Here is an 83,331-nt window from a genome sequence, read left to right on the forward strand (position 1 = left end):
GCCCGCTCCCACATTGTCGATCCGGTTTCTTCAGCACGGTCCGGGTTCAAGCCGTCGCGCGATGCAAGCTGGCGAGGAAGCCCGCAGCCCCCACGAACAACCCGGCAAACGTGCGGTTCATGCGTTTTTGCTGCTTGGGCGTGCGCAACAGGCGCAAGACTTTCGACGCCAGGCCGGTATAGCCCGCCATCACGATCATATCGACGCTGATCATCGTCGCGCCGAGGATCAGGTATTGGATCAGCAGCGGCGCCTGCGGGTTCACGAACTGCGGCAGCACCGCGAGCATGAACACCAACGCCTTGGGGTTGCTGGCGTTGACCAGAAAGCCACGGAACATCATCGCCATCGGCTTGCCGATCGGCCGTACTGCGGCGTCATCGGTCATGTCCATGGGCAGCGCGCGCCATTGCTTGACGGCCAGGTACACCAGGTACGCCACGCCAAACCATTTGATCGCATAGAACGCGGTGGACGACGCCGCCAGAATGGCTCCCAAGCCGCCCGCGACCACGGCGATCTGCATCGCCAGGCCGATTTGCAGGCCGATGGCGTTCCAGTAGCCGCGCAGGAAACCGTATTGCAGGCCACTGGACATCGAGGCGATGGCGCCTGCGCCAGGAGAAAGGGAAATGATCCAACTAGCGAGGAAAAAAGCCAGCCATGTGTCGAGTGCCATTGCACACCTCAGCAGCGAGTTTGCGGTTGTGCCTTAAGCTAACGCTGCCGACCGAAGGCTGGCTATAGTTTTTTGCAAGATGTGAACGCTAGCGCTCGCCCGGGAGGACAGCACTGTCGCGCCAGCGGCGCACCGAGCGTTGGAAGAACAGGCTATTGGGCACCTGCACCGTCACGCCGCCGGTCCCCGCCTCTTCGACTTCGATCAGCGTGGTGTAAAGCAGGTTGATCGCCACTACCCGGCCTTTGACGCCGGGCTTGTCGACGGTGTCCACCAGCTCGACCACATCACCGAGGCGGAACGGCCCGACGGTGAAGATCAGGATCGCGCACAACAGGTTGGACAACACCGACCACATGGCGAAAAACGCCACCGCCGCCACCGCGACAAACCCCGACAGCGCAGTCCACAACACCGTGGCGGACACGCCCAGGCGCTCCAGCACGAAGATCAGCGCACTGCCCATGATCAGCCAGCGCAAGCCGCCGCGCAGCGGCATCAACAGCTGCGGCGGGAAGGGGTAGTGCTCGCCGAGGCGGGTCAGGCCTTTGGCGACAAACCGCTGGGTCAGGTAGCCGGCCAGCAGGATCAGCAGGATTTGCACGCCGATCCACACGGGCGCGACCCATTGCGCCGGCAGCGGCAGTTGCAGCGCGTCCATCAGGACAGCGCCTCCAGCTCCGCTTGCAGGCTTTCGAGCAGTTCGAGGGCTTCCATCCAGCTTTCCTCCAACTGCCCTTCACGGACCTTGAGCTTGGCCTGCTCGGCCAGCAGATCGCGCAGTTCATCCTTGCGCGCGGCTTCGTACACGGCACTGTCGCCCAGGCTGGTTTCGATCTTGGCCAGGCGCTCGTGGACCTTGCCCAACTCGGCTTCCAGCTTGTCGGCTTCGCGCTTGTGCGGCGCCAACTGCTGACGCAGGGCGGCAGCGGCCTGGCGCTGGGCCTTCTTGTCGGTTTTGTCCGGGTTGACCGGGGTGTTGCTGGTCGGCGCGTTGCGCAGGCGGTATTCCGTCAGCCAGCGCGCGTAGTCGTCGAGGTCGCCGTCGAACTCTTCGACTTTGCCGTCGGCCACCAGCAGGAAGTTGTCGGTGGTGCTCTTGAGCAAGTGGCGATCGTGAGACACCACCAGTACCGCACCGCTGAACTCCTGCAAGGCCATGGTCAGCGCCAGGCGCATTTCCAGGTCGAGGTGGTTGGTCGGTTCGTCGAGCAGCAACAGGTTCGGCCGGTCCCAGGCGATCAACGCCAGGGCCAGGCGGGCTTTTTCGCCGCCGGAGAAATTCAGCACCGGCTCATCGATGCGCGCGCCACGGAAGTCGAAGCCGCCGAGGAAGTCGCGCAGGGGCTGCTCGCGTTCGGTCGGCGCCAGGCGCTGCAGGTGCAGCAACGGGCTGGCCTTGGCGTCCAGGGAGTCCAACTGATGCTGGGCGAAGTAGCCGACCACCAGGTTCTCGCCACGGGTCAGGCGACCGGCCAGGGGTTGCAGCTCGCCCGACAGGTTCTTGATCAGCGTCGACTTGCCCGCACCGTTCGGCCCGAGCAGGCCAATGCGAGCGCCCGGCGTGAGTTGCAGCTTGACCTTCTCGAGGATGGTTTTCTCGCCATAGCCCAGGCGGGCATCGGACAGGTCGAGCAACGGGCTGGAGATCTTCACCGACTCGCGGAACACGAAATCGAAAGGCGAATCGACGTGGGCCGCCGACAGTTCTTCCATGCGCTCCAGCGCCTTGATCCGGCTCTGGGCCTGGCGGGCCTTGGTGGCCTGGGCCTTGAACCGGGCGATGTAGCTTTCCATGTGCGCGCGCTGCGCCTGCTGCTTCTCGAACGCCTGCTGTTGCTGGGCCAGGCGTTCGGCGCGGGCGCGTTCGAACGCGGTGTAGCCGCCACGGTAGAGGGTGATTTTCTTCTGTTCGACGTGGGCGATGTTGTCGACCACGGCGTCGAGGAAATCCCGGTCGTGGGAAATCAGCAGCAAGGTGCCCTGGTAGCTCTTGAGGAAATCCTCCAGCCACAGGATCGCATCGAGGTCCAGGTGGTTGGTCGGTTCGTCGAGCAGCAACAGGTCCGAGGGGCACATCAGTGCCTGGGCCAGGTTCAGGCGCATGCGCCAGCCGCCGGAGAAGTCGGCGACCGGGCGGTCCATCTGTTCGTTGGTAAAGCCAAGGCCGGCGAGCATCTTGCGCGCACGGGCGTCGGCGGTGTAGCCGTCGGCGCTGTCCAGTTCCGCGTGCAGGCGGGCTTGAGCGGCGCCGTCCTGGGCTTTCTCGGCCGCGGCCAGGTCGTGTTGCACCTGGCGCAGACGCAGGTCGCCATCGAGCACGTAGTCGATCGCGATGCGGTCCAGGGTGTCGATCTCCTGGCGCATATGGGCGATGCGCCAGTCGGCCGGCAGCAAGCAGTCCCCGGAATCCGGGGTCAGCTCACCCAGCAACAGGGCGAACAACGTGGATTTGCCGGCGCCGTTGGCACCGATCAGGCCGGCTTTGTGACCGGCGTGCAGGGTCAGCTCGGCGTCTTCGAGAAGACGTTGCGGGCCACGCTGTAATGTTAGGCTTTGAAGTCGGATCATAATGGCGGCGGAGTCTACCAGCTTCGTTGGCCGCTGGCTTGGGTGTGAATATGTGCGCTGACCTATGGAGCTTTGCCCTCTCGACTTACGCCCGCCCCGGCGTCGAGGCTGCGTGCCTGCGCGTGCAGGAACAAGGCGCGGATGTGTGCCTGTTGCTCTGCGGGGCGTGGCTGGAACAGCGGGGCGTGGCGCTGACGCGTGAACGCGCGCTGGCGCTGAGGCAAATCGCCGAGCCCTGGCAATCGCAGGTGGTTGAACCGTTGCGACAGGTACGCCGGCAATGGCGGGCCGTGGCGCAGCAGGATGCGCCCTTGGCGGCGTTACGGGAGCGGGTCAAAGCCCTGGAGCTGGACGCGGAACGCGAGTTGCTGGCGCGCCTGGAAGCGCTGGCAACGACATGGCTGACAGGCGAGGCGATGGGTCAACGATGGTTGGAAGGCCTGGCGGCTGAGGGAGCCGCCAACCTTGACCACGACGCGCTGCAGCAGCTGCGCGTCGCAGTCACCGGCACTTAGGAAGCGCTGGTTGGAGTGCTGTTGCTTGGCGCGACCGACGCAGGGGTGCTGGTCGATGCGCTTGGCGCTGCAGGGGTAGCAACCGATGCTGCCGGGGTGGCTGGCTTGGCCGGTGCTGGTTTTGCAGCAGCCGCTTTAGCCACTGGCTTGGCGGCTGGTTTGGCGGCAGCCGTTTTGGCAGCTGGCTTGGCGGCCGGTTTGGCAGCAGCGGTCTTGGCAACTGGCTTGGCAGCTGGTTTTGCAGCAACAGTTTTGGCAGCTGGCTTGGCGGCGGCCTTAGCCGGCGCTTTGGCGGCAACGGCTTTTGCCGGTGTACGAGCGCCCAGCACTTTCGATACAGCTTCCTTCACACGACCAACGCCCTGGGCCAGTTTCAGGCTTTCTTGAGCATCTTTTTTGAGTTGGGAAATGTAGGTGCGGGTTTCGGCTTGGCGATCCTTGAGGGCGTCCAGCATGTCCTCAAGTTCTTTGACTGCGTCTTTGGCTTTGGCTTGAGCCTTGGCTTTGCCGGCAGTGGCGGCGTCTTGCAATTTGGTGCGGGACTTATGCAGTTTTTCTTGCGCTTTACCGCGTTGTTTTTCCAACTTGGCGAGCAGTTTTTCTGCATCAGCCAAGGCTTGGGAACACGCGCTTTCCAAATGCTCGAGCAGACTGCCCGAGAGTTGTTGGAGTAAGTGCAACGGGGTATTTACAGGCTTTTGTTTGGCCGACATGGTTTACCTCCTGGCTGACGTGGGTGCGGCTCATACTAGCCCTCTGCTCTTACCGCCGCTAGGGCATGTTGACAGTATCGTTTGCCTTGCGTTGCACCGTGCGAAAAATCTTATCGATATAACGAAAAACCACGCCACTTTTTACCCTCTCACACTGGCATAATCCGTCGCACTTTCGGCTGGAGAAGACCCATGTCGCGTTACCTTTTTCTTGCGCTTGGCTTGGCGATTTCCGTGGCCAATGCAAACGAGCCGGCGCCCTCCAAAACCACTGCCCCGGACGCGCACGACCTCGCGTACAGCCTGGGCGCCAGCCTCGGTGAGCGGCTGCGCCAGGAAGTCCCCGACCTGCAGATCCAGGCCTTGATCGAGGGTCTCAAGCAAGCCTATCAAGGTAAACCGCTGGCACTGGATAGCGCGCGCATCGAACAACTCCTGGCGCAGCATGAAGCGCAGGACGAAGCCGATGCTCAGGCACCGCAAAGCGAAAAAGCACTGACGGCCGAACAGCAGTTTTTGACCCAGGAAAAAGCCGCGAGCGGCGTGCGCGAATTGGCCGATGGCGTTCTGCTCACGGAACTCACGCCCGGCAGCGGCAACAAGCCGTTGGCCAGTGATGAGGTTCAGGTGAAATACGTGGGGCGATTGCCCGATGGGACGGTGTTCGATCAAAGCACCCAGGCGCAATGGTTTCGTCTGGACAGTGTGATCAGCGGCTGGAGCAGTGCGCTGCAACAGATGCCGGTGGGCGCGAAGTGGCGCCTGGTGATTCCATCGGCGCAGGCCTATGGCGCCGACGGTGCTGGCGCGTTGATCCCGCCTTACACGCCCCTGGTATTCGAGATCGAATTGCTCGGCACCCGGCATTGATCCAATAAAAAACGGCGCGTCATACGCACCGTTTTTTTATCTCGTCAGCAACGGTCAGGCCTGGGCGACAGCCACATCCCGGTGAGCATTGTGCAGCACTTCGATCAGGCAATCCTCCAACTCGAAACGCTCATGGAGCAGGCCGCCCAGCTCTTTGAATTTCTCGGCAACACACTTGCCGGCATCACACAGGTCATTGAACGCCAGCAGCTTCTCGGTGATCACATCGATGCGTGGGTAGAGGGTCTCGGCCAATTCAAGACCACGCTGATCGTCGAAGGCTTCCGCCTCCTTGGTCAACTGTTCGTAGACGCCAAAATGACCGGCAGACACGTAGTCCACCAAGACACCGCAAAACGCCTGCAGCGGCTTGCGATTCATCGCTAATGCTTCGGGCTTCTCGCCGAGAGCATCAAACGCCCGAACCAGTTCGTGGCGTGCCTTCAACCAGCTGTCGATCAGCTTGTGCACCCCACCCCAGCGTTCCTGAGCATTCTGACAACTTTCCAGCATGATGATCTCTCTTCCCTATAGGGGGCGCTGCCACTCTGTGCCCGCGCAGTACTTCAAGGATAAAGCGGCAGCCGGACAAAGCCGCATCTGACAACGGTTTCAATAACGCATGCGGGCCAGATTATGCCCGCATGACTATGGCTTCAAGGTACGCAGGAGAGAAAGTTCATACAAGTGTTTAATCCCGTCCTACAACTTGCGACCACTTTTCAGCGTGTCGACAGGCGCAAGCGTTGGCTGAATATCAGCCGTGAAAACTGCATGAAACCCAGGATCAACATCGCCACGAAAAACAACAGACTCCACTCCGGGAGGCTCAAATCGAACAGGGTCCAGGTGATTTCCACGCAGTCGACGGTACCGTTGAAGATCGAGCGCAGCGCCTGCGAGAACGACAGGTTTTCGAGCATGTACTGCAAACTGGGCCAACAATCGCCGGCCTGATCAGACGCAGTGTTCTGCAGCAACACCTGGCGCACCGCGGTAATTGCGCCTAGCGCGGCACAGCCCATGCTCGCCACCCCGTACCCATAGATGCCGTAGCGCTTGGGGTTATGAACAGCCGCGACCAGGTTGATCAACGTAAAGGTGGCGAGGAATAGCCGCTGAACCTGGCACAGAAAGCAGGGCCGCAGCAGCGCGCCATATTCCAGGTAGAAAGACGCACCCAACGTCAGCGCACCGGCCATGAACGCCAGGAAAAACAAGGAGCGTGAGGGGGCCAAAGACATTGTTTATCCGTACCGCGAGAGATAGGCCGTTACGGTAGAGGAAAGGCCTGACCCCTTTCAATACGCGTTAGAGCAGACGATTCCGTTAAAACGTAGGGACATCCCGCCAGAGCTTGGAGGACATAACCTGACGCAACGTAGGAATGTATTACGAACCCAGTTAAACCGAGTCTTTACACAGAACCCAAGGGTTGGCTGTCGGATGCATCCGAGCCAACCCTCGTACCTGTTCCTACTTCAACCCCGCACCGGCGCGGGCAACGGTGAGGCGAGCAAACGGTTGTCCAGCAGGCCCAGGCCTTCCTGGAACAGCTGGTTGCTGCGCTCGGTGTCACCCAACTGGGCCAGCAGGCGTGCCAGTTCGGCACACGCCTCGGGGTTACGCTGCACCTGCAGGCTGCTTTCCAGATAGTCCCGCGCCTTGCCCCACAGACTGTTTTGCAGGCACAGGCGCCCGAGGGTCAACAGCAAGCTGGCATCACCGGGATGATCCTTGAGCCAGCCTTCGGCAAACTTCAACTGACGGGCCGGGTCACTGCCGCGCAACAGGCCATACAGGCGGATCAGGTGGCTGTCATACACACGCTTGAGCGCGCCGCGCAGCACCTCTTCGGCCTTGGCATCGGCGCCCAGCTGGCGCAGTTGCTCGGCGTAGGCCAGCACCAACGGCGGCTCCTGGCGCTGGGCGGACGTCAGTTGCTGCCAGGCGCGCTCAAGCGCCTGCAACCCCGCTTCACCCTGCTCTTCACGCTGGGCGGCCAGGCTCAGGTTTTCACCCCAGGCGCGGCGCTCCAGCTCGGCCAATTCGCCGGCCGGCAATACTTTGTCCTTGCGCAGCTCAGGCAACAGACGAATCACCGACGACCAATCGCCCCGCTGCTGATGCAAGCGTTGCAACTGGCGCAGCACCTGGGCGTTATGCGGGTGACGCTCGTGCATGGCCTGCAAGGTGGTCAGCGCGCCGTCGGTGTCGCCACGGTCAGTCTGCAATTGCGCATGGCTCAAGGCAATCGCCAGTTCGGCCTGGGGCTGTCGCTCGAGGGCGCGCTCCAGCAGGCCGTCGCACTCTTCATATCGCCCTTGCTCGTTTGCCGCCCGGGCCGCGCCAAGGTAATACAGCAGCGGCTGGCGTTCGGCTTCGGCGGCACGATGCAGGTGGCGTTCGGCACTGGCCCAGCGGCCTTCGGCGAGGTCCATCTGGCCGTGCTCGATCGCGATCTGCACGCGACGGCTGCGGTTACGCCGCGACCATGGGTTGACCACGCCGCCCGAGGTGCTCAACAGGCTCAACAGCACACGAATCAGGTAGATCGCCAGGCCGATGACAAATACCGCCACCAGGGTAGCCCACAGGCTCGACTCGTAATGCAGCAGATGGGGATAGGTAATCAACACGTAGCCGGTGTGTTTCGAAATGCCCACGGCCAGCGCCAGGGCGACCGCAATCGCCAGCACCAGGATCACATAGAAACGCTTCATCGGCTCTACTCCTGGCTCGCCGGCGTGCCGGCCGAAGCCTTGGCTTCGTCGGCAGGCAAGTGACGACGTTCAAGGTATGCCTGCACGGCGGCCAGGCTGGCGGCCAGGTCCGGAGTCACGACCGAGACGGCCTTGGGCTCAAGCTCGGCGATACGCGCGAGCATCGCTTTGCTCTGCGGGTTGTCCTGGTTGAAGTTGTCCTGCAACACGCTGCGCGCTTCACCCAGCGAACGGCTGTACACCGCCGCCTCGCCATTGAGCGCAGCCCATTGCGCCTGCTCGAGGGCCAGGCTCAGGGCCAGGCGAACCTGGTTCAGGCCTTGGCCGGCGAGCAGTGGGCGAATGTTGTCATCGGGGTTGAAGTCGATGCGGAAGTAACGCGAGAGCTGCTCCCACCATTGGCTCAAGCGGTTTTCCGTATCGGTGGTCGGACGCCCATGGGATGTCGGCTCCTGAAGCTGGTACTCCGGCGCAATCGCCGCCAGTTGCACGACTTGATCGCGCAAGGCCGCCAATTGCAGGTAGAGCCCGGTACGGTCCGGTTGTTCGGTACTGCGCAACGCGGCAAGGCTCTTGGCCAATTGCTCGCGCGCGGCGTAGGAACCCGGATCGCTCTGCTCGCGAAGAATCTCGTCGGCGCCCTGGACCAGCGACTGCGCGCTGTTGATGTCCTGCAGGGCAGACAAGCGCAGGCTCGCCAGACGAATCAAGTGTTCGGCTTCCGCCAGGCGCCAGTCCTTGCGGCTGGCCCCGAGCACGGTTTCCAGGCGCTGGCCCAAACGCTGCTGGTCGCCCTGCAACTGGGCCAGCAAGCGGCGGCGCTCCTCCAGCTCGTCCGCGCCCGGCAGTTGCGCCAGGCGTGCAGCCAACTGTTGCTGGCTTTGCTTGAGGGTCTGGGACTGGTCGTCGAGGCTCTTTACCTGGCTCAGCTGTTGCTGGTTGCTGGCTTGCAGGGTGCGGACCTGCCAGATCCCCCACCCGCCGGCGGCAACGCCCGCAGCACCCAGCAGCAAGGCGACGATTGCCAGGCCATTGCCACGGCGCGGCGCGGTGACCGGTGTCTGGCCCGGCGCATCGAGCGCGGGCTGAGCTTCATCTTTAGGCAAGGCTGTTTCGCTCACGTATCCATCCTTTGCGTATCAGAGAGTGGGAACGGAATGGCTCCGTAACGCCACTAACAAAGCCGCGGCACTCGCGCCGCGACAATCCACAACTTTTTCTGCGCCAGCCGCCCGCGCCATCTCATAGACGCGCGGGCTGGGCACGAACAACGGCAGCCGGGCCACCTGTGGCCAATCCGAACCGGCCAGGGCCTGCAGGTGCAAAAAACCCTGCCCACTGCTGACCACCAGGCCGTTCAAGCGTTCCAACTGGATGCGCTGCATCAGTACACCCGGGTCGTAGGCCGGAAGGAAACGGCGATACAACTCCAGATAGTCGACACTAGCACCTTGCTCGCGCAAACGCTCCGCCAGCAGCTCTCGCCCGCCCTCGCCGCGCAGGATCAACACCCGCGCATCGGTGCGCGCAACAGCCTCGCGCAAGGCGGGCAAGGCCAGCAATGCCTCGCTGTCGTCGCCGCTGGGCGGATAATGAACGTCCAGGCCCTGATCGGCCAGTACCTGGGCGGTGGCGGCACCCACGCTGAACCACGGCAACTGCGGCCAGTGTCGCTCCAGGCGTTGCACGCCAAGGCGCGCCGCAGGTTTGCTGACCACAATTACCGCGCAATAGCGACCCAGGTCAGCCCAGACCGCCTGCTGCTCAGGCGTGACCGGCAAGGCTTCGATCTCCAGCAACGGCAGGCTGCTGCTGAAAATCCCGACATCCGACAACGACGCCGCCAACAGCGCAGACTCCTCGGCAGGCCGCGTCAGCAGCACACGCCAATCGGTCACTGCGGGCCGGCCTCGCCGTAGACTTTTTGCAGAATGGCACCGGCACCCTGGTCCAGCAGCTCTTCGGCGACCTGGATCCCCAGCGCCGTCGCATCACGCTGCGGCCCGCGCACTTGCGCGGTGATCAAGTTGCCGCCTTCCGGGTCGCCCACCAGGCCACGCAACCACAGGTTTTCGCCTTCGAGCACGGCGTAGCAGGCGATCGGCACCTGGCAGCCACCATTGAGGTGTTTGTTCAGGGCGCGTTCGGCGGTGACACGGACGTCGGTATCGTGGTGGTCGAGCGGTTTGAGCAAGGCGTGGATTTCACTGTCGGCGGTGCGACATTCGATGCCCACTGCGCCCTGCCCGCCGGCGGGCAAACTGTCTTCGACGCTGATGACCGAGGTGATGCGGTCTTCGAAGCCGAGCCGGATCAAACCGGCCGCCGCGAGGATGATCGCGTCATATTCACCGGCATCGAGCTTGGCCAGACGCGTGTTGACGTTGCCGCGCAGGAAGCGGATCTGCAGATCCGGGCGACGCGTCAGCAACTGGGCCTGACGACGCAGGCTGGAAGTGCCGACGATGCTGCCCAACGGCAGCTCATCCAGGGACGCGTAGGTATTGGACACAAAGGCATCACGCGGGTCTTCGCGCTCGCAGATGCAAAACAGGCCCAGGCCTTCGGGGAAGTCCATGGGCACGTCTTTCATCGAATGCACGGCGATGTCGGCTTCGTTTTCCAGCAGCGCGGTTTCCAGTTCCTTGACGAACAGACCCTTGCCGCCGATCTTCGACAGCGGCGAGTCGAGCAGCTTGTCGCCGCGACTGACCATGGGCACCAGGGATACCTGGAGCCCAGGGTGGGCCTGCTCGAGACGTGCTTTGACGTATTCGGCCTGCCACAAGGCCAGGGCGCTTTTACGGGTGGCGATGCGGATTTCGCGAGAGGACATGGATCAATCCGTACTGAATAGATACGGCAGATAATAACAGCTCAGGCAAATTCGCTTTGATTTGAATCAGCAAGTGCGGGGCCTCCCTGGCCACAGCGCACCGGGATCACGACTATAGACCGCGCTGCAGCCCGTGGACTAAAGCTGCTGCATCATCTTGCGCACGCCAGCGACATGGCGGCGGCTGACGATCAAAGCATCGCCGTTAAGCCCTTTCAGGAACAACTGAAAGTGCCCCAGGGGCGTGCGTTGCAGGCGCTCGATGCGCTCGCGGGCCACCAGCGCGTTGCGGTGGATACGCACGAAACGGTCGCCGAATTCATCCTCAAGGGCCTTGAGCGGCTCGTCGAGCAGCACTTCGCCAGACTCGTGACGCAGGGTCACGTACTTGTGATCGGCGATGAAGTACACCACCTGGCTCAGCGGGATCAGCTCGATACCCTTGCGGGTGCGCGCACTGATATGGCTGCGCGGCCCGTTACCGCTCTGGGCGGCGGGCTGGGTCAGGGCGGCGAGCTGGACGCGATTGGGGCGCTCGGCTTTTTTCAACGCCTTGAGCAACACCTCGGCAGTCACCGGCTTGGCCAGGAAGCTGACACCGCTGGCTTCCAGGGTTTCGGCAGGGAATTCTTCCTCGGCGGCACACAACACCACGGCCGGCGGCGATTCGCGCTCGCTCAGGCGGGCGGCGACTTGCAGGCCATCCAGGCCCGGCATGCGGATGTCGAGCAGCACCACATCCGGCTTGAGGCTGTCGATCAACGTCAACGCCTCCTCACCCGTGCTGGCGCTCGGTTCAAGGACTGTATAACCCTCGAGTTCGCTGAGCAGACGGCTCAGTCGCTCGCGGGCTTGGGGTTCGTCATCAACGATCAGGACATTCATATTGCGCTGGATTCCTGCGTGAGTCTCGCACAAGGATAGCGTAGACAGGTGCGGTGACTTGCGTCACAGCGATCCACGCTAAGACTAGCGCGAGCGGCAAAAAGTGCCCTGAGAGTGGCACTCATATTTATCCGGACCTGTTCAATAGCGCCCAAAACCTGCCGCCCTTGGGCATCGTCGTAGGGTTTGCTGATACACAATCCGAATACCCCCCTTGTTTAATGGTAGTCAGGGTTATGACCGCATCACCTGACTTTGGTGCATTCACACACTACTCAGTCCAACTGTAGACGCTCGCCGAGACGACATTGCTCATTCGTCAAATATCGTTTCAATAAGCACCTCTGCCCAGTCTCTTCCCGGACGCGGTCGGCGGCAAGGCACTTAGCCATGCTTGGCACAAATAAAATGCCGACCACCCGCAGCACCGCCTCCACGGGCAACCCTGTTATTATCGTCGGCACACCTCCACGCCTCTTTTAAGCAGATCACGAGCGAATCCATGAGCACCGACAAGACCAACCAGTCCTGGGGCGGCCGCTTCAGTGAACCCGTCGACGCCTTCGTCGCCCGCTTCACCGCCTCCGTCACCTTCGACCAGCGCCTGTACCGCCACGACATCATGGGCTCGATCGCCCACGCCACGATGCTGGCCAAGGTCGGCGTGCTGACCGACGCCGAGCGCGACAGCATCATCGACGGCCTGACCACCATCCGCGGTGAGATCGAAGCCGGCACGTTCGACTGGCGCGTCGACCTGGAAGACGTGCACATGAACATCGAAGCCCGCCTCACCGATCGCATCGGCGTGACCGGCAAGAAACTGCACACCGGGCGCAGCCGTAACGACCAGGTGGCCACCGATATCCGCCTGTGGCTGCGTGACGAAATCGACCTGATCCTGGCCGAAATCACCCGCCTGCAAAAAGGGTTGCTGGAACAGGCCGAGCGTGAATCGGACACCATCATGCCCGGCTTCACCCACCTGCAGACCGCACAGCCGGTAACCTTCGGCCACCACCTGCTGGCCTGGTTCGAAATGCTCAGCCGCGACTACGAGCGCCTGGTGGACTGCCGCAAGCGCGCCAACCGCATGCCGTTGGGCAGCGCCGCGCTGGCGGGCACCACCTACCCGATCGACCGCGAGTACACCGCACAACTGCTGGGTTTTGACGCCGTGGGCGGCAACTCCCTGGACGGCGTGTCGGACCGCGACTTCGCCATCGAATTCTGCGCCGCCGCCAGTATCGCGATGATGCACCTGTCGCGCTTCTCCGAAGAACTGGTGCTGTGGACCAGCGCGCAATTCCAGTTCATCGACCTGCCCGACCGCTTCTGCACCGGCAGCTCGATCATGCCGCAAAAGAAAAACCCCGACGTGCCGGAGCTGGTACGTGGCAAGAGCGGCCGCGTATTCGGCGCGCTGATGGGCCTGCTGACCCTGATGAAAGGCCAGCCCCTGGCCTACAACAAGGACAACCAGGAAGACAAGGAACCGCTGTTCGACGCCGCCGACACCCTGCGCGATTCGCTGCGTGCCTTTGCCGACATGATCCCGGCGATCAAGCCCAAGCACGCGATCATGCGTGAAGCCGCGCTACGTGGGTTCTCCACCGCGACCGACCTGGCGGACTACCTTGTGCGCCGTGGCCTGCCGTTCCGCGACTGCCACGAAATCGTCGGCCATGCCGTGAAGTACGGCGTGGAAAGCGGCAAGGACCTGGCGGAAATGAGCCTGGAAGAACTGCGCCAGTTCAGCGACCAGATCGAGCAGGACGTGTTTGCCGTGCTGACCCTGGAAGGCTCGGTGAATGCGCGCAACCACGTGGGCGGTACCGCGCCGGCCCAGGTCAAGGCCGCCGTCGTGCGCGGCCAAGTCCTGCTCGCCAGCCGCTAGGTCGAAAATGTGGGAGGGGGCTTGCTCCCTCCCACATTGATCACTTCTTCGCCGCCACCATCGCCATGAACGCCGGCATCGCCGCTTCCCTGTCCGCCGCCACCTTGAGGGCGTTAGGCATGGCGTGCAAACGCTCCAGCAATGCCTTGGCCGTCGGCAATTCAGCCAACAGGTCCAGGCCGAACAGCTTCTCGGCCACGCCGCAGGCGAGGTTCAGGCTGTACATGAAATACAGATCGGCAATCGTAAAGCTCTCCCCCGCTACGTAAGGCGCGAACTTGCCGTGCCGACCTAACGTCCCCACCCCCAGCAGCAACTCGGCCCGGGCTTTGTCCTTGATCGCCTCCGGCACCGGCATGCCGAAATACGCTTCGGCGAAACACGCACGGGCGGGCAGCTCGATGTACAGCTCGATTTCCCTGCACAATGTCAGCACCTGAGCGCGCTGAAACGGTTCGGCCGGCAGCAGTGCGGGGCCTTCCTGGGTTTGCTCGATGTATTCGAGGATCACGCTGGTTTCGTTGATAAAGCCCTGTTTGACACCCAGCACCGGCACCTTGCCCCGCGGGCTGATCGCCAGGGCGGCGGGTGTTTGCCCGGCAAAAAAAGGCACCTCTTCGAATGCCAGGCCTTTCTCCAAGAGCGCCAGCTTGACCATGTTGTAGTAGTTGCTGACCGAAAATCCGTAGAGCTTGAGCATCGCAAAGCCTCCAGGCCATGTGCGGGGTTGGCTGCATGAGTTATAGATCCGCCCGACCAACCTGGCTAGCAGCATCACCTGCCTGAATGGGGGTAGACTGGCGCCCTTTTCTTGAGGAGCCTGCCATGAGCGAGCCGACCGATATCGACAACGACGAAGAAGCGTTCACCGAAAGCACGCTGACCCAGGCCATCGAAAACCAGATCGAAAGCGACAATCCGCCCGCCGCCAAGGCCACGTTCAACAAGCTGACGCTGGTGGGTTACGAGCGCGAAGAGATTTTGAACATGATGGCCCATGTGCTGGCGGTGGAAATCGACAAGATGCTCGACGAAGACCGCGCCTTCGATACCCAATGGTATGAATCCGCCTTGCGCGCACTGCCCGAGCTGCCGCCTGAAAACGCCTGAAGCGAGCGCCCGTGTGGCCGGGAAGCCTGCTTCCTCGCCACAACACTGCGCCATATCAACAGCCGCGAGTTTCCCACTGGACAGCCCGCCAAAGTACGTTCACCTTAGGGCCTGCTAGCCTCTAACAAATTCTTAGAAAGTCTGGAGTCCCTATGTCGTATACCCCTGAGTTGGTTGCCGAACTGGAAATCCTTGCACTCTTCAACCTGGACAGCTCCCAGGAAGGTCTGAAAGTCCATCAGACTGCCGCACCGACTGCTATCGCCGCCGCCAAACGCCTGTTCGAGAAAAAACTGATCGACCAACCGGACGGCGGTTACCTGACCAGCCTTGGCCGGGACGCTGCAGAACAAGCCCAAACCCTGCTGACCATCCTGACCACCGCCGCAACCAAAGAAGCTGCCTGATTCCGGATACTGCCCATGGAGTCCGCCGCGGCGGATTCCGAGGGCATTGCCGTGAACCGGATAAAATTCTGACGCCAAAAACCGTTTCCCCTCTAAACCTCCTACGCTTCTGAATGTAAACTCCTACACGGCCGCCCATGTCGGGCCTTGCGCGCCGCCGAGTTCGACATGACCCGCACCCATGAGATCCGCCCCGACCTGGACGAAGGCATCGACCGCAAGGTGCTGGCCCAACTGCGCGCGCGGTTCATGGCGCTTAACGCAGGGCGCATGGCCCGGGCTGTCGAAGGGCTGACGCCACGCCAGCAAAGCGTATTGACCCTGCTGCCGCTGTTTTTCCACGTCAATCACCCGCTGTTGCCCGGTTACGTGTCGGGCAGCACCCCGGCCGGGCTGTCGAATTTCGAACCCGACGCGCAGGCCCTGAGCGAAGCCCAGCGCCTGACCCGTTCGTTCTCCTACAAACCACGCCACGGCAACCCGCCGCAGCCGATCCATGGCCTGTTCCTGATGGGCAGCCTCGGCACACTGGCCCAAGCCGACCAGAGCGACATGGACGTGTGGGTATGCCACGCCCCCGACCTGAGCGACAACGAACTGGTCGAGCTGCGCAAGAAATGCCAGTTACTGGAAGCCTGGGCCCAGAGCATGGGCGCCGAGGCGCACTTCTTCCTGATCGAGCCGAGCCGGTTTGTCTTGGGCGAACGCGACACGCAACTGAGCTCCGACGACTGCGGCACCACCCAGCATTATCTGTTGCTGGATGAGTTCTATCGCACCGCCATCTGGCTCGCCGGCCGCACACCGATCTGGTGGCTGGTGCCGGTGTATGAAGAAGTGCGCTACGCCGAGTTCACCCACACGCTGATTTCCAAACGCTTTATCCGTGCCGATGAAACCCTCGACCTCGGCCACCTGGCGCGCATCCCGCCCGGTGAATTCATTGGCGCCGGGCTGTGGCAATTGTTCAAGGGCATCGAATCGCCCTACAAGTCGCTGCTCAAGCTGCTGCTGACCGAGGTCTACGCCAGCGAGCACCCGAACGTGCAGTGCCTGAGCCTGCGCTTCAAACGGGCGGTGTTCGCCAACCGGATGGACCTGGACGAGCTGGACCCTTACGTCGTGGTCTACCGGCGCATCGAGGAATACCTCAACGCGCGCAACGAGCCGGAACGCCTGGAACTGGTACGGCGCGCGCTGTATTTGAAGGTCAACCGCAAGCTCAGCGCCGGCCAGCGCACCGTCGGTTGGCAGCGCCTGTTGCTGGAACGCCTGGCCCATGAATGGGGTTGGGACCAGCGTCAACTGGCGCTGCTCGACAGCCGCAGCCAATGGAAAGTACGCCAGGTGGCCTCCGAGCGCCGCGCCCTGGTCAATGAGCTGAACTACAGCTATCGCTTCCTGACCCAGTTCGCCCGCACCGAACAGACCGTCAGCCTGATCAACAAGCGCGACCTCAATGTGCTTGGCCGTCGCTTGTACGCGGCGTTTGAACGCAAGGCCGGCAAGGTCGAATTCATCAACCCCGGCATCGCCCCGGACCTGGCCGAAGACACCCTGACCCTAGTGCAATCGGCCAACCGCAAGGAACCGGGCCAGCATCATTGGGGCCTGTACAACGGCAACCTCACCGCCCTGGAATCGGAGCACTTCGCGCCGATCAAGCGCAGCCGCGACCTGCTGGAAATGCTCACCTGGTGCCACCGCAACGGCGTGATCGACAGCAGCACGCGCCTGGCGCTGCACCCAGGCGTCAGCGACATGACCGAATTCGAACTGTTCAACCTGCTGGGCAGCCTGCAACAGACCATCGCCCTGCCCCTGGCCAGCGTCGATGAAGAGCGCCTGCTGCGCTCGGCGGTGCCGGAAGAAGTGCTGTTGCTGATCAACGTCGGCGTCGACCCGCTCAAGCACCATCGCGACCTGAACATCCTGATGACCACCGAGCGCACCGACTCCCTGAGTTACGCCGGCGTGCGCGAAAACCTGGTGCTGACCCTCGACCAGATCACGCTCAACAGCTGGAACGAGGTGATGGTCAGCCGCTACGACGGTCCCCATGCCCTGCTCGACTGCCTGCGCGACTACCTCAACCAGTTGCCGTCGGACCACCTGCCACGCCTGCGGGTGCGCTGCTTCTGCCACAACCGCGCACAGTTCATTGCCCAGCGCGTGGAAGACATCTTCGACACCGCGCAGAACCTGCTGCTGGGCCAGGGCAACCATCGCTACTTGCTGCAGGTGCAGCAGCACTATCACGTGATGGAGCTGATACCCGGCCAGGCCACCCACGTCTCACTGGCGACCCAGGACGCGCTGATCGCCTACCTCAGCGAAGAACTGGCCAGCTACAGCCCGTTGCACCTGGACGCCATGGCCCTGGAAGACCACGACCTGGCGCTGCTGCTGCCGATGGGCATGGCCGAATGCGTGCAGGTGTTTTACCGGGTCAACGAAGGCTTCGCCGAGCTGTATGTGCTGGATGAGTTCAACGCGCTCTGGCAGCAACGCTTGCCGTTCCATGATGAACAGAGCCTGCTGGCGCCGTTGCAGCGTTTTCTGCAGTCGATCATCTATCGCCGGGACGCGCTGTCGCCCCTGGACCCGCAAGAACCGCTGGGCGCGGTGCAAACCTTGTATTACCAACTGTTGCCGTCGGGCAGCAATCGCGCACGCGGTATCGAGCCCCGGCCGGCCCCGCAAAACCCGGCCAACAAGCCGTTTTATGACGTGCAGGCGATTATCGGCAAGGCGGCGCCGGGCCAGGTGGGGATCACCCTGTACTGCAATCAGCGGGAGTTTTCCGAACTGGAGTTTGGCGACCAGCTGTTTGCAGTGGTCGCCCGGGAGATCGTCGGGCAGCGCCGCGAAACCGAGCGCTACCGCTGCTATATCACTGATCTGGATCTCTCGGGCCTGCTCGGCGACGTACAAAGCCCGAGCAATCTGTACCTGCGTTACAAGGCCGAGCTGGAACAGGCGCTCAATGACGCGCTGAAGCAGATTTAAAGCGAAAAGGCGCCGCCGTCTTTGGGCTGGCCTTCAACACTGAGCAGTTCGAGCTTAAGGGTCTTGCCGCCGGGTGCCGGCCAGTCGATGTGCTGGCCCACTTTCAGGCCGAGCAACGCGCTGCCCACCGGCGCCAGGATCGAAATCTTGCCCGCGTCGGCATTCGCATCCTTGGGGTAGACCAGGGTCAGGTGATAGTCCTTGCCGCTGCCTTGCTCGCGGCAATGCACGCTGGAGTTCATGGTCACGACGCTTGCAGGCACTTCATCGTGGCCAACCACTTCTTCGGCGCGGTCGAGTTCGTGCTGCAGGGCTTCTACACCTGGCGAATTCTCGCCGACACGGTCGATCAGTTGCTCAAGACGCTGCACGTCGAGACGGGTAAGAATGATGGAAGGTGCGGTCATGATTCAGGCAGACTCCTTTTTTCTGCACAAAAAAGCAAAACCCCGCCAGGAAAAGGCGGGGTTCTCACGGACCTCGATGAGTTGAGGTGTACCCGGACACTACCACAGCACCGCAAATAAACAAGACGGGCTCAAGGCCCGACTTTGCGCCGCTCGGCCTGGGCCACGATCACGCGTCGCCGCTGATCATCGGCGGAGCGCCATTCACGGATGTCTTCCACATGGCGAAAGCAGCCAAGGCAGACTTTTGCCTCGTCCAGCCGACACAAACTGATACAAGGTGATGGCACCGCCGGGCTGACATTACTGAACAACGGCTTGGGCGGACGCACGATTGCAGGCTGGCTCACCATCAATTCTCGTCGGGGTTCAGCTCATCGAAGCCGAGCTCGACGCCGGCTTGTTCCTGAACCAGCCGCGCGAGCATTTCGCTGAGCAGCTCATCGCTGGTATCGCACTGCCAATTGCGGTCTTCTTCGTTGTAATCGAAGTGAAAACCACCGGAACGTGCTGCCAGCCACAGTTGGCGCAGCGGTTCCTGGCGACTGAAGATCAGTTGAGTGCCGTTCTCGAACTTGACGGTCAGCACCCCGGCCGAGCTTTCCAGGTCCACATCCAGGCCGCTGTCGTCGAAAATATCTTCCAGCGCGTTCTGGGTCGAATCCACCAGGTCGTGAAAACGGGCTTCGGTCAAACTCATTGCGGCAACCTCAAAAGTGTCTGGTTTTGCTCAAGCGCCGCACGATACGGACGCGCTCCGCCGATTGCAAAGGATACCGAGTTCATTACCGATGGCGGTAAGAAATATCCCTGACTAGCGTAGCCAGCTTCGCAGTTATGTCGGCAAACCCCCGCCGGACGGGTATTCCGGCGCATAGGCAAGCTGGCGGGTGGTCGGTATACTCGGGCGCAATTAATGCATATTCAAGGATTTCGCCATGAAGCGCCTGATCTCTTCCCTTGCTGCGCTCGTCGCGGTCGCTTGCCTCGTTAGTGCCTGTGGTCAAAAAGGCCCGCTGTATCTGCCCGATGACAGCAAAGACCCGAATGAACAGGCGCAATCGTCGCAAAAGCCTGCCAAAGCGCATAAGCACGACACTTACTAAGGGAACCCCATGGACGCTTTTAACTACCGGAACGGCGAGCTGTTCGCGGAAGGCGTGGCGCTGTCCGCAATTGCCGAGCGCTTTGGCACCCCGACCTATGTGTACTCGCGCGCGCATATCGAAGCCCAATATCGCTCTTTCACCGACCCGTTGAACGGCGTGCCGCACCTGGTGTGCTACGCGGTCAAGGCCAACTCCAACCTGGGCGTGCTCAATGTCCTGGCGCGTCTGGGCGCCGGTTTCGACATCGTCTCCCGCGGCGAGCTGGAACGTGTCCTGGCGGCTGGCGGCCAGGCTGACAAGATCGTCTTCTCCGGCGTCGGCAAGAGCCGCGAAGACATGCGCCGTGCCCTGGAAGTCGGCGTGCATTGCTTCAACGTCGAATCCACCGACGAGCTGGAGCGCCTGCAAGTGGTCGCCGCCGAGATGGGCGTTCGCGCGCCGATTTCCCTGCGCGTCAACCCGGACGTCGACGCTGGCACCCACCCGTACATTTCCACCGGCCTGAAGGAGAACAAGTTCGGCATCGCCATCGCCGATGCCGAGGACGTGTACATCCGCGCCGCCCAATTGCCGAACCTGGAAGTGCTGGGTGTCGACTGCCATATCGGCTCGCAACTGACCACCCTGCCGCCGTTCCTGGATGCCCTCGACCGCCTGCTGGCGCTGACCGACCGCCTCGGCGAGTGCGGCATCTACCTGCAGCACATCGACCTCGGTGGCGGCGTGGGCGTGCAGTATCGCGATGAAGAGCCGCCGCTGATCGGCGACTACATCAAGGCCGTGCGCGAACGCCTGGAAGGCCGCGACCTGACGCTGATGTTCGAGCCGGGCCGCTACATCGTCGCCAATGCCGGCGTGCTGCTGACCCAGGTCGAGTACCTTAAGCACACCGAGTACAAGGATTTCGCCATCGTCGATGCGGCGATGAACGACCTGATCCGCCCGGCGCTGTACCAGGCCTGGATGAATGTCACCGCCGTAACGCCTCGCGACAGCGCAGCGCGCGCCTATGACGTCGTCGGCCCGATCTGCGAAACCGGCGACTTCCTGGCCAAGGATCGTCAGTTGGCCCTGGAAGAAGGCGACCTGCTGGCCATTCATTCGGCCGGTGCCTACGGGTTTGTCATGAGTTCCAACTACAACACCCGCGGGCGTGCCGCCGAGGTGCTGGTGGACGGTGATCAAGCGTTTGAAGTGCGTCGCCGCGAGACGGTAGCCGAGTTGTATGCTGGCGAAAGCCTGCTGCCGGAGTAAGCCATGCTGCTGCGTTTTACCAAGATGCACGGGCTGGGCAATGACTTCATGGTCCTTGACCTGGTCAGCCAGCACGCGCACATCCTGCCCAAGCACGCCAAACAGTGGGGCGACCGTCATACCGGCATCGGCTTCGACCAGTTGCTGATCGTTGAGGCGCCGAGCAACCCGGAGGTGGATTTCCGTTACCGGATCTTCAACTCCGACGGTTCCGAAGTGGAACAGTGCGGCAACGGTGCGCGCTGCTTCGCCCGCTTTGTGCTGGACAAGCGCCTGACCGCCAAGCGGCAGATTCGTGTCGAGACCAAGAGCGGCGTGATCGAGCTGGATGTCCGCAGCGACGGCCAGATCAGCGTCAACATGGGCGCGCCACGCCTGGTGCCGGCGGATATTCCGTTCCAGGCCACCGAGCAGGCCACCCACTACACCGTCGATGTCGACGGCCAGGCTGTCGAACTGGCGGCGGTGTCCATGGGCAACCCCCATGCGGTGCTGCGGGTCGACGACATCAATAATGCGCCGGTGCATGAGCTGGGGCCGAAGATCGAACATCACCCGCGCTTTCCGGCACGGGTCAATGTGGGCTTCCTGCAGGTGATCGACCGCTCCCGCGCGCAATTGCGCGTATGGGAACGCGGCGCCGGTGAAACCCAGGCCTGCGGCACCGGTGCTTGCGCCGCTGCCGTGGCCGCGATCAGCCAGGGGTGGATGGATTCGCCGCTGCTGATCGACCTGCCCGGTGGACGTTTGTCCATCGAATGGGCAGGCCCCGGCCACCCGGTGATGATGACCGGGCCGGCCACGCGCGTATACGAAGGACAGGTCCGTCTATGAGTGAGCCAAGCAAATGACCGATAAGCCTCAAGTACCCGCACAAGCATCCCCGAGCGAAAGTCTGGAGGCCGCTGCCGTCGCGGCGTACCTTGAGGCTAACCCGGACTTCTTCGTCGAACACGAAGAACTGCTGCCGGCCCTGCGCATCCCCCACCAGCGTGGCGATACCGTGTCGCTGGTGGAGCGGCAGATGAAGATCCTGCGCGAGCGCAACATCGAAATGCGCCATCGGCTCTCGCACTTGATGGACGTCGCCCGCGATAACGACCGCCTGTTCGACAAGACCCGTCGCCTGATTCTGACGCTGATGGACGCCACCAGCCTGGAAGAAACGGTGATCGCCGTGGAAGACAGCCTGCGCCAGGACTTCCAGGTGCCCTTCGTCAGCCTGATCCTGTTCAGCGACAACCCGATGCCGGTCGGGCGCTGGGTCAGCGGCGGCGAAGCGCAAACGGCGATCGGCGGCCTGCTTTCCGAAGGCAAGACCATCAGCGGCACCTTGCGCGAGCATGAACTGGACTTTTTGTTTGGCGCCGAGCAGCGCAAGCAGATCGGTTCGACCGCCGTGGTCGCCCTCAGCCATCAAGGCCTGCATGGGGTACTGGCCATCGCCAGCCGTGATCCTGCGCACTACAAAAGTTCGGTGGGCACGTTGTTCCTGACCTACATCGCCGAAGTGCTGGGCCGCGTATTACCGCGCTTCACCACCGCCCTGCGCGCGGTGCGCTGACCATGGAACGGCAACTGGACGCTTATTGCGCACACCTGCGCAGCGAGCGCCAGGTGTCGCCCCACACCCTGGAAGCCTACCGACGGGACTTGAACAAGGTCCTGGCCTACTGCGAAAAGCAGCAGATCCCCAGCTGGAAGGCCTTGGACATCCAGGGCCTGCGCAGCCTGATCGCGCGCCTGCACCAGCAGGGCCAATCCTCGCGCAGCCTGGCGCGCCTGCTGTCGGCGGTGCGCGGCCTGTATCACTACCTCAACCGCGAAGGCCTGTGCGACCACGACCCGGCCAATGGGCTGGCCCCGCCCAAGGGCGAGCGGCGGCTGCCCAAGACCCTCGACACCGACCGCGCCCTGCAATTGCTCGATGGCGCTGTCGAGGACGACTTCCTGGCCCATCGCGACCAGGCGATCCTGGAGCTGTTCTATTCTTCGGGCCTGCGCCTGTCGGAACTGACCGGGCTGAACCTCGATCAGCTCGACCTCGCCGACGGCCTGGTGCAAGTGCTCGGCAAAGGCAGCAAGACCCGCGTGCTGCCGGTGGGCAGGAAGGCCCGGGAAGCGCTGCAACTGTGGCTGCCCCTGCGCGCACTGACCAACCCGGCGGACGACGCCGTATTCGTCAGCCAGCAGGGCCGACGCCTGGGGCCGCGGGCGATTCAACTGCGGGTCAAGGCGGCCGGCGAGCGCGAGCTGGGGCAGAACCTGCATCCGCACATGCTGCGGCACTCGTTTGCCAGCCATTTGCTGGAGTCGTCCCAAGACCTGCGCGCGGTGCAGGAACTGCTCGGCCACTCTGATATCAAGACGACACAGATCTACACCCACCTGGACTTCCAACACCTGGCAACGGTGTACGACAGCGCCCATCCACGGGCCAAACGCATCAAGGGCGGCGACTCATGAGTATCAAGCTGATCACCTTCGACCTCGACGACACCCTCTGGGACAACGTCCCCGTCATCATCAGCGCCGAAGCGTCGATGCGCGAATGGCTGGCCACCCATGCCGCCAAGGTCGGCGAACTGCCCCTGGAACATTTCGCCAGCCTTCGCCAGCAGGTGCTGGAACGCCATCCCGAACTCAAGCACCGCATCAGCATGCTGCGCCACCGCGTACTGATGCACGCGTTTGAAGAGGCCGGTTATCCACAACCTGAAGCGACGGAAATGGCCGATGTGTGCTTTGAAGCGTTCATTCACGCGCGCCACCAGCTCACCGTATTCCCCGAAGCCGAGCCGATGCTGCAAGCGCTACGCAAACACTTCCTGCTGGGCGTGATCACCAACGGTAACGCTGACGTACAGCGCGTCGGGTTGGCGGACTACTTCCACTTTGCGTTGCGCGCCGAAGACATCGGCATCGCCAAGCCGGATGCGCGGTTGTTTCAGGAAGCGCTGCAACGGGGCGGGGTGGATGCCAGCGCGGCGGTGCATATCGGCGATCACCCCGGTGACGACATCGCCGGAGCGCAACAGGCGGGGCTGCGTGCCGTGTGGTTCAACCCGACAGGCAAGGTCTGGGAAGGGGATAAACTCCCGGATGCGCAGATTCGCAGCCTGACGGAACTGCCTCCGCTGCTCAAAAGCTGGCAGTAAGTGGGAGGGGGCTTGCCTCCCCTATATTGGCAGGCGGTGAGCCGTAGGAATTTGTTTCAGGCATGAAAAAGCCCGCAGCGACGGCGGGCTTTTCCAGCAAGCCAGAAGCAGACCTCAGATAGGTCGGCTGCCGTACTTGTTATCCGGCTTCTTGGGTGGATCTGCCACCACGTTGGCCTCGACTTCCTGCACTTTGCCGCCTTTAGCGAGGAATTCCTCCATCGCACGGGCCAGCGCGTCGCGCTCTTTGTTCTTGGCTTCAACACTTGGCAGCTCATCGACCGAAACAGCGGCCTTGGCTTTGCCTTTGGCAGCCGGAACAGGAACGTCATCGCCACCGTCGTCGTCAGCAACGTCTTCCGCTGCCGCCTCAAGACCTTCTTCGGTGTCGTCTTCGTCGCCTACTTCCAGTTCGTCGTTTTCCAGATCATCGTCGCTCATGTTCTACCTCATGACTTGCGAAAAGCAGATTAGTTATAGCCCAGCTTCACCATCTGTCGAAGGTCGCCGAAAAAAAATCAACATCCACCGGATAACCAGTGGCTTATGCCCCATCACCGTGCAAAGTGGCGAGGACTTTACGAGCACCGCCATGATCACGGTGCTCGCCCAGATAAACACCTTGCCAGGTCCCCATCGCCAAGCGGCCGGCCTTGACCGGCAAACTCAGCTGGCAACCCAGGAGACTGGCCTTGAAGTGCGCCGGCAGATCGTCCGGGCCTTCGTCGTTGTGTTCGAACCCGGCTCGGCCTTGCGGCACCAGCGAGTTGAAAAAACGCTCGAAGTCACGACGAACCGCCGGATCGGCATTCTCGTTGATGGTCAACGAGGCCGAGGTATGCTGCAACCACAGATGCAACAGGCCCACGCGACACGCCTTCAATTCAGGCAAACCGGCAAGCAACTCGTCGGTTACCAGGTGAAAGCCCCGGGGCTTGGCCCGCAGGGTAATCAGGGTCTGTTGCCACATACAGTTCTCCGCCCATCGGCGCGCATTCTAGCGCGCTCTGGGAAAAAACAAAGTGTCGAATACGCCTACATGCCTGTAAGACATTCGCACCCGGAAAAGTGCCGTGTGAGCGCCATCATCCACGCGACGCAAAAACCCGGCATCCCGCGTCATGAGTGACAAACACCAGACAAAAAAATGCCCGGCAAGCCGGGCATGTTTTTTTCGCCTACTTACAAGTTGTAGCCGCGTTCGTTGTGTTGTGCCAGGTCGAGGCCGACAGCCTCTTCTTCGTCGGTAACCCGCAGGCCCATGACCATATCCAGCACCTTGAGGATGATGAAGGTCACGATGGCGGTGTAGATCACAGTGAAGCCGACGCCTTTGCACTGAATCCAGACTTGGGCCGCCACGTCAGTCACGGTGCCGAAGCCGCCCAGGGCTGGGGCTGCGAAAACGCCCGTGAGGATCGCACCGACGATGCCACCGATACCGTGTACGCCGAACGCATCCAGGGAGTCGTCGTAGCCCAGCTTGCGCTTGAGGCTGGTGGCGCAGAAGAAGCAGATCACACCGGCAACCAGGCCGATCACCAGAGCGCCCATCGGGCCCACGGTGCCTGCCGCAGGCGTGACGGCGACCAGGCCAGCCACCACACCCGAGGCGATGCCCAGGGCACTTGGCTTACCGTGGGTGATCCACTCGGCGAACATCCAGCCCAGCGCCGCAGCAGCTGTAGCGATCTGGGTCACCAGCATCGCCATACCGGCAGTGCCGTTGGCCGCAGCAGCGGAGCCGGCGTTGAAGCCGAACCAACCGACCCACAGCATGGCCGCACCGACCAAGGTGTAACCCAGGTTGTGAGGGGCCATCGGGGTAGTCGGGTAGCCTTTACGCTTGCCAAGCACGATGCACGCCACCAGACCAGCCACACCCGCGTTGATATGCACCACGGTGCCACCAGCGAAGTCCAGCACGCCCCAGTCCCACAGCAGGCCACCATTGCCGCTCCAGACCATGTGTGCGATCGGCGCGTAAACCAGGGTGAACCAGATAGCCATGAAGATCAGCATCGCGGAGAACTTCATGCGCTCGGCGAACGCACCGACGATCAGCGCCGGGGTGATGATGGCGAAGGTCATCTGGAAGGTGACGAACACCGCTTCCGGAAACAGCGCCGCAGGCCCGGTGATGCTGGCCGGGGTTACGCCCGCCAGGAACGCCTTGCCCATGCCGCCAAAGAAGGAGTTGAAGTTTACAACGCCCTGCTCCATGCCGGTCGTGTCAAACGCGATGCTGTAACCGTAGATGACCCACAGAATGCTGATCAGGCCAGTGATGGCAAAACACTGCATCATCACCGACAGAATGTTTTTCGAGCGAACCATACCGCCGTAGAACAGCGCCAGGCCGGGAATGGTCATGAATAGCACCAGCGCGGTGGATGTAAGCATCCACGCGGTGTCGCCGGAATTGAGGACTGGAGCAGCCACTTCGTCTGCCGCCATGGCCAGGCTTGGCATTACGATGGACAACAGGGCTCCGAGCCCTGCGAATTTACGCAGAGTCATATTGTTTTCTCCTGGGGCGTTGGGTTTGGCGGCTTAGATTGCGTCGGTATCGGTTTCGCCGGTACGGATGCGAATAGCCTGTTCCAGATTGACCACAAAGATCTTGCCGTCACCGATCTTGCCGGTGTTGGCGGCCTTGGTTATCGCCTCGATAACCCGATCAAGATCCTTGTCGTCAATGGCGACATCAATCTTCACCTTCGGCAGGAAATCAACCACGTATTCCGCGCCGCGATACAGCTCGGTGTGACCCTTCTGCCGCCCGAAGCCTTTGACCTCAGTAACGGTAATGCCCTGCACGCCGATTTCGGACAACGACTCGCGTACATCGTCCAACTTGAACGGCTTGATGATGGCAGTGACTAGCTTCATGAAAACTCTCTCCCGAATTGGTGGACTTGCCCCAGGAAAACAAACCCGTCTCAAGTCTAAGCGCAGCGCCTGGCTTTGTAACGCGTCGTCGCAAGAGCAGTTGCCATTGCGACGCCAGCGAACCACTGGTGACGAAACCTGTACCCCTGATCCGTCGGCGCACTGCATTCGTCACAGCGACTGCATCAGTGCATGGGTCATGTTCGTCTAAGCAGAAACCTTGCCAGCTCCGTAAAAACCACTGAAATCAGTCCCTTGCCCACTTATGCCCACCTGCGGGGCTTTTTGGCGGGGTGATTGCGCACGAAAACGGTGCGCTACCGCCCGACACCCTGCGCGAAAAGCGTGCGCCCGAGGTCGTGGAAATGACTATAGACGCTGCGTGATACACTGCCCGCCAACAGTTTTCCGGAATATTTCCCATGCTCGCGCCCAAAGACCTCCTCGACGCCCTGAGCGGCCATGCCTCCCGCCTGTTCAGCGGCGAGACCCCGCTGTCCCGCAATGAAATCGAAAGCCAGTTCAAGGCCTTGCTGCAAAGCGGCTTCAGCAAGCTCGACCTGGTCAGCCGGGAAGAGTTCGACAGCCAAATGGTGGTGCTGGCCCGCACCCGAGCACGCCTGGAAAGCCTGGAGGCGAAAGTGGCGGAGCTGGAAGCACGGTTGACCCCGGCAGCCTCTGAATAACCCCCGACCAATGTAGGAGCTGGCTTGCCTGCGATGGAATCACCTCGGTCCCTCTGATACGCCTGACCGCCCCTATCGCACGCAAGCCAGCGCCCCCACCTGTTCTGCGTCACTCTGCGGATACGTTCTGTAAAACCTCCCGCGTCCCGCTCGACCCCACCTCGTCTACCCTTGAAAAACCGCAGGAAGCGGTCCGCCCTTTCAAGGAATGAGCATGTCCCTCGCCATCGTCCACAGTCGCGCCCAGATCGGCGTCGAAGCCCCTGCCGTCAGCGTCGAAGTACACATGGCCAATGGTCTGCCATCGCTCACCTTGGTGGGTTTGCCGGAAACCGCCGTCAAGGAAAGCAAGGACCGCGTGCGCAGTGCCATCCTCAACTCCGCGCTGCAATACCCGTCCCGCCGCATCACCCTCAACCTCGCGCCCGCCGACCTGCCCAAGGACGGCGGGCGTTTTGACCTGGCGATAGCCCTCGGGATTCTCGCGGCGAGCGTGCAGGTGCCGACGCAGATGCTCGACGACGTGGAATGCCTGGGGGAATTGGCGCTATCGGGCGAGGTACGCGCAGTGAAAGGTGTGTTGCCGGCAGCGCTCGCAGCGCGCAAGGCCGGACGCTGCGTGATCGTGCCCCGGGCGAATGCCGAAGAGGCCTGCCTGGCATCGGGGTTGAAGGTGATTGCGGTGGACCACCTGCTGCAGGTGGTGGCGCACCTGAATGGGCATGTGCCGATCGAGCCCTTCAAGTCTGACGGTTTGCTGTACTTGAACAAACCTTACCCGGACCTCAGCGAAGTCCAGGGCCAACTCGCCGCCAAACGCGCATTGCTGATCGCTGCGGCAGGCGCGCATAACCTGTTGTTCAGCGGCCCGCCCGGCACCGGCAAGACCTTGCTCGCCAGCCGCCTGCCGGGTTTGCTGCCGCCGCTGAGTGAGCACGAAGCGCTGGAAGTGGCAGCAATTCAATCAGTGGTCAGCCTGGCGCCCCTGAGTCATTGGCCCCATCGGCCGTTTCGCCAGCCGCACCATTCGGCCTCCGGCCCGGCGCTGGTGGGTGGAGGGTCAAAGCCGCAACCGGGGGAAATCACCTTGGCCCACCATGGCGTGCTGTTCCTGGATGAGCTGCCGGAGTTTGATCGCAAGGTGCTCGAGGTTTTGCGCGAGCCACTGGAGTCGGGGCATATCGTGATCTCCCGCGCCCGCGACCGCGTGAGTTTCCCGGCGCGCTTTCAACTGGTCGCCGCAATGAACCCCTGCCCTTGCGGTTACATGGGCGACCCCAGCGCACGCTGTCGCTGTACGCCGGAGCAGGTCCAGCGCTATCGCAACAAACTCTCCGGGCCGTTGCTGGACCGGATCGACCTGCACCTGACCGTCGCTCGCGAAATCACCGCGCTGAACCCGGCCCCGCAGCCCGGCGACAACACGTCCACCGCCTCGGCACTGGTAGCCCAGGCCCGGGACCGCCAGCAACAGCGCCAGGGCTGCGCCAATGCGTTCCTCGACCTACCGGGATTGCGCCAGCATTGCGCGCTGTCGAGGCCGGATGAAGCCTGGCTGGAAAGCGCCTGCGAGCGCCTGACCCTGTCCCTTCGCGCGGCCCACCGCCTGCTCAAGGTCGCCCGCACGCTGGCGGATCTGGAGCACACAGACAGCATCCGCCGCAGCCACATCGCCGAAGCCCTGCAATACCGCCCCTCAGCCTCCAGTCAGGTCGACAGCGCCAACGTTTAGAAGGGAAAAGTCAGCGATAAACCGGGTGTCGGCGGCACAGCGCAATCACCTGTTCACGCACCTGCAGCGCAACGCTATCGCTCTCCCCGCGTTGCAGGGCGTCCAGTACATCGCACAGCCAAGCGGCCAGTTGCTCGCACTCGAACACGCCGAAACCGCGGGTGGTGACGGCCGGCGTGCCGATGCGCAGCCCCGAGGTGACAAAGGGGGAGCGCGGATCGTTGGGCACCGAATTCTTGTTGGCGGTGATGCCGGCGTTGCTCAAGGCCGCATCGGCGTCTTGGCCGGTGTAAGGCCGGTCGGACAGGTCGATCAACATCATGTGGTTATCGGTGCCACCCGAGACAATCCTGTAACCGCGCCGCTGCAACACGGCCGCCATGGCCCGGGCATTGACCACGACCTGGGCCTGGTAGGTTTTGAACTCGGGCCTCAAGGCTTCCTTGAAGGCCACCGCCTTGGCGGCAATCTGATGCATCAACGGCCCGCCCTGAACACCCGGGAACACCGCCGAATCGAGCTTTTTGTAAAACGCTGCGTCCTGGCCCTTGGACAAAATCAACCCGCCTCGCGGGCCACGCAAGGTCTTGTGCGTGGTGCTGGTGACCACGTGGGCGTGCGGCAACGGGTCCGGGTACTCGCCAGCGGCGACCAAGCCGGCGACGTGAGCCATGTCGACCCAGAAAATCGCACCGACCTTGTCGGCAATCGCCCGCATGCGCGCCCAGTCTTTGTACCGCGAGTAGGCCGAAAACCCGCCGATCAGCATCTTCGGCCGCGTTTCCACAGCGATGCGCTCCATCTCGTCGTAGTCGAGCAAGCCCGTCTGCGGGTCGAGCCCGTAAGGCACGATGTGGTAATGCCGGCCCGAGAAGTTGGAGGGATTGCCGTGGGTCAGGTGCCCACCCTGGGCCAGGTTCATGCCCATCACCGTATCGCCGGGGTTGATCAAGGCCAGGAACACCGCGGCGTTTGCCTGGGCGCCCGCATGGGGCTGCACGTTGGCGTAATCGCAGTCGAACAGGGCCTTGACCCGTTCGATGGCCAGGCGCTCGGCCACATCGACGTATTCGCAGCCGCTGTAGTAGCGCTTGCCGGGGTAGCCCTCGGCGTATTTGTTGGTCAGTACCGTGCTCTGGAGGCTCATGACCAGCGGGCTGGCGTAGTTTTCGGAAGCAATCAGCTCGACATGGTCTTCCTGACGGCGCTCCTCGTTATGAATCGCCTCACACAACTGCGGGTCGAAGCTTTCAAGTGTCAATGTTGAGTCGTACATGATGAACAGGTCCTTGCTGGAAAAGTCAGGTCGTTGACGGTTGATCGGCGCTCGGCCAGTAGTAGTCATCCGGCATGGCGCGGGCGCCGAAGATGGCCTGGCCGACGCGGACAACGGTCGCGCCTTCCTCGATGGCGATCTCGAAATCCCCGGACATGCCCATCGACAATTCCTCCAGGCTGACGCCCGCCGGGGCGTGATCGCGCAGGCGCTCGCGCAGTTCGCGCAGCCGCACAAAGCACGGGCGCACGCGGGCCACATCGGCCGAAAACAGCGCCAGCGTCATCAGCCCGCGAACGCGCAAGGCCGGGAACGCTGGCAGGGCCTGCAGAAAACCCGCGACGGCGTGCGGTTCCAGGCCGTATTTGCTGGCTTCCCCGGAGGTATTCACTTGCACGAACACATCCAGTTGGCGCCCTTCGATCTGCAGGCGACGATCCAGCGCCTCGGCCACTCGCAGGCTGTCCAGCGCCTGGAACTCACTGGCAAAGCGCGCGACCTGCTTGGCTTTGTTGGTTTGCAGGTGGCCGATCACCGACCACTGCAGATCGGCCAGATCGCTCATGGCCTGCCATTTGCGCTGGGCTTCCTGCACCTTGTTCTCACCCAGCAGCCGACAGCCCGCCGCATACGCCAGGCGCAGGTGCGCCTCGTCAAAGGTTTTGCTGACCGGCAACAAGCGCACGCTCGCCGGGTCGCGTCCGACCCGCGCACAGGCACTGGCGATACGTTGCTGTACGGCCGCCAGATTGCGCCGGAAGTCCTCCACGCTGGTGGCCTGCGGGTAACGCCCGTGACGCGCATGCAGGGTGGCGCTGGCTGGCGGTTCGGCGCGCATCATTGGGCCGCTCCCTTGGCCGCCGCCACTGCCTCGGAAGCCGGCGCACGGCGACGTGGCAAGCGGCCGTTGAGCAACGCATACGCAGCCAACCCGATCAACAACCCCCAAAACGCGCCGCCGATCCCGAGCAGGTTGATGTTGGCGGCGCACGCCAGAAAGGTGATCAGCGCGGCTTCACGCGACCTGACGTCCGCCATCGCGTTGGCCAGGCTGGCGCCGATGGTGCCCAGCAGGGCCAAGCCGGCCAGCGTGGTGATGAATGCCGGCGGGAACGCCATGAATACGGCGGCCAGCGTTACCCCGAACACCCCGACGAGGATGTAGAACACCCCAGCGGCAACCCCGGCGACCCAGCGCTTGGACGCGTCCTCCGAGGCTTCCTTGCCCGTGCAGATGGCCGCCGTGATCGCCGCGACGTTGAACGCGTGCGAGCCGAACGGCGCCATCAGCAGCGACCCCAACCCGGTCACCGTCAGGATCGGGTTGGCGCTGGTCTTGAAACCATCGTTGCGCAACACCAGCATGCCCGGCATGTACTGGCCCGTGAGGGTGATCAGAAACAGCGGCAACGCCACACTGAGCAACGCATTGAGCGAAAACTCGGGCCGGGTGAATACCGGCGCCGCCAGTTGCAGGGACAGGCCCGACAAGTCCACCCGCCCCTGCACCAGCAGGAATCCCAAGCCCGGCAGCAGAATGCCGACGACGGCATAGCGCGCAGTAAAGCGCTTGAGCCCGACGTAAGCGGCGATCAATACGCCGACCAGCACCGGGTCGAGGCTCATGCCACCAAACGCGCCGATACCGAACTGCAGCAGAATCCCCGCCAGCATGGCCGCCGCGATACCCGGCGGAATCAGCCGGATGACTTTTTCGAAACAGCCGGACAGCCCCAGCAGCACAAACGCCACGGCTGAAACCATGTAAGCGCCGACCGCCTCGGCGTAAGGCGTGGCAGACAGCGCGACCACCAGAAACGCCGCCGCAGGGGTCGACCAGGCGGTGATGATCGGCTCACGGCTCACCCAGCTGAGAAACAGCCCGGTCACCCCCACGCCGATCGATACCGACCAGACCCACGAAGCCGTCAGCTCGGGGCTGAGCCCGGCCACTTTGGCCGCCTGGAACACCAGAATGAACGTACCGCCATAATTGACGATGACTGAAATCAGCCCGGCCACGATGGGGTGCAACAGGTCGCGCGGGCGCAGCGGCGACGGCGATATTGACGAAGACATAGGGACTTTGCTCCTTGCCAGACGAGGGGTTGAGCCTCGCGTGATGGGTCATTGGCCGGCGTGAAGGCAGTGGCACAGGTGAAAGTCTACGGATAGACTGGCCTGCTATTACCGGCCAATTCTTCAGGGCGAGGCAGACCGCATGGCAAAATCCTTCGCGCTGGAAACCCTGCAGATGCGCCTCAACGACGCGCAATTCCAGCAGTTGGGCCTGCACCAGCGAATTCATCGCGCGCTACGCGCCTTGATCCTCGACGGCGCACTCTCGCCGGGCCTGAAGCTGCCGGCGACGCGGGTGCTGGCCACGTCGTTGGGGGTCGCGCGCGACACGGTGGAGAACGCCTACGTGCAGTTGCACCGCGATGGTTTTATCGTGCGGCGCGAGGGCTCCGGCAGTTACGTGTGCGAGGCCATCGGCACCGAATTGCGCGGTGCCTCGCGCCGCCGCATCAAGGCGCAGGCCGTCAAAACCAGCCAGGCCGCACCGGGCGCCGGCTTGAGCCTGCGCGGGCGGATGATCCTCGACAGCGGCGGCGTGAACGATCAACAGGTGATCAAGGCATTCGCCACGGGCCTGCCCGAAACCCGCTCGTTCCCGACCGATGTGTGGGAGCGCCTGCAGCGCCAGGTGATGAAGGACTATCGCAGCAGCGTGCTGTTGCACGGTGACCCGCAAGGAGCCGAGTCGTTACGCAAAGCCATCGCGACGTACTTGAACCTTGAGCGTGGGGCGAAGTGCTCGCCCGACCAGGTCCTGGTGCTGAGCAGTACGCGCCAGGCGCTGTTTCTGTGTGCGCAACTGCTGGTGGACGTCGGCAAACCGATCCTGCTGGAAAACCCGGGCTACTACGGCGCCAGGAAGGCCTTCGAAACCGCCGAGGCCAAGGTCGTGCCCATCGATGTCGATGCGGCGGGCATCCGCACCGACCTGCTGCACGCCGACCGCAGCGGCGCCCACTGCGTGTATGTCACGCCGTCTCATCAATACCCGACCGGCGCCACGCTGACCCTGGAGCGGCGTCTGGAGTTGATCAACTGGGCCGCGGAAAAAGGCAAATGGGTCATCGAAGATGACTACGACAGCGAGTTCCACTACGAAGGCAAACCCACGGCCTGCGTGCAGGGCCTGGACAAGTACCAGCGCACGCTGTACCTCGGCACCTTCAGCAAGACCCTGTTCCCCGGCCTGCGCATGGGCTACATGGTGCTGCCCCCGGAACTGGTCAAGGCCTTCACCTATGCGCGCAGCATGATGGACGGCCACACTCCGCAAATCCTGCAACTGACGCTGGCGCGCTTCATGGAGGACGGGCATTACAACGCCCATGTCCGGGCGATGCGCAAACTCTACGCCGGGCGCCAAACCATCATGCTCGACGCCATCGGCAAGTACCTCGGCGATGTGGTCACGGCATGCCGGCCCCAGGGCGGGCTGCAAATCCCTTGCGTGCTGCATGAGGGGTGGTCGGAAGAAAAAACCATCCGCCAGGCCGCCAGCGCGGGTGTGCAACTGTCCGGCCTCAGTCGGTTGTATGCCGGTGCGGCCACGCAACAGGGATGGTTATTGGGCTACTCGTCCTTGACCGCCCATGAAATCGAAACCGCCATGCAGAGCCTGGCTAACGCGCTCAAGGCACGCTAGCCGTTCCAGGCGCGCCTTCAACGAAACCGATCGACCTCTTGGCGCAAGCCTGCCGCCAGCGTCTCCAGCTCCTTGGCGGTAATCGCCAGGTTCGACACCACTTCGCGTTGCTCGCTGTTGGCCAGCGCAATGCTCTGCAGGTTGCTGCTCAGCAACGTCGCCGTGCTGCTCTGCTCCTGGGTGGCGGTGGTGATCGCGGCGAATTGCTGCCCGGCCGAGCGGCTCTGCTCGTCGATGCGTGCCAGGGCCGACGCCACGTCGGCGTTGCGTGACAGGCCTTCCTGCATCAGCGTATTGCCCTGTTCCATGGTGCTGATGGCGTTACCGGTTTCCTGCTGGATGCTTAGGATCATCCCGGAAATCTCATCGGTGGCCTGGCGAGTGCGCGAGGCCAGGTTGCGCACTTCGTCGGCGACCACCGCAAACCCACGGCCCTGCTCACCGGCGCGGGCGGCTTCGATGGCGGCATTGAGCGCCAGCAGGTTGGTCTGTTCGGCGATCGAAGTGATCACGCCAACGATCCCGCCGATTTCCTGGGAACGCTGGCCCAAGGTGTTGATCACCGTGGCCGTGCTGTTCAGGGCGGTGGCGATGTGTTCCAGGGACGACGACGCCTCCTGCATCGAGTTGCGGCCGATGCGGGTCTGCTGGGCGTTTTCCTGGGCCAGGCGTTCGGTGTTGCCCATGTTGTCGGCGATGTTCAGCGAAGTGGCACTGAATTCCTCCACCGCGCCGGCCATGCTGGTGATTTCGCCGGACTGCTGCTCCATGCCTTCATAGGCACCGCCGGACAAACCGGACAACGCCTGCGCCCGGCCGTTGACCTCTTCGGCGGCCCTGCGGATGTGCGACACCATGGTCGACAGCGCTTCCCCCATCTGGTTGAAGCTGCCCGCCAGTTGGCCGATCTCGTCATGGCTGGACACGTTCAGGCGCGCGCTCAAATCACCGCCACCCAAGGCTTCGGCCTGGCGTACCAAGTCGCTCAACGGCGCCAGTTTGCTGCGCAACAACCACACCGTTGCGCCCACCGCCAGCAGCATCGCCAGCATGCTGCCGATCACCAGGCGAATGCCCACCGACCACGTGACCGCGCGGATCTCGGCTTTCGGCATGCTCGCCACCACCGACCAGGGGCCGCCGGCAAACGGCACCGAGACGCTGTAGAAATCTTCCTGCTTGTCGCTCCAGAAGCGGCCCTTGCCGGGCGCCTTGGCCAGGTCCAGCATCACCGGCACAGCCTGGTCCGGCGCCTGCACCCCGGCCGGCGGTACCAGCCAGTGTTTCTGCTCATCCAGCAGCGCCAGCGAACCGGTCTGGCCGATGCGGAAGCGCTTGAGGTTGGCGAACTGGGCATTCTGCTCATCGGTGTAGTCGAAGCCGATGAACAGCACCGCGATGACTTTGCCGCTGGCGTCGCGCACCGGGCTGTACTGGGTCATGTAGGAGCGATCGAACAGCACGGCGCGGCCGATGTACGTCTGCCCGCCGACCACCCGCGAGTAGGCCGGCCCCTGGCGATCCAGCACAGTGCCGATGGCACGGCTGCCGTCCTGCTTGGTCAAGGACGTGCTGATGCGGATAAAGTCGTCGCCGCTGCGCACGAACACCGTGGCCACGCCGCCGGATATCTGCTTGAACTCGTCGACGTCACCGAAGTTGTTGTTCAGCAGCGCCTTGCCCAGGTACAGGCTCGGGGTCTGCACGCCGGCCACGGCGACCGGCTGATCCGCCTGCACACTCAAGCCGGCGCCGAAGCGTTTTTCAAACAGCCCGCTCAAGCGCTGAGTGCTCTCGCGCAAGGTGCCGTGGAAGGTACTGAGTTGATCGGCCAGCAGCCGCGCCTCGCTGGCCAGATGTTCTTCCCGGGTATCGAGGTTGGCGGAGTCGAGGGAACGCAAGGCAAAAACCGTACTGCCGCTGATGACGACAGCCAGAATCACGGCTAACGCGAGGCCTAGCTGGGAGGCGATCCGAGCACGAGGTTGAGACATGACAGCTCCTGGCCGAGGCCTGGATCATCCTGATCTCATAGCGTTGCTCGGCAAATTATCTGGTGAGATTCGTTGGTGCACGATAGTTCCAACACCCCTACTTCGGCGGCGCCGGGCAATACTTGAGCGAAGTGCAGGGGTATCACGCAAACGATTGCTCTCTCACGCTGAAGCGATTCAATCGAGACGCTCGACGACAGGCAACACCATGGCCTGCACTTCGCCCTGCAGAAACTCCGCCAGCCGGCGCAGACGCTCGCCGCCCGGGCGGGTTTTCGGCCACACCAGGTAATAATTTTCCCCACTGGCGACGGCGGTCGGCCACGGCAGGCTCAAGCGCCCCTGGGCCACGTCTTCGGCGACCATCAGCAGATCGCCCATGGACACGCCGTAACCCCGGGCGGCGGCGATCATGCCCAGCTCCAGGGTATCGAACACCTGCCCGCCCTTGAGCGACACCTGGGCGGACAGCCCCATGCGCTCCAACCAGTTACGCCAGTCGCGGCGGTCGGGTGTGGGGTGCAGCAACTCGGCGCTGGCCAGGCGATTGACGTCCCACGGGCCGTCGCTCAACAAATTGGGCGCGCCGACTGGAATCAACAGTTCCGGGAACAGATAACTGGCTTCCCAATCCGCCGGAAAGTGCCCGTCGCTCAACAACACCGCGCAGTCAAAAGGCTCCTGGTTGAAGTCGACTTCATCCACGCTCATCCACGCGCTGGTGAGCTGCACTTCATTGCCCGGCTGCAAATGCCGGAAACGACTGAGCCGCGCCAACAGCCAGCGCATGGTCAGGGTCGAGGGTGCCTTCATGCGCAAGATGTCATCTTCGGCGTTCAAGGTATGACAGGCCCGCTCCAGCGCGGCAAAGCCCTCGCGCACCCCGGGCAGCAACAGGCGTGCGGCCTCGGTGAGCTGCAGGTTGCGCCCGCTGCGCAGGAACAGGCGGCAGGCGAAATGCTCTTCGAGGGTGCGGATATGCCGGCTCACCGCACTTTGGGTGATGGACAGCTCCTGCGCCGCACGGGTGAACGAGTTGTGTCGGGAAGCGGCCTCAAAAGCCCGTAGCGCATAAAGCGGAGGAAGACGACGAGACATAAGGAAAGCTCCGACAGCACGATGCTGAAACCCTACCAGAATCAATCAGGCATGAGTTTTAATCATGCGACCAATCGCTTTTATCCCTTTGTGCAATGAGCTGAGAGCGCCGAGAATCGACGCTCTCCCCCTCCTCCGAAAATTTGAGCGTGATGATCATGCAACATCCGGCACGTACCGAACTCTGGGCCATTCTGCGGCTGTCAGGGCCGTTGATTGCCTCACAGTTGGCGCACATGCTGATGGTGCTGACCGACACCCTGATGATGGCCCGCCTGAGCCCCGAGGCCCTGGCCGGCGGTGGCCTGGGCGCGGCGAGCTATTCGTTCGTGGCGATTTTCTGCATCGGCGTGATTGCTGCCGTGGGCACCCTGGTCGCCATCCGCCATGGCGCGGGCGATATCGACGGCGCCACCCGCCTGACCCAGGCCGGGCTGTGGCTCGCCTGGCTGATGGCCTTGGCGGCGGCGCTGCTGCTGTGGAACCTCAAGCCGGTGCTGCTGATGTTCGGCCAGACCGAAACCAACGTGGACGCGGCGGGGCAATTCCTTACGATCCTGCCGTTCGCCCTGCCCGGCTACCTGAGTTTCATGGCCCTGCGCGGCTTCACCAGCGCGATCGGCAAAGCCACACCGGTGATGGTGATCAGTCTCGGCGGCACAGTGGTCAACTACCTGCTCAACCACGCGTTGATCGAGGGCATGTTCGGCCTGCCGAAACTCGGCTTGATGGGCATCGGCCTGGTCACGGCCATCGTCGCCAATGGCATGGCGCTGGCACTGATGGCGTACATCCGCAGCAACCGCGCGTACTCGGCCTACCCGCTGAGCGCAGGCCTGTTGCGTCTGAACACCCACTACTTGCGCGAGCTGTGGCGGCTGGGCCTGCCGATTGGCGGCACCTACGCGGTGGAAGTCGGGTTGTTTGCCTTCGCGGCACTGTGCATGGGCACCATGGGCAGTACGCAATTGGCGGCGCATCAGATCGCGCTGCAAATCGTCTCGGTGGCGTTCATGGTGCCGGCGGGGATGTCCTACGCGGTAACCATGCGTATCGGCCAACACTATGGCGCCGGGCAACTGCTGCAGGCGCGCATGGCGGGGCGTGTCGGCATCGGCTTTGGCGCGGCGGTGATGTTGGGATTTGCCGCGGTGCTGTGGCTGTATTCCGATCCGCTGGTCGGGCTGTTCCTCGACCATAACGACCCAGCATTCCACGAGGTGATCGTGCTCGCCGTCAGCCTGCTGGCCGTGGCGGCCTGGTTCGAGCTGTTCGACGGCGTGCAGACCATCGCCATGGGCTGCATCCGTGGGCTCAAGGACGCCAAGACCACCTTCCTGGTGGGCCTGGGTTGCTATTGGCTGATCGGTGCGCCAGCGGCCTGGTGGATGGCCTTCACCCTGGGCTGGGGGCCGACCGGCGTGTGGTGGGGCCTGGCGCTGGGCCTGGCCTGTGCGGCGATCAGCCTGACCTGTGCGTTCGAGGCGAAGATGAAGCGCATGATTCGGCAGGAGCCAGACGCTCAACGCTCATTCCATGCCGCGCAGACCGACTAGAAGTCTTGCGCGGTTGAAATGTGGGGGTGGGTTGGCAAGAAAAGGATGAGCTAGCCCAATAAAGCCTGCTGGTCCTTGCCGAACGTCAGGTAGTCCACCAACTCCGGCAATGGCAGCGGTTTGCTGATCAGGTAACCCTGGGCCTGGTCGCAACCGAACAAACGTAACAGCGCCAGTTGTTCCGCGGTTTCCACGCCTTCGGCCACCACTTCCAGGTTGAGGTTGTGGGCCAGGTTGATCATGGCGTGGACCAGCTTGCGGTTTTCTTCACGCTCTTCCATGCCGCCGACGAAACTCTTGTCGATCTTCAACAAGGCAATCGGCAGGCTGTTGAGGTGGACGAACGATGAGAAGCCGGTGCCGAAGTCGTCGAGGGAAAAGCGCACACCGAGGCGACCGAGGGCGTCCATGGTCTGCTTGACCAGGTCACTGCGGCGCATCACGGCGGTTTCGGTCAGCTCGAATTCCAGCCATTGCGCATCCACCCCGCGCTCGACAATCAGCCGGCTGAGGGTCGAGAGCAATTGGCTGTCCTGGAACTGGCGGAACGACAGGTTGACCGCCATATGCAGCGGCGGCAGGCCGCGTTCGCGCAGGTCCTGCATGTCGCGCAGGGCCCGGGAGATCACCCAGTAACCCAGCGGTACGATCAACCCACTCTGTTCGGCCAGCGGCACGAATTCGCTGGGCGGCAACAGGCCGCGCTCGCCATGGCGCCAGCGCACCAGGGCTTCGAGGCCGACGATATGGCCGTCGTCCAGGTCGAGGCGCGGCTGGTAATGCAGTTCCAGTTCGTCGCGACGCAGCGCGCGGCGCAATTCGCTTTCCAGGTCGGCCAGGCTGCGGGCGTTGCGGTTGATGCGTTCGTTGAAGATATGAAAGGTGCAGCCCTGGGTGCTTTTGGCTTGCTGCATGGCGATATGGGCATGCCACATCAACGGGTCGGCGCCGGCACGCGCGCGGGCATGCGCGACGCCCAGGCTGCAACCGATCAGCAGGCTCTCGCCATCCACCCAATACGGTTCGGCCATGGCTTCGGTGATGCGCTCGGCCATCCATTCGGCACGCTGGGGCGCGCGGCGGGTGTCGATCAGCAAGGCAAACTCATCGCTGCCCAGGCGCGCCAGTTGGTCGCCGGCTTCGAGCTGGCTCTTGAGCCGCGAAACCACTTGCAGGATCAGCCGGTCGCCGGCCTGGTGGCCGAGGGCATCGTTGGCGTGGCGGAAGTTGTCGAGGTCCAGGTGGCCCAGGGCCAGGCCGCGCCCTTCGTTGTCTGCCAGGCGTGCGGCCAACAGGGTCTGGAAGCCCTGGCGGTTGGCGATACCGGTCAGCGGGTCTTGTTCGGCCAGGCGCTGCAAGGTGTTTTCCAGCACGCCACGTTCGCGCACATGGCGCAGGCAGCGGCGCAGGGTGTCGGCGTCCATGGCAAGACGGATCAGCCAGTCACTGACTCCCAGGGGCGCCACCAACGGCTCCTGTTCCAGCAACAACACGCACGGCAAGCTGCAACGGCCTGGGCCGGGTTGCAGGTTGGGCGTGGTCAACAGCACGGCGCTGTGGTCGTCATCGAACAGACGACTCACCGAGTCCCAGTTGGGCGCGCTGATCAGCACAGCCCCGTCGCCCATCGGCACCAGGCACTCGCGCAACAATGCTGCCCACTCAGGCGTATCGGCCAGTAGCAGCAAACGCAAGGGTTCGACAGGCGTGGACAAGCTAGCTCCCTAGACTCTGCAAGATTTCGTTGGCGGCAAGTATTATGACGTCAGGTCGAGCATTCACAAATGATAAAAGTTATCAAATACGAGCAGTACGCACAAAAGTCGCAAATACCCCCACATCCTGCGGCAAAGTAGCAAAAGCGGCAAATTTAGATCGAGTGGTACGTCACACCGTCGATCCAAGGCAGCAGAATCTCACCAGCCTGTTAAAATGCCCGCCCTTTTGAACAACGACTCCCTGAACTCTGTATGTCCCGACTCAATCCCCGGCAGCAAGAAGCCGTGAACTACGTCGGCGGCCCTCTATTGGTGCTCGCCGGTGCTGGCTCCGGCAAGACCAGCGTGATCACCCGCAAGATCGCGCACCTGATCCAGAACTGCGGCATCCGCGCCCAGTACATCGTCGCCATGACCTTTACCAATAAGGCGGCGCGGGAAATGAAAGAGCGGGTCGGCACCCTGCTCAAGGGTGGCGAAGGCCGCGGCCTCACGGTGTGTACGTTCCACAACCTGGGGCTGAACATCATCCGCAAGGAGCATGCGCGGCTGGGCTACAAGCCGGGTTTCTCGATCTTCGACGAGACCGACGTCAAAGCCCTGATGACCGACATCATGCAGAAGGAATACGCGGGCGACGACGGCGTCGACGAGATCAAGAACATGATCGGCGCCTGGAAAAACGACCTGGTCCTGCCGCCCGAAGCCCTGGAAAACGCGCGCAACCCCAAGGAACAGACCGCCGCCATCGTCTACACCCACTACCAGCGCACGCTCAAGGCGTTCAACGCGGTGGACTTCGACGACCTGATCCTGCTGCCGGTGAAGCTGTTCCAGGAACACGCCGACATCCTCGAGAAGTGGCAGAACAAGGTACGTTACCTGCTGGTGGACGAATACCAGGACACCAACGCCAGCCAATACCTGCTGGTGAAGTTGCTGATCGGCAAGCGCAACCAGTTCACCGTGGTGGGCGACGACGACCAGTCGATCTACGCCTGGCGCGGCGCCCGCCCGGAAAACCTGATGCTGCTCAAGGACGACTATCCGTCCCTGAAAGTGGTGATGCTGGAACAGAACTACCGCTCCACCAGCCGCATCCTGCGCTGCGCCAACGTGCTGATCTCGAACAACCCCCACGAGTTTGAAAAACAACTGTGGAGCGAGATGGGCCATGGCGACGAGATCCGCGTGATCCGCTGCCGCAACGAAGACGCCGAAGCCGAGCGCGTGGCCGTGGAAATCCTCAGCCTGCACTTGCGCACCGACCGGCCCTACAGCGACTTCGCGATCCTCTATCGCGGCAACTACCAGGCCAAGCTGATCGAGCTGAAACTGCAGCACCATCAGGTGCCGTATCGTCTGTCCGGAGGCAACAGCTTTTTCGGACGCCAGGAAGTCAAAGACCTGATGGCCTACTTCCGCCTGATCGTCAACCCGGACGACGACAACGCCTTCTTGCGTGTGATCAACGTACCGCGTCGGGAAATCGGCTCGACCACCCTGGAAAAACTCGGCAACTACGCCACCGAACGCAAGATCTCGATGTACGCCGCCACCGACGAAATCGGCCTGGGCGAACACCTGGACACGCGCTTCACCGATCGCCTGTCGCGCTTCAAGCGCTTCATGGACAAAGTGCGCGAGCAATGCGCCGGCGAAGACCCGATCAGCGCCCTGCGCAGCATGGTCATGGACATCGACTATGAAAACTGGCTGCGCACCAACAGTTCCAGTGACAAGGCCGCGGATTACCGCATGGGCAACGTCTGGTTCCTGATCGAAGCGTTGAAGAACACCCTGGAAAAAGACGAAGACGGCGAAATGACCGTCGAAGACGCCATCGGCAAGCTGGTGCTGCGCGACATGCTCGAGCGCCAGCAAGAAGAGGAAGACGGCGCCGAAGGTGTACAGATGATGACCTTGCATGCGTCCAAGGGCCTGGAATTTCCCTACGTGTTCATCATGGGCATGGAAGAGGAAATCCTCCCGCACCGCTCCAGCATCGAAGCCGACACCATCGAAGAAGAACGGCGCCTGGCCTACGTGGGCATTACCCGCGCGCGCCAGACATTGGCCTTCACCTTTGCCGCCAAGCGCAAGCAATACGGCGAAATCATCGATTGCGCCCCCAGCCGGTTCCTCGACGAACTGCCGCCGGACGACCTGGCCTGGGAAGGCAACGACGACACCCCGACCGAGGTCAAGGCCGTTCGCGGCAACACCGCCCTGGCGGATATTCGCGCGATGTTAAAGCGCTAGAATCGACTATTTTTTAATCTACTTTCGGCGCACCGTGCGCCATTAGAGGAAGCGTTCCGTGGAAGCACTGCACAAGAAAATTCGCGAAGAAGGCGTCGTGCTTTCCGATCAGGTACTCAAAGTCGACGCCTTTCTGAACCATCAGATCGACCCGGCACTGATGAAACTGATCGGCGACGAATTCGCCGCGCTGTTCAAGGATTCGGGGATCACCAAGATCGTCACCATCGAAGCCTCGGGGATCGCCCCGGCAATCATGACCGGCCTGAACCTCGGCGTGCCGGTGATCTTCGCCCGTAAGCAACAGTCCCTGACCCTGACCGAAAACCTGCTGTCGGCAACGGTGTATTCCTTCACCAAGAAAGTCGAAAGCACCGTAGCGATCTCGCCGCGCCACCTGACCAGCAGCGACCGCGTGCTGATCATCGATGACTTCCTGGCCAACGGGAAGGCGTCCCAGGCGCTGATCTCGATCATCAAGCAGGCCGGTGCCACCGTTGCCGGCCTGGGGATCGTGATCGAGAAGTCGTTCCAGGGCGGGCGGGCCGAGCTGGATGCGCAGGGTTATCGGGTTGAGTCGCTGGCGCGCGTGAAGTCGCTGAGCGGTGGTGTCGTCACCTTCATCGAGTAATCGCTGACGGAACCCGGTTAAACATGTGGGAGGGGCGGTGCGACGATTCGACTTGCCCCCGATAGCAGTGGCTCAGCCAACACATTTGTGTGACTGATACACCGCTATCGGGGGCAAGCCCCCTCCTACATTTAGTGCGCGGTGGCCTGGAGGCCGGCGAGCAATAGCCGCTGATACACGTCCTCTTTGAGCCCTTCCGGCTGGTCCAACCCCATCCGCTTCAGATGCTCGGGAAACGCCTCCGGCTCCGGTGCATCCAGCGCCGCCTTGCCCAGGTCAAAAATCTCGCTCAGCTTGAATTTGCTCTTGAGCCAGTTCAACCCCCGCAACAGGTCCCGTTCGACATCCGTGAAGTCGGTGCCCAGCGGATACTCCGGAAACAACCGGCGATGCCGGGCCTGAAGGCTCTGGAGCCGCTGCGGAGTGTTGTCGGTAAAGCGCGGGTCCAGCTGGAAATCCCGGGGTAGTTTGCCGGCCTCTTGCGCCTGCTCGATCAAGTCGCCCTGGAACCTGGAGTCGGTGATGTTGAGCAACGCCTCAATTACCTTGGAATCGGTCTGACCGCGCAAGTCGGCAATTCCGTATTCGGTGATGACAATGTCCCGCAGGTGCCGTGGGATCGTGCAATGGCCGTACTCCCACACGATATTGGAACTGACCTCCCCCGCCGCTTCGCGCCAGCTGCGCAACATCAGGATCGCGCGCGCACCTTCCAGCGCGTGGGCCTGGGCAACAAAGTTGTACTGCCCGCCCACGCCACTGAGCACGCGGCCACCTTCCAGTTGGTCGGCAACCCCGGCGCCGAGCAAGGTCACCACGATCGCACTGTTGATGAACCGCGCATCCAGACGCTGCAAACGCTTGAGTTCTTCCTGCCCGTACAGCTCGTTGATGTAGCTGATGCGCGTCATGTTGAACGCCTGACGCTTGGCGAGGGTCATGTCCTGCAAGCGTTGGTAAAAACTACGCGGGCCAACGAAAAAACCGCCATGGATCGAAATGCCGTCGGGCTGGGCCGCATCATCGAGCAGGCCGGCATTTGCCTGTTCCTGCGTCGCCACATCCGGGTAGACCTTGCGCCGCACAATCCCCGCATCCGCCAGCACCAGCAGGCCGTTGACGAACATTTCGCTGCAACCATAAAGGCCTTTGGCAAACGGCTCGACGCCCCCTTCACGGCTGATCAGCGCCGCCCAGCGGTACACATCGAGGTCGGTCAGCAGCAGCCGATAGGCTTCGTTATCGGCCTGGCGCGCAAGCAAGGCGGCGGTCAGCGCATCGCCCATCGAACCGATACCGATCTGCAAGGTGCCGCCATCGCGCACCAGGGTGCTGGCATGCAGGCCGATAAAGTGGTCCTGGAAACCCACCGGCATATTCGGTGTGGAGAACAGCGTGCTGCTGTCCTTTTCATCGAGCAGGTAGTCGAACGCATCCATGCCCAACTCCGAATCCCCGGGCATGTAGGGCAAATCGGTGTGGACCTGGCCGACCATCAGCACGGTTTCCCCGGCGGCGCGACGCTTGGCGATCATCGGCAGCAGGTCGAGGGTGACATCGGGGTTGCAGCTCAGGCTCAGCCGGTCGGGGTGCTCGGCGCTGCTGGCCACCAACTGCGCCACCAGGTTCAGGCCGGCGGCGTAGATATCGCGCGCGGCATGGCTGTAGTTGCTGCTGACGTAGTCCTGTTGCGCGGATTGGCTGTGAAGCAGGCTACCGGGCTGCATGAAAAATTGCTGGACGTGGATATTCGCCGGCAGGCTGTCCTTGTGCAGATCGGCGAGATAATCCAGCTCGGGATAATCGCCAAACACCCGCTCGGTAAACGGTTCCAGGAAGCGCTTCTGCAAGCCATCGCCCAGCGCCGGGCGCCCCAGGCTCAAGGCGGTATAGATCGTCAGCGCCCGCTCCGGCAGCTTGGCGATACGTCGGTACAACGCGTTGACGAACAGATTGGGCTTGCCCAGGCCCAGGGGCAGGCCCATGTGGATATGCGCCGGCAAGCGCGCGAGTACGTCGTCAACGGCTTGCTCGATTGAACATAACTGCACCATCCGACCCTCCTGAACATTTCATGACTAGGGGTTGGATAGAGAGTGGCCCGTCTTGGTTGCAAAGAACAGCCTCAACCCTCGATCGCAGGCACAAAAAAGCCGCTCGTAAGCGGCATTTTTGACGAAGATCGCTGGATTACAACCCGGACATCTTCTTGATCGCGCCTTTCAGATCAGCATCCGTGCAATCAGCACAGGTGCCTTTTGGCGGCATGGCATTGATACCCGTGATCGCCTTGGCCAGGATGCCGTCGAGGCCGCCCTGGTGGTCGGCGCGGTCTTTCCAGGCGGCGGTGTCGCCGATTTTCGGAGCACCCAACAGGCCGGTTCCGTGGCATGCATTGCAGTGCTTGGCAATGATCTCATCCGGTGTTTTCGCACCGCCGCCGCCGCCCGCTGTTGCGGCGACTTCCATCCCCTTGCACTCCTGCCCCTGCACACACACTTGGCCAACAGGCTCCAAGCGCTTGGCAATGTCATCATTGGTCGCAGCTTGAGCGCTGACAGCCCATAGGGCCAGTACGGTTGCTGGTGCAGCCAGCATTTTCATAATTAGGTTCACGCGTTCACCCTCAATGGTGGCTATTCACGCCTGCGGCCACGGTTTCGCAGGCGGCGAAAGTATAACGGTTAGCCCGCCTGGCTGAAACAACCCTATTAAGCAAAGGGAGATTCAGTCTCACGGAATACGCTGCGGGAGTCTCTGCAATGCTGGCAGGACGCCTCTTCTGTCAAAAGTTCGCGGGCGTGGCTGCGCTGATTAGTCGCGCCGGCACCTCGAACGGATTACGAAAACGATGGGGCTTGGTGCTTTCAAAGTAGTAGCTATCGCCAGCTTCGAGCACAAAAGTTTCAAGACCGACGACCAATTCCAGGCGACCTTCCACCAGAATCCCGGTTTCTTCGCCTTCGTGGGTGAGCATTTCTTCGCCAGTATCGGCGCCAGGCGGGTAAATTTCGTTGAGAAACGTGATCGCCCGGCTCGGATGTGCGCGACCCACCAGTTTCATGGTGACGGCGCCGTCGGAGATATCAATCAGCTCGTTGGCTTTATAGACGACCTGGGTCGGTATTTCCTGGAGGATTTCCTCGGAAAAGAACTCGACCATCGACATGGGAATGCCGCCCAGCACCTTGCGCAAGGAACTGATGGAAGGGCTGACACTGTTTTTTTCGATCATCGAAATGGTGCTGTTGGTGACACCCGCACGCTTGGCGAGCTCGCGCTGGGAAAGACCCTTCAGTTTACGGATGGATTGCAGTCGTTCGCCGACGTCCAATGCGGGAGCCTCCTAGGATTCAGGCTTTGTTGTAATTGAGCGTTATCATGGCGACAGCGTTCAGTATTTACAACACTTGGGCCTAAATCCTCCCCAGCACCGTTCGTAGAGGCCGATCAAGCCCCGGAATAGAGCCTTGGCACGCGGCGCAGGTTGCAGAAGATCTGGTAGGGGATGGTCTCGGCGGCGGCCGCGACGTCACTGGCGAGGATGTTCTTGCCCCACAGCTCCACGGTGGAACCGAGGCCGGCCTGGGGCACGTCGGTGAGGTCGACGCACAGCATGTCCATGGACACCCGGCCGAGCAACTGGCTGCGCTGCCCCACCACCAGCACCGGCGTGCCGGTGGGGGCGTGACGTGGATAACCGTCGGCATAGCCCATGGCAACCACGCCGATCCGCATCGGTTTCGGCGTGATGAATTTGGCACCGTAGCCCACCGGCTCGCCGGCCGGCAGTTCGCGCACGCAGATGACTTTCGATTCCAGGGTCATTACCGGCTGCAAGCGCGCGGCGATGGCCTGGTCTTCACCAAACGGCGTCGTACCGTACAGCATGATGCCGGGGCGTACCCAGTCGCTGGGCACCTTCGGCCAGCCCATCACCGCCGGCGAATTGCGCAGGCTGACCTCGGCCGACAGCCCCTGGCGCGCCGCTTCGAACACCGCCACTTGTTCATTGCTGCGCACGCAATCGAGCTCATCGGCGCGGGCGAAGTGGCTCATCAATACGATCTTCGCCACCTTACCGCTGGCGAGCAGGCGCTGGTACGCCTCGTGGTAGTCCTTGGGATGCAGGCCGACGCGGTGCATGCCCGAGTCCAGTTTGAGCCACACGGTGAGGGGCTTGCGCAAGGCCGCCTGCTCGATGGCCTCCAGTTGCCACAGCGAATGCACCACGCACCAGAAATCATGCTCGGCGATCAGCGGCAACTCGTCGGCTTCGAAAAACCCTTCCAGCAGCAATACCGGCGCGCGGATACCGGCAGCCCGCAGCTCCAGTGCTTCCTCGATACAGGCCACGGCAAAACCATCGGCCTCGGCTTCCAGCGCCTGGGCCACGCGCACCGCACCATGGCCGTAGGCATCGGCCTTGATCACGGCGAGGGCCTTGGCCCCCGTGACTTCACGGGCCAATTGGTAATTGTGGCGCAGGGCTTGGAGGTCGATCAGGGCACGGGCAGGACGCATGGCGGCAGGCTTCTAGGCGGCAGAGTGAAAAAAAACCGGCACCGACCAACCGCATCGGTACCGGGAGAGGGATCGTTGCTTAAGGCAGGGCGGCCACGACGGACAGCTCCACCAGGATTTGCGGCTCGCACAGTTTCGCTTCAACCGTGGCGCGGGCCGGGGCGACGCCTTTGGGCAGCCATGCGTCCCACACCGCGTTCATGCCGGCGAAGTCGGCGTCGATGTCTTTGAGGTAGATCGTCACCGACAGCAGCTTGCTTTTGTCAGTGCCGGCCAAGTCCAGCAAGCGCTCGATATTGGCCAGGGTTTCACGGGTCTGCTGTTCAATCCCGGCACTCAGGTCGTCGCCGACTTGCCCTGCCAGGTACACGGTGCCGCCGTGGGCAACGATCTGGCTCATGCGCTCATTGGTGAGCTGGCGCTGGATTGACATGTTTTGCAGACTCCTGGTGGTTGCCATAACGGGAAATATCGAGGCCTTCGGCACTGATCTGCGGCGTTTTCTTGGCCATCAGGTCAGCCAGCAAACGACCGGAGCCGCACGCCATGGTCCAACCGAGGGTGCCGTGGCCGGTGTTCAGGAACAGATTCTTGAACGGGGTGGCACCGACAATCGGCGTACCGTCCGGGGTGGTCGGACGCAGGCCGGTCCAAAAGATTGCTTCGGTCAGATTGCCGCCCTGAGGATAAAGGTCGTTGACGATCATCTCCAGGGTTTCGCGCCGACGTGGGTTCAGCGACAGGTCAAAACCGGCGATTTCAGCCATGCCGCCGACACGGATGCGGTTGTCGAAACGGGTGATCGCGACCTTGTAGGTCTCGTCGAGAATGGTCGACGTCGGCGCCATCGCCGGGTTGGTGATCGGCACGGTCAGCGAGTAGCCCTTGAGCGGGTACACCGGCGCCTTGATCCCCAGCGGCTTGAGCAACTGCGGCGAATAACTGCCGAGGGCCAGGACGTAGCGGTCGGCGGTTTCCAGCTTGCCGTCGATCCACACACCGTTGATGCGATCACCGGCGTGGTCGAGGCGCTGGATGTCCTGTTCGAAACGGAATTCCACGCCCAACTGCTTGCACATGTCGGCCAGGCGCGTGGTGAACATCTGGCAGTCGCCGGTCTGGTCGTTCGGCAGGCGCAGGGCACCGGCGAGGATGTCGGTGACGCTGGCCAGGGCCGGTTCGACGCGGGCGATGCCGGCACGGTCGAGCAATTCGAACGGCACGCCGGACTCTTTCAACACGGCGATATCTTTGGCAGCACCATCGAGCTGGGCCTGGGTGCGGAACAGTTGGGTCGTACCGAGGCTGCGGCCTTCGTAGGCAATGCCGGTTTCAGCGCGCAGTTCGTCGAGGCAATCGCGGCTGTACTCGGACAGGCGGACCATGCGCTCCTTGTTCACCGCATACCGACTGGCGGTGCAGTTGCGCAGCATCTGCGCCATCCACAGGTATTGATTGATATCGGCGGTGGCCTTGATCGCCAGCGGCGCGTGGCGTTGCAGCAGCCACTTGATGGCCTTGAGCGGCACACCCGGCGCGGCCCATGGCGAGGCGTAGCCTGGAGAGACCTGGCCGGCGTTGGCGAAACTGGTTTCCATGGCCGCGGCTGGCTGGCGGTCGACCACGACCACCTCAAAACCGGCTCGCGCCAAATAGTAGGCACTGGTCACACCAATGACGCCGCTACCCAAGACCAGAACGCGCATTTTTATATCCTCATCGCGGCTTGACCGCCGACGTGTGTTGTTCGAGCAATGATGTGAGCAGTATAAAAAGCAATCACCAGTGCATTTCACTATATAAATGCCTATATTTGGCGACAATTCTTGGCAACAACCCTTTTCACAGAGGCGTATCCCCTATGCGTACCAACACCCAGACCAAACGGGAGCTGGACAAGATCGACCGGAACATCTTGCGCATCCTACAAGCCGACGGGCGCATTTCGTTCACGGAGCTGGGGGAAAAGGTCGGACTGTCGACCACCCCCTGCACCGAGCGCGTGCGCCGCCTTGAGCGTGAAGGGATCATCATGGGCTACAACGCACGCCTCAACCCCCAGCATTTGAAGGCGAGTTTGCTGGTATTTGTCGAGATCAGCCTCGACTACAAATCCGGCGACACCTTCGAAGAATTCCGCCGCGCCGTGCTGAAATTGCCCCATGTGCTGGAGTGCCACTTGGTCTCGGGGGACTTCGACTACCTGGTGAAAGCGCGGATCTCCGAGATGGCCTCGTACCGCAAACTGCTCGGCGACATCCTGCTCAAACTGCCCCATGTGCGGGAGTCCAAGAGCTATATCGTGATGGAAGAGGTGAAAGAGAGCCTCAATCTGCCCATCCCCGACTGACTGACACAACCGGGTCAATGTGGGAGGGGGCTTGCTTACTCCCACATTTAGACCAGCACCTGCCGGGTACTCGCCATGTATTCGTGGATCTGCTTCTCCACCCGCGGGTGAATCAGCTCCACCGGCCGCCGTCCATTGGGGCACGGCAAGGTCTTTGTGGTGCCGAAAAGCCTACAGATCAGCGGGCGCTCGTCATACACCGTGCAGCCATTGGGCCCCAGGTGTACGCAGTTCAACTCGTCCATGGCAGCTTCCTGTTCGGCAGCGGTCTTACGCGGCAGGCGCGACATTTCTTCGGGGGAAGTCGTCACCGGCCCACAGCAATCGTGGCAACCGGGGACGCACTCGAACGAGGGGATCTGTCGGCGCAATGCGCTGATTTTCTGACTGTTGCAACTCATCGAAACACGTACCGAACGGCGAATAGGCGTGGATTCTGCCGCAAAACCCCGCGGTGAGACAGCTTCGTCCGACCGCTGTATCCTGCGTCAAATTTTCCAAACGGGGATGTTCCCATGACTGCCAGCGCCCGGCACACCGCTTCCTACTACGCCGCCAGCAGCCTGCCGCAACCCGACTATCCGGCGTTGGCCGGCGAAACAGTGGCCGACGTGTGCGTGATCGGCGGCGGTTTTTCCGGGCTCAACACCGCGCTGGAACTGGCCGAACGCGGGTTCAGCGTGGTGCTGCTGGAAGCGCGCAAGATCGCCTGGGGCGCCAGCGGGCGCAATGGCGGCCAGTTGATCCGCGGCGTCGGCCATGGCCTGGAGCAATTCACCAACGTGATCGGCGCCGACGGCGTGCGCCAGATGAAACTGATGGGCCTGGAGGCGGTAGAAATCGTGCGCGAGCGCGTCGAGCGTTTCCAGATCGCCTGCGACCTGACCTGGGGCTACTGCGACCTGGCCAACAAACCCCGCGACCTGCTCGGCCTCGCCGAAGACGCCGAAGAATTGCGCAGCCTGGGCTATCGCCACGAAGTACGCCTGCTGCAAGCCAGCGAAATGGGCAGCGTGATCGGTTCCGAGCGCTACGTGGGCGGCATGATCGACATGGGCTCGGGCCATCTGCACCCGCTGAACCTGGCCCTCGGCGAGGCAGCTGCCGCCCAAAAACTCGGCGTGCAACTGTTCGAACACTCCGAAGTGACGCGCATCGACTACGGCCCCGAGGTCAACGTACACACCGCCCGCGGCAATGTGCGCGCCAAGACCCTGGTACTGGCCTGCAACGCCTATCTGAAGGGGCTCAACCCACTGCTGAGCGGCAAAGTGTTGCCGGCCGGCAGCTATATCATCGCCACCGAGCCGTTAAGCGCCGCCCAGGCGGCCCAATTGCTGCCGCAAAACATGGCGGTGTGTGATCAGCGGGTGACGGTGGACTACTTCCGACTGTCTGCCGACCGTCGTCTGCTGTTCGGCGGCGCCTGCCACTATTCCGGACGCGACCCCAAGGACATCGGCGCCTACATGCGGCCGAAGATGGTGCAGGTGTTCCCCCAACTGGCCGACGTGAAGATCGACTATCAATGGGGCGGCATGATCGGCATCGGTGCCAACCGCTTGCCGCAGATCGGCCGATTGGCGGATCAACCCAACGTGTATTACGCCCAGGCCTACGCCGGTCATGGCCTCAACGCGACACACCTGGCGGGCAAGCTGCTGGGCGAAGCCATCAGCGGCCAGCAGCAGGGACGTTTCGATCTGTTCGCCCAGGTGCCGCACATCACCTTCCCCGGCGGCAAGCACTTGCGCTCGCCGCTGTTGGCGCTGGGGATGCTCTGGCACCGGTTGAAAGAACTGGTGTGACTCAACTGCGCCAGAACGGCTTCAAGCCTTCCTGGCGCGCCTGCTCGGCGGTCAACCCGATATCCCGCAGTTGCTCGGCAGTCAGCTCCAGCAGCACCTTGCGCGTGTGGCGACGGTGCCAGAACAGGCTCCAGCGGTTGCGGGTCGGGGCCGACATCGCCCGCGCCTGCCCCGCTTCCAGTTCCTGGCCGTGTAACGTCAGCCGCACATCGCTCATGCCGTTCATTTTGTCGTCCTCATTTGCTGGTTGCCATGAGTGACTAGAATGAGCGAGTGGACAAAACCATTACAGATTCAACCAAATTTTATTAGATCCATACAGATACTGCCCTCGAGCGGCTGAATCCTGTATTTTCCCTGGATCTGTACTGGTCCCCTGGGAGTGATCACCGTGACCCTTTACGTCAACCTCGCCGAGTTGCTGGGCACCCGCATCGAACAGGGCTTCTACCGCCCCGGCGATCGGCTGCCTTCCGTAAGGGCCTTGAGTGTCGAGCACGGGGTCAGTTTGAGCACCGTGCAGCAAGCGTATCGCATGCTGGAAGACAACGGCCTGGCGATGCCGAAACCCAAGTCCGGTTACTTCGTGCCCGTCGGCCGTGAGCTGCCGGCCTTGCCCGAAGTCGGCCGCCCGGCCCAGCGCCCGGTGGAAATTTCCCAGTGGGACCAAGTGCTCGAGTTGATCCGCGCGGTGCCGCGCAAAGATGTCGTACAGCTGGGCCGCGGCATGCCGGATGTGTTGTCGCCCACCCTCAAGCCGCTGCTGCGCAGCCTGGCCCGCGTCAGCCGGCGCCAGGACCTGCCTGGGTTGTATTACGACAATATCCTCGGCTGTATGGAGTTGCGCGAACAAATCGCCCGACTGTCATTGGATTCCGGCTGCCAGTTGACCGCCGAAGACATCGTGATCACCACCGGCTGCCATGAAGCGCTGTCTGCCAGCATCCGCTCCATCTGCGAGCCGGGGGATATCGTTGCGGTGGACTCGCCGAGCTTCCACGGCGCCATGCAGACCCTCAAGGGCCTGGGCATGAAAGCCCTGGAAATCCCCACGGACCCGCTCACCGGCATCAGCCTCGAAGCCCTGGAACTGGCTCTGGAACAGTGGCCGATCAAAGTCATTCAACTGACCCCCAACTGCAACAATCCTTTGGGCTACATCATGCCGGAGGCACGCAAGCGGGCGCTGTTGACCCTGGCCCAGCGCTTTGACGTGGCAATCATCGAAGACGATGTGTATGGCGAACTGGCCTACAGCTACCCGCGCCCACGCACCATCAAATCCTTCGACGAAGATGGCCGCGTATTGCTCTGCAGCTCGTTCTCGAAAACCCTGGCGCCAGGCCTGCGGATTGGCTGGGTCGCGCCGGGCCGCTACCTGGAGCGGGTGTTGCACATGAAATACATCAGCACCGGCTCCACTGCGATCCAGCCGCAGATCGCCATCGCCGAATTTCTCAAGGGCGGCCATTTCGAACCGCATTTGCGGCGGATGCGTACTCAATACCAACGTAATCGCGACATGATGCTCGACTGGGTCAGCCGTTATTTCCCCGCCGGCACCCGCGCCAGCCGACCTCAAGGCAGCTTCATGCTGTGGATCGAGCTGCCGGAAGGTTTCGACACCCTCAAGCTCAACCGGGTGTTGGTGGAACAAGGCGTACAAATCGCCGTGGGCAGTATCTTTTCCGCGTCCGGCAAGTACAGGAATTGCCTGCGCATGAACTACGCTGCCAAACCTACGCCGCAGATTGAAGAGGCGGTGCGCAAAGTCGGCGCCGTCGCGAGCAAGATGCTGGCCGAGGCCGCCGACTGACCTTTCCGGGAAAATAGCCGTCCTATGTCGACAACCGCCCTGATCTGGAAACGGTGCCCTTGATGACTCGACGGCTTTTAGCGTTTTTCCTGTTGGGCGCCCTGGCCCTGGGCGGCTGCGCCACGGTGAATGTGCCGCGCATCCCCAGCGATGCCCTGCCGGCGACGCAGTCGTCGTTCGGCCGTTCGATCCAGGCCCAGGCCGCGCCGCATCAGGGCCGCTCCGGCTTTCGCCTGCTGCCCAACAGCAGCGAGGCGTTCATGGCCCGCGCCGAACTGATCCGCAACGCCCAGACCAGCCTCGACCTGCAGTACTACATCGTCCACGACGGCATCAGCACCCGCCTGCTCGTGGATGAACTGCTCAAGGCCGCCGACCGTGGCGTGCGTGTGCGTATCCTGCTGGACGACACCACCAGCGACGGCCTCGATCAGGTCATCGCCACCCTCGCCGCCCATCCCAACATCCAGATTCGCCTGTTCAACCCGCTGCACCTGGGGCGCAGCACCGGCGTGACGCGCGCCATGGGGCGCCTGCTCAACCTGTCGCTGCAACATCGACGCATGCACAACAAACTGTGGCTGGCGGACAACAGCGCGGCCATCGTCGGCGGGCGCAACCTGGGCGACGAATATTTCGACGCCGAACCCAACCTTAATTTCACCGACATCGACATGCTCAGCGTGGGCCCGGTGGCCGAGCAACTCGGCCACAGTTTCGACCAGTATTGGAACAGCGCCCTGAGCAAGCCCATCAATGAATTCATCTCCAACCTGCCGTCCAAAGGCGACCTGGCCAGCGCACGCCTGCGCCTGGAAGAATCCCTGGCCCAGTCGTGCCAACAGAACCACGCCTTGTACAACCGCCTGCGCACCTACAAGACCGAACCGCGCCTGGACATCTGGCGGCGCGAGCTGATCTGGGCCTGGAACCAGGCGTTGTGGGACGCCCCGAGCAAGGTACTCGCCAAGAATGATCCGGACCCGCGCCTGCTGCTGACCACCCAATTGGAACCGGAGCTCGAAGGCGTCAACCATGAGTTGATGATGATTTCGGCGTATTTCGTGCCGGGGCAGCCGGGCCTGGTGTACCTGACCGGTCGCGCGGACGCGGGCGTCTCGGTGAGCCTGCTGACCAACTCCCTCGAAGCCACCGACGTGCCGGCCGTACACGGCGGCTACGCGCCCTATCGCAAGGCGCTGCTGGAGCACGGCGTGAAACTCTATGAGTTGCGCCGCCAACCCGGCGCACCCCGCACAGGCAGCGGCCCCCACCTGTTTCGTCGCGGCCTGTTCCTCGGCTCGGATTCCAGCCTGCACAGCAAGGCGATGATTTTTGATCGGCAGAAATCGTTTATCGGCTCGTTCAACTTCGACCCGCGTTCGGTGCTGTGGAATACCGAAGTCGGCGTGCTGGTGGACAGCCCTGAGCTGGCCGAGCACCTGCGCAATCTGGCGCTGCAAGGCATGGCGCCAGCATTGAGCTACGAGGCGAAATTACAGGATGGCCAGGTGGTGTGGACCACCGAAGATAACGGGCAACCGCACACCCTGACCCGCGAGCCGGGCAGCTGGTGGCGCCACTTCAATGCCTGGTTCGCCACCTCCGTCGGCCTGGAGCGCATGCTGTAGGAGCGAGCTTGCTCGCGAAGATCGCAAGAACACCGCACTTAACCAGACCGTACCCGTCATCGCTAACGCCTTCATCCCCTCGCGCCTAAGCGGGCTGCGCGGCGCCAAACGCCCCCTGACGCAACAACAGCACCACCAACCCCAGCGCCCCGGCCGCCATCAGCCACGGCAATGCATGCCCGCTGATCCACTGGCTGCCCGCACCGGCCACCAGCGGCCCGATCAGGCAACCGATGCCCCAGAGCTGCGCCACGTGGGCATTGGCGCGCACCAGCGCATCGTCGCGGTAACGCTCGCCGATCAGGATCAACGACAAGGTGAACAAACCGCCGGCACTCGCGCCGAACAGCACCCACACCGGCCAGATCAGCAGCGTGTGCATCAACAACGGGACCGCCAGGCTCGCCCCCAGCAACAGCAGCGCGCAGCTCAAGAACAGCGTGCGCCGCGGCAGGTAGTCGGCCAGCGCACCGATGGGCAGCTGCAGCAACGCATCGCCCACCACCACCGTGCTGACCATCGCCAGGGCGATCTCGGCCGTGAAGCCTTGCTGCAAGCAATACACCGGCAGCAGCGTCAGGATCATCGCCTCGAACGCCGCGAATAACGCCACCGCCCAGGCAATCGCCGGCAGGCTCCGACAGAAGCGCCACAGCTCGGCAAACGTCACGCTGAAGGACTCGGCGGTCGGCGCCCCGGAACGCCCCAGCAACAGCAACGGCGCCAGCGTCAACAGGCCCACGCCCACCCAGAACCCATAGTCATGATCGGTGCCCAGCACGCCCAACAGCAGCGGCCCCGACAGCTGGCTCAGCGCATAGGTGCAGCCATACAGCGCCACCAGCCGGCCGCGCCATTGCTCCACCACCAACTGGTTGATCCAGCTTTCGCCAAGAATGAACACGATGGTCAGGATCACCCCGATCATCAGCCGCAGCACCAGCCACACCGGGTAGCTCGGCAGGATCGCCAACAGGCCGATGGACACCGCCCCCGCCCACAGGCACAGGCGCATCAGACGCGCAGTGCCCAGCCAGGACGCCAGCCGACTGGAAACCTTCGCCCCCAACAGCACGCCGAAGGCCGGCATCGCAGCCATCACTCCAATGGCGAAGCTGCCGTAGCCCCAGCCTTCCAGGCGCAGGGACACCAGCGGCATGCTGACACCCAACGCCAGACCAACGCTGAGCACCGAGGCCAGCACGGCGAAATAAGTCGCCCAACGCATTTCCACGCTCCTGTGGATAGTTTTTTCAGGGCTGTAAACGAACTGTAGGAGCGCGCTTGCTCGCGAAGAACGCCAACGATAACGCGTGCTGTCTGGTTGAACGCGGTGTCTTTGAGTTCTTCGCGAGCAAGCTCGCTCCTACAGGGGACCTGCGGTGTTGCTTAGAGCTTGATCCAGGTCGCCTTCAGCTCGGTGTACTTGTCGAACGCATGCAGCGACTTGTCGCGACCGTTGCCCGACTGCTTGAAGCCACCAAACGGCGCGGTCATGTCACCGCCGTCGTACTGGTTGACCCACACGCTACCGGCGCGCAGCGCTTTGGCGGTGAGGTGCGCCTTGGAAATATCCGCCGTCCACACCGCCGCGGCCAGGCCGTATTGGGTGTCGTTGGCGATGGCGATGGCTTCTTCGGCGCTGTCGAAAGTGAGCACCGAGAGGACCGGGCCGAAGATTTCTTCGCGGGCGATCTTCATCGCGTTGGTCACTCCGTCGAAAATCGTCGGCTCGACGTAAGTGCCACCGGTCTCTTCCAGCGTGCGCTTGCCGCCCGCCACCAGCTTGGCACCGTCGGCATGACCGGCTTCGATGTAGGACAGCACGGTGTTCATCTGTTGAGTGTCTACCAGCGCGCCGACGTTCGTGGCCGGGTCCAGCGGGTTGCCTGGCTTCCAGCCCTTCAGCGCGGCGATCACCAGCGGTAGGAATTTATCCTTGATGGAACGCTCCACCAGCAGACGCGAACCGGCGGTGCAGACCTCGCCCTGGTTGAAGGCAATCGCGCCGGCGGCGGATTCGGCGGCGGCTTGCAGATCCGGAGCATCGGCGAACACGATGTTCGGGCTCTTGCCGCCCGCTTCCAGCCATACACGTTTCATGTTCGATTCGCCGGAGCGGATCAACAGCTGTTTGGCGATTTTGGTGGAGCCGGTGAACACCAGGGTGTCGACATCCATGTGCAGCGCGAGCGCGTTACCCACGGTGTGGCCGTAGCCCGGCAGCACGTTGAACACGCCTTTTGGAATACCGGCCTCAACGGCCAGCGCCGCGATGCGGATGGCGGTCAGCGGGGATTTTTCAGACGGTTTGAGGATCACGGAGTTACCGGTCGACAGCGCCGGCCCGAGTTTCCAGCAAGCCATCATCAGCGGGAAATTCCACGGCACGATGGCGGCAACCACACCGACCGGCTCACGGGTCACCAGACCCAGCTGATCGTGAGGGGTGGAAGCGACTTCATCATAAATCTTGTCGATGGCCTCGCCGCTCCAGCTCAGGGCATTCGCCGCGCCGGGTACGTCGATATTCAGGGCGTCGCTGATCGGCTTGCCCATGTCCAGGGTTTCCAGCAGCGCCAGCTCTTCTGCATTGGCCTTGAGCAACGCGGCGAAACGGATCATGGTGGCCTTGCGCTTGGCCGGCGCCAGGCGCGACCAGACACCGGAGTTGAACGTGGCGCGGGCATTTTCCACGGCGCGCTGGGCGTCGGCGACGTCACAGCTGGCAACGCTGGTCAGCAGGCGGCCATCGACGGGGCTGATGCATTCGAACGTGTCGCCGGAAACGGCGGCGGTGTACTCGCCATTGATATAGGCGCGGCCTTCGATCTTCAGATCCTTGGCGCGTTGCTCCCAGTCGGCACGGGTCAGGGTGGTCATGCGAGTGTCCTCCTCTTATTGAATACAAGGGCCAGGCGATGTGCCCCGGCAGCCTCAAAGAATGCTTGCCCCGCCAGCCAGTTGTTCGGCTCAAGGCAACTGCCACCCTAAACCAGCGGCTGGGGATGTATCAATATATTTGACATAACGCCGGTAAACGCCCTTGCGATGTTCATTTTAATAAACATAGACTTTGGGCTCTCCAACCGCAGGCCAGACGGGACACGCACATGAGCATCCAGGACATCGTCGACTTCAGCCAAGCCAACACCGCCCCCGATCGCTACCTCCCTGCCCCGGAAAAAATCCTCAAGGGCAATCCCGAGCAAACGATCTACAACCACTACAACAGCCCGTGCGGCCAGATGAGCGCCGGCGTCTGGGAAGGCGACGTCGGGCAGTGGAAGGTCAACTACACCGAACATGAGTACTGCGAGATTGTGCAGGGGGTTTCCGTACTGCGCGATGCCGAGGGCAACGCCAAGACCTTGCGCGCCGGCGACCGCTTCGTTATCCCGGCCGGCTTCAGCGGCACCTGGGAAGTGCTCGAGCCCTGCCGCAAGATCTATGTGGTGTTCGAACAGAAGGCCTGATCAGCAAATTCTGCGCAAAAAAAAAGCCCGAATCGTGAGAAACGGGCTTTTTTTCACAAGGAAGAAAATCAATTACTTGATTTTGCCTTCTTTGTAGATCACGTGCTTGCGAACGCGCGGGTCGAACATTTTCTTTTCGAGCTTGTCCGGGGTAGTACGCTTGTTCTTGTCGGTAGTGTAGAAGTGACCAGTACCGGCGCTAGAGATCATTCGAATCAATTCACGCATGATAGAGCTCCTTAGATCTTGCCAGCGGCGCGGATTTCGGCCAGCACGACAGTGATGCCACGCTTGTCGATAATGCGCATGCCTTTGGCAGATACGCGCAGACGCACAAAACGTTTCTCTTCTTCAACCCAGAAGCGGTGATGCTGCAGGTTCGGCAGGAAACGACGACGGGTTTTGTTATTTGCGTGGGAAATGTTATTCCCAGTCACCGGACCCTTACCGGTAACTTGACAGACTCTCGACATGCCTCAGCCCTCTAAAACCACATGCCCAACCCGGCATGGGTTGGCCGCTTAATCTCTCAGTCATTTGGCGCCAGGCGCCGCGTTTCTTTAGGGTCTTACCGGCTACACCTACAAGCGAAGGAACCGGGCCCCTAGAAAAGAGCGCTGCTTTATACCAGAAAGACCCAAGTGCAACAACAGCCCGTGTGTTTTTACCGGCGTAAATCTCGGCGACAGATGGCCGAACCGTTGCCAGGAGGGGCCGCTGCAATAGCCGACCGCTCGTCGCACAGAATGATTTACAACGCCCGCAAGTACCAAAAAGTACAAGGCGAAACGCGCTGAGGCGCCATCAAAACAGCATTTGAGCCAAAAGCACAGGCAAAAATGGACTAGTCATTTATCAATCAGACCACTACGGTAGGACTTTTCCAGACTGCACTCGCAGATGGGCCTTCGATCTGCACAGGAAACCGAACATGCGCCTCGCTGCCCTACCGCTTTTGCTAGCCCCTCTGTTTATCGCGTCGCAGGCCCTGGCGGCCACCAATCTGAGCGTGTGTACCGAAGCCAGTCCCGAAGGGTTTGACGTAGTGCAGTACAACTCGCTGACCACCACCAACGCCTCGGCCGACGTGCTGATGAACAGCCTGGTGAACTATGACGCAGTCAGCGGCAAGCTGGTGCCAAGCCTGGCGGACAGCTGGGAAGTGTCGCCGGACGGCCTGACCTACACCTTCCAGTTGCACCCCAACGTAAAATTCCACCGCACCGACTATTTCACCCCGAGCCGCACCCTGACCGCCGAGGATGTCCGCTTCAGCTTCGAACGCATGCTCGATCCGGCCAACCCATGGCACAAGATCGCCCAGAGCGGCTTCCCCCATGCCCAGTCGCTGCAATTGCCGGCACTGATCAAGAAGATCGACGCCCTTGACCCGCTGACCGTGCGCTTCACCCTCGATCACCCCGACTCGACCTTCCTCGCCGCGCTGAGCATGGGTTTTGCCTCGATCTACCCGGCCGAGTACGCCGACAAGCTGCTCAAGGCCGGCACCCCGGAGAAGCTCAACAGCCAGCCCATCGGCACCGGCCCGTTCATCTTCACGCGGTTCCAGAAAGATGCCGTGGTGCGCTACAAAGCCAACCCGGACTATTTCGCCGGCAAACCGGCTGTGGATAACTTGATCTTCGCCATCACCCCGGATGCGAACGTGCGCCTGCAGAAACTGCACCGCGACGAATGCCAGATCGCACTGTCGCCCAAACCCCTGGATGTGGGCGAAGCCGAGAAAGATCCCGCACTCAAAATAGAAAAAACCGCAGCATTCATGACTGCATTCGTCGCGATCAACAGCCAGCACCCACCGCTGGACAAGCCCGAAGTGCGCCAGGCGATCAACCTGGCCTTCGACAAGGACAGCTACCTCAAAGCCGTGTTCGAAGGCACCGCCGAAGCCGCCAACGGCCCCTACCCGCCCAACACCTGGAGCTATGCCAAGGAGTTGCCGGGTTATCCACAGGACATCGCCAAGGCCAAGCTGCTGCTGGAGCGCGCCGGGCTCAAGGACGGCTTCAAGACCACGATCTGGACACGCCCCACCGGCAGCCTGCTGAACCCCAACCCCAACCTCGGCGCGCAACTGTTGCAGGCGGACCTGGCCGAGGTCGGCATCCAGGCCGAGATCCGCGTGATCGAATGGGGCGAGCTGATCCGCCGCGCCAAGGCCGGCGAACACGACCTGCTGTTCATGGGCTGGGCCGGCGACAACGGCGACCCGGATAACTTCCTGACTCCGCAGTTCTCCTGCGCGGCAGTGAAATCCGGCACCAACTTCGCCCGCTATTGCGACCCGGCCCTGGACAAACTCATCAGCGCCGGCAAGACCACTAGCGAGCAAGGGGTGCGCAGCAAGCTGTATCAACAGGCGCAGGCGCAGATCCAACAGCAGGCACTGTGGCTGCCGCTGGCGCACCCGATGGCGTTCGCCCTGATCCGCAAGAATGTCGAGGGGTACCAGGTGAGCCCGTTTGGGCGGCAGGACTTTTCGAAAGTCAGCGTCAAGCCCTGAGCTGCAAGCTGCAAGCCCCCTTGAGGCTTGCAGCTGCAACCTTGCAACTGCTGCCCCTCCTACATCCACCCGTATTCCGCCATCGACAATGGATCACCATCGCCCACGATGATGTGATCCAGCACCCGCACATCCACCACTTCCAAGGCTTTTTGCAGGATTTTGGTCAATTTTCGATCAGCCGCACTCGGCTCCACACTCCCCGAGGGATGGTTGTGGCACAGGATCAACGCCGCCGCGTTATACGCCAGGGCGCGCTTGACCACTTGCCGCGGGTAAACCACGGTGGCGTCGATGGTGCCCTGGAACAACGCCTCGAACCCCAGCACCCGATGCTTTGAATCGAGAAACAGGCAGCCGAAGATCTCGTGAGGCTCATGGCGCAACAGCGCCTTGAGGTAGTCCCGCACAGCGACCGGGCTTTCCAGCACCGAGTCACTGCGCAGCTGTTCGGCCAAGTGGCGCCGGGACATTTCCAGTACCGCCTGCAGCTGGGCAAACTTCGCCGGCCCCAGCCCCAACTGCTGGCTGAACAGCACCTGGCTGGCCTCCAGCAGCGGGCGCAAGCCACCGAACTGCGCCAACAGATGCCGCGCCAGGTCCACCGCGCTCCGCCCGGCCACGCCGGTGCGCAGGAAGATAGCCAACAGTTCCGCGTCGGACAGCGTTGCGGCCCCCCATTCCAAAAGCTTCTCCCGCGGCCGCTCGGCCACCGGCCAATCACGAATACTCATCCCGCCTCCCTGTGCATGTGCGCCGCTGTTGCCTGGCGGACGCTGTGTTATCGTAGGCCCTCTTTTTTGCATGCGATTTCACCTGGGGAGGGGGCATCGCAGGCGTCACTGAACTGGCTTCACTGAACTGGAAAGGCAAACCAATGCAGCGTCTGTATCGGAAACGCATCGTTCTCGGCGTCGGCGGCGGCATTGCCGCCTACAAGAGCGCAGAGCTGGTTCGCAGGCTTCTCGACCAGGGCGCCGAAGTGCGTGTGGTCATGACCCGCGGCGGCAGTGAGTTCATCACCCCGCTGACCATGCAGGCCCTGTCCGGCCACCCGGTTCACCTGGACCTGCTGGACCCGGCCGCCGAAGCCGCCATGGGCCATATCGAACTGGCCAAATGGGCCGACCTGGTGCTGATCGCCCCGGCCACCGCCGACCTGATCGCCCGCCTGGCGCAAGGCATCGCCGATGACTTGCTGACCACGCTGGTCCTGGCCACCGACGCCACTGTCGCCATCGCCCCGGCCATGAACCAGGCCATGTGGCGCGACCCGGCCACCCAAGCCAATACGCAGCTCCTGCAAAGCCGTGGCCTCAAGGTGTTCGGCCCGGCCTCCGGCAGCCAGGCCTGCGGCGACGTCGGCATGGGCCGCATGCTCGAAGCCACCGACCTGGCACTGTGCGCCGCCGAGTGCTTCCAGCACCTGGCCCTGACTGGCAAGCACGTGTTGATCACCGCCGGCCCGACCCAGGAAAACATCGACCCGGTGCGCTACATCACCAACCATAGCTCAGGAAAAATGGGCTTTGCCCTGGCTGAAGCAGCGGTCGAGGCAGGCGCGCGCGTGACCCTCATCACCGGCCCGGTGCATTTGCCGACCCCTGATCGCGTCACCCGGATCGACGTGGTCAGCGCCCGGGACATGTTGGCGGCCTGTGAGGCGGCCATTCCCTGCGACCTGTTTATCGCCTCGGCAGCGGTTGCGGATTACCGCCCGGAAGTCGTCGCCCCGCAAAAGCTCAAGAAAGACCCTACCAGCGGCGACGGCCTGCTCCTGCAAATGGTGCGTAACCCGGACATCCTGGCCACCATCGCCAGCCGCCCGGACCGTCCGTTCAGCGTCGGTTTCGCCGCCGAGACCGAGCACCTGCTGGACTACGCCGCACGTAAATTGAAAGACAAAAACCTCGACCTGATCGTTGCCAATGATGTCGCCAACCCAAGCATCGGCTTCAACAGTGAGGAAAACGCCTGCAGCGTGATCGATCGCGACCTGCACGCCACCCTTTTCGCCCAGACCAGCAAGGGCAAGATTGCCCGCCAACTGATCTCTTTTATCGCCCAACGGCTGAACCAGGTTTAATTTACATGCACGCTTTGCAAGCCAAGATCCTCGACCCCCGCATCGGCACCGACTTCCCCCTGCCGGCCTATGCCACACCGGGCTCCGCCGGCCTGGACCTGCGCGCCATGCTCAAGGAAGACACCGTCCTCGAGCCGGGCCAGACCCTGCTGATTCCGACCGGCCTGTCGATCTATGTCGGCGACCCGGGCCTGGCGGCGCTGATTCTGCCGCGCTCGGGCCTCGGCCATAAGCACGGCATCGTGCTGGGCAACCTGGTCGGCCTGATCGACTCGGACTACCAGGGCGAGTTGATGGTGTCGTGCTGGAACCGCGGCCAGACCGCCTTCAACATCGTCGTCGGCGAGCGCATCGCGCAGCTGGTGCTGGTGCCGGTGGTGCAGGCGCACTTCGAACTGGTACAGGAATTCGACGCAACCCAACGCGGCGCAGGCGGTTTTGGGCATTCCGGCAGTCACTGACCACAGCAAACCGGGGCGGACGCTACCGTCCGGCCCGGTTAGATGCCACCGCATGGCCTTTCAGGATGAAGAATGCGCGGACCTGACGAGCGACACTTCCTCAGTAAAATCAATGCATTACGTAAACATAAGCGCGGAGCGGTTGCTCCGATGGCCTTTTTGCACCACGAACTCTGCACCGAAAACGCCGTCATACCCTTCAGTTTAAGCCTGCCGGTCAGCCACATTAAGGCCAGCCTTGTCTCTTTCAGATGGAGTTTCCCCCCGCGATGAGTACCGCCGCCCGAGTAGCCCCGACCTTCCCCGACAGCATCTTCCGCGCCTATGACATCCGTGGCGTGGTGCCCAAGACCCTGACCGCCGAAACCGCCTACTGGATTGGCCGCGCCATCGGCGCCCAAAGCCTGGCCCAGGACGAACCGAACGTTTCGGTCGGCCGTGACGGTCGCCTGTCCGGTCCCGAACTGGTGGAGCAATTGATCCAGGGCCTGGCCGACAGCGGTTGCCATGTCAGCGACGTCGGCCTGGTGCCGACCCCGGCGCTGTACTACGCCGCCAACGTGCTGGCCGGCAAATCCGGGGTGATGCTCACCGGCAGCCACAACCCATCGGACTACAACGGCTTCAAGATCGTCATCGCCGGCGACACCCTGGCCAACGAACAGATCCAGGCCCTGCACACACGCCTGAAAACCAACGACCTGACCAGCGGCAAAGGCAGCATCACCAAGGTCGACATTCTTCAGCGCTACTCCGACGAAATCACCGGCGACGTCAAACTCGCGCGCCGCCTGAAAGTGGTGGTGGACTGCGGCAACGGCGCGGCCGGCGTGATCGCCCCGCAACTGCTCGAAGCCCTGAACTGCGAAGTAGTGCCGTTGTTCTGCGACGTCGACGGCAACTTCCCCAACCACCATCCAGACCCGGGCAAGCCTGAAAACCTGGTGGACCTGATCGCCAAGGTCAAGGAAACCGGGGCCGACGTCGGCCTGGCCTTTGACGGCGACGGTGACCGCGTGGGCGTGGTGACCAACACCGGCGAAAACGTGTTCGCCGACCGCCTGCTGATGCTGTTTGCCCGTGATGTGGTGGCGCGCAACCCGAATGCCGAAATCATCTTCGACGTAAAATGCACCCGTCGCCTGACGCCGCTGATCAAGGAATATGGCGGTCGCCCGCTGATGTGGAAGACCGGTCACTCGTTGATCAAAAAGAAAATGAAGGAAACCGGCGCGCTGCTGGCCGGCGAAATGAGCGGCCACGTGTTCTTCAAGGAGCGTTGGTTCGGGTTTGACGACGGCATTTACAGCGCCGCTCGTCTGCTGGAGATCCTCAGCAAGGAAAAATCCACGGCGCAGGAGCTGTTTCAGACCTTCCCGAATGATATTTCTACGCCAGAGATCAATATCCATGTGACCGAAGAGAGCAAATTCAGCATCATTGACGCATTGCACGATGCGCAATGGGGCGAAGGCGCCAACCTGACCTCCATTGATGGTGTGCGAGTCGATTACGCCAAAGGCTGGGGCCTGGTTCGCGCGTCCAACACCACACCGGTGCTGGTGCTGCGTTTCGAGGCGGATACCGAGGCTGAGTTGCAGCGCATCAAGGACGTGTTCCACGTCCAGTTGAAACGTGTTGCCCCCGATCTCCAATTACCGTTCTGATTTTTTTGCACCGGAGCCCTGAATGACCCTCGAACGCGAAGCCGCTGCCAACACCGCCAAGGTCCTGTCCGAAGCGTTGCCCTACATTCGACGCTACGTCGGCAAGACGCTGGTGATCAAATACGGCGGCAATGCCATGGAAAGCGACGAGCTGAAAACCGGCTTTGCCCGCGATATCGTGTTGATGAAAGCCGTGGGGATCAACCCGGTGGTGGTCCACGGCGGCGGCCCGCAGATCGGCGACCTGCTCAAGCGCCTGTCGATCGAAAGCCACTTCATCGATGGCATGCGTGTCACTGACGCGCAGACCATGGACGTGGTGGAGATGGTCCTCGGCGGCCAGGTGAACAAAGACATCGTCAACCTGATCAACCGCCACGGCGGCAGCGCGATTGGCCTGACCGGCAAGGACGCGGAGCTGATCCGCGCGAAAAAACTGACCGTGACCCGTCAGACGCCGGAAATGACCCAGCCAGAAATCATCGACATCGGCCAGGTGGGCGAAGTGATCGGTATCAACACCGACTTGCTGAACCTGCTGGTCAAAGGTGATTTCATCCCGGTCATCGCGCCGATCGGCGTGGGCGCCAACGGTGAGTCCTACAACATCAACGCCGACCTGGTTGCCGGCAAAGTGGCCGAAGCGCTGAAGGCTGAAAAGCTGATGCTGCTGACCAACATCGCCGGCCTGATGGACAAGCAAGGCAAGGTGCTGACCGGCCTGACCACCCAACAAGTGGACGAGCTGATCGCCGACGGCACCATCTATGGCGGCATGCTGCCGAAGATCCGTTGTGCGCTGGAAGCGGTGCAGGGCGGCGTCGGCAGCTCGCTGATCCTTGACGGCCGCGTGCCAAATGCGATCCTGCTGGAAATCTTCACCGACACTGGTGTGGGTACGCTGATCAGCAACCGCAAGCGTCCTTAAACACAAAAAGCCCCACCCCCTGTAGGAGCGAGCTTGCTCGCGAAAAACGTAAAGACGCCGCGTTCATCCAGAATAAACGCGTCATCGTTGGCGTTCTTCGCGAGCAAGCTCGCTCCTACAGGGGGTGGGGCTTTTTGTTGTGCGGCGTTTACTGGACGCCGAACTGCTCGCGGTACGCCCGTACTGCCGGCAAGTGCTGCTTGAGCTGCGGATCATCTTCCAGGAACTGCAACACCTGGTTCAACGACACGATGCTCACCACCGGGATGCCGAAATCGCGCTCCACTTCCTGGATCGCCGACAACTCACCATTGCCACGCTCCTGGCGGTTCAAGGCGATCAGCACGCCTGCGGCCTTGGCACCCTCCTGGGAGGCGATGATCTGCATCACTTCACGGATGGCGGTGCCAGCGGTGATCACGTCGTCGATGATCAGCACGTTGCCGGTGAGCGGCGCGCCCACCAGGCTACCGCCTTCGCCATGGGCCTTGGCTTCCTTGCGGTTGAAGCACCACGGCAGATCGCGCCCATGGTGTTCGGCCAACGCCACGGCCGTCGCGGCGGCCAGGGGGATGCCCTTGTAGGCCGGACCGAACAGAACGTCGAAGGAAATACCGCTTTCAACGATGGCAGCCGCGTAGAAACGCCCCAACTGAGCCAGGGCCGAACCCGAGTTGAACAAGCCAGCATTGAAGAAATACGGGCTGGTGCGCCCGGACTTGAGGGTGAACTCACCGAAGCGCAAAACCCCGCGATCGATGGCAAAACGAATGAAATCGCGTTGATACGCCTGCATGAAAAAAGCCTCAGATACCACGGATTTAGCTAATTAGGTAGACGGCGTGTATCATACACGCACGCGATTTTTGGGGCCATTTATGCGGATCATCAGTGTGAACGTTAATGGTATTCAGGCTGCAGTCGAGCGTGGTTTGCTCAGTTGGCTGCAAGCCCAGAATGCCGACGTCATCTGCCTGCAGGACACCCGCGCCTCCGCCTTTGAACTGGACGATCCAGCCTTCCAACTGGATGGCTACTTCCTTTATGCCTGCGATGCCGAAGTGCCCACCCAAGGTGGCGTGGCTTTGTACTCGCGGTTGCAACCCAAGGCGGTCATCAGCGGCCTCGGCTTCGAGACAGCCGACCGCTACGGGCGCTACCTGCAAGCCGATTTCGACAAGGTCAGCATCGCGACCTTGCTGCTTCCTTCGGGGCAGAACGGCGATGAAGACTTGAACCAGAAGTTCAAGCTAATGGACGACTTCGCCCGTTATCTGGATAAACAGCGACGCAAACGTCGCGAGTACATTTATTGTGGCTCGTTGTACGTGGCGCAACAGAAGCTGGATATCAAGAACTGGCGCGACAGCCAGCAATCCCCGGGTTTCCTGGCGCCGGAACGGGCCTGGATGGACGAGATTGTCGGCAACATGGGCTATGTCGATGCCCTGCGCGAAGTCAGCCGCGAAGGCGACCAGTACAGCTGGTGGCCAGACAACGAACAGGCTGAGATGCTCAACCTGGGCTGGCGTTTCGACTACCAGCTGCTGACCCCAGGCCTGCGTCGCTTTGTGCGCAGCGCACGCCTGCCACGCCAGCCGCGCTTCTCGCAGCCCGCGCCGCTGATCGTGGACTACGACTGGACACTGACCATCTGAGGTCTTTGCCCAGGCACAAAAAAAACCGACATCGCTGTCGGTTTTTTTGTGCGCGCCTGGTTACTTGATCAGCCGCCAGGTCCACGGGTAGCGGTAGGCCGTGCCGTTGTTGGCCTTGATCCCGCCAATGATCGTCAGCACCAGCGCCGCGACCACCAGGATCAACATCAACAGGAAGCCGATCACCACGAACCCCAGCACCATGCAGACCAGCCAGGCAATGGCCACGGTGATCTGGAAATTCAGGGCTTCCTTGCCCTGATCATCGATCAGCGGGTCCATGTCCTTCTTGATCTGCCACAGGATCAGCGGCCCCAACAGGCTGCCGAAAGGGAACACCAGGCCCAGAAACGCCGCGAAGTGACACAACATCGCCCATTGGCGGACTTCCTTGGACGGTGCTGGAACCGGCAGTTGACTGTCACTCATGGCGTTTCTCCTTGAAGCCGGTTCAGTCGGCCAGCGCGGCGTTCTGCAGCTCGAAAATCTCGGTCATGCCTTTCTGCGCCAGCGCCAGCATGGCATTCAGCTCAGCCGGCTGGAATGGCGCACCTTCGGCGGTGCCCTGCACTTCGATGAAACCACCGGTGCTGGTCATCACCACGTTCAGGTCGGTCTCGGCGGCCGAGTCTTCCAGGTAATCCAAGTCCAGCACTGGCTCGCCCTGGTACATGCCCACCGACACAGCGGCGATCATCTGCTTGAGCGGGTCGCCGGCTTTCAGGCCGCCACGCTTCTTGATCACTTTCAACGCGTCGACCAGCGCAACCATGGCACCGGTGATGGAGGCAGTGCGCGTGCCGCCGTCGGCCTGGATCACGTCGCAGTCGACGTACAGGGTCACGTCGCCCAGCTTGGACATGTCCAGGGCAGCACGCAGCGAACGGCCGATCAGGCGCTGGATTTCCAGGGTACGGCCGCCTTGCTTGCCACGGCTGGCTTCACGCTGGTTACGCTCGCCGGTGGCGCGCGGCAGCATGCCGTATTCGGCGGTCAACCAACCCTGGCCCTGGCCCTTGAGGAAACGCGGCACGCCGTTTTCGACGCTGACGGTGCAGATCACCTTGGTATCGCCAAACTCGACCAGTACAGATCCCTCGGCGTGTTTGGTGTAGTTGCGGGTGATGCGGATCGAGCGGAGCTGATCGGCAGCGCGACCACTTGGACGTTTCATAGGGGATACCTGTACGGAGGACGAAAAACTGCCGAGCATTATAGAGCCGCGAGCCGATTCGGGGCACGTCTAAAAAATTCGGTTACGAATCGTCGACTGGCGGTGCTTTGTCAGTGCCAGGGTTTGGGGCCAATCGCCCCACTGCGCTACACTCCTGCGCCTTCGCAGCCTGTCGGCTTCAATTTACCCATCAGCCCGCCATCGCGGGACTGCAACGCGAGGTACCTCCATGGTGCACAGCATGACCGCCTTCGCCCGCGTCGAAAAAGCCGGCGCGCAAGGCACCCTGAGCTGGGAACTGCGCTCGGTCAACAGCCGCTACCTGGAGCCGCACCTGCGCCTGCCGGAATCGTTCCGCGACCTCGAAGGCGCGGTACGTGAAGCACTGCGCCAGGGCATTTCCCGCGGCAAGCTGGAATGCACCCTGCGCTTTACCGAGGAAACCACCGGCAAACCGCTGCAGGTCGACCGCGAACGCGCCGCGCAACTGGTCGCCGCTGCCGAAACCATCGCCGGCCTGATCAAGCAGCCGGCCGCGCTGAACCCGCTGGAAGTGCTGGCCTGGCCCGGCGTGCTGGTGGCCGACGCCAGCGACCCGCAAGCCCTCAACGCCGAAGCCCTCGCCTTGTTCACCCAGGGTTTGAAGGAACTCAAGGCCGGCCGCGAGCGCGAAGGCGCCGAGCTGGCCCGCCTGATCAGCGAGCGCCTGAGCGCGATCGAAGCCGACGTGGTCACCTTGCGCGAGCTGGTGCCGCAGATGCTCGCGACCCAGCGCCAGAAGGTCCTCGACCGCTTCGCCGACATGAAGGCCGACCTCGATCCGGTACGCCTGGAGCAGGAAATGGTCCTGTTGGCGCAGAAGAGCGACGTCGCCGAAGAACTCGATCGCCTGAGCACCCACATCCTTGAAGTACGCCGCGTGCTCAAGTCCGGCGGCGCCGCCGGTCGGCGCCTGGATTTCCTGATGCAGGAACTCAACCGCGAAGCCAATACACTGGGCTCCAAGGCGTTCGATCCGCGCAGCACCACGGCGGCGGTCAACCTCAAAGTGTTGATCGAGCAAATGCGCGAACAAGTACAGAATATTGAGTAAGGCAACTTCCATGACCCACAGCACCGGCACCCTTTACATCATTTCCGCCCCCTCGGGCGCGGGCAAGAGCAGCCTGGTCAAGGCCCTGACCGACGCTGACGAACAGATCCGCATCTCGGTGTCCCACACCACCCGCGCCATGCGCCCGGGCGAGGTGAACGGCGTTCACTATCACTTCGTCGAGCGCACCGAGTTCGTCAAGATGATCGAGCACGGCGCCTTCCTTGAGCGCGCCGAAGTGTTCGGCAACCTCTACGGCACCTCGCAAAGCCACCTGCAACAGACCCTGGACGAAGGCCACGACCTGATCCTGGAAATCGACTGGCAGGGCGCCGAGCAAGTGCGCCAGCTGATGCCCAAGGCGCGGTCGATCTTCATCCTGCCGCCGTCCCTGGAAGCCTTGCACCAGCGCCTGACCAACCGCGGCCAGGACAGCGACGCGATCATCGAAGGCCGCATGCGTGAAGCCGTCAGCGAAATGAGCCACTACGTCGACTACGATTACCTGATCATCAATGACGATTTTGCCCACGCTCTGGACGATTTGAAGGCGATTTTCCGCGCCAATCAGCTCCAGCAAAAACGCCAACAACAGCGTTTCGGCAAGTTATTGGCCGAACTGCTCGGTTGATCAGCTCTTCCCAAAACCGCTGCGAGGGCCTTACATTGGCACTTGCAGCGGTTTTGCGAGAGCCTGGGAAAAATCAGCGCTTCCCTAAACGCTGGTGATTTTTTAAACTGTTTAGTCCGCTCGCCCAACCGGGCAGCGCGCATCTTGCATTCGCTCCGAGGAATACCATGGCCCGCGTAACCGTTGAAGACTGCCTAGAACACGTGGATAACCGCTTTGAGCTGGTCATGCTCTCTACCAAGCGTGCCCGTCAACTGGCCACTGGCGGCAAAGAGCCCCTGGTCCAGTGGGAAAACGACAAGCCTACCGTTGTCGCTCTGCGCGAAATCGCTGAAGGCCTGATGAGCTACGAGTTCATCGCCAACGCCGAGATCGTTGAAGACGAACCGCTGTTTGCAGCGTTCGAGGACGAGTCCAACGAGGCCGTCTAAGCCTATGCCTGGTCGACGTAGCACGGCGCGGTGTCAACGCACGCGGCAGGAGTCCATCCTTTGCCGAGCATAGACGCCCTCGCCGATCGCTTATCGACCTACCTCGGCCCAGACCAGGTCAACCTGGTCCGCCGAGCGTATTTCTACGCCGAACAAGCCCACGACGGCCAACGCCGCCGCAGCGGCGAGGCGTATGTCACCCATCCTCTTGCGGTGGCCAATATTCTCGCCGACATGCACATGGACCATCAGAGCCTGATGGCCGCGATGCTGCATGACGTGATCGAAGACACCGGCATCGCCAAGGAAGCGCTCAGCGCGCAATTTGGCGAAACCGTGGCCGAACTGGTCGATGGGGTCAGCAAACTGACCCAGATGAACTTCGAGACCAAGGCCGAAGCCCAGGCGGAAAACTTCCAGAAGATGGCGATGGCCATGGCCCGGGATATCCGCGTGATCCTGGTCAAGCTGGCCGACCGGCTGCACAACATGCGGACACTGGAAGTGCTGTCCGGCGAAAAACGCCGGCGCATCGCCAAGGAAACCCTGGAAATCTACGCGCCTATCGCCAACCGGCTGGGCATGCACGCCATTCGTATCGAATTCGAAGACCTCGGCTTCAAGGCCATGCACCCGATGCGTTCGGCGCGCATCTACCAGGCGGTCAAGCGTGCCCGGGGCAACCGCAAGGAAATCGTCAACAAGATCGAAGAGTCGCTGAGCCATTGCCTGGCGATCGACGAGATCGAGGGCGAGGTCAGCGGGCGGCAGAAGCACATCTACGGCATCTACAAGAAGATGCGCGGCAAGCGCCGGGCCTTCAACGAGATCATGGACGTGTATGCGTTCCGGATCATCGTCGACAAGGTCGACACCTGCTACCGCGTATTGGGCGCTGTACATAATTTGTACAAACCCCTGCCGGGCCGCTTCAAGGACTACATCGCCATTCCCAAGGCCAACGGCTATCAGTCGCTGCATACCACGCTGTTCGGTATGCATGGGGTGCCGATCGAGATCCAGATCCGCACCCGGGAAATGGAAGAGATGGCCAACAACGGCATCGCCGCCCATTGGCTGTACAAATCCAGCGGCGACGAGCAGCCCAAAGGCACCCACGCCCGCGCGCGCCAGTGGGTCAAAGGCGTGCTGGAAATGCAGCAACGTGCGGGCAACTCCCTGGAATTCATCGAGAGCGTGAAGATCGACCTGTTCCCGGACGAGGTCTACGTGTTCACGCCCAAGGGCCGGATCATGGAGCTGCCCAAAGGCTCCACGGCCGTCGACTTTGCCTACGCCGTACACACCGATGTCGGCAACAGCTGCATCGCTTGCCGCATCAACCGGCGCCTGGCCCCGCTGTCGGAACCGCTGCAAAGCGGCTCCACCGTGGAAATCGTCAGCGCACCAGGCGCCCGGCCGAACCCGGCGTGGCTCAACTTCGTGGTCACCGGCAAGGCGCGTACCCATATTCGCCACGCCCTGAAACTGCAGCGCCGCTCCGAGTCCATCAGCCTGGGCGAACGCTTGCTGAACAAGGTGCTCAACGGCTTCGACAGCGCCCTCGAGAAAATCCCCGGCGAGCGCGTGCAAGCGATGCTCAGCGAGTATCGCCAGGAAACCATCGAAGACCTGCTGGAAGACATCGGCCTGGGCAACCGCATGGCCTATGTGGTCGCCCGTCGCCTGCTCGGCGAAGGCGAGCAATTGCCAAGCCCGGAAGGTCCGCTGGCGATTCGCGGCACCGAGGGCCTGGTGCTCAGCTACGCCAAGTGCTGCACGCCGATCCCGGGCGACCCGATTGTCGGGCACCTGTCGGCGGGCAAAGGCATGGTGGTCCACCTGGACAACTGCCGCAATATCAGCGAAATCCGCCACAACCCGGAAAAATGCATCCAGCTCTCGTGGGCCAAGGATGTCACCGGCGAATTCAACGTCGAGCTGCGGGTCGAGCTGGAGCACCAGCGCGGCCTGATCGCCCTGCTGGCCAGCAGCGTCAACGCGGCCGACGGCAATATCGAGAAAATCAGCATGGACGAGCGCGATGGTCGCATCAGCGTGGTCCAACTGGTGGTCAGCGTACACGACCGCGTACACCTGGCCCGCGTGATCAAGAAACTGCGCGCCTTGACCGGTGTGATCCGCATCACCCGCATGCGTGCATAGCCCACCTCTTACAAGGAGTCATTCATGACCAAGACTGTTATCACCAGCGACAAAGCCCCAGCCGCCATCGGCACCTACTCCCAGGCGATCAAGGCGGGCAACACCGTCTACATGTCCGGCCAGATCCCACTGGACCCAAAGACCATGGAACTGGTTGAAGGCTTCGAAGCACAAACCGTACAGGTCTTCGAAAACCTCAAGTCGGTCGCCGAAGCTGCCGGCGGTTCGTTCAAGGACATCGTCAAGCTGAACATCTTCCTCACCGACCTGAGCCACTTCGCCAAGGTCAACGAGATCATGGGCAAGTACTTCGAACAGCCTTACCCAGCCCGCGCCGCTATCGGCGTTGCTGCCCTGCCAAAGGGCGCACAGGTTGAGATGGACGCGATTCTGGTCATCGAGTAAAACACCCGGCGCAGCCTCCATAGGCTGCGCCGACTTCGTTTTAAAAGGATTTCATGATGCGCAAAGCGCTTGTAGCCTCTTCGTTGCTCGCCCTGTTGCTCGGCGGCTGTGCCAGCAACCCCGCCGACCTGGATGTGAGCGGCACCTGGATCAACCAGGTTGCCATCGACGCGGCAGCCAAGGGCGGCCCTTTGCGTGAAGCACTGCAGAGCTTTGGCCCGAACCTCGAGTGGGACGTCAACACCAAGGCCCTGCAGGCCCGCTACTACAACGGTTTTGAAGTAGCGGAAGGCAAGTTGCTCGGTGAGAAGCCCGGTGCCTGGAGCGTCGACTTCTACGGCAGCGCCGCCACCGATCTCAAGCGCAAAGGTCGGCAACTGCTGCAAGTGGCCAACGACAACGAGCCCGAACAGCTGTTTGCCCGCGCCAAGGAACCTGCACCGGAAGGCGCGCCATTGGGCGCCAACTTCGAGCGCGCGCTGTACGCCGCTTATATGGGTGGCGACTGGAAAATCGCCAACGGCAATGGCGAAGGCGCCACCGTGCAGTTCCAGGCCAACGGCCAAGTGGCCGGCCTGCCGGGCGCCGATCGATATTCGTTATGCCTGGCGGGTGATTGCGCCTCCATGAGCGGCGGCTACGACAGCATGTGGTTGCAACGCAACGGCGTGGGCAATGCGTGGATCTTTGCACGCAAGGGCAAGCAGCTGGAAATCTTCCAGGCGATCAATACCTCGCAGGCCGACGAAGTGCCCTCGTTTACACCGGGGCCACGCCAGTGGCTGCTTGAAAAACAATAACCGTCATCCCACAGACCTGAATGTGGGAGGGGCGGTGCGACGATTCGACTTGCTCCCGATCGCGGTGCATCAGCCACTACAACCGTGGCTGACAAAGCAAACCCCCTCCCACCTTTTCTGACCGCGGCTCAGCCCTTCAGGATGGCCGCGTAGCCTTCGCGATAACTCGGATACGTCGGCACCCAGCCCAACGCCTTGGCCCGGGCGTTGCTGCATTGCTTGCTCCCGGCGCGGCGCACACTGGCGTCATCGGACCATTGCGTCACACCCAGGTACTCACGCAACCAGGCCACCACCTCGGCCAACGGCGCCGGTGCGTCATCGACACCGATATAGATCCGATCCAGCGAACCGCCCTGCTCCACATGCCGCAACAAAAACGCCAGCAGGCCAGCCGCATCATCGACGTGGATCCGGTTGCCATATAAAGGCGGATCGATCGCCACGCGATAACCCTGGCGCACCTGCGTCAGCAGCCACTCGCGGCCCGGCCCGTAAATTCCGGTCAAGCGCACGATGCTCGCCGCAATGCCGCTGTTCAGCGCGACTTGCTCGGCTTCCAGCATCACCTGCCCGGAATAGCCTTTTGCCTGGGTCTCGGACGTTTCGTCGACCCATTCGCCCTGCTGCTGCCCATACACACTGCTGCTGGACACAAACAGCAGATGCTTGGGCTGCTGGCCGTAATCCTTCAACCACTCCAACACATGCTGCAACCCTTGCACGTAAGCGGCGCGATAACCGGCTTCGTCGTGATCCGTCGCCGCCGCGCAATACACCAGGTAATCCACCCCGCCGATCGGCCAGGTGTCAGGGCAATCCTTATTGAACAGGTCACCGGCAATGCCGATCACGCCATCGGGCAGGCGCGAAATATCACGCCGCAGGCCATGAACCTCCCATTCCGAGGCGAGCAATTGGCTGGCCAGCCGACTCCCCACATCGCCACAACCGGCAATCACAACAGAAGGCGCAGACATCACAAAACTCCGTACTGAAAGGTCTAGATTAGCCGTCGCAGGAGACCAGCGGCCAGAAAAAGGACAAATAAAGTTACTGTATTACTTCTGTTAACAAGAATTACTTGCAATAATAACGACCCATTTGTCCTCGACCTCGCAGGGTCTGGAAGGACGATCACTCATTTTTTTCTCTCAGGTCCGGCCAGCATGACACGTAATACACACCCCGCTTCGCCAACCAAACTTCACAGTCCATCCCGCGCCTGGCGTGCGATTGCGGCGCTGCTGTTCAGCGTACTGCTGGCACCGACCGCCGCATTCGCTGATGCCACCGCGCCGGCGGCTCCTGCTGCTGCCGAACAGAATGCCACCGTCGCCCCTGCGGTGCCGGCCGCCACAGACCCAGCCCAGGCTGCAGCGCCGGCCACCGCCGACGAGCCCGGCGTGGTGCTGGAAGAAAACAACACCCTTGGCATGGCCCACGACCTGTCGCCATGGGGCATGTACCAAAACGCTGACGTGGTAGTGAAAGCCGTGATGATCGGCCTGGCCATCGCCTCGATCATCACCTGGACCATCTGGATCGCCAAAGGCTTCGAACTGCTGGGCGCCAAGCGCCGCCTGCGCAGCGAGATCGTCCACCTGAAAAAGGCCACCACCCTCAAGGAAGCCAGCGAAACGGCGACCAAGAAGGGCACCCTGGCCAATACGCTGGTACACGACGCGCTGGAAGAAATGCGCCTGTCGGCCAACACCCGCGAAAAAGAAGGCATCAAGGAGCGCGTGGCGTTCCGTCTCGAGCGCCTGGTGGCAGCCTGCGGTCGTAACATGAGCAACGGCACTGGCGTGCTGGCGACCATCGGTTCCACCGCGCCGTTCGTCGGTCTGTTCGGTACCGTGTGGGGCATCATGAACAGCTTCATCGGCATCGCCAAAACCCAGACCACCAACCTCGCCGTCGTCGCTCCCGGCATCGCCGAAGCCTTGCTGGCGACCGCCCTGGGCCTGGTTGCCGCGATTCCCGCGGTGGTGATCTACAACGTCTTCGCCCGTTCGATTGCCGGCTACAAGGCCCAGGTATCGGACGCGTCGGCAGAAGTCCTGCTGCTGGTCAGCCGCGACCTCGATCACCTGCCTTCCGAGCGCAGCTCGCAACCGCACATGGTGAAAGTGGGGTAATCGGCCATGGGCCTGCATTTGAATCAAGGCGACGACGAACTCGTCGAGAACCACGAAATCAACGTCACGCCGTTTATCGACGTGATGCTGGTGCTGCTGATCATCTTCATGGTGGCGGCCCCCTTGGCCACCGTGGATATCAAGGTCGACCTGCCCGCCTCCAGCGCCAAACCCGCGCCGCGGCCGGAGAAACCGATTTTCCTCAGCGTCAAGGCGGACCAGCGCCTGTTCCTGGGCGAAGAAGAAGTCAAAGCCGAAACCCTGGGGCCGGCGCTCGACGCCAAGACCCAAGGCAAGAAAGACACGACGATCTTCTTCCAGGCCGACAAAGGCGTGGACTACGGCGACCTGATGAGCGTAATGGATGCCCTGCGGGCAGCCGGCTACCTCAAGGTCGGCCTGGTCGGACTTGAGACGGCAGCCAAAAAATGATCACGACGCGCCACAAACTGACGCGTTATGGCACCAGCCTCGCCGTCGTGCTGGGCGTGCATGCCATCGCGATTGCCATCGCGCTCCACTGGTCGGCGCCGCGCACGGTCCAGCTGCCACCGGCGGCCATGGTCATCGACCTGACGCCGATGCCCGCACCGCCGCCGCCGGCACCGCCCAAGGTGGTCACGCCGCCGCAGCCGCCCGCCCCGGTGGAAGAGCTGCCGCTGCCGAAACTGGCCGAAGCGCCCAAGCCGACGATCCAGGTGCCCAAGCCGGTCAAGCCCAAGCCGAAACCCCAGCCGCCCAAACCGGAGGAGAAAAAACCCGAGCCGCCCAAGGAGAAACCTTCCGAGACGCCGCCAAGCGACACGCCGCCGACCAATACACCGGCGGAGAAATCGGCCCAGCCCGCACCGGGCCCGTCGCCGCAACAGGTCGCCGCCAAAGCCTCCTGGGAAGGCGCCCTGCTGGCGCACTTGCAGAAGTACAAAAAGTACCCGCAAAGCGCGCAGAACAGTGGCAAGGAAGGCATGAATCGCTTGCGCTTCGTGGTCGATGCCGAAGGCAATGTGCTGTCCTACGAGTTGGTGGGCCGCTCCGGCAACGCCGACCTGGACCGCGCCACCCTGGACATGATCCGTCGCGCCCAGCCATTGCCCAAGCCACCGGCCGACATGGTGAAAAGCGGCAGCATCGAGATCGTCGCGCCGTTCGTTTACAACATCGAGAAGCGTCGCCGCTAAAGGCACGCGCAGGGCTATGTGAGAGGGGGCTTGCTCCCGATGACGGTACATCAGTCGACACATCCTCGACTGACCCATCGCCATCGGGAGCAAGCCCCTTCCCACATCGGGTTTTATCGCTTCAGCAAAATCTCGCACATTCCCCGCTCAATCCTTATCAAAGTTCTGATAACGTGTGTCTATCGATTGCAGCCGGTATGCTTGGCTCGCAACCTCATGGACGCCCGCTATGACTCTTACAGAATTACGCTACATCGTGACCCTCGCCCAAGAACAACACTTCGGCCACGCGGCCGAGCGTTGCCACGTCAGCCAGCCGACGCTGTCGGTGGGCGTGAAAAAGCTTGAAGACGAACTCGGTGTGCTGATTTTCGAGCGCAGCAAAAGCGCCGTGCGCCTGACCCCGGTCGGTGAAGGCATCGTTGCCCAGGCCCAAAAGGTCCTGGAGCAAGCCCAAAGCATTCGCGAACTGGCCCAGGCCGGCAAAAACCAGCTGACCGCGCCGCTGAAAGTCGGCGCCATCTACACCGTCGGCCCGTACCTGTTCCCGCACCTGATTCCGCAACTGCACCGCGTCGCGCCGCAGATGCCGCTGTATATCGAAGAAAACTTCACCCACGTGCTGCGCGACAAACTGCGCAACGGCGAGTTGGACGCGATCATCATCGCCCTGCCGTTCAACGAGGCTGACGTGCTGACCCTGCCGCTCTACGACGAGCCGTTCTACGTGCTGATGCCGGCCTCGCACCCGTGGACGCAGAAAGACAGCATCGACGCCAGCCTGCTCAACGACAAGAGCCTGCTGCTGCTCGGTGAAGGCCACTGCTTCCGCGACCAGGTGCTGGAAGCCTGCCCGACCCTGACCAAGGGCCACGACGGCGCCAAACACACCACCGTGGAATCCAGCTCCCTGGAAACCATTCGCCACATGGTCGCCTCCGGCCTGGGCATTTCGATCCTGCCGCTGTCGGCGGTGGACAGCCATCACTACGCCCCGGGCGTGATCGCCGTGCGCCCGCTCACGCCGCCGGTGCCGTTCCGCACCGTGGCGATCGCCTGGCGCGCCAGCTTCCCGCGGCCCAAAGCCATTGAAATCCTGGCCGACTCGATCCGCCTGTGTTCGGTGGCCAAACCGCCTGCTGCGAGCTGAGCCACTGTATGACTGAGCTGTCGCAGGTGTCGGTGACGGCACTCAAGGGTGTCGGCGAAGCCATGGCCGAGAAGTTGGCCAAGGTCGGCCTGGAGAACCTTCAGGACGTGCTGTTCCACCTGCCTCTGCGCTATCAGGACCGCACCCGCGTGGTGCCCATCGGTCATTTGCGCCCTGGGCAGGACGCGGTGATCGAAGGCACCGTAAGCGGCGCCGACGTGGTGATGGGCAAGCGCCGCAGCCTGGTGGTGCGCCTGCAGGATGGCACCGGCGGCCTGAGCCTGCGCTTCTACCATTTCAGCAACGCGCAGAAGGAAGGCCTCAAGCGCGGCACCCGCGTGCGCTGTTACGGCGAAGCACGCCCCGGCGCCTCGGGCCTGGAGATCTACCATCCGGAATACCGCGCCATTACGGGCGACGAGCCGCCGCCGGTCGACACCACCCTGACGCCGATCTACCCGCTGACCGAAGGCCTCACCCAACAACGCCTGCGCCAACTGTGCCAGCAGACCCTGACGATGCTCGGCCCGAAAAGCCTGCCCGATTGGCTGCCCGTGGAGCTGGCCCGCGACTATCAACTGGCGCCGCTGGACGATGCGATCCGCTACCTGCATCACCCACCGGCCGACGCGGACGTGGACGAACTGGCCCTCGGTCATCACTGGGCGCAGCACCGCCTGGCGTTCGAAGAACTGCTGACCCACCAACTGTCTCAGCAACGCCTGCGCGAGAGCATGCGCTCCCTGCGCGCCCCGGCGATGCCCAAGGCCACGCGCCTGCCCGCGCAGTACCTGGCGAACCTCGGCTTTGCGCCGACCGGTGCCCAACAGCGCGTGGGCAATGAAATCGCCTACGACCTCAGCCAGCCCGAACCCATGCTGCGCCTGATCCAGGGCGACGTCGGCGCGGGCAAGACCGTGGTCGCCGCCCTCGCCGCCCTGCAGGCACTCGAAGCCGGTTACCAGGTGGCGCTGATGGCGCCCACTGAGATTCTCGCCGAGCAGCACTTCATCACCTTCAAGCGCTGGCTCGAACCGCTGGGCCTGGAAGTGGCGTGGCTGGCGGGCAAACTCAAAGGCAAAAACCGCACAACCGCGCTGGAGCAGATCGCCAGCGGCGCACCGATGGTGGTGGGCACCCATGCGCTGTTCCAGGACGAAGTGCAGTTCAAGAACCTTGCGCTGGTGATCATCGACGAACAGCATCGCTTCGGCGTGCAACAGCGCCTGGCCCTACGCCAGAAAGGCGCGGGCGGGCGCATGAGCCCGCACCAACTGATCATGACCGCCACGCCGATCCCGCGCACCCTGGCCATGAGCGCCTACGCCGACCTCGACACCTCGATCCTCGACGAACTGCCGCCCGGCCGCACCCCGGTCAATACCGTGCTGGTCACCGACTCCCGGCGCGTGGAAGTCATCGAGCGCGTGCGCGGCGCCTGTGCCGAAGGCCGCCAGGCGTATTGGGTATGCACGCTGATCGAAGAGTCCGAAGAGCTGACCTGCCAGGCCGCCGAAACCACTTACGAAGACCTCACCAGCGCCTTGGGCGAACTCAAGGTCGGGCTGATCCACGGGCGCATGAAACCGGCGGAAAAAGCCGCGGTGATGGCGCAATTCAAGGCCGGCGACCTGCAACTGCTGGTGGCCACCACGGTGATCGAGGTCGGGGTGGACGTGCCCAACGCCAGCCTGATGATCATCGAAAACCCCGAGCGTCTGGGCCTGGCGCAACTGCACCAGCTACGCGGCCGCGTCGGCCGGGGCAGCGCGGCCAGCCACTGCGTGCTGCTGTATCATCCGCCGCTGTCGCAGATCGGCCGTCAACGCCTGGGCATCATGCGTGAAACCAACGACGGTTTTGTCATCGCCGAAAAAGACCTCGAACTGCGCGGCCCCGGCGAGATGCTCGGCACCCGCCAGACCGGCCTGCTGCAATTCAAGGTCGCCGACCTGATGCGCGACGCCGACCTGCTGCCGGCAGTGCGCGATGCGGCCCAGGCCCTGCTCGAGCGTTGGCCGGATCACGTCAGCCCGCTGCTGGATCGCTGGCTCAGGCATGGGCAGCAATACGGCCAAGTGTGACGCCTGTTTCACTTATCCGACCAACATTTGTATCAAGCTGGTTATACTCCAAAGACTGTACGAATTTGGATCAGGCCATGTCAGAAGTTGCCCACGCCGCCGCACCACTGACCGCCCCGCCGGTTATTCGGGCGCTGCTCGCGAAACTCTCCATCAGCTATACGGAAGTCGCCGAACATCCGGGCCTGAACCCTGCGCGAAAGATCCAGGCGGTGCTGCTGGAAGATGCGGTGGGCGCGCTCATGGTGCTGTTCCCGCAGAACCAGTTGCTCGACCTCAACCGCCTGACCGAACTCACCGGCCGCCGCCTGACATCGGTGTCGCCGGAACGTATCGAACGCATGCTCGGCAAGCATGACCTCAGCCTGCTGCCCGGCCTGCCGGCGCTGACCAGCTCACCTTGCCTGTATGAAGGCAGCCTGCTCGATGAGTCGAGCCTGCTGGTTCACTCGGGCGAAGCCGGTTTGCTGCTGGAGATCGCCAGCGCCGACTTCAAGACCATGCTGACCAAGGCCAGCGCCGCTCAATTCGGCGAGCCGCTGAGCAACATCCGGCCCAACCTCGACCGGCCCCATGATGACCGCGAGGAAATCACCCAGGCCATGCAGGCGTTCACGGCCCGGCGCATCCAGCAACGCCTGGAAGCGACCATCGAGATTCCGCCGCTGGCCGACACTGCGCAGAAAATCATCAAACTGCGCGTCGACCCCAACGCCACCATCGACGACATCACCGGCGTGGTCGAAACCGACCCGGCGCTGGCCGCCCAGGTGGTCAGCTGGGCCGCCTCGCCCTATTACGCCTCGCCGGGCAAGATCCGCTCGGTGGAAGACGCCATCGTGCGGGTGCTGGGCTTCGACCTGGTGATCAACCTGGCACTGGGCCTGGCCCTGGGCAAAACCCTGAGCCTGCCCAAGGACCACCCGCACCAGGCCACGCCGTACTGGCACCAGTCGATCTACACCGCCGCCGTCATCGAAGGCCTGACCCGCGCCATGCCGCGCGCGCAACGCCCGGAAGCCGGCCTGACCTACCTGGCCGGTCTGCTGCACAACTTCGGTTATCTGCTGCTGGCCCACGTGTTTCCGCCGCACTTCTCGCTGATCTGCCGACACCTGGAGGTCAACCCGCACCTGTGCCACAGCTATGTGGAGCAGCATTTGCTGGGTATCAGCCGCGAACAGATCGGCGCCTGGCTGATGCGCTACTGGGACATGCCGGACGAACTGTCCACCGCCCTGCGCTTCCAGCACGACCCGTCCTACGACGGCCAATACGCCGAGTACCCCAACCTGGTGTGCCTGGCCGTGCGTCTGCTGCGCAGCCGGGGCATCGGCTCCGGGCCGCACGAAACCATCCCCGACGAGCTGCTTGAACGTTTGGGCTTGAGCCGTGACAAGGCTGAAGAAGTCGTGGCCAAGGTGCTGGATGCCGAGGTGC

Annotated in this window: 82 protein-coding genes and 2 pseudogenes; 41 read left to right on the forward strand and 43 right to left on the reverse strand. The window is 62.4% G+C overall.

What is annotated here, in order from left to right; all coding sequences use genetic code 11:
* Positions 1–46: 46 nt before the first annotated feature.
* The 3 genes from INT12_RS11460 to INT12_RS11470 all read right to left on the reverse strand — a co-directional run bounded on the left by INT12_RS11460 (position 47) and on the right by INT12_RS11470 (position 3,250).
* The gene (locus tag INT12_RS11460; protein ID WP_026139801.1) at positions 47–679 is read right to left on the reverse strand and encodes a LysE family transporter; all 633 of its coding nucleotides are present in this window, start codon (positions 677–679) and stop codon (positions 47–49) included.
* Between the two features lie 88 nt (positions 680–767).
* A complete protein-coding gene (locus INT12_RS11465) occupies positions 768–1,340 on the reverse strand; it encodes a mechanosensitive ion channel family protein (RefSeq protein WP_017845150.1) in 573 nt (190 codons plus the stop codon).
* Positions 1,340–3,250: an ATP-binding cassette domain-containing protein gene (locus tag INT12_RS11470; protein WP_017845151.1), complete on the reverse strand. Its 1,911-nt coding sequence runs from the start codon at positions 3,248–3,250 to the stop codon at positions 1,340–1,342. Before INT12_RS11470 ends, INT12_RS11465 begins: the two co-directional genes overlap by 1 nt.
* Before the next feature lie 50 nt (positions 3,251–3,300).
* Between INT12_RS11470 and INT12_RS11475 the strand changes: the two genes are divergently transcribed.
* Entirely contained in the window at positions 3,301–3,765 is a 465-nt protein-coding gene (locus INT12_RS11475) for a TIGR02444 family protein (protein WP_079444914.1), read from the forward strand.
* Here the strand turns inward: INT12_RS11475 and INT12_RS11480 are convergent.
* Complete coding sequence (locus INT12_RS11480) at positions 3,762–4,478, reverse strand: AlgP family protein (RefSeq protein WP_193058853.1); 717 nt, start codon at positions 4,476–4,478, stop codon at positions 3,762–3,764. The genes INT12_RS11475 and INT12_RS11480 overlap by 4 nt on opposite strands.
* 192 nt (positions 4,479–4,670) lie before the next feature.
* Here INT12_RS11480 and INT12_RS11485 point away from each other — a divergent pair, with 192 nt between their 5' ends.
* Positions 4,671–5,348, forward strand: coding sequence for an FKBP-type peptidyl-prolyl cis-trans isomerase (locus INT12_RS11485; RefSeq protein ID WP_193039536.1), 678 nt, complete (start codon positions 4,671–4,673; stop codon positions 5,346–5,348).
* Positions 5,349–5,402: 54 nt separating this feature from the next.
* Here INT12_RS11485 and rsd read toward each other — a convergent pair whose 3' ends face one another.
* The 7 genes from rsd to INT12_RS11515 all read right to left on the reverse strand — a co-directional run bounded on the left by rsd (position 5,403) and on the right by INT12_RS11515 (position 11,792).
* On the reverse strand, positions 5,403–5,861 hold the full coding sequence (gene rsd, locus INT12_RS11490) for a sigma D regulator (RefSeq protein ID WP_102617839.1): 459 nt from the start codon (positions 5,859–5,861) through the stop codon (positions 5,403–5,405).
* A 209-nt stretch (positions 5,862–6,070) separates the two neighbouring features.
* Complete coding sequence (locus tag INT12_RS11495) at positions 6,071–6,592, reverse strand: disulfide bond formation protein B (RefSeq protein ID WP_193039537.1); 522 nt, start codon at positions 6,590–6,592, stop codon at positions 6,071–6,073.
* Positions 6,593–6,829: 237 nt separating this feature from the next.
* A complete protein-coding gene (locus tag INT12_RS11500; protein ID WP_193039538.1) occupies positions 6,830–8,071 on the reverse strand; it encodes a heme biosynthesis protein HemY in 1,242 nt (413 codons plus the stop codon).
* Between the two features lie 5 nt (positions 8,072–8,076).
* Positions 8,077–9,192 (reverse strand): uroporphyrinogen-III C-methyltransferase, encoded by a 1,116-nt coding sequence (locus INT12_RS31235; RefSeq protein ID WP_017845158.1) that lies wholly within the window; start codon positions 9,190–9,192, stop codon positions 8,077–8,079.
* Positions 9,193–9,210: 18 nt separating this feature from the next.
* Positions 9,211–9,969 (reverse strand): uroporphyrinogen-III synthase, encoded by a 759-nt coding sequence (locus INT12_RS31240; protein WP_319017433.1) that lies wholly within the window; start codon positions 9,967–9,969, stop codon positions 9,211–9,213.
* Positions 9,966–10,907, reverse strand: coding sequence for a hydroxymethylbilane synthase (hemC, locus tag INT12_RS11510; protein WP_017845160.1), 942 nt, complete (start codon positions 10,905–10,907; stop codon positions 9,966–9,968). Before hemC ends, INT12_RS31240 begins: the two co-directional genes overlap by 4 nt.
* A 138-nt stretch (positions 10,908–11,045) precedes the next feature.
* Positions 11,046–11,792 (reverse strand): LytR/AlgR family response regulator transcription factor, encoded by a 747-nt coding sequence (locus INT12_RS11515; RefSeq protein ID WP_017845161.1) that lies wholly within the window; start codon positions 11,790–11,792, stop codon positions 11,046–11,048.
* Positions 11,793–12,294: 502 nt separating this feature from the next.
* On the opposite strand from INT12_RS11515, the gene argH reads away from it, so the two are divergent.
* Complete coding sequence (gene argH, locus INT12_RS11520) at positions 12,295–13,689, forward strand: argininosuccinate lyase (protein ID WP_046381669.1); 1,395 nt, start codon at positions 12,295–12,297, stop codon at positions 13,687–13,689.
* 40 nt (positions 13,690–13,729) lie between these two features.
* Here the strand turns inward: argH and INT12_RS11525 are convergent, their stop codons facing one another.
* Positions 13,730–14,389 (reverse strand): glutathione S-transferase family protein, encoded by a 660-nt coding sequence (locus tag INT12_RS11525; protein ID WP_126589422.1) that lies wholly within the window; start codon positions 14,387–14,389, stop codon positions 13,730–13,732.
* A gap of 125 nt (positions 14,390–14,514) precedes the next feature.
* Here INT12_RS11525 and INT12_RS11530 point away from each other — a divergent pair, with 125 nt between their 5' ends.
* The 3 genes from INT12_RS11530 to INT12_RS11540 all read left to right on the forward strand — a co-directional run bounded on the left by INT12_RS11530 (position 14,515) and on the right by INT12_RS11540 (position 18,215).
* On the forward strand, positions 14,515–14,799 hold the full coding sequence (locus tag INT12_RS11530; RefSeq protein WP_017845164.1) for a hypothetical protein: 285 nt from the start codon (positions 14,515–14,517) through the stop codon (positions 14,797–14,799).
* Between the two features lie 152 nt (positions 14,800–14,951).
* Complete coding sequence (locus tag INT12_RS11535; protein ID WP_017845165.1) at positions 14,952–15,206, forward strand: TIGR02647 family protein; 255 nt, start codon at positions 14,952–14,954, stop codon at positions 15,204–15,206.
* A 168-nt stretch (positions 15,207–15,374) separates the two neighbouring features.
* Positions 15,375–18,215, forward strand: a complete 2,841-nt coding sequence (locus INT12_RS11540) for a class I adenylate cyclase (RefSeq protein ID WP_193039539.1) — start codon at positions 15,375–15,377, stop codon at positions 18,213–18,215.
* Here INT12_RS11540 and rnk read toward each other — a convergent pair.
* The 3 genes from rnk to cyaY form a co-directional block, all read right to left on the reverse strand.
* The gene (gene rnk, locus INT12_RS11545; protein WP_017845167.1) at positions 18,212–18,622 is read right to left on the reverse strand and encodes a nucleoside diphosphate kinase regulator; all 411 of its coding nucleotides are present in this window, start codon (positions 18,620–18,622) and stop codon (positions 18,212–18,214) included. The genes INT12_RS11540 and rnk overlap by 4 nt on opposite strands.
* Positions 18,623–18,753: 131 nt before the next feature.
* On the reverse strand, positions 18,754–18,972 hold the full coding sequence (locus INT12_RS11550; RefSeq protein WP_026139803.1) for a DUF1289 domain-containing protein: 219 nt from the start codon (positions 18,970–18,972) through the stop codon (positions 18,754–18,756).
* 2 nt (positions 18,973–18,974) lie between these two features.
* Positions 18,975–19,322 carry an iron donor protein CyaY gene (cyaY, locus tag INT12_RS11555; protein WP_017845168.1) on the reverse strand — a complete coding sequence of 116 codons (348 nt, stop codon included), beginning with the start codon at positions 19,320–19,322 and terminating at the stop codon, positions 18,975–18,977.
* Positions 19,323–19,560: 238 nt separating this feature from the next.
* Between cyaY and lptM the strand changes: the two genes are divergently transcribed.
* Genes lptM through INT12_RS11585 form a run of 6 tightly spaced genes read left to right on the forward strand, consistent with a single transcriptional unit; the run spans position 19,561 to position 24,143 of the window.
* Positions 19,561–19,728 carry an LPS translocon maturation chaperone LptM gene (gene lptM, locus INT12_RS11560; protein WP_017845169.1) on the forward strand — a complete coding sequence of 56 codons (168 nt, stop codon included), beginning with the start codon at positions 19,561–19,563 and terminating at the stop codon, positions 19,726–19,728.
* A gap of 9 nt (positions 19,729–19,737) precedes the next feature.
* Positions 19,738–20,985 (forward strand): diaminopimelate decarboxylase, encoded by a 1,248-nt coding sequence (gene lysA / locus INT12_RS11565; protein WP_017845170.1) that lies wholly within the window; start codon positions 19,738–19,740, stop codon positions 20,983–20,985.
* Positions 20,986–20,988: 3 nt separating this feature from the next.
* A complete protein-coding gene (gene dapF / locus INT12_RS11570; protein ID WP_017845171.1) occupies positions 20,989–21,819 on the forward strand; it encodes a diaminopimelate epimerase in 831 nt (276 codons plus the stop codon).
* A gap of 13 nt (positions 21,820–21,832) precedes the next feature.
* Positions 21,833–22,549, forward strand: a complete 717-nt coding sequence (locus INT12_RS11575) for a DUF484 family protein (protein ID WP_017845172.1) — start codon at positions 21,833–21,835, stop codon at positions 22,547–22,549.
* A 2-nt stretch (positions 22,550–22,551) separates the two neighbouring features.
* Entirely contained in the window at positions 22,552–23,451 is a 900-nt protein-coding gene (xerC, locus tag INT12_RS11580; RefSeq protein ID WP_046381665.1) for a tyrosine recombinase XerC, read from the forward strand.
* Entirely contained in the window at positions 23,448–24,143 is a 696-nt protein-coding gene (locus tag INT12_RS11585) for an HAD family hydrolase (protein WP_017845174.1), read from the forward strand. Before xerC ends, INT12_RS11585 begins: the two co-directional genes overlap by 4 nt.
* 114 nt (positions 24,144–24,257) lie before the next feature.
* On the opposite strand, the gene sutA is transcribed toward INT12_RS11585, so the two are convergent.
* The 4 genes from sutA to glnK all read right to left on the reverse strand — a co-directional run bounded on the left by sutA (position 24,258) and on the right by glnK (position 27,035).
* Positions 24,258–24,584, reverse strand: a complete 327-nt coding sequence (gene sutA, locus INT12_RS11590; protein ID WP_017845175.1) for a transcriptional regulator SutA — start codon at positions 24,582–24,584, stop codon at positions 24,258–24,260.
* A gap of 103 nt (positions 24,585–24,687) precedes the next feature.
* Entirely contained in the window at positions 24,688–25,113 is a 426-nt protein-coding gene (locus INT12_RS11595; protein WP_017845176.1) for a secondary thiamine-phosphate synthase enzyme YjbQ, read from the reverse strand.
* A gap of 212 nt (positions 25,114–25,325) precedes the next feature.
* Positions 25,326–26,663, reverse strand: a complete 1,338-nt coding sequence (locus INT12_RS11600) for an ammonium transporter (RefSeq protein ID WP_017845177.1) — start codon at positions 26,661–26,663, stop codon at positions 25,326–25,328.
* A gap of 33 nt (positions 26,664–26,696) precedes the next feature.
* Positions 26,697–27,035: a P-II family nitrogen regulator gene (gene glnK, locus INT12_RS11605; RefSeq protein WP_002555808.1), complete on the reverse strand. Its 339-nt coding sequence runs from the start codon at positions 27,033–27,035 to the stop codon at positions 26,697–26,699.
* Between the two features lie 422 nt (positions 27,036–27,457).
* Here glnK and INT12_RS11610 point away from each other — a divergent pair, with 422 nt between their 5' ends.
* Both INT12_RS11610 and INT12_RS11615 read left to right on the forward strand, forming a co-directional pair.
* Complete coding sequence (locus INT12_RS11610; protein WP_193039540.1) at positions 27,458–27,721, forward strand: accessory factor UbiK family protein; 264 nt, start codon at positions 27,458–27,460, stop codon at positions 27,719–27,721.
* A gap of 214 nt (positions 27,722–27,935) precedes the next feature.
* Positions 27,936–29,453: a YifB family Mg chelatase-like AAA ATPase gene (locus tag INT12_RS11615; RefSeq protein ID WP_193039541.1), complete on the forward strand. Its 1,518-nt coding sequence runs from the start codon at positions 27,936–27,938 to the stop codon at positions 29,451–29,453.
* Positions 29,454–29,463: 10 nt separating this feature from the next.
* Here INT12_RS11615 and glyA read toward each other — a convergent pair whose 3' ends face one another.
* Genes glyA through INT12_RS11630 form a run of 3 tightly spaced genes read right to left on the reverse strand, consistent with a single transcriptional unit; the run spans position 29,464 to position 32,808 of the window.
* Positions 29,464–30,729, reverse strand: a complete 1,266-nt coding sequence (glyA, locus tag INT12_RS11620) for a serine hydroxymethyltransferase (protein ID WP_193039542.1) — start codon at positions 30,727–30,729, stop codon at positions 29,464–29,466.
* Positions 30,730–30,754: 25 nt separating this feature from the next.
* Complete coding sequence (locus INT12_RS11625; protein WP_017846024.1) at positions 30,755–31,570, reverse strand: YggS family pyridoxal phosphate-dependent enzyme; 816 nt, start codon at positions 31,568–31,570, stop codon at positions 30,755–30,757.
* On the reverse strand, positions 31,567–32,808 hold the full coding sequence (locus tag INT12_RS11630) for a benzoate/H(+) symporter BenE family transporter (protein ID WP_193039543.1): 1,242 nt from the start codon (positions 32,806–32,808) through the stop codon (positions 31,567–31,569). The genes INT12_RS11625 and INT12_RS11630 overlap by 4 nt, the downstream gene beginning before the upstream one ends.
* Before the next feature lie 142 nt (positions 32,809–32,950).
* Between INT12_RS11630 and INT12_RS11635 the strand changes: the two genes are divergently transcribed.
* Entirely contained in the window at positions 32,951–34,450 is a 1,500-nt protein-coding gene (locus INT12_RS11635; RefSeq protein ID WP_193039544.1) for a PLP-dependent aminotransferase family protein, read from the forward strand.
* Between the two features lie 17 nt (positions 34,451–34,467).
* Here INT12_RS11635 and INT12_RS31945 read toward each other — a convergent pair whose 3' ends face one another.
* The 3 genes and pseudogenes from INT12_RS31945 to INT12_RS11645 form a co-directional block, all read right to left on the reverse strand.
* The gene (locus tag INT12_RS31945) at positions 34,468–35,328 is read right to left on the reverse strand and encodes a methyl-accepting chemotaxis protein (RefSeq protein ID WP_370737543.1); all 861 of its coding nucleotides are present in this window, start codon (positions 35,326–35,328) and stop codon (positions 34,468–34,470) included.
* Positions 35,329–35,370: 42 nt separating this feature from the next.
* Positions 35,371–36,444, reverse strand: a pseudogene (locus tag INT12_RS31950) (Cache 3/Cache 2 fusion domain-containing protein); the annotation flags it as partial.
* Positions 36,445–36,621: 177 nt separating this feature from the next.
* Positions 36,622–37,542, reverse strand: coding sequence for a LysR substrate-binding domain-containing protein (locus tag INT12_RS11645; protein ID WP_026139908.1), 921 nt, complete (start codon positions 37,540–37,542; stop codon positions 36,622–36,624).
* A 152-nt stretch (positions 37,543–37,694) separates the two neighbouring features.
* Between INT12_RS11645 and INT12_RS11650 the strand changes: the two genes are divergently transcribed.
* The gene (locus INT12_RS11650) at positions 37,695–39,098 is read left to right on the forward strand and encodes a NorM family multidrug efflux MATE transporter (protein WP_017846029.1); all 1,404 of its coding nucleotides are present in this window, start codon (positions 37,695–37,697) and stop codon (positions 39,096–39,098) included.
* A 50-nt stretch (positions 39,099–39,148) separates the two neighbouring features.
* On the opposite strand, the gene INT12_RS11655 is transcribed toward INT12_RS11650, so the two are convergent.
* Positions 39,149–40,813 (reverse strand): putative bifunctional diguanylate cyclase/phosphodiesterase, encoded by a 1,665-nt coding sequence (locus tag INT12_RS11655; RefSeq protein WP_017846030.1) that lies wholly within the window; start codon positions 40,811–40,813, stop codon positions 39,149–39,151.
* 255 nt (positions 40,814–41,068) lie between these two features.
* On the opposite strand from INT12_RS11655, the gene rep reads away from it, so the two are divergent.
* Entirely contained in the window at positions 41,069–43,078 is a 2,010-nt protein-coding gene (gene rep, locus INT12_RS11660; protein WP_017846031.1) for a DNA helicase Rep, read from the forward strand.
* 58 nt (positions 43,079–43,136) lie between these two features.
* Positions 43,137–43,709, forward strand: coding sequence for a xanthine phosphoribosyltransferase (locus INT12_RS11665; protein WP_017846032.1), 573 nt, complete (start codon positions 43,137–43,139; stop codon positions 43,707–43,709).
* Between the two features lie 131 nt (positions 43,710–43,840).
* Here INT12_RS11665 and INT12_RS11670 read toward each other — a convergent pair whose 3' ends face one another.
* From INT12_RS11670 to dadA, 6 genes are all read right to left on the reverse strand, one after another.
* Positions 43,841–45,763: an acetyl-CoA hydrolase/transferase C-terminal domain-containing protein gene (locus tag INT12_RS11670; RefSeq protein WP_102617849.1), complete on the reverse strand. Its 1,923-nt coding sequence runs from the start codon at positions 45,761–45,763 to the stop codon at positions 43,841–43,843.
* A 136-nt stretch (positions 45,764–45,899) separates the two neighbouring features.
* The gene (locus INT12_RS11675; protein WP_026139909.1) at positions 45,900–46,313 is read right to left on the reverse strand and encodes a c-type cytochrome; all 414 of its coding nucleotides are present in this window, start codon (positions 46,311–46,313) and stop codon (positions 45,900–45,902) included.
* A 181-nt stretch (positions 46,314–46,494) separates the two neighbouring features.
* A complete protein-coding gene (locus tag INT12_RS11680; RefSeq protein ID WP_017846035.1) occupies positions 46,495–47,043 on the reverse strand; it encodes a cupin domain-containing protein in 549 nt (182 codons plus the stop codon).
* A gap of 116 nt (positions 47,044–47,159) precedes the next feature.
* A complete protein-coding gene (gene alr / locus INT12_RS11685) occupies positions 47,160–48,233 on the reverse strand; it encodes an alanine racemase (protein ID WP_193039546.1) in 1,074 nt (357 codons plus the stop codon).
* Between the two features lie 79 nt (positions 48,234–48,312).
* Positions 48,313–48,666, reverse strand: coding sequence for a RidA family protein (locus INT12_RS11690; RefSeq protein ID WP_017846037.1), 354 nt, complete (start codon positions 48,664–48,666; stop codon positions 48,313–48,315).
* Positions 48,638–49,939: a D-amino acid dehydrogenase gene (gene dadA / locus INT12_RS11695; RefSeq protein ID WP_017846038.1), complete on the reverse strand. Its 1,302-nt coding sequence runs from the start codon at positions 49,937–49,939 to the stop codon at positions 48,638–48,640. Before dadA ends, INT12_RS11690 begins: the two co-directional genes overlap by 29 nt.
* Positions 49,940–50,094: 155 nt before the next feature.
* Here dadA and INT12_RS11700 point away from each other — a divergent pair, with 155 nt between their 5' ends.
* The gene (locus INT12_RS11700; RefSeq protein ID WP_017846039.1) at positions 50,095–50,583 is read left to right on the forward strand and encodes an Lrp/AsnC ligand binding domain-containing protein; all 489 of its coding nucleotides are present in this window, start codon (positions 50,095–50,097) and stop codon (positions 50,581–50,583) included.
* Between the two features lie 47 nt (positions 50,584–50,630).
* Here the strand turns inward: INT12_RS11700 and INT12_RS11705 are convergent, their stop codons facing one another.
* Positions 50,631–50,984, reverse strand: a complete 354-nt coding sequence (locus tag INT12_RS11705; RefSeq protein WP_017135860.1) for a YkgJ family cysteine cluster protein — start codon at positions 50,982–50,984, stop codon at positions 50,631–50,633.
* 114 nt (positions 50,985–51,098) lie between these two features.
* Between INT12_RS11705 and INT12_RS11710 the strand changes: the two genes are divergently transcribed.
* Positions 51,099–52,391 carry an NAD(P)/FAD-dependent oxidoreductase gene (locus INT12_RS11710; protein ID WP_017846041.1) on the forward strand — a complete coding sequence of 431 codons (1,293 nt, stop codon included), beginning with the start codon at positions 51,099–51,101 and terminating at the stop codon, positions 52,389–52,391.
* 1 nt (position 52,392) lies between these two features.
* Here the strand turns inward: INT12_RS11710 and INT12_RS11715 are convergent, their stop codons facing one another.
* Positions 52,393–52,617 (reverse strand): DUF1127 domain-containing protein, encoded by a 225-nt coding sequence (locus INT12_RS11715; RefSeq protein ID WP_017846042.1) that lies wholly within the window; start codon positions 52,615–52,617, stop codon positions 52,393–52,395.
* A gap of 165 nt (positions 52,618–52,782) precedes the next feature.
* Between INT12_RS11715 and INT12_RS11720 the strand changes: the two genes are divergently transcribed.
* Together INT12_RS11720 and INT12_RS11725 are read left to right on the forward strand one after the other, a co-directional pair.
* Positions 52,783–54,207, forward strand: a complete 1,425-nt coding sequence (locus INT12_RS11720; protein ID WP_193039547.1) for a PLP-dependent aminotransferase family protein — start codon at positions 52,783–52,785, stop codon at positions 54,205–54,207.
* Positions 54,208–54,269: 62 nt separating this feature from the next.
* Positions 54,270–55,838, forward strand: a complete 1,569-nt coding sequence (locus tag INT12_RS11725) for a phospholipase D family protein (RefSeq protein WP_193039548.1) — start codon at positions 54,270–54,272, stop codon at positions 55,836–55,838.
* Positions 55,839–55,923: 85 nt separating this feature from the next.
* On the opposite strand, the gene INT12_RS11730 is transcribed toward INT12_RS11725, so the two are convergent.
* Positions 55,924–57,066: an MFS transporter gene (locus INT12_RS11730; protein ID WP_017846045.1), complete on the reverse strand. Its 1,143-nt coding sequence runs from the start codon at positions 57,064–57,066 to the stop codon at positions 55,924–55,926.
* A 161-nt stretch (positions 57,067–57,227) separates the two neighbouring features.
* Entirely contained in the window at positions 57,228–58,721 is a 1,494-nt protein-coding gene (locus INT12_RS11735) for an aldehyde dehydrogenase (RefSeq protein ID WP_017846046.1), read from the reverse strand.
* A gap of 230 nt (positions 58,722–58,951) precedes the next feature.
* Between INT12_RS11735 and INT12_RS11740 the strand changes: the two genes are divergently transcribed.
* Positions 58,952–59,314, forward strand: a complete 363-nt coding sequence (locus INT12_RS11740; protein WP_046381648.1) for a cupin domain-containing protein — start codon at positions 58,952–58,954, stop codon at positions 59,312–59,314.
* A gap of 72 nt (positions 59,315–59,386) precedes the next feature.
* On the opposite strand, the gene rpmG is transcribed toward INT12_RS11740, so the two are convergent.
* Together rpmG and rpmB are read right to left on the reverse strand one after the other, a co-directional pair.
* On the reverse strand, positions 59,387–59,542 hold the full coding sequence (gene rpmG, locus INT12_RS11745) for a 50S ribosomal protein L33 (RefSeq protein WP_003176906.1): 156 nt from the start codon (positions 59,540–59,542) through the stop codon (positions 59,387–59,389).
* An 11-nt stretch (positions 59,543–59,553) separates the two neighbouring features.
* Positions 59,554–59,787 carry a 50S ribosomal protein L28 gene (rpmB, locus tag INT12_RS11750; RefSeq protein WP_003176907.1) on the reverse strand — a complete coding sequence of 78 codons (234 nt, stop codon included), beginning with the start codon at positions 59,785–59,787 and terminating at the stop codon, positions 59,554–59,556.
* A 458-nt stretch (positions 59,788–60,245) separates the two neighbouring features.
* Here rpmB and INT12_RS11755 point away from each other — a divergent pair, with 458 nt between their 5' ends.
* Complete coding sequence (locus INT12_RS11755) at positions 60,246–61,838, forward strand: ABC transporter substrate-binding protein (RefSeq protein WP_169884160.1); 1,593 nt, start codon at positions 60,246–60,248, stop codon at positions 61,836–61,838.
* Between the two features lie 59 nt (positions 61,839–61,897).
* Here the strand turns inward: INT12_RS11755 and radC are convergent, their stop codons facing one another.
* Positions 61,898–62,572 (reverse strand): RadC family protein, encoded by a 675-nt coding sequence (gene radC, locus INT12_RS11760; protein ID WP_017846051.1) that lies wholly within the window; start codon positions 62,570–62,572, stop codon positions 61,898–61,900.
* 143 nt (positions 62,573–62,715) lie between these two features.
* Here radC and coaBC point away from each other — a divergent pair, with 143 nt between their 5' ends.
* The 4 genes and pseudogenes from coaBC (at position 62,716) to argB (ending at position 66,980) form a co-directional block, all read left to right on the forward strand.
* Complete coding sequence (coaBC, locus tag INT12_RS11765; protein WP_017846052.1) at positions 62,716–63,924, forward strand: bifunctional phosphopantothenoylcysteine decarboxylase/phosphopantothenate--cysteine ligase CoaBC; 1,209 nt, start codon at positions 62,716–62,718, stop codon at positions 63,922–63,924.
* A 5-nt stretch (positions 63,925–63,929) separates the two neighbouring features.
* Positions 63,930–64,385, forward strand: coding sequence for a dUTP diphosphatase (gene dut / locus INT12_RS11770; protein WP_017846053.1), 456 nt, complete (start codon positions 63,930–63,932; stop codon positions 64,383–64,385).
* A gap of 242 nt (positions 64,386–64,627) precedes the next feature.
* Positions 64,628–66,052, forward strand: a pseudogene (locus tag INT12_RS11775) (phosphomannomutase/phosphoglucomutase); the annotation flags it as partial.
* Positions 66,053–66,074: 22 nt separating this feature from the next.
* Positions 66,075–66,980: an acetylglutamate kinase gene (gene argB, locus INT12_RS11780; RefSeq protein ID WP_017846055.1), complete on the forward strand. Its 906-nt coding sequence runs from the start codon at positions 66,075–66,077 to the stop codon at positions 66,978–66,980.
* Between the two features lie 148 nt (positions 66,981–67,128).
* Here the strand turns inward: argB and pyrE are convergent, their stop codons facing one another.
* The gene (gene pyrE / locus INT12_RS11785) at positions 67,129–67,776 is read right to left on the reverse strand and encodes an orotate phosphoribosyltransferase (protein ID WP_017846056.1); all 648 of its coding nucleotides are present in this window, start codon (positions 67,774–67,776) and stop codon (positions 67,129–67,131) included.
* 82 nt (positions 67,777–67,858) lie between these two features.
* Between pyrE and INT12_RS11790 the strand changes: the two genes are divergently transcribed.
* Entirely contained in the window at positions 67,859–68,638 is a 780-nt protein-coding gene (locus tag INT12_RS11790; RefSeq protein WP_193058855.1) for an exodeoxyribonuclease III, read from the forward strand.
* Positions 68,639–68,698: 60 nt separating this feature from the next.
* On the opposite strand, the gene INT12_RS11795 is transcribed toward INT12_RS11790, so the two are convergent.
* Together INT12_RS11795 and rph are read right to left on the reverse strand one after the other, a co-directional pair.
* A complete protein-coding gene (locus INT12_RS11795; protein WP_017846057.1) occupies positions 68,699–69,067 on the reverse strand; it encodes a DUF4870 domain-containing protein in 369 nt (122 codons plus the stop codon).
* Between the two features lie 22 nt (positions 69,068–69,089).
* Positions 69,090–69,812: a ribonuclease PH gene (gene rph, locus INT12_RS11800; RefSeq protein WP_003195497.1), complete on the reverse strand. Its 723-nt coding sequence runs from the start codon at positions 69,810–69,812 to the stop codon at positions 69,090–69,092.
* Positions 69,813–70,041: 229 nt separating this feature from the next.
* Between rph and INT12_RS11805 the strand changes: the two genes are divergently transcribed.
* The 6 genes from INT12_RS11805 to INT12_RS11830 all read left to right on the forward strand — a co-directional run bounded on the left by INT12_RS11805 (position 70,042) and on the right by INT12_RS11830 (position 75,338).
* A complete protein-coding gene (locus tag INT12_RS11805) occupies positions 70,042–70,905 on the forward strand; it encodes a YicC/YloC family endoribonuclease (protein WP_017846058.1) in 864 nt (287 codons plus the stop codon).
* Positions 70,906–70,915: 10 nt separating this feature from the next.
* Positions 70,916–71,536 carry a guanylate kinase gene (gmk, locus tag INT12_RS11810; protein WP_017846059.1) on the forward strand — a complete coding sequence of 207 codons (621 nt, stop codon included), beginning with the start codon at positions 70,916–70,918 and terminating at the stop codon, positions 71,534–71,536.
* A gap of 167 nt (positions 71,537–71,703) precedes the next feature.
* Entirely contained in the window at positions 71,704–71,967 is a 264-nt protein-coding gene (gene rpoZ, locus INT12_RS11815; protein ID WP_003176920.1) for a DNA-directed RNA polymerase subunit omega, read from the forward strand.
* Between the two features lie 60 nt (positions 71,968–72,027).
* Positions 72,028–74,133, forward strand: coding sequence for a bifunctional GTP diphosphokinase/guanosine-3',5'-bis pyrophosphate 3'-pyrophosphohydrolase (spoT, locus tag INT12_RS11820; protein ID WP_017846060.1), 2,106 nt, complete (start codon positions 72,028–72,030; stop codon positions 74,131–74,133).
* A 24-nt stretch (positions 74,134–74,157) separates the two neighbouring features.
* Positions 74,158–74,538, forward strand: coding sequence for a RidA family protein (locus INT12_RS11825; RefSeq protein ID WP_003176922.1), 381 nt, complete (start codon positions 74,158–74,160; stop codon positions 74,536–74,538).
* Between the two features lie 56 nt (positions 74,539–74,594).
* Positions 74,595–75,338 carry a hypothetical protein gene (locus INT12_RS11830; protein WP_017846061.1) on the forward strand — a complete coding sequence of 248 codons (744 nt, stop codon included), beginning with the start codon at positions 74,595–74,597 and terminating at the stop codon, positions 75,336–75,338.
* Positions 75,339–75,466: 128 nt separating this feature from the next.
* Here INT12_RS11830 and INT12_RS11835 read toward each other — a convergent pair whose 3' ends face one another.
* The gene (locus INT12_RS11835; RefSeq protein ID WP_046488963.1) at positions 75,467–76,318 is read right to left on the reverse strand and encodes an SDR family oxidoreductase; all 852 of its coding nucleotides are present in this window, start codon (positions 76,316–76,318) and stop codon (positions 75,467–75,469) included.
* A 189-nt stretch (positions 76,319–76,507) separates the two neighbouring features.
* Between INT12_RS11835 and exbB the strand changes: the two genes are divergently transcribed.
* The 6 genes from exbB to INT12_RS11865 all read left to right on the forward strand — a co-directional run.
* Entirely contained in the window at positions 76,508–77,479 is a 972-nt protein-coding gene (exbB, locus tag INT12_RS11840) for a tonB-system energizer ExbB (RefSeq protein WP_046488964.1), read from the forward strand.
* A gap of 6 nt (positions 77,480–77,485) precedes the next feature.
* Positions 77,486–77,911, forward strand: a complete 426-nt coding sequence (gene exbD / locus INT12_RS11845) for a TonB system transport protein ExbD (protein WP_017846064.1) — start codon at positions 77,486–77,488, stop codon at positions 77,909–77,911.
* The gene (locus INT12_RS11850) at positions 77,908–78,657 is read left to right on the forward strand and encodes a TonB family protein (RefSeq protein WP_193039549.1); all 750 of its coding nucleotides are present in this window, start codon (positions 77,908–77,910) and stop codon (positions 78,655–78,657) included. The genes exbD and INT12_RS11850 overlap by 4 nt, the downstream gene beginning before the upstream one ends.
* 229 nt (positions 78,658–78,886) lie before the next feature.
* Positions 78,887–79,807, forward strand: coding sequence for a hydrogen peroxide-inducible genes activator (locus INT12_RS11855; RefSeq protein WP_046488968.1), 921 nt, complete (start codon positions 78,887–78,889; stop codon positions 79,805–79,807).
* Positions 79,808–79,815: 8 nt separating this feature from the next.
* Positions 79,816–81,891, forward strand: a complete 2,076-nt coding sequence (gene recG / locus INT12_RS11860) for an ATP-dependent DNA helicase RecG (RefSeq protein WP_017846067.1) — start codon at positions 79,816–79,818, stop codon at positions 81,889–81,891.
* 77 nt (positions 81,892–81,968) lie between these two features.
* A partial coding sequence (locus tag INT12_RS11865; protein ID WP_193058856.1) for an aminoacyl-tRNA deacylase and HDOD domain-containing protein occupies positions 81,969–83,331 on the forward strand: 1,363 nt, incomplete at its 3' end.

It is taken from the genome of Pseudomonas sp. K8, assembly GCF_014889455.1.
Lineage (GTDB): Bacteria > Pseudomonadota > Gammaproteobacteria > Pseudomonadales > Pseudomonadaceae > Aquipseudomonas > Aquipseudomonas veronii.

Excerpts from the sequence above, each read along its gene's own strand:
- INT12_RS31945 (WP_370737543.1), bottom strand. The coding sequence starts at position 35,328 with ATGGGGGAAGCGCTGTCGACCATGGTGTCGCACATCCGCAGGGCCGCC.
- gmk (WP_017846059.1), top strand. The coding sequence starts at position 70,916 with ATGACCCACAGCACCGGCACCCTTTACATCATTTCCGCCCCCTCGGGC.
- INT12_RS11575 (WP_017845172.1), top strand. The coding sequence starts at position 21,833 with ATGACCGATAAGCCTCAAGTACCCGCACAAGCATCCCCGAGCGAAAGT.
- glyA (WP_193039542.1), bottom strand. The coding sequence starts at position 30,729 with ATGTACGACTCAACATTGACACTTGAAAGCTTCGACCCGCAGTTGTGT.
- INT12_RS11795 (WP_017846057.1), bottom strand. The coding sequence starts at position 69,067 with ATGAGTGACAGTCAACTGCCGGTTCCAGCACCGTCCAAGGAAGTCCGC.
- INT12_RS11480 (WP_193058853.1), bottom strand. The coding sequence starts at position 4,478 with ATGTCGGCCAAACAAAAGCCTGTAAATACCCCGTTGCACTTACTCCAA.
- INT12_RS11535 (WP_017845165.1), top strand. The coding sequence starts at position 14,952 with ATGTCGTATACCCCTGAGTTGGTTGCCGAACTGGAAATCCTTGCACTC.
- cyaY (WP_017845168.1), bottom strand. The coding sequence starts at position 19,322 with ATGAGTTTGACCGAAGCCCGTTTTCACGACCTGGTGGATTCGACCCAG.
- INT12_RS11755 (WP_169884160.1), top strand. The coding sequence starts at position 60,246 with ATGCGCCTCGCTGCCCTACCGCTTTTGCTAGCCCCTCTGTTTATCGCG.
- INT12_RS11690 (WP_017846037.1), bottom strand. The coding sequence starts at position 48,666 with ATGTCAATCCAGCGCCAGCTCACCAATGAGCGCATGAGCCAGATCGTT.
- INT12_RS11635 (WP_193039544.1), top strand. The coding sequence starts at position 32,951 with ATGGCAAAATCCTTCGCGCTGGAAACCCTGCAGATGCGCCTCAACGAC.
- rpmB (WP_003176907.1), bottom strand. The coding sequence starts at position 59,787 with ATGTCGAGAGTCTGTCAAGTTACCGGTAAGGGTCCGGTGACTGGGAAT.
- INT12_RS11465 (WP_017845150.1), bottom strand. The coding sequence starts at position 1,340 with ATGGACGCGCTGCAACTGCCGCTGCCGGCGCAATGGGTCGCGCCCGTG.
- INT12_RS11515 (WP_017845161.1), bottom strand. The coding sequence starts at position 11,792 with ATGAATGTCCTGATCGTTGATGACGAACCCCAAGCCCGCGAGCGACTG.
- sutA (WP_017845175.1), bottom strand. The coding sequence starts at position 24,584 with ATGAGCGACGATGATCTGGAAAACGACGAACTGGAAGTAGGCGACGAA.
- exbB (WP_046488964.1), top strand. The coding sequence starts at position 76,508 with ATGACACGTAATACACACCCCGCTTCGCCAACCAAACTTCACAGTCCA.
- INT12_RS11615 (WP_193039541.1), top strand. The coding sequence starts at position 27,936 with ATGTCCCTCGCCATCGTCCACAGTCGCGCCCAGATCGGCGTCGAAGCC.
- INT12_RS11850 (WP_193039549.1), top strand. The coding sequence starts at position 77,908 with ATGATCACGACGCGCCACAAACTGACGCGTTATGGCACCAGCCTCGCC.
- INT12_RS11830 (WP_017846061.1), top strand. The coding sequence starts at position 74,595 with ATGCGCAAAGCGCTTGTAGCCTCTTCGTTGCTCGCCCTGTTGCTCGGC.
- INT12_RS11625 (WP_017846024.1), bottom strand. The coding sequence starts at position 31,570 with ATGATGCGCGCCGAACCGCCAGCCAGCGCCACCCTGCATGCGCGTCAC.
- INT12_RS11730 (WP_017846045.1), bottom strand. The coding sequence starts at position 57,066 with ATGCGTTGGGCGACTTATTTCGCCGTGCTGGCCTCGGTGCTCAGCGTT.
- INT12_RS11600 (WP_017845177.1), bottom strand. The coding sequence starts at position 26,663 with ATGACTCTGCGTAAATTCGCAGGGCTCGGAGCCCTGTTGTCCATCGTA.
- hemC (WP_017845160.1), bottom strand. The coding sequence starts at position 10,907 with ATGTCCTCTCGCGAAATCCGCATCGCCACCCGTAAAAGCGCCCTGGCC.
- INT12_RS11630 (WP_193039543.1), bottom strand. The coding sequence starts at position 32,808 with ATGTCTTCGTCAATATCGCCGTCGCCGCTGCGCCCGCGCGACCTGTTG.
- dadA (WP_017846038.1), bottom strand. The coding sequence starts at position 49,939 with ATGCGCGTTCTGGTCTTGGGTAGCGGCGTCATTGGTGTGACCAGTGCC.
- xerC (WP_046381665.1), top strand. The coding sequence starts at position 22,552 with ATGGAACGGCAACTGGACGCTTATTGCGCACACCTGCGCAGCGAGCGC.
- INT12_RS11585 (WP_017845174.1), top strand. The coding sequence starts at position 23,448 with ATGAGTATCAAGCTGATCACCTTCGACCTCGACGACACCCTCTGGGAC.
- dut (WP_017846053.1), top strand. The coding sequence starts at position 63,930 with ATGCACGCTTTGCAAGCCAAGATCCTCGACCCCCGCATCGGCACCGAC.
- INT12_RS11715 (WP_017846042.1), bottom strand. The coding sequence starts at position 52,617 with ATGAACGGCATGAGCGATGTGCGGCTGACGTTACACGGCCAGGAACTG.
- INT12_RS11835 (WP_046488963.1), bottom strand. The coding sequence starts at position 76,318 with ATGTCTGCGCCTTCTGTTGTGATTGCCGGTTGTGGCGATGTGGGGAGT.
- lptM (WP_017845169.1), top strand. The coding sequence starts at position 19,561 with ATGAAGCGCCTGATCTCTTCCCTTGCTGCGCTCGTCGCGGTCGCTTGC.
- radC (WP_017846051.1), bottom strand. The coding sequence starts at position 62,572 with ATGAGTATTCGTGATTGGCCGGTGGCCGAGCGGCCGCGGGAGAAGCTT.
- INT12_RS11825 (WP_003176922.1), top strand. The coding sequence starts at position 74,158 with ATGACCAAGACTGTTATCACCAGCGACAAAGCCCCAGCCGCCATCGGC.
- INT12_RS11650 (WP_017846029.1), top strand. The coding sequence starts at position 37,695 with ATGATCATGCAACATCCGGCACGTACCGAACTCTGGGCCATTCTGCGG.
- INT12_RS11740 (WP_046381648.1), top strand. The coding sequence starts at position 58,952 with ATGAGCATCCAGGACATCGTCGACTTCAGCCAAGCCAACACCGCCCCC.
- rph (WP_003195497.1), bottom strand. The coding sequence starts at position 69,812 with ATGAAACGTCCAAGTGGTCGCGCTGCCGATCAGCTCCGCTCGATCCGC.
- argB (WP_017846055.1), top strand. The coding sequence starts at position 66,075 with ATGACCCTCGAACGCGAAGCCGCTGCCAACACCGCCAAGGTCCTGTCC.
- INT12_RS11525 (WP_126589422.1), bottom strand. The coding sequence starts at position 14,389 with ATGCTCAAGCTCTACGGATTTTCGGTCAGCAACTACTACAACATGGTC.
- INT12_RS11855 (WP_046488968.1), top strand. The coding sequence starts at position 78,887 with ATGACTCTTACAGAATTACGCTACATCGTGACCCTCGCCCAAGAACAA.
- INT12_RS11610 (WP_193039540.1), top strand. The coding sequence starts at position 27,458 with ATGCTCGCGCCCAAAGACCTCCTCGACGCCCTGAGCGGCCATGCCTCC.
- INT12_RS11725 (WP_193039548.1), top strand. The coding sequence starts at position 54,270 with ATGACTCGACGGCTTTTAGCGTTTTTCCTGTTGGGCGCCCTGGCCCTG.
- INT12_RS11675 (WP_026139909.1), bottom strand. The coding sequence starts at position 46,313 with ATGAAAATGCTGGCTGCACCAGCAACCGTACTGGCCCTATGGGCTGTC.
- rpmG (WP_003176906.1), bottom strand. The coding sequence starts at position 59,542 with ATGCGTGAATTGATTCGAATGATCTCTAGCGCCGGTACTGGTCACTTC.
- INT12_RS11540 (WP_193039539.1), top strand. The coding sequence starts at position 15,375 with ATGACCCGCACCCATGAGATCCGCCCCGACCTGGACGAAGGCATCGAC.
- INT12_RS11790 (WP_193058855.1), top strand. The coding sequence starts at position 67,859 with ATGCGGATCATCAGTGTGAACGTTAATGGTATTCAGGCTGCAGTCGAG.
- INT12_RS11805 (WP_017846058.1), top strand. The coding sequence starts at position 70,042 with ATGGTGCACAGCATGACCGCCTTCGCCCGCGTCGAAAAAGCCGGCGCG.
- INT12_RS11645 (WP_026139908.1), bottom strand. The coding sequence starts at position 37,542 with ATGTCTCGTCGTCTTCCTCCGCTTTATGCGCTACGGGCTTTTGAGGCC.
- INT12_RS11470 (WP_017845151.1), bottom strand. The coding sequence starts at position 3,250 with ATGATCCGACTTCAAAGCCTAACATTACAGCGTGGCCCGCAACGTCTT.
- argH (WP_046381669.1), top strand. The coding sequence starts at position 12,295 with ATGAGCACCGACAAGACCAACCAGTCCTGGGGCGGCCGCTTCAGTGAA.
- INT12_RS11530 (WP_017845164.1), top strand. The coding sequence starts at position 14,515 with ATGAGCGAGCCGACCGATATCGACAACGACGAAGAAGCGTTCACCGAA.
- alr (WP_193039546.1), bottom strand. The coding sequence starts at position 48,233 with ATGCGTCCTGCCCGTGCCCTGATCGACCTCCAAGCCCTGCGCCACAAT.
- INT12_RS11705 (WP_017135860.1), bottom strand. The coding sequence starts at position 50,984 with ATGAGTTGCAACAGTCAGAAAATCAGCGCATTGCGCCGACAGATCCCC.
- INT12_RS11485 (WP_193039536.1), top strand. The coding sequence starts at position 4,671 with ATGTCGCGTTACCTTTTTCTTGCGCTTGGCTTGGCGATTTCCGTGGCC.
- recG (WP_017846067.1), top strand. The coding sequence starts at position 79,816 with ATGACTGAGCTGTCGCAGGTGTCGGTGACGGCACTCAAGGGTGTCGGC.
- rep (WP_017846031.1), top strand. The coding sequence starts at position 41,069 with ATGTCCCGACTCAATCCCCGGCAGCAAGAAGCCGTGAACTACGTCGGC.
- INT12_RS11595 (WP_017845176.1), bottom strand. The coding sequence starts at position 25,113 with ATGTGGCAACAGACCCTGATTACCCTGCGGGCCAAGCCCCGGGGCTTT.
- rpoZ (WP_003176920.1), top strand. The coding sequence starts at position 71,704 with ATGGCCCGCGTAACCGTTGAAGACTGCCTAGAACACGTGGATAACCGC.
- coaBC (WP_017846052.1), top strand. The coding sequence starts at position 62,716 with ATGCAGCGTCTGTATCGGAAACGCATCGTTCTCGGCGTCGGCGGCGGC.
- rsd (WP_102617839.1), bottom strand. The coding sequence starts at position 5,861 with ATGCTGGAAAGTTGTCAGAATGCTCAGGAACGCTGGGGTGGGGTGCAC.
- INT12_RS11475 (WP_079444914.1), top strand. The coding sequence starts at position 3,301 with ATGTGCGCTGACCTATGGAGCTTTGCCCTCTCGACTTACGCCCGCCCC.
- rnk (WP_017845167.1), bottom strand. The coding sequence starts at position 18,622 with ATGACCGCACCTTCCATCATTCTTACCCGTCTCGACGTGCAGCGTCTT.
- pyrE (WP_017846056.1), bottom strand. The coding sequence starts at position 67,776 with ATGCAGGCGTATCAACGCGATTTCATTCGTTTTGCCATCGATCGCGGG.
- exbD (WP_017846064.1), top strand. The coding sequence starts at position 77,486 with ATGGGCCTGCATTTGAATCAAGGCGACGACGAACTCGTCGAGAACCAC.
- INT12_RS11735 (WP_017846046.1), bottom strand. The coding sequence starts at position 58,721 with ATGACCACCCTGACCCGTGCCGACTGGGAGCAACGCGCCAAGGATCTG.
- lysA (WP_017845170.1), top strand. The coding sequence starts at position 19,738 with ATGGACGCTTTTAACTACCGGAACGGCGAGCTGTTCGCGGAAGGCGTG.
- INT12_RS11495 (WP_193039537.1), bottom strand. The coding sequence starts at position 6,592 with ATGTCTTTGGCCCCCTCACGCTCCTTGTTTTTCCTGGCGTTCATGGCC.
- INT12_RS11700 (WP_017846039.1), top strand. The coding sequence starts at position 50,095 with ATGCGTACCAACACCCAGACCAAACGGGAGCTGGACAAGATCGACCGG.
- dapF (WP_017845171.1), top strand. The coding sequence starts at position 20,989 with ATGCTGCTGCGTTTTACCAAGATGCACGGGCTGGGCAATGACTTCATG.
- INT12_RS11460 (WP_026139801.1), bottom strand. The coding sequence starts at position 679 with ATGGCACTCGACACATGGCTGGCTTTTTTCCTCGCTAGTTGGATCATT.
- INT12_RS11670 (WP_102617849.1), bottom strand. The coding sequence starts at position 45,763 with ATGGTGCAGTTATGTTCAATCGAGCAAGCCGTTGACGACGTACTCGCG.
- INT12_RS11710 (WP_017846041.1), top strand. The coding sequence starts at position 51,099 with ATGACTGCCAGCGCCCGGCACACCGCTTCCTACTACGCCGCCAGCAGC.
- glnK (WP_002555808.1), bottom strand. The coding sequence starts at position 27,035 with ATGAAGCTAGTCACTGCCATCATCAAGCCGTTCAAGTTGGACGATGTA.
- INT12_RS11500 (WP_193039538.1), bottom strand. The coding sequence starts at position 8,071 with ATGAAGCGTTTCTATGTGATCCTGGTGCTGGCGATTGCGGTCGCCCTG.